This is a genomic window from Sporomusa rhizae, assembly GCF_041428845.1.
In the GTDB taxonomy this organism is placed as follows: domain Bacteria; phylum Bacillota; class Negativicutes; order Sporomusales; family Sporomusaceae; genus Sporomusa; species Sporomusa rhizae.
The window spans coordinates 2,263,187-2,378,529 of the sequence record NZ_CP156925.1 but is presented as its reverse complement, the minus strand read 5'-3'; the positions used below and the strand labels follow the sequence as shown (position 1 = coordinate 2,378,529).

Below are 115,343 nucleotides of genomic sequence, written 5' to 3'. Positions count from 1 at the left end.
GCAGCCTATTGCCAACAGCAATACCAGCGGCCAGCCCCCCCTGCCAAACTTCAACGTTGCCGATTTCATAACTTTTACCCAAGCAAGCATCAATGGCAATTATAACCGGATGATGATGCCGGTTATTAATAATATTTAACGTTTCAATAAAATTCCCGGCATGAACAGGATGTTCCAGCGTACCATAAACATAGCATTCGGTGTGTTCCTCAAGATGAGTTCCAATAAGCGGCCCCAAGGCATCACCGGTATAACGGTCAGAACCAATACATAGTGCTATTAACGGTCTTAGGTGTAAACCTTCCTGATGCTTTAAAAGCATCATTAGATGTTCATAGAGCTGTTTATGAATGTTGGTGTCATGCAGATTAACGGTAAGCTTGTTCAGTACATGTTTTGCCATTATCTCTCTCCTCTTAGCTTCCTCATTAATCTGTATGCACCTCCTGTCCAGTTTATGTTTAATATTAGCTAGCCAACTAACGGCAACTCCTGATACTGGGGCATTTTTACCGCTGCCGCCAAGGCTTGTGTAACAAATTCAATATGTTCTTTCAGATCAACCTGCAAAGCTTCTGCACTGGTTGATATCGTTTCACGGTTAACAGCACGGGCAAAGGCTTTGTCTTTGAATTTTTTCATTACAGATTTGACTTCCAGATTATCCAGACTCTTATCTGGACGAACCAAAGCGCAAGCAATGATAAAACCGGTAAGTTCGTCGACAGCTAGTAAGGTTCCCTGTAATCGCGTACGTTCCTGCTGCCAATCCCGGGCATGAGCTTCAACATCTGTGGCAAACTGACTATCATAACCGGCGGCAGTAAGAATTTCCCTCGCATGATTAGGATGATCATCCGGATATTTTTCAAAATCAACATCATGAAGTAATCCTACCGCACCCCAATACTCAACCTCTTCACCAAATTTCGCGGCATAAGCCCGCATTGCAATTTCAACCGCTAGGCAATGCTTTAACAATACTTCGCTTTTTACATGCTGAAGCAAAACTTTCCAAGCTTGATCTCTGTTATAATTCATGATAGACCTCCTTGTTATGTATATTGTCAAAATCTATTATACCATGTAAAAGTTACTATTTACTGTACATCTGCGTCGGTATCGTCCGTTTGTAGATAAATGTAAGTCGATGTACAATGTTCATCACTATATATAATAGAATTGCTGTAATAATTATAGATCCGCCAGGAGCAATATCCAAGTAAAAGGCCGTTGTCAGACCACTGACAACCGACAGAATGGCCAAGACTAACGCCCAGCCTAACGTTGCCTTAAAACCTTTTCCTAACTGCTCGGCAGCTGCTACTGGCACAATCATAAGCGCACTAACCATAAGAATCCCAACTACCATCATACCACTGACTACGGAAATAGCAGTAACTATACTTAAGGCCATGCTGACAGTGCTTGTAGCAATACCGGCGACTTTAGCCAGTTCTTCATCAAAGGAAACTAGCAAAAGTCTGTTAAAATTACTGCAAACAAAGGCTATAACAATAGCGCCACAGCCACTTATGACTAATACATCTTGCCAAGAAACGGTCAGTATGCTGCCAAACAGGAATCCCAGTAAACCAGCGCTAGGAATACGAGTAATTGTACTAAAAATAATAGCTAACGCTATCCCTGCATAGAAGAAAATTGCCAGTGCAGTATCGGCCATTTGCGTTCGTTGCCGGCGCACTACTTCAATACCCGCCGCCCCTGCGATGGTTATGGCGAAAGCGCCTACTGCCGGATAAATACCAAGCAAATACCCCCCGGTCACTCCGGCAAAAGCAATATGTCCTAATCCATCACCAATAAGCGACTGCCGCCGAACTACCACAAACATGCCTAACAGCGGACAGATAACTGCCGTTATTAGTCCGGCGATAAGGGCTCTTTGCATAAAATCATATTGAAACATTTCAAAAATCGGCATATGAATCTCCTTATTCCTTATCCGGTGTATGTTGAATAATACCATAAATGCTGCATAGTTGCATGATTGGTACGAAACTGTTCACTGCTGCCAAAAAAACATAAACTATGGTTGATGCACGCCACCTTAGACGCAAAGCGGGTGGCATTTTCAATATCGTGTGATACCATTACGATAGTAATGCCCAAGGTATTATTAAGCTGCGATAGCAATTCATAAATTTTGGCACTAGCAGCATAATCGACACCACTTGTCGGTTCGTCCAATAATAACAACTGCGGGTTTCCCGCCAAAGCCCTTGCAACCATAACCCGCTGCTGCTGACCGCCGGATAATTCCCCGATACGGCGGCCATGCAATTCTTGGGCTCCCACTAGCTCCAGCATATGGGTGACTATATGTTTAGCTCCTTTATTCTTTACTGCCCCCTGTACATTGACAAGCCCTAACGCAACTATCTCTTCCACCGTAGCCGGAAATGCTGCCGTATTCTGTGCATAATGCTGTGGTACATAACCGATAATTCCCTGTTTAGCTGCCTGTCGTACATCTTTGTGATCTATTAGCACCTGACCGGAAATCGGCTCAATAAGTCCGGCTATTATCTTAAGCATTGTGCTTTTACCCGCACCGTTAGGACCTACTGCTACTACAAACTCACCTTGATTCACTGAAAATGTTATATTGCTTAATACCAATTCAGTGTTATAACGAAAAGAAATATCTTGTAATTTAACTTCAGCCATAACATTACTCCTTAACAATTACAATGGCGGCACACGCCGAATAATTGCAGATTGTGTCGCACTAGCTCATATCCGTGCGTTTTCAATACAGAAATTAGATGGGGATCAACGGGGCAATAATCAATGCATTGCGTCTGTCCGCATTTTACACAGACAATATGATGGTGATGACTCGTATACACTAGTTCATACCTAACCCCTTCTTTCCCCATAGCATTTATGGGAATTAATGCTCCTAAATCAACTAGCACATGAAGGTTTCGATAAACAGTATCTAAACTTACATCCTTATACTGTATCCGAAGTCTCTCCCAAATTTCAAAGGCTGATAGAGGTTCTTCTGACTCAACCAGTTGCTCAACTAAAGCTTGCCTCTGACCTGTTATGCGATAACCTTTTTCTTTTAGACGGTTTACCACTATAATGGTACCCGCTGCATTGATTGCAGTCATTTTCGCTCCCCTATTCTCTAGTTACTACTTAGAGCTAATTTAAGATTGGCCAAATTTTCCCGCATTAACGTTAGATAGTCTTTACCTTGTTTAATTTCATCAGGAGTCAAAGAATCAATAGGATGTAATAAAAGTACTTTGGCACCGGCTTCTTTAGCTAATGTTTCAGCTACTTTAGGACTAACAATGGATTCGGCAAATAGGTATGTAACTTGCCGTTCTCGGCACATCCGCACAATATCGGCCATCTTCTCCGGTGTTGGTTCAGCATCTGGTGATATGCCCATAATTGCAACCTGCTCCAAATTATAGCGGGAGCCAAGGTAACCAAATGCTGCATGACTAGTAACAATAATCCTCTTTTGAACTGTTTTTAGGCCATCTTGATATTCGCTATGAAGCTTCTGTAACTGTTCATTATATTTAGTCGCATTATCTCGATAGTATACTGCGTTAGCAGGGTCTGCCGCCGCAAGCGCTTCGGCAATGGTATTTACTTCCTTCTGCGCAAGTACAGGATCAAGCCAAACATGCGGATCTACTTCCTGATGCTTTTCAGGTTCCTGTTTTTCATTAGCATTATGCTTGTGCTCTTCCGCCGGGTCATGATCGTGCGTATGAGCTGTACCCTCTCTTAGTTCAATATCTTTACTTACTTCTACTGCTGTTGTATTGCCAAGTACATCTTTAGCCGTTACTTTACTTAGCCAATGTTCTAAATTAGCCCCATGATAAAAAAACAATTTAGAATTTTTAACCTGAACTAAGTCTTTAGCCGATGGTTCCCATTCATGCGGTTCTGCCCCGGCTGGTACCAACATAGTTACTTCAACTTTATCGCCGCCTACCTGCCGGACAAATTCATATACCGGATAAACACTAGCCAAGACTTTAATTTTAGGTTGCTGTGGAGAATTATCGCCCGGTGCAACAGTTTTTTGACCGCAGCCTGCAATCAAGGTAAGCCCGGCAATAAGCAGTACAGTTAAAAATACTTTTACTCTCATCATACACCTCTCATTTTATTAATAGGAATATTCTTATTAAATGGTAGCAGTTGTTTGTTTTTTTGTCAATAAATCCCACGAAGTTAATAGGATTATTCTTAATAAAAGTAAAATAATTAGCGGCAAAAATATTGCCGCTAAAATTATTGCCACTATTTTACTCATTTATACCAAAATCAGCTTCACTATATTTGACGACCCGAGCATATAACCCACCTTTACTAAGTAATTCCTGGTGAGTACCTGTCTCAACAATTCTGCCACCAGCTAAATATATTACCTGATCGGAAGCCATGATTGTTGACATCCTATGGGTAATTATAAAAGTTGTTCGTCCCATACTGGCTTGCCGAATAGCTGCCATAACCTGCTTCTCCGTATGAGCGTCCAAAGCAGCTGTCGGTTCATCTAGCAGTAAAATAGATGGTTCCGCAATGATCGCGCGGGCGATCGCAATCCGTTGCCGCTGGCCACCTGACAAATTTCCGCCTAATTCACCGACAACAGTATTATAGCCTTGTGGTAGCTCCATAATGAACGCATGAGCATTGGCCTTGCGAGCCGCCTGTTCAATTTGGCTTGAAGTAGCAGCAAGGTTGCCAAAGCGGATGTTTTCCAAAATAGTTGTATTAAATAAGACAGGCTCTTGCTGAATAAAGCCTATATGTTGCCGCAAATCCTTAATTTTTATGTCTTTAATATTTACGCCATCTAAATAAATAGCTCCCTGAGTGGGATCATAAAATCGTAAAAGCAGATTTGCAAATGAAGATTTACCAGCACCACTTGGCCCTACAATTGCAATAATCTCCCCAGGTTTAGCCGAAATGCTGATTGCTTCCAATACAGGCTTACCTGTTCGGTAAGCAAACGACACATCTTTAAATTCGACAACCCCCTGTGCTTTAGACATATCCAGATAACCATCGGCAACAGATGGAGTTTGTTCATTAAGCAAATTGTTAATACGATTCCAAGCTACTATTCCAAACTTTAAAAATGTCATCGCCTGACTGATCTTACGAACAGGCATAGGGACATTGATAATATAAACTAAAAAAGCAAACATCCCGCCGATACTCAAATCGCCATTAATAACTTCCCGCCCGCCATACCAAACAATTATCGTCAAACCAATAGCAGCAAGGAATTCTACCAAGGGAACAAGTATCGCGCTCAAACGCTGGGCTTTCAGCAAATCCCCCGCAGCCTGTTGAATTTTGTCACTAAATTTTCGATACTCATAATCTTCACGAACATAACTTTGCACAATCATTACCGATACCAAAGATTGTTGAATAATTGACGTTACCTTAGCCAAAGTATGTTCAACAAGCGCCCCCATCCTGCCAATTTTACTATTAAAAAAGCTGATAGCGACAATAATAAAAGGCAAGGTTGCGAATGTTACCATGGCCAATTTCCAATCAAAATAAATCATAATTGCCATGATGGCCAGTAGGTTTAGCGACTCGACAATGATATCCGGTATACCCACAGTTACCGCCTGTTGAATCAACAACAAGTCATTAGTAAACAATGAAATCAAATCACCGGAGGGCATTTTCATAAAATAAGCATAGTCGAGTGACTGTAATTTGGTGAACATGTCTTCCCGTAGCTTAGCCAACATCTGGTTACCAGCCTTAGCCATACGGTAACCGTAGAAATAGGAAAATAAGCCGCGGATTAGATACAATATTACTATCCCGGCAATAATAATATGCAAAAATGTGATGTTGCCGCCAGACAGCGCATCATCAATTAGCAGCTTTACGACTAACGGCGCTGCTAAGCCAGCTATACTTGCAATGATAAAACACACTATCGCCGTCGTGGCCTGCAGCCAGTAGGGCATTATAAATTTGCGCCAGTAAAAAGTAAACATAATAAATTCTCCACCATAATAACACTTAACTTACATAGTATGTACCAATTACTTTATTTAAATACCAGCATTTTTTAAAAAATCCTGCCAAACATACCCCTAATCAAAAAAATAAAAATGGGAAGGCTGACAACGCCTTCCCTTTTGTTCCTTTACATCACACGACGGGCGCCAACGTAACGCGGACCCCAATAGCTACTGTTCATACTGTCAATAGCTACACCGCGGCTGGACGTAGCACTGATAAATCTACCATCACCAAGGTAGATACCGCTGTGAGATGCTCCTGAAGCATAAGTGCTAAAAAACACTAAATCTCCAGGCTGGAGACGATTGTAAGATACATATCGTCCGACTTCAAACTGCTCATCAGCCATACGCGGCAGGTAAATACCACTCTGAGCAAATACATAACGGGTAAAGCCGGAACAGTCAAAACCACCGGGACTCGTCCCACCGAATACATAAGGTACACCAGTGTAGCGCATGGAAGTCTGAACAACACGCCGTATCGAAGCCGTTGAAGAATCACGGCTGACCGGAATATCCCTTCCCATTAGAGCACGATAAGTTTGCGCCCCTACTACACCATCAGCGTCTAGACCACGAGCCGCCTGAAAAGCCTTAACAGCACTAGCTGTTAATTCGCCAAAATCACCATCAGCTGATCCTGCGTTAAAGCCTAGACTATTTAGCTGGGCTTGAATGGCGACTACATCGGCTCCCTGGTCACCGACCTCATATGTACCGGAAGCATGGGCAAAAGTAGCGGTCCCAAAAAAGAGACAAAAAGCGACAACAAACCCGAAAAACTTTCCCAATACATTTCTCCTCTCGCTGGCCTCCGAGGTTAGCTGACGGGTTAGGGTTGCAGGCACCCTACGTAAGAAGCATAACACTTCTTACGTTTCACCCCATAAAATGGTTCCCCCGTTCCTGAGCTGGATTCGGCTTTCTACAATGCTCTTTATTCTTATATTCGTCTAAAAACTAAAAATTCCTGCCCAAAATCGTGTTTTTTTTACATTTATTAGGGTAATTGTTTTTATTAGCAAAGAATTTTCATTGATTATGTTTTTCTGTCTGCTGACCAAGTTCAGCGCGCAGCCAATATAAAGGACGTTGTTTTACTTCTTCAAATATTCTTCCGACATATTCGCCAATAATGCCGATTCCTGCTAATTGCAGTCCGCCTAAAAGCGAAATACTGGCAGTTATTGTTGCCCAGCCAGGAACAGCTTCGTCGGTAAACAATCTAATATATATTACATGCAATGTCAGAACGATACTGCCGAGTCCTAACGCTATACCTATGTAAAACGCAAATCTAAGCGGCGTTTTTGAATAGGCCGTAATACCATCTAAAGCAAAGTGCAGCATCTTTCGTAAGGAAAATTTAGATTTTCCGGCAAATCGCTTGGGAGCAACAAATTCGATATACGTTTGGCGATACCCGATTGCACTAATCATGCCCCTAATAAACCTTGCACGTTCCCGGAACCGCCGGAAGCTTTTCACCACCTGTTTATCAAGCAGTCTAAAGTCAGAACCGCCCTCAGTAACCCGTATATTTGACACCGCATTCATTAGTTTATAGAACATACCTGAGGTAAAGCTCTTAAACCAAGATACCCCTTCTGTATTAACCCGTATTGTTTGGACTACCTGAAAGCCATTATTCCATTGGGCAAGTAATTGCGGTAACATTTCGGGCGGATGCTGCATATCGCCATCCATAGTAATTACTGCATCCCCATCGGCATGGTCTAAGCCACAGGACAAAGCCACTTGATGACCGAAGTTTCGAGCTAAAATCAAGGCCCTCACCCGGTTATCAGAATTTACTAACCGTTCAAGGATAAGAGGAGTAGCATCACTCGATCCGTCATCGATGAAGATAAGCTCAAAATAATAAGGCTGCTGCTCCATATGTTTAATAACTTCCTGATAAAAGTTGTCGATATTATCTTGTTCATTAAATACTGGTACAACAATAGAAATTAGTTTTTTAGGTAACGGCATACCGCTCCCCCTCCTTGTCACCAATATATTATTACATCACCTGCCCATAATTGCAATTAAATCTTTAGCCAAGATTTAATACATTTAGCACCCAAACCGTCCTTGGCCAGTTAGCAGGATATCTCCTATAAACCGCGAAATTATTTTAGGAAAGGAGTGTCTGCCTTGGATAAACTAGAAGCTAAAATCCGCGCCGGTATCCGGCTTACCCGTAACGACGGCTTAACTTTACTTGCTTCTAATGACATAGGTTGGCTTGGATATCTCGCCGATATAGCAAGACAGCGTATCAGTGGCAATTATGTCTATTTTAATGTTAACCGCCATATAAATTTGACTAATGTTTGCACTGCCAAATGTAAGTTTTGTGCATTTGGTTGTGATAGCGACAGTGCTCATGCTTATGCCATGACCAAAGAACAGGTGTTAACTGTAGCGGCAAAGGCAGCTGAAGACAAACGTCTTGCCGAACTTCACATAGTTAGCGGCTTGCACCCTGACTGGCCTTTTGAATACTATGTGGATATAATTAGCGCCCTGCATACTGCTTTACCGCATATTCATCTTAAGGCATTTACTTGTGTTGAGATATGCTATTTCGCTAAGATTTCCGGTCAAAGCATAACCGGTGTACTCCAGAGGCTTAAGGCGGCTGGCTTAGGTTCTATGCCTGGCGGCGGTGCCGAAATTCTTAGTGATAGAGTACGCCGGGAAGTATGTCCCAATAAAGCTAGTGCCGCTGAATGGCTTGATGCGGCTCGCGTTGCACATAAGCTAGACATCCGCACGAACGCTAGTATACTGTACGGCCATATTGAAACACCAGAGGAAAGAATTGATCATCTACTCGCTCTTCGCACTCTGCAAGACGAAACAAAAGGCTTCCAAACCTTTATCGGACTTCCCTTTCATCCTGCTAACACCAGATTGTCTGAATCAATTAGCCGGGTTCCGGCTTGGGAAGATCTAAAAATGGTAGCAATCGCTAGATTAATGCTGGATAATTTTAATAATATCAAAGCATATTGGGTTATGTTAAACCCTCAGATTGCTCAACTTGCCCTTGGTTTTGGTGCTAACGACATCGACGGCACTGTCAGCGAAGAAAAAATCAGCCACGCAGCCGGAGCTAAAACCAGCCAGCTCTTAAGTACCGAAACAATCTTGACCTTAATTCGTCAGGCCGGACGTATACCTGTTGAGCGCGATTCACTATATAATATTATTAACATTTATGAGTAGTATTTATTAATAACTAAAGCCTGCATTGTCAATGAACAATGCAGGCTTTAGTACGTTTAACTTGTTTTATTACCTAATATCCTGCCGCAAAATAACAGCATCATGCAAATAAACATGTTTAATCTCTTGCTGCCTAACATCAGTATTCCAGAGAATCAATACCCGAACACACAAGGGAAGTGCTTCTGGGCATTCTATTTCTTGTGTCCCGAATAAGGGTACCTGGACCCACCCTAACCTTCTTGCACCGGCAGCGGGAAAAGTGGCATTTAGGTCAGGTGTCGAACTAAATATCACCGCACCAATATCTTCGATATCTATTGTGTTCTCACTCGTCATTGCCGTAAGAAGCTCGGCCACGCGTTCAAATATTTCTTCACGGTTATTGGCTGTAACGGTTGTCGCGCCACGAACACCACGCAACATCTAATGACCACTCCTAGAAAGTATTAGCAAAAGCTTCTGGTAAACATTATACGCGAAAAACCGCGAATTTCCTATAATTATTTAGTTGGTTATTTCAATATGCTTTTATGGTTTGTTGCAACGGCAGGAATTACATATGTGGCATTTCCACCAACCACACTCAGGACATACACTATTCGACTGATTAAGTTCAACATATTGCCCTTGTTCATACTCTTTCCAACAGAAAATTGATCCCGCTACTTTCTTTAATTTAACAGCCCTAGTATCTACCCATAGCTTTTGGTCAAAGACAGTAATTAATAATTCCTGACATTTTTTTTCGGGGTTATAACGATGATCTTCGGCAGGAAATACCTCCGGTTCATCTTTTAGGGTCAGAATAACATACAGGACACTGTACTTCACAGCCCCACCTCCGCATTTACCCGTTGACTAAACTTCAGATTGGCTAACTCCGACTTCCCTCCAAAGTTAAGTCTACTTCGTAATACCTATGTCTGCGGCAAGCGGTTTATACCCCCATGAACGTAAAACTTCAAGAGTCTTGTTCACAACTTTAAAAGTACATGGTTTTACTGCTTCACTAAGCTCAAGTCCAACATCAATGACAGCAGGTTGGACACCTAAGACGACAACCTCCTGTATCGGCTGCCCCACTAGTTCAATTGCAGTTAAAACATCCTGTATACCTATTTCATGCATTGATACCTTATGTTTAAAATAAGTTTTAACTTCTTCATTAGCAAAATGATAAAAATCTCCCGCACTGCCGCCGCCGTTTACAGCATCAATGATAAGCAGCCGGGTTGCTCCTGTAATAAATCGAAGCAATTCCATTCCCAGCGTGCCGCCATCCAAAATTTCAACGTTGTCCGGGAACGTATAGCGTCGGGCGAGCTCTTCTACCACCCGGACGCCAAAACCTTCATCTTGCATTAAGATATTACCGACACCTAAGACAACAACTTTATCCACTATCGCAGCTCCTGTTTTGCCGTACTTTTAGGACTCACTATGTCCCCCAAATCTTCGGGTTCTTCCTCCATATATTTGACTCCAGAGAACATAGAAGAAATTTCGCCGCCTTTTTCTACAAAGTCAGCTCTGATTGCCATATAAACATGCACAATGACAAATAGCATAATAAACCAAGCAACAAAGTGATGGATGATATGTACAACATATTCATTTACCAACCAGTTGTTGAACGGCCCAAAGACCTTGGCCAAAAAACGATTTGGCTCAATCATGTAATACATAGCAAACCCGGTTATTATCATAATGATAAACATTAAATAAACAGACAAATACCCCGACCTAGCCAACGAGTTTCTCAAATATGGTCGATGCGCTCCGCGCATAAACATATAATGCATTTGCGTATCCATTATTCCTGTCCAGTACAGTTTTGTCCAGGGCCTGGGCAATAACCTGTCACCAGGATTGATGATAAAACCATATATTCGGGGAATAAAAGAAGCAACAAGCACATATCCGGCTATAAAATGAATATATCTTATCACTTCCATTGACATTACGTTATTGACAGCAAAAGTAGGATCAATACCTTGGGTTCCCAGAAAAAATGGATTGCCAATATATAGCCCGGTAAAAAACAGGATAAACGTGCATATTACCATAATCCAATGGAAAATACGCAACCATGGGCTAAAAAGATAATATGATTTCATGGCTCCCTGACGCATACCAGTCATCCTCCTTTTGCAGGTTACAAATACGGATCTGTACGAACAACAGACAACTCCTTACCCTGACCGTCATACAGGTGAGTTGCACAAGCCAAACACGGATCAAAAGAGTGTACCACCCGTAGGATTTCCAGAGGCTTTTCAGCAATTTTTACTTTAGTTTCAATCATGCTGGATTCATAGGCACCATAACCGGCATTGGTATCACGAGGACAAGCATTCCACGTAGACGGAACTATCGCTTGATAGTTGTCGATTTTGCCATTCTTTATTGTTACCCAGTGGCTAAGACCGCCCCGTGGAGCCTCATGCAGACCGACCCCTCTGGCTTCTTTTGGCCAGTTTGCTTGATCCCAGGTATTTGTATTGGCTACTGTCGTATCCCCAGCTTTAATGTTATTTATTAGCTTATCCAGAAAATATTTATTAATATAAGCATTCAACTGCGCATCTAAGCCGCGTACTGCTGTCCGTCCAACGGTTGTAGGCATCCATTTTTCCGGAGGCATATTGAGTAATTTAGATACAGCCTCAATCTGGTCAACCATAAATTTTTCCGCCCATGTTGGCTGTTGGAGAAAGCCTTTCTTAACTTTGGTGTAAACAATAATATATTTAGCTAATGGCCCAACTTCAACCATCTTGCCATTCCATTTAGGCGTCTTAATCCAAGAATATTTGCCAGCCTCATCAAGATATTTCCAAGCTGTCTTGGTTCCTTCCTTAGGGCCTGTATACTGAGGACTGGTAATACCGCTCCAAGGATGCAAGTCTTTACTGGCTTCAGGGTAATTATACCAAGCGTGTTCTACACCTTCAGCTAATACAGCAGGGTCACTTAAGTCTTTACCCTCTAACGGATAAAAAGCAGCCCTGTCAACCCCTTCTCCGAAGTTTTCTACAACACCATTTGACCGTACAAGTAAATTATTGAAATAATCTCCATTGGAAATACCACTGTAACGTTCCTCAGGGAAATCACCAAAAGATAGCACACGTTTTCCGGCTAAACCACCGCCATCCACATGACCTGCTTTGATAAATAAGTCGCCAATAACAAGTACGTCAGGAATATAAAAGCTATTTACTAAATCTATAGCCAAATCCACTGATGTACCAACAAGAGCCAAGCGCTCAGTATTAACAGAGGCATTCATGTCATTCATCGAGATAGAACAAGGCATCCCGCCGACAATGTAATGAGGGTGCGGATTTTTGCCGCCAAAAACAAGATGTGAGGTTACCAGATCCCGCTGGCGATCAAGCATATTTAAGTAATGAGCTACCGCCATAAGATGAGCTTCTGGCGGTAAAATGCTGTAATCGGGATGATCCCAGTACTGAGCAGCAAAAATACCTAACTGTCCGCTTTCAACGATATTTTTTATTTTGTTTTGAATTTCTCTAAAATAAGCAGTTGTAGCCTTCGGAAAATCTTTGGCATAGGCATTTGTATCAAAAGCAATTGGCCCCTCAAACTTGAGGCTATATTTTTCTAATACTGTATTTTGCAGTGCTGCTGTAGCTGCCGGATCAGCCTTAAGCGCTGCGACCGGACTAACCCAGTCTAGTGCATGCAAGTGGTAAAAATGCACGATATGGTCGTGAATCATCTGCGAAGCAGCAATTATATTACGCATATAATTAGCATTTTTAGGAATTTGGATACCGAGAGCATCTTCTACCGCCCGCAAACAGGCCAGAGCATGCACAGTTGTGCAAACGCCGCAAATTCTTTGGGCAAACAGCCAGGCATCCCGTGGGTCACGTCCTTTTAGCACTAGTTCAATACCCCGCCAGGCTGTGCCGCTTGATAATGCGTCTTCAACTTTGCCGGTAGCCTCGTTAACCTTTATTTCAACCCGTAGGTGGCCTTCTATCCGATTTATCGGGTCAACTACAATACGTTTCATTTAGGGCTGCCTCCTCATCTCTATTCGCCGTCCTGCCCGCGATCTGGCTCTACTTCCGCATTTCCTTCCCGCGATTTCAGTTTCTTAGATTCATGAATTTTATGCTGGACAATCGAAGCCACGCCATGAGCCACTACTCCGGCGGTAGTCACGCCAGCTAAAACAGCGCCGATTTTGTCCGCATTAGCAATAGTATTAGGCACAGGTATATTAGGCAAACGTTCATAGAAAGGATCATTATCCCAGAAATTATTTGCAGCACAAGCCACACAAGGTGCACCTGACTGAATCGGATAACTCATGCCATTCCACCAACGCATATTCCCGCAGGAATTATAGGCTTCCGGCCCCCGACAGCCAACTTTATACAGGCACCAGCCCGCCTTACTACCGATATCATCAAATTTTTCCACAAACATACCTGAATCAAAAAAAGGTCGCCGGTAGCAAGTATCATGTATCCTGTTGCCAAAAAACTGTTTGGGGCGCCCTTGGTTATCCACAGGCGGCAACTGCCCGAACAAAACATAATGCATAATAGTTCCTGTTAATACTTCTGGAATAGGCGGACAACCAGGAACTTTCACAATTGGCTTCCCGCTGATAACTTCGCTAACAGCAACAGATTTCGTCGGATTTGGTCTGGCAGCTTGAATGCCTCCCCAGGCAGCGCATGAACCGACTTCAATAATAAAGGCAGCATCTTTGGCAAACTCTTTTAGCGTCTGAATAATTGGTTTTCCGCCGACCATGCAGTAAATACCGTCTTCAGCAACGGGAACGGCTCCTTCAAACATCAAAATATACTGACCCTGATATTTTTTTCGGGTTTCTTCAGCATGGTGCTCTAACTGTTCACCAGCAGCAGCGCCCAGCACTTCCATATCTTCCAGAGAAATCATATTTAGAATCATATCGGATGCCAGTGGACTTTGGGACCTAATAAATGCTTCGTCACAACCGGTGCATTCATGGCCATGCAGCCAGATGACCGGGACAAGCGGTTTTTTCTCGGCTGCTTCAATGACCTGAGGAATAAGTTCTGTCGACAACCCCATCATGCTTGTTAAGGCAACACAGGCTTTAAGGAAATCCCGTCTACCAATTTTCTTTTTCTGAAATAAATCCCATAGGGTATCCCGTTTTTTCATAGTCACCCTCCTTAAACATAATTTTCGCACCTGTTTTTGCTTTATTAGATTTCCATTCTAGAAAGCATTCATGTATAAATAGCAAGAGCTATTATACCGGTAAAAAGAAGTGGCTGAATAGAAAAAGATCATTGCGTTTTTATTCACATAATTTATTGGGAGCCTAGACGCAGCACTCGTTTAAATCTACTATCTACAACCCCGGTCACACCAGGGTTCTTCAGCTAAGTAATCTCCATCAGAATAATAGTACGCTCTAGCCCGGCAACCACCACACACAGAATCAAATCCACACGAACCACAACCACCTTTGAGTGGTTCATGCCGCAGCTTTTTAAATACTGTACTCTCTTGCCATAAAGTATCAAAGGACGTCTCCCTGACATTTCCTACCTTTAGCGGTAAGTACGGGCAAGGTTGAACATCACCGTTAGGCAATATGACACAATAAGAAGTACCTGCGAGACATCCCCGAGTATAACGCATAGGTACACCACGCTCTTTGGCGATACGCATAAACTGGGGAGCACATGTCGGCTTTAGTTCAATAGAAGTTGTTGCCTGCTTATCCAGAATTCGTGTCAAGAGAGCCTCATACTGAGCCGTTTTAAGTGTTGTCTCTTCAATGTCCTTGCCTCTGCCGGCTGGCACCAGGAAAAAGATGTGATGGGCAACAGCGCCCAGTTCAACAGCTAGATCGGTAATCTCGGTGATTTCGCTTTCGTTCGACGTAGTTACCGTCGTGTGAATTTGGAAGGGTAAACCGGCTTCACGGCATGCTTTAATGCCTGCCATTGTCTGGTCCCAACCGCCGGGAACACCCCGGAAAGTATCATGAGACTCAGGGTTTCGACTGTCGACACTAATTCCTGCACACATTAAACCGGCAGACTTAAGCCTTGCAGGAACATCCCCTGTAAGCAATATACCATTTGTCCCTAAAACCGGCCTAAGACCAACAGTCGCAGCATGAGTAATAAGTTCATAGATATCAGTGCGTAGCATCGGCTCGCCGCCGCTTAAGATCATAATCTTAAAACCGGCTTTGGCTATTTCACCAAGCAGTTTTTTACCTTCACTGGTACTTAATTCATCCCTTCTCTTAGCACCGGCATCCCGGTAACAATGCACACAATTAATATTACACTGCTGAGTGGTGTTCCATGAAATTATCATCAGCTACTCCTTATAATCTGTAAGATAGCAGGCCGGATCTTCACTCCATATATCGCCAGTTACTGCTTCGGCCCTTATCCGGCAGCCACCGCAAAAGCTTTTATACCGGCATTCACCACAACGCCCGGTAACATGACTCTCTTTGTCACGCAGCTTACACAAAAATTCATCTTGGTTATTTTTCCAGATTTGGCTGAGGGGCTGTTTTCGGACATTGCCTAATGACTTATGGCCCCAAAACTGACAAGCATGAACATTACCTTGCGGATCGACATTAGCCATTTTCTGACCAGCCGAGCACCCTCCATGCATTGACAGAAGTTCTTTAATCTCAGGTACCCGTTCAGGCTGAGTCCGTTCCATATGTTGAAGTATATATATACCATCGGCATGATTGTCAGTTGTCAGTATTTCAACTTCAATACCCCGTTTGTTAAAATCAATTGTCCGCTCAATTAGAAGCTCGATCGTTTGACGCTTTTGTTCAGGAGTAGTATCAAGCTCAGCCATTTCCCGGCCACGGCCAGCGTATACCAGGTGATACATGCAGAAGCGAGGAATTTTCTCACGTTCCACGATATCCAAAATATCCGGTAAAGTATGATAGTTAAGTTTATTTACGGTAAAACGAATACCGGTCTTATTACCTGCAGCAATAGAATTGCGAATACCGGCAAGAGTCTCCCGGAATGCCCCTTTCTTACCCCGGAAGTAATCATGAACCTCTTCATTGCCGTCTACACTAACACCGACATATTGGAATCCGGTTTCTTTAATACGCTTGGCCATTTCCGGCGTAATCAGGGTACCATTTGTGGAAATAACCGGTCGAATTCCTTTCTCAATGGTATACGCGCCTAGTTCAAACAAATCCTTGCGAACTAGTGGTTCGCCACCGGAAAACAGCAGCACAGGCACCTTCATAATCGCTAAGTCATCAATAAAAGCTTTAGCCTCTGCAGTAGTAAATTCTCCTTCATATTCCCGGTCCTCAGCACAAATATAGCAGTGCTGACAGTTAAGATTACAACGATTAGTGGAATTCCAAACAACTATAGGTGTTGTATCAGAGGAAAACTGCAGCATTTGGGGCGGCAAGTTTTGAGAACTGCGGCCATACTTCACTATATCCGATACAGTAGCTGTTCCGCATAGCAATTTAGTGCAACCTATCATTCTGTTTTCTATCTCCTTCAAAAATTCTGTTTTGTGACAAATTCGACATATGCTGGGACGTTCCCTGCTGGTAGTTTAAACTTTCTGCCAGTCTTTGGAACAGAGTTACGCCGCAGGTTTTTCCATATTACCCGCCGGTTTAATTTCCATAAATCGCTTATCAGTTACAATATTAATTTTCCCGGCTGCTTTAATTGCATCTATCAGTAAGTTACGCAAGAGAATCTGCCTGTCATTTATGTGTTTGCCTTGGGTTAACATAGTAAAGCCGTCGCCACCTTGAGCTAAAAAGTCATTCGTCACCACCTTGTATGTTTTGTTAAAATCAAGCTTGCGTCCATCCTGTAAACTTACCTTGACAATTCTTGCCCCTGCCGGTTGTGATTTATCATATTGCACCGATAGGCCTGAAAACTGCAACATACCAATCTGGTTGTTATATATACCGTATTCTAAGATTTCCTTTATTTGTTTGCCCGTCAAATCTAAAGTTACTAACGTATTATCAAAGGGCACTACCTCATATAGATTTCCAATAGTAATATTACCGGCCGGAATGCTTGTCCGAAGACCGCCACCATTTTGAAAAGCTATGTCAGTGTTCATACTGCGCCTCATTACATCGGTTACCCATTGTCCCAGTACAGAAACAGACGCCTTATTATGACTTAACTCATGACTGGTATGGCCAATCATAATATTTTTTATCGGTGCTACCTCTGCTTGTGCTTTTAGGGTAATGTCTTGAACCGTAGCATCAGCAACCAAATCCTTCGCCGCTAAATCAACAACAGAAGCCTCGGCTGCTATTACTTTATTGGCACTCTCTGAAAAATTCAACACAATCTTGCCTACTGCCCGTCCATTATAAGCAGCCTGAACAATAGGCACCGAATTTACTATCCCGGCAACCCTTACATGCGTATGACCAGAAACAATAGCGTCGACACCATCGGTATTCCACGCCAGATCAGCCGCCTCACCTTTAACCTCATTAGCTGCATCCACTTCGCTGCCCATATGTGATAAGACTACTATAATATCAGTTCCCTGCTGTTTTAAAAGCGGTACAAGCTCTTTTACTGTTTTTGCCGGATCACAAAAAATGAAATTTTTACTATAGGCTGGGTTAGTTTTGTAAGCTGTCTCAGGAGTTGTTAAACCTATTATTGCGATTTTTAGCCCATTCTTTTCAAGAAATGTATACGGCTTAGCAAAACTGACGGGGTTGCCTGTTGTTCTATCCACAACATTAGCGGCAACAAACGGAAAATCGGCTTGGTTAATACGTTCTGTTAAAACTTGAATTCCCCAGTCAAACTCATGGTTACCTAGAGCCATCGCAGCAAAACCCGCCTCATTCATAACCGCTACGACTGGTTTGCCGTACAACATATTTGAGTCTGGGCTTCCCTGAAACATGTCTCCTGCACTAAGAAGGATTGTCCCTGAAGGATTCTTAGCAGTCTCTGCCTTTAAATATCCCACAAGTTTGGCTGCTCCAGGATTTTTCCCGGCTTCAATCATTGTACCATGAAAGTCATTTACCGTAAGAATGGTAATCGTTTTAGTATCTTTTGGTTCTTCGGCGGCAAGGGCTAAGGGTAAAAATAATAGCAAACAAATACAAAGCAAGGGGATGAATAAACCTACTTTTTTACTATTTGTCTTCATTCCTGCCTCCTTTCTCAGTTAGTTCTAATTATGACAAAAACTAGAAGCAAATACAAGCTAAAGAAAGCACCACTTGCGCAAGCCTATGACGCAAGCCAAAGTTAATTCTGATCTTGTCAGGTCGAGATTACGCTTTCTAGCTGGATAATAAAAACTCCCGGACCAGCTCCGGGAGTTTTTTTAAGCTAAAAAACTTTTTCTAATGTAGCACTTATATCCTTATGTGGTCGATAACCAGTAATTCTTCCGACCTCACTGCCGTTTTTAAAAACCACCAAGGTAGGAATGCTCATGACATTGTATTGAGTAGCCAATCCCTGCTGCTCATCAACATTAACTTTTGCGACAACAGCTCTCCCCTCAAAATTCTTGGCTACAGTCTCAACTTCGGGCGCTACCATTTTACAGGGGCCGCACCACGAGGCCCAAAAATCAACCAGAACAGGTTTGTCTGCTTTTAATACAGCGTCATTAAATTCATCCGTACTGGTAATGTTAAGCACGCTCATCTTCTCGCCTCCTAAAATTAATACTATTATTATCCCTATTTTACAACAATATTAACCAGCTTTTGCGGTACAGAGATCACTTTAACAACCTCTTTACCGGCGATAAGTTCCCGAACTTTTTCCTGCTCAAGCGCTGTCTTTTCCAGTTCTTTAGGAGTTAGGCCGGCCGAAACCACAACTTTATCCCGGACTTTACCATTGATTTGCAGTACAACTTCAACTTCTTCCACTTCCATAGCGGCAGCGTCAAATGTTGGCCAGAATTGTTTGTGCACACTGCCTTCAGCGATAGTTTCCTGCCAAAGCTCCTCGGTAATATGCGGAGCAAATGGTGCAAGCATTTTCAGCAAGCTTCCCACAACTTCACGCGCTAACCCGGAGTTTATAGTTACGCCTTGATCTTTTATTGCATACATGGCATTAACCAATTCCATAATTGCACTGATTGCTGTATTGAAATTGAAGCGTTGACCAATATCTTCCGTTACCCGCTTAATAGTTACATGTAGAATGCGACGTAGTTCTTTCTCGGGTTTACTTAGTTGCTTAGGGTCGTATTCAGATGCTTCGGTACCGATTAAAGTAGTATAGTGATCGACTATCCGCCATAAACGATTCAAGAACCGGTATGCGCCCTCTACGCCTTGATCGCTCCACTCTAAATCACGTTCAGGCGGCGCAGCAAACAGGATAAACATGCGCGCAGTATCTGCACCATATTTGCTGATAATTTCTCCCGGAGCAACAACATTGCCTTTAGATTTAGACATCTTTGCCCCGTCTTTGATAACCATACCTTGAGTTAGCAGGTTTTTAAACGGCTCATTTACATTTACCAAACCGGCATCCTTTAATACTTTGGTAAAAAAGCGGGAGTATAACAGGTGCAATATAGCGTGCTCAATACCACCGATGTATTGGTCAACAGGCATCCAATAGTTTGCTTTATCCGGCTCAAACGGTTGATCTGTGGTATGTGGACTTGTATAGCGGAAATAGTACCAGGAAGAGCAGATGAAGGTATCCATGGTATCTGTTTCGCGCCGTGCTTTACCACCACATTTTGGGCAAGTACAGTTTATGAAGTCTTCAGCTTTAGCCAATGGCGACACTGAGCCACTGGTAAAATCAACATTTTCAGGCAGCAAAACCGGCAATTGGTCTTTAGGTACAGGTACCGTACCACATTCCGGACAATAAATAATTGGAATAGGTGCCCCCCAGTATCGCTGGCGGGATATCAGCCAGTCCCTTAGACGATAATTAACACGCCGTTTGCCAATGCCTTGTTCTTCAAACCATTGAGCAATCCTCACCTTGCCTGCTTCATTATCTAAGCCGCTGAACTCACCGGAATTAGCCATAGTTCCTTGTCCGCCATAAGCTTCGGTCATATCACTAAGACTTAGTTCCTTACCAACAGGCTGAACTACAATCTTCTTGGGTAAACCATACTTATTAGCGAAGTCCCAGTCACGCTGATCATGAGCAGGTACACCCATAACCGCACCAGTACCATATTCGACTAGTACATAGTTGGCAATCCAAATAGGCACTGGTTCGCCAGTAAACGGATGAACAGCATAGGCACCCGTAAAAATTCCTTCCTTCTCTGTTTCGGTAGAAGTCCGGGCAATTTCACTTTGATTTCTAACGCGCTCGATAAATGTCCTGACAGCTTGTTCTTCCGGTTTGCCGGCAATAAGCTTGTCCACCAGTACGTGCTCAGGAGCCAGCACGATGTAGCTCACGCCAAACACAGTATCATGGCGGGTAGTATATACGGGAATCTTATCGTTTATTTCAGGAACTGCAAAGCTAAACTCGGCCCCTTCGCTGCGTCCAATCCAGTTCTCTTGCATGGTTTTTACACGGTCTGGCCAACCTTTAAGTTCACTCAAATCAGCTAAAAGACGATCCGCATAATCTGTTATTTTCAGGAACCACTGTTCGAGATCCTTTTTAACAACTACAGAGTCACAGCGCCAGCAGCGACCATCAACAACTTGTTCGTTGGCTAATACCGTATTACAGTCATTGCACCAGTTTACTGCGGCCTTCTTTTTATAAGCTAATCCACGTTCAAAAAAGAGTAAGAACAGCCACTGTGTCCAATGATAATAATGGGGATGGCAGGTTGCAACTTCACGGTCCCAATCATAGGATAATCCCAATTCTTGCTGCTGATTGCGCATATTAGCAATATTATCCCAAGTCCAAGATGATGGATGAATACCATTCTTAATGGCGGCATTCTCAGCAGGCATGCCAAAAGCGTCCCACCCCATCGGGTGCAGTACATTATAGCCTTGCATGACTTTAAATCTGGCAATAACATCACCGATAGAGTAATTGCGTACATGCCCCATGTGCAAATTGCCAGACGGATAAGGAAACATTTCTAAGACATAGTATTCCGGACGCTGCCGGTTAATAGTATTAGAGAAAGCATCATTCTCAGCCCAGAGTTTTTGCCACTTGGCTTCAATCTCATGCGGCATATATTTTTCATTCATCTAGTAGTTCAATCCCCCTCGGACAAAATTAAAAAAGTCCCGTGGCTGACGCCAGGGACGAGATTTCTCGCGGTACCACCCTGCTTGATGACAACTGTCACCCACTCTTACCAATAACGCAGGTTCGCGTCAGTTGCTACAATGAGTTCACAACCGCTCCTTGGCAGCGAGTTCAACTGTCACGCAGATTGGCTCGCAGCAACCGCCAACTTTCTGAACTACATCGTACAGCTTACTATTCTGCTTCTTCGGATTTATTTGTTCCATTATATAGCAACAAATTATAAAAGTCAACTTACACCTTGACTGGTAAAAACTGTTCTATATCGAGCAGACAGTCATAGAATAGTTCATAAGGAGGTGCGTCATGTATAAGCTTATTATCGGCAATGTCAGAGTTACCGTGAATGATGACAGTATTAAGCGGGAGCAGGCCGCCGCTTATGCCAAGCAGGCTATTTCTACAGCCGGTCAGCAGGGCAAGCTGCTTTCCCACGTCGAGCTTAGCGACGGTCCGGACGGGATAGAGGTCTCTACTACCGAGAAAGCTGGCTGCCGTATGATCCGGAAGACCATAAAACAAAGCATGTTGGATGGCCTTCTCGATGCTGCCAAAGAAAAACTCTATCCTACCGGTACTTTTTCTCAAAAAGAATTATGGTTTGACAGCGAAACGGGCCAGGAATGGCGAGGCGTAGAGGTGGACACCGCTCGCACGGAAGTATTAGACAAGTTAGAGGAATGGATTAAATCAGCCAACTCTAATAATTAAATGGAAACAGAGGCAGCCACAAAATCAAAACCACCCAGAAGCCGTAGATCCGGAGTCTAGGTGGTTTTAGCCTTATTTAGCAATACAGATATTCACTCTGCTCTTTGCCGCCGCAGCGGTCAGGTTCCAATACATATGCATATTTTCGCGCATAATAGTTTCGGTTTCTAGCAACATGGCATAATAATTTGTAAAAGATATCAATTTCCTGATAGGTATTGTATATCCCAAAACTCATCCTTACCAGACCAGGTATCGTTTTGTCGTCGTAGGTTTGATAATATTTTATTTCTTTCTTAGTTAGTTTAAGTAACTTTTCTACATAGGGGTGAGCACAAAACAAACCGTTGCGGACTGCGATGCCGGCTTCCTGTGATAAAATCTCAGCAATTTGGCTATGATGTAAACCTTCCATAGTAAAAGATATGAGACTTACGCGTGCCTCACTACCATCCCTGCTACTATACAAATTTATGCCTGGAATACTACGCAAACCATCAATTGCATAATCAATTAGCCCTCGCTCGTAGGTATGGATATCGTTAATATTTAGTTTAGACAATGTTTCAATGGCAGTAATCAGTGCCAATACTCCTATCATATTGGGAGTTCCGGCTTCACATTTTGCCGGTGGGTCATCCCATTCAATATATTCATGTGAAACTAAGCCAACGGCTCCACCGCCTTGATACACCGGAATATTGCTGGCAAATGTTGCTTGTGGCCCGATAAGTACTCCCGCACCAAACGGCGCATACATTTTGTGCGCGGAAAAGGTTAGATAATCTATATGTTCTGGTGAACTGCAAGGTTTCATATCAACAGACGTATGTGGTACCCATTGAGCCCCATCCACCAAAATTTTAGCACCGTATTTATGCGCCAGCCGGGCAACTTTAGCAATAGGATTGATATAACCCGTAACATTAGAAGCGCCAGTAACGGTTACAAGAATTACTTTTCCTCCATAAGCCTTAAGCTTTGCTTCCAGGTCCTTTACTGACAGCCTTCCAGACCTAGTCAGCGATACATAGTCTACAGTAAATTTGTCTCGCCATGGCAAATCATTAGCTAAGTGCTCCATATCTGTCGATAATACAACCTGCTCTTTGCCGCCTGGAGAGAGCGCGTATGCTAACATATTGATTGACTCGGTAGTGTTTTTAGTAAAAATGACAACGTCACTTTTGTCTGCCTTCACATACCCCTTAACAACCTCACGAGCTCGTTCATAAAGTTCAGAAGTGAGAATAGATTTATAACCTCGACCGCGGTGAACGGAAGCATACCACGGAGCAAAGTGGGATATTTCCTGTAACACAGCGTGCAGCGGCGGTGTGGTAGCTGCATTGTCAAAATTGATTGCTGTAACAAACTTACCATTTGCCAAAGGCACTTTAGTTTCTGCCCCAGCTACTAAGGGTCGGAAGTAATTGCCCGAATTCCGATAAATCATATTACAACCCCGCTTTTTATAAAGTAGACTTAGCTTCAGATGGGCACTCTATCTGAAGGTTAGTCGCCCTTATCCAGGGACTTAGCCGCTCTTAATTCACACTTAGAAAAGTGGGGAATCTTAGAGCGGGTTAGTCATCGGATAAAGTAGACTTAGCTTCAGATGGGCACTCTATCTGAAGGTTAGTCGCCCTTATCCAGGGACTTAGCCGCTCTTAATTCACACTTAGAAAAGTGGGGAATCTTAGAGCGGGTTAGTCATCGGATAAAGTAGACTTAGCTTCAGATGGGCACTCTATCTGAAGGTTAGTCGCCCTTATCCAGGGACTTAGCCGCTCTTAATTCACGCTTAGAAAAGTGGGAATCTTAGAGCGGGTTAGTCATCGGATAAAGTAGACTTAGCTTCAAATGGGTTCACCCTATCTGAAGGTTTAGTCGCCCTTATCCAGGGACTTAGCCCTTTTAACTCCAGCTTAGAGAAGAGGAGTCTTAGGACGGGTTAGTCACCGGATTAATCTTAAAAGACGCCGTTAATATATTTTATGCAATTAGGCAACCAAAAGGGATTAGATTTGCAGATTTTGCGTAGATTCTTGTTTATTCATTGCTATTCACCCTAATATTAGTTAAAATATATTCCAGGCATTACCACAATAATATTAATTAAGGATATTGGTTTTATGAAAATATTTGCAATAGCAGATACCCACTTATCCGGCCAACCACCAGCAAAACCAATGAGCATTTTTGGCAGTCACTGGGATGGCCATTGGGAAAAGATAAAAAAAAGTTGGCAGGAGCGAGTTTCTGAGCAGGATGTTGTGCTGATAGCCGGGGACATTTCTTGGGCGATGAAACTCTCTGATGCGTTAGTTGATCTAAATGCCATTACCGATTTGCCTGGTAGAAAAATTGTAATACGGGGTAATCATGACTATTGGTGGCAAACTTTAAACAAAATGAATAAAGCCATAGAAGGTAAAGTCGAATTTCTTAATAACAATTTCGCGGTAGTAGGTGATTGGGCCATTTGTGGCAGCCGGGGCTGGACATGCCCGGAGGATCCGTTGTTTAAAGCCTCGGATCGTCCTATCTTTGATCGTGAGCTGTTGCGGGTAGAAGCTTCTTTGCTCGCTGCCCAAACAGCAGGCTTTAGCAACAAAATTCTCATGCTGCATTTCCCGCCTTTTTACAATCCGTATACAGAAACCGGCTTTACCGGCCTTATTGCCAAATATAATGTTGTTATTTGCGTTTATGGGCATTTGCACGGTGAATCAATAAAAAATGCGGCAACCGGTATAATTAACGGTGCCGCTTATCATCTCGTATCCTGTGATGCTCTGGGTTTCGAACTCAAACAAATTATTTAAACTACCGCTCCTTGTTGGAGTAAGAAATGAGGTACAAAATGGTTGACAGTCATGTACAAGCCGAAGTCTTAAGCCGCCTGAAGAACGTCAAAGGCCATATTGCCGGTATTGAACGTATGGTTGAAGAAGGCCAGCAATGCGGCAATGTTCTTATCCAGCTTTCGGCAATTAGAGCTTCTATTGAAAAAATCGGCATTTACATTTTAGAAAATAACGCCATTGAATGCCTTGGCGATGTAGCCCACAATCCTGAGGATAAACAAAAAGTTGAGCAGATCGTCAAGCAAATGATTTCTTTTTTAAAGTAACTCGTTATAGTTAACCTAAAATATCCAAGAGTAATCCCAGCCCTTTGTGCATCCATTCAAAGTAAATGACAATTCCCGCAACAATAAGTATAATTCCTGCTGCTTTCTGAACAATTGGCAGCCACTTGTATATACCTTTAATTTTATTCATATAGCTATTAAGTAGCATAGCTAATAGTAAAAACGGTAAACAAAAGCCCATCGCGTAAATAAATAGAAGAAAAGCTCCCTGACCGACTGTAGACGTTGTGCCGGCATAGATAAGCACAGTGGCTAAAATGGGGCCGGTACATGGTGTCCAGCCGGCAGTACATGCTAAACCTAATAAGAAAGAACCCAGGGGGCCTGCGAAAGTACCATTCAGAAATGGCCGGTACTCGCGCTCAAGACCCGGAATTTTTAGCAGACCAAGAATCTGCAAACCCATGATAACCATAAAAATGGCTCCGATTTTCCTTATAATATCTTGGTAATTTAAGAATATTTCTCCAACGTAGGATGCAGTTGCTCCCATAGCTACGAAAAATAGTGTAAACCCACTAAGAAAGCTGAGAGCATTCATCATAAATACCCAGCGTCCAGCTTTTACATCTTGTCTGCCAGTCCCCGCCAAAAGTGCGGTGTAAGTCGGCAGCATCGGTAAAACGCATGGCGATAAAAAGGAAACAACACCTGCCCCAAAAACTGTTACAAAAGTAATATTATAATCCATTTAGCACCCCTTCCAGTTCGGCCAACGTTACCGGGCCTGATTTGCGGTACTTAATGATACCTTGCCTGTCAGCTATTATCGTTGTTGGAATAGCATTAATGCGAAAAGTTTTCGATACCTCACCGTCTTTGTCTAATAATACATTCAGGTTGTATTTATTCTGGCTTATAAATCCAGCTACTTTATCATTCGACTCCTGAACATTGACGGTGTAGAACATAACCTTACTGCCATATTTTTGAGCAAAATTATTGAGTTCCGGCATCTCCTGGCGACAGGGCGGGCACCACGTTGCCCAGAAATTCAGCACAATAATTTGCCCCGAATCGCCTATTTTCACTGTATTACCATCCAACGCTGTCAGTACAAATTGGGGCAAGGTTTTTCCCACCGTAATTCCGGTGTCTACCTTTGGTTTATTAGCCGAGTCATCTCCGGACATACTACTGAACTGTAAGGCAACAAATCCAATAACGACAATTATAGCTGTTATTGCTATTGCTAAAATTATGAATCGTTTCGTCATATTAGTCCTCTCTCCCTGTAATTTATCCTGAGACTAACCCGCTCTAAAACTCCCAGCTTCTAAAAAAGGGATTTATACCCCTACGGGCACAGGCGCGCGGATAAGTCCCTGGATAAGGGCGACTAATCTTCAAAACCCCACCTGAAGATTAGTCTACTTTATAGCAAATATATGTTTTACTGCTAACCAATATTAATAACGGAGGCCATTCCATGCATCAATATCTGTTCTTTATCGGAGATTTCCCTATTAGAGCTTATGGGCTTATTTTAAGTATGAGCATTATTTTAGCTACCGGCGTCGCCTATTTCTTTGCCAAACAAGATGGCCGATGGCATCAACATGTGCCTGACATAGGCATTTACTGCGGTCTAGCCGGTATAGTCGGTGCCCGGTTGTGGGATGTTTTCTTTTTCGATTGGGATTATTACCAGCACCACCTGTTAGAAATTCCTTTTGTCTGGCAGGGCGGAATGGCTATTCAAGGCGGCGTTCTGCTGGGAGCCATTGCCGGCATCATTTATACAAAAATACACAAAATTGATACCTGGGCATTTGCCGATATAGTAGCCGCCCCTGCCGTTATTATTGGTCAGGCTATAGGTAGAATGGCCAATTTAATGAATGGCGACGCTTTTGGGCATCCTACGGGTGAAAATTTCGGTATAGTTTACCCTTCTACAACGCTGGCCCATCAAGTATATGGTACTAAACCGCTATGGCCTGCCGAGATCTGGGAAGGTCAGCTTGATGTAATTATTTTCGTGCTGTTACTAATCTTTAGAACCACTAATCACGCCAAAGGGCAGGTATTTATACTTTATGCTATTTTGTATTCTGCAGCCCGCTTCTTCCTTGAATTCCTTCGCGGAGACTACGGAACACTGTTATTTGGCCTAAAATCAGCCCAACTCACAAGCCTAGCCGTTATCCTTATTGGCATTATACTGTTTATCCGCCAAAGCTATTACGCCGAACGCATTGGTCTTGGCAGTAAAAACAGCAAATAATGTTATCAAAAAGCCGAACCAAATTAGGTTCGGCTTTTACTTTTGCAACCAATCTTTCGAATCACTATTGATATATCTTGGTAAATTAACTCCGGCACTAGTAGCAAATTTAGTAGTCAGAACTACCTAAGCATTTCCAAAAATTTTTTTTGTTAGAGCCAGGCCGGTCGGAGTAACTGCTAAACCACCCTGTGCGGTCTCTTTGAGGGAGCAGTGCATAGATTGCCCAACAGAGTCCATGGCATCAATAACCTCGTCAACGGGAATTACGCTCTCGATTCCTGCCAATGCCATTTCTGCAGCAATAATAGCTTGAGCTGCAGCACCGGCATTACGTTTTACACAAGGTACTTCCACTAAGCCGGCTACCGGATCACACACCAATCCCAGCATGTTTTTTATGGTAATAGCAACTGCCTGCCCGACCTGTTCAGGAGTTCCTCCCTTGAGGGCTACGATCGCGCCAGCAGCCATCGCTCCAGCCGAACCACACTCGGCCTGACAGCCGCCTGCGGCACCGGAAAGAGAAGCTCTTGACGCAATAATCATCCCTATCGCGCCGGCAACAACAAGTCCTTTTGCTAATTCCCTTAGGGCAAATCCGTATTCTTCTTTAAGTGAAAAAAGTATAGCAGGTAATACACCGCTTGAGCCTGCCGTCGGCGCAGCAACAATTCTTCCCATAGCAGCATTGGCTTCACCAACTGCCAAGGAATAAGTTACCGCTTTACTGATAAAACTCCCCATTAGCGATTTAGAAGTATTCTGAGCATATTGCTTAAGCTTACGGGCATCACCACCTACTAAGCCCCCCTTGGAACGCGGGCCTTTAAGTCCGGCGGCAATAGATGCTTCCATTACCGTAAGTATATCCTCCATCCGTACAAGAACTTCTTCAACAGGAAGCTCCATCTGTTTGGCCTGAAAGTCTGTGCAAAAATCAGTAAACGCCAAAGACTTAGCCTGGGCCTCATTAATCCAATCTTCGAGCGATAGTTTATCTATAGGCATTTTTTACACTCCTATCAGCTTATAGCATTAATACAACGTACAGTTTTAATCATCGGAAGACTAAGTACGGCAGCAATATCAGCTTGTTCAACCGGCTGGTCTGTTTCCAGTACCATGCTGGCTAATCCGCCTTTGTTTCTTCTAAATAACCGCATTTGGGCAATATTAACACCGCGCCTTGACAGAATACCAGTCACTTCTGCTACTGCGCCGGGACGATCTTCGTGCAAAGTTAAAATGGTGGGGAAATCCCCGGTAAATTCTAGAGGAAATCCATCTACCTCGCTGATTACCACTCTCCCGCCACCAATAGACATTCCAGCCACTTGGCTTTCGGTTCCATCAATACCCGTTAGCCAAAACCTCACAAAGTTTGGATGCGCTGCATCGCCTGCATTAATATTTTTAAAGGAGTACTCAAACCCGGCTTTTTTCGCATAATCAAAAGCCTGCGGAATTCTTAAGTCATCGGTTGGCCAGCCCATAAGTCCGGCAACAAGTGCCAAGTCTGTACCATGCCCACGCCCGGTTTGAGCAAACGAGCCGTGCAGCCCAATTACGGCTTTGGCTACCTGCTGACCCAAAATTGACCTTGCAGCATTTCCTAACCTCACCGCCCCAGCCGTATGTGAACTAGACGGTCCTACCATGATTGGACCAATAATATCAAAAATATTCATTTTACTTGCTGTTACCTCCTAGTCTATCAAGTGCTAGCAAGAGACCGTAAATAAGTGCTGCCGGACGCGGCGGACACCCTGGCACATAGATATCGACAGGAATAATTTTACCAGCAGAACCACGAATTGCATAGCTTTCTCCATAAATTTTTCCACTTGCAGCACAAGAGCCTACTGCCATAACCAATTTTGGTGCTGGTACGGCGTCATAAGTCATCTTAAGCGCTTGCTCTAAATTACGGGTAACTACGCCTGTCACCATTAGCATATCAGCATGCCGGGGCGATGCCACGAAATCAATGCCATATTGTTGTAAATCATATATTGGGTTATTTAATGCCGTCATTTCCCAGTCACAAGCATTACATGAACCGGCATCAACATGACGAATATGTAACGATCGCTGCAAAGTAGCACGGATTTTGGCCGAAAGTTGGCTTGTCAAAGTTGCCAAGCGATATTCCGTCGTATGACTAAGAGCCTTATGTTCGCACACTTCAACGCAACGTCCACAAAATATACAAGCATTATTATCTACAACTAATTGATTATTATTAAATTCTAAAGCTCCGGTCGGGCAGGCATCACGACAAACTTGGCATTTAAGACAGAGACTTTCTTCGTGCACAAGCTGCCCGCGAAACCGGCTTGGCATAGTGCCGCTATCGTATTGTTCCGTTACCCGTCCTGTTTTTATTATTTGTTTAAGCAACCCAATCACAATTGTCCCCCCCTTAGCGGTCAAGGCAAGCATAGCATAGTTCGAAACTCTTATTAATTAGTGGAAAATCCGGAATGATATTTCCCGGAGCAGCTACTGTAAGCGCCGGCCAGTTAGGATAGGACGCCGAACGAATAAAATAGCGGTAAACATTACCTCTATTGTCAGCCATAAGCCAGTGGAGATCGGAGCCGCGCGGTGATTCCGTTAGACTAAAGGCGGTTGCATAAGGCTTAACAGGCTGCAGCTCAGTTATGCTCTTGCCGCTGGGCAAACCGTCTAGCACTTGGTTAACAATTTTAGCTGATTCAAAGGCCTCATCGGCACGTACCCATAATCTGGCGGCAACGTCGCCGCTTGTATACACCGGGACGTGGAAATTGATGTGTTTGTACGCAGCATAAGGAAAATCCCGGCGTACATCAGCATCAATACCTGAGGCTCTGGCGGCTACGCCAACAACGCCCAAATCTAAGGCAGCCTTTTCGGGTAAAATACCGGTAGTGTTAACCCTGTCAAGAAAAGCTTCATTATTCCGTAAAAGGTTCATAATCTCAGAATACTCGTTCATAACCATGGTAAGCGTTTGTTTTATATCCCGTATCATATCTTCGGTAATATCAAAGCGCACACCGCCCAAGGTAATCCAGCCGCGTAAGAAGCGGTTGCCGGTTAAACGCTCGTTTAGCCGCATTAAGTGTTCCTTTAACCGCGCTCCATGACTTGTACCTGGAGCAAAACCTAAACCGGCACACAAATTGCCGGAATCACCAACATGATTATACAGCCGTTCCAGCTCTGCGGCTAAAACCCTAAGATACTCTGCTCTAGCGGGAACAATAGTACCCGACATTTCTTCCACAGCCTGAACATAGGCTAACGTATTGGCGACCGAACAAGCCCCGCAAATACGTTCAGTTCTGTATATAACCTTATCAAATGGCAAACCTTCTACCGCTTTTTCAATACCGCGATGAGTAAAGAACAACTTAGCTTCCAGATTTATAATGTTTTCACCGGCTTGGCTAAAACGAAAATGTCCCGGTTCAATTATACCGGCATGGATAGGACCTACCGGCACTTCAAATACTCCTTCCCCTTGCACCGGCGGCACAGGGTATTGACTCCGCTCGTCAGGTATAGGAGTGTTTATCGTAAAGTCTTTTCGCATTGGGTATAGGCCGGTCGGCCAGTTTTCATGCAGTACGAGTGGTCTCAAGTCAGGATGTCCTTCAGGCACCAGCCCAAATAAATCATGAATTTCCCGTTCATACCACGCGGCTGCCGCCATGATTGGCGTAAGTGACGGAAACGCAAGCGGCTCATCTTGATTAATTGTTGCTTTCAGTGTTTTAAAAGTTCCATCTTCTTTATCAGTGAAAATTGCATAGATCGCGAAATATCCATTTATCGGGCGTTCGTCATTGGCAAACATCGCGGTTAGTCGATACTGACCGCCACGGCTGACAACTGTTGCAGCTGCCCGGAGGGTTGCTGCCGGTATTATCTTACATGAGCCTGTCATTGTCCCCCTCCTATCACAATAGCCACAGCTTGGGTAAGAAGCGTATCAAGCCAAGCAGGCAAGTAGATTCCGGTAGCAAGCATAATCATTAACGAGGCTGACACCGCTGTCAGCGATGTTCTACCTAACCGGTGTTCTCCGGCTAAACGATGCGGTACCGAACCGAATCCCATGCTCAAAGTGTAGTAAATCATGCCGGCAAAAATCGCGGCCATTAAAAGCAGTATACCAGCTCCCAACCAAGGATTTCCCATCTGAAAAGCTGCCCACACAATGGTAAATTTGCTATAGAAAATACTAAAAGGCGGTAAACCGGCAATTGCCAATACAACTGCGATAAACATGGCTCCCATCGCCGGTGCGGCACTCACCAGACCTTTTATCCTCATGATATGCTTGGTTCCATAGAATTGAATAATTGCTCCGGCCAGATAAAATAGTGCTGATTTAGTAATAGCATGGTTAATAATATGCAGCAATGCACCATACGTAGCTAGTGGAGTACCGATGCCAACTCCCAGTGTAATAAGGCCCATATGTTCAATGCTGGAATATGCCAATAGTCGTTTAAGGTCATGCTGTACCAGAATAAAAGGCACAGCAATAATAATGGAAAGTAGGCCAAAGCCTGTTAAGAAGTGCTCAGGAAAGTCAGCGCCGACAGCGCCTTTGACAATGATCACTGTACGAATAATGGCATACAAAGCACAGCTTAATAGCGCACCTGACAGCAGCCCGCTTACCGGTGAAGGCGCTTGGCTGTGAGCGTCAGGCAGCCAAGTATGCATAGGCGCCAATCCAACCTTAGTACCATAGCCAATCAGAATAAATACAAATGCCAATTTTATCATGCCTGGATCAAGCTTATCACTAACAGCTTTAAGAGCCAGCCAGCTTAATGCCTGACCATCGGTCACACCGACGTTTACTTGCGCATAATACATAAGTATAGTACCCAAAAGCGCTAAACAGATACCGACAGTACAGACCATTACGTATTTCCATGCTGCTTCCAATGCGGCTCGATCAAAATAAAAAGCAACAAGTAAAGCAGAACTAAGAGTAGTAGCTTCCACAGCCACCCATAACATTCCCATATTCTCCGCTACTGTAACGCACACCATAGTAAAAACAAATAGGTTAAACAAGCCGTAGTAGCGTTTTAACATCTTTAAGGAGGCATGTCCCTCTTCTAGTTCCTGTTCCATATAAGACAAAGAAAACAATGCTGCTGTAAAATTAAGAACCGCCACAACTAATAACATAACTGCACTCAGTTGATCTATATAAATTTTCCCATAAAGTTGCCCATAGTGAATAACCCCGGTTGTAGCTACCTGAAAAACGAGAACCCCCAAAACCAGACTCAACAAGCTGCTGCCGGCCAAATTGATCAGTCGAATACTCTTGAGACCTGATTGCGTCATTATAAAAGCGCCTGTTACAAGCGGTAGTACCAGCGCTAAAAGTATCAAATGCTCCATCGTATTGATCATCCCTTTAACTTTTTTAGCACACTGGTATCAGTGGACAAAAATGAACGTTTAAGCCGATATGTCAAAATAACCAGCACCACTACGGCTACCAGTACATCTAAGAATACACCAAGTTCAATAATTAAGGGCAAGCCTTGAGTTACGGAAAGGCCTACTAAATACAAACCATTTTCCATAGTGATCAAGCCGACAATCTGCAAGACAGCCTGCCGTTTCGTCATAATCATAGTAAGGCCAATTAGCATCATCGCTACAGCGGCAGCCAGCGCATCCCGGCTGACAATCCCGGGCAAAGCCTTGTCGATAAGGCCATAAGCAAGCACAATCATTACACCTGCGGCCATAACTGAATAATTTGGACTTAAGATTGGGTTAACTTCTCTTTCGTTTTTTAGCATCCGGACAATCCGGAATAGCGCATAGGGAATAAGCCCGGCTTTAATCACCAGTGTAAGGGCAGCTGCAACGTAAGTATGCATCTCTCCGGTTTCCACGGCGATAATTGTACACGATAACGCGACTAAAGCCGACTGGATAAGTAGAATGCTAACGGCGGTCTTAAGACTGGCTACCCGACTCAAAAGAAGCGCCAAAAATAAAAGAACTATTATTAGGAAATTCACAAAGATATGCCCCTTTCTACTGAGCCACTAAGGCCAACAATGCCAGCATGCCGGCAACACTCATAAAGCCCGGCACTTTAAATAGCCGCATTTTATTAGTACTGGTTTCCACCGCAGCTAAAATAAGTGCAGTAATGACTACTTTGGCAATTGTCAGTATAACAGCCGCAAGTGGCGATACCCCGCCTGGCTGCCATGGGAAAAATAATACGGTAAACAAGAGGATAAACACCAATTGCTTAATGGCAGATGCCCACAAGATTAAACCAAGCCAACGTCCCGAATACTCAAGCACCATACCTTCATGAATCATAGTCAATTCCAAGTGAGTATCAGGATTATCGACCGGAATACGTCCAGTTTCGGTTATTAATATAATAAAAAAAGCAATTGCAGCGAATATATAAGGTAACGAGAACGGAGCGGCTGCCGCCGCACCAGCCATGGTTGTCAGCCCTGTCGAACCAGCTCTCACGGCCACAGTTAATAACGATAACAACAGAACAGGTTCTACCAGCACACTAATATACATCTCCCGGGAGCCGCCCATCCCGCCAAAAGTGCTGCCGGCATCCAGCGAAGCCAGTACGAGGAAAAAGCGCCCGGCAACCAAGAGATACAACAAGGCAAATAAATCCCCTGAGTACAATAATGCAGCCGCACCAAACGCACTGGCAAAATAAATATATGGAGCAACTCTAAATATCCAGGAAGTTGTAGGCGATACGACACTATCCTTTTGCAGTAATTTAAACAAATCATAATATACCTGCAGCAGTTTAGGCCCTCGGCGATTCTGCATACAGGCCTTAGCTGACTTAATTACACCTGCAACCAGCGGCGCTGCCACCATAATAAACAAAGCACACAGTAAACTAATTAATACTTTAGTCGCTTGTTCCAAATCTATCACCACCCGCTAGTTATAATTAATGCTAATACTGTAACTGCTGTAATATATCCAATATAAATCTGAACACTGCCGGCTTGAATTGCTTTCATAAATTGAGCAGCGTTAATGATTCCGGTGTTAAGAGGACGGTAAATTGCGCTGAAAATATCCGTAATTCCTACATGATAACTCAGCCTCCGGCCAAAATAGCGATTAGGGCTCAGATCTGCAACCGTTTCCCGTTGTGGACGTAAAATAGAGCGGAACGCTAATCGGATAGGTTTAGAGAAGCCTGTAGCCGTATATTCCATTCTGGCATTTGGCACAATACCGCAAGTCCAGGTTACGTCTGTGTTAACTTGTGGAGTACCATATATTCTATATATGATCAATGCCATTGCCGCGCCTAAAAGTATGCTTATTATCACGATAGGCATGCTCAAACTGGAACTTCCGCTGGCAGCTTGAATTCCTGCGGAATACCACATAGTGCCGGCAAATGCTTGTGAAACGTCTACGCCAGCTGTATCAAGAAGCACTTGCTTAATAACAGTGATAATAAGTTCAGGCCATAGCCCCAGAATTAAACATAATCCAGAAAGCAGAGTCATTGCAGCAAGAGCAGGCTTGTCTGTTTCTGCTGCCCGTTCGGCATGAATGCTGCGCGGCTTGGCCAAAAAGGTAATACCAAAAGCTTTAACAAAGCAAGCACCTGCCAATGCTCCGGTGAGGCCAAGCAAGGCTAACAATATTGCGCCAAACATTTTACCAAAAGCACCTGTCCAAGCTTGCGGCAAACAAAACAATGCCTGGAACGTAAGCCATTCGCTGATAAAACCGTTGAACGGAGGCAATGCGGAAATGGCTACCGCACCAATCAAAAAACATCCTGCGGTGTAAGGCATCTTCTTTATCAGACCGCCTAGCTTTTCCATATCTTTAGTATGCGAGGATTTAAGAATGGCCCCCGCCCCCATAAATAACAATGACTTGAATATTGCATGGTTTAGTACATGATATAGTGCTGCAACCCACGCTAATGCTGCCAAGATCCCATGCCCTTTTGTGGCAAAGATCATCCCTGCACCAAGTCCTAACAAAATAATACCGATATTCTCGGCGCTAGAATAAGCCAACAAGCGTTTTAAATCCCGCTCCATCAGTGCATATAGTACTCCTAACACGGCAGAAGCAATAGCAAGGACTAAAACAAGCGCACCCCACCAGACAGGGCCAACCCCTAAAAACTCAAGATAAAAGCGGCATAACCCGTAAACAGCTGTCTTTATCATTACCCCTGACATCAGGGCCGAGACATGGCTGGGAGCTGCCGGATGTGCCCGTGGCAGCCAGATATGCAAAGGAATAATGCCAGCCTTTGTACCAAAACCAATGATTGCACATAAAAAGATTGCATTTTTCGTCCACATATCGAGACTCGCTCCCACCTGGGAGAACTTATCAAAACCAAAACTGCCGGCTTTAAGAGCCAATAGAAAAAAGGCGGTGACAACAAAGGCTGTCCCTACATGTGTCATAACAATATAAACAAAGGAAGCCCGCCCGGTTTCAGGTTTTTCATGTTCGTAATTGACCAGAAAAAATGAAGTAACTGCCATCAATTCCCACACAACAATAAATGCGATCACATGACTCACACATACTACCAAAATCATAGATAAAATAAAGGCGCTATACAGCGCCACCATAACTTGGTACCGTCGGCCGTCTCCATAATATTCACGAGTATACCCCATAGCGTAAACGCTGGCTGCGCTACCCGCTAACCCAATCGTCAGCAAAAAAAACGCCGCCAAATAGTCCAGTCGAACCTGTACTTGTTCACCTATTAAAAACCATGGTGTAACAAAGGTAACTTTGCCACTAGTAAAAATAAAAATTGCACACAGTACGGCTGCTATACATCCCAGCGCTGCCATTCCGTGTGCAAGACAATTTACTATTTTGGTATTCCTGGTGATAAATGGTGACAGTACACCTGTTATAAGAAAAGCCAGCGACAAATAAAACAAAAACTCCGCAATCATAAGTACCGCCTCCAGTCGGGTAAATTGGTTGAAAACATCAATGTTACTATTGTAGCACAATATTGTGGTTACGTGTAACAAAAAAACAAGAAATTTATATAACTTTGCTAGCTTATGTTGATAAAGAAAGCAAATTGCCAATATACAATCGTTCATTTCTTGGAAAAAAGTGAAACAGCAATTCTGTAACCATTTAATATACACTAATTACCAATAGACCTCCTCCCCACTAGGTGTGATATAATTATCAAGTCCCATTATTATGTTACCTAGAATGGAGGAGGCTTTGCTATGGATTCATTATCCCATGCTCTGTTGGGTATTGCCGTTGCGGGCTTATCCGGTGATCCATTAAGCTTTCATAACCCCATTTACTTAGCGGCAATTATCGGTGCTCAAGCACCTGATTTTGATATTATCGCAAAAGTCCGCGGCAACTTTGCTTTACTCAGACAGCACCGGGCCTTTTCCCATTCCATTCCCGGACTTGTTATGTGGTCAAGCTTAATTACCGCTGGATTTTTTTGTTTTTTCGCGGAAGCTCCGCTTGATAAGGTTTTTATTTGGTCCTTTTTAGGTGGCTTATCCCATATTATTATAGATTTCTTTAACGCCCACGGAGCGGCCATTTTATGGCCGATTAGTCGTGAACGCAAAAGTTTTAGTTTATTAAATGTTTTTGATCCGGTATTGTTAAGTATAATGCTTACCGTCTTCCTCCAAGGGTTGCCTGCCAAGGAAACCTCGCTTCTATTTTTTTCATCCACTGGCTTATATATAGTTATACGATATGCGCTGAAATTACGGGCCTCAAGTTGGCTAAAACAATATTTTGCGGACACTACTATTATCCGAATTCTTGTTTTACCTTCACTTAAAAGTATACTATCCTGGGATTTTGTTGTGGAAACGAACACACAATACTATGTTGGCCAATTAGGCATTCTTAATCTAAACATAATCATCCACTCCGAACTAGCTAAACAATCCCTATCTCCAGCTGCTCAAGGAGCACAAAAAACTATTTTGGGAGAGTTTTTCTCATCCTTTACTCCCTTTAGCTATGTTACAGAACATCACGATAATAAGCAGAAGGCAAAACTTGTGCATATTTATGATTTACGTTACTTTCTCAATAAGAGTTTTCTACACAGCGCTACCATTGTTTTTGGCAATGATGAACAGCCCTGCGATTCCTATATTAAAACCGAAGGAAGAACAATAAGAATCCCCTGCTAGCAAACGAGATTGTTTTACTATCACAATGATGTTGATTAAATTCATTGTGAGTATAAGACAATCTCTTTTATTTTTTTCTTGCAAACTCCGGTATTATTCTATATAATTATACCACCCCCCCCCCAAGGGAGTGGTTATGACGTTAAAGGAGGGCATTATCATGTATTGGTTCTTTTTTATTTATTTAATTGTTGGCTACTTTTTCCCGGCTGCTGGTATTGTTGCCCTGATTTGTATGCTGGCACCTGTATTGATAGCACCAGTTAAAGGACGTTATTGGTGCGGAAATTACTGTCCCCGTGGCAGTCTGTATGATACTTTTTTGTCTAAGTTTTCACCTAAGAAATCTATTCCATCCTTCTTTCGCACAAAAGTATTCCGAAGCTTTATGGTAATCTTTATCCTGTCCGTGTTTAGTATCCAGATGTATTATGCCTGGGGTAACCTAGACGAAATGGGCTTAGTATTTCTACGCATTATTTTTATAACGACTGTTGTTGGAATAGTATTAGGTCTTCTTTATAATCATCGAACCTGGTGCTCTTTCTGCCCAATGGGAACCATGGCTAGCTGGTTCAGCCATAAGAACACCAAGCCACTTCACGTTGATAACAGTTGTGTTAATTGTAAGCTTTGCAGTAAAGCCTGTCCGTTTGCCCTTTCCCCCCAGGAAGGCAAAGGAAAAGAATCAGGTTTTACACATAGTGATTGTCTGAAATGCGAAAAATGTGTTGCGGCCTGTCCTAAGAAAAGCTTAGTATTTGAAAAGTAACCATTAATACAAAAAACTACCACTTTACTGCAAAGAGGGGATTTCATACTGTCCAGCGAATTAACGAACAGTTAATAGTTTATGTAAACAAGGAGTGGCAAAATGCCTAATTCTCTGGGTATATTCGTAGTAACGTTAACGCTTATGCTCACGCAACCAATCGGAGCAGCAGCATCCACCTTCTCGATTAGTAATTGGCAGACTAGTGGCTCACAACAGTGGCATATTACCTTTCCCGGTAACAGCAGTGGTCCGTCCATTCAAAATGCCAATAGCGGTGCTTCTGAACTTTATTATCCCCATTCAGGCAATTATGCTACTGTTAATTATGAAGAGTCTCTCTCTCCTGTCCATAAGGTACAATTGGAAGTAGGCATATTAGGTTCTTTACAGCAAGGAACCGGCAACGATTCTGATTGGGATTACTCACACTCCCCAGATTTATGGTATTATGGTATGTTTCGGACAAGTGGCAGCAGCACCTTATTAAACCTTAATTTTAAACACGCCATTAACCCCGGTACCGAATTATTTTATGGCTACGGCTACTCCAACAGCTTGTACACTATGAAACAAGGCTATTATTCTGTTATGAATTATAATGCAGTATCTACATCCTTACCTAACTTAGATTCGACTTATTCAATTGTTTACCATGGCCCACATATCGGGGTTACAGAAACAAAACAGCTTACCCCTAAGCTAGCACTTGTCGGTAGCATCGCTTACGCTCCCTTAACGGTAGTCGAAGGGCATGGTTGGTGGAATTTGCGCGAACTGGACTTCAAACATACTGGGACGGGACAAATGCTTGATGGGAAGATCGGGCTAAAGTATTTGGTTGCAGGCCGGCAGGATAATTCGCTTACGGTAGGTTACCGATATCAAAGAAATAGCTTATACACTGGTACTGAAAATACAAGCTCTGATATAACTTGGACAAAAGCTACCCAGGAACAGTATGGCTGGTATATGGGCGGCGAATTTAAGTTTTAAAGTTGCTTTTATGAGATCTTCAACCAGCAGAAAACAAAAAGACAACCTTAGCATTAACGAGCTATCGGTTGTCTTTTTGCTCGTTATTCAGTCGTTTACGATTGTTGAGCGTAAAACCAACAATAACGACAATAATGGCAAATGACAAAGGGATCGCCCAGTGCGACCAGAAATATTGCTCTAAAACCGGCATAATTTTTTTATCGGCTATCGCCATCTCACCTGCCGTCCATCCGAGAAAGGCTGCACCAATTGTTACAACTATCGGCCATCTCTCCATAAGTAAACGAATAGCTTTACTGCCCCAAATAATGATTGGAATGCTGATGGATAGTCCTATAATCAACAAAAGAAAATTTCCTTTTGCAACCGCGGCAATAGCTATAACATTATCAATACTCATGACCATATCGGCAACAATAATGGTTTTTATAGCCTCACCTAAACTATTTTTTGCCTCGAGTTCCTCCTGGCTGTCATCACCTGCCAAAAGTTTAATAGCAATCAATAGTAAAGCCAAGCCACCAAGCAGTTGTAAATAGGGAATCTTAAGCAATACTATAGCCACAAGCGTCAATACTACTCTTAGCGCAATAGCTCCGGCTCCCCCCCAAAATACGGCTTTCTTTTGTTGGTCAGGCGGCAGCTTGCGGCTGGCTAAAGCAATGACCAGAGCATTGTCCCCACTTAAAAGCAAATTTACAGTAATAATACTTAGGAGAGCTACTGCCCACTCCACGATATTCACCTCCAGCATAAAAATGTACAAACAAATTTAACATTGTTAGTATTGCCGCCTTAAAAGCAAATAGTACCTGACAAAAATAGCCAACCGGACTATAATATCCGATTGGCAACTTCTGTCAATTGTTCTAAATTTCGACATTCAAATACTTGCCGGCAATAACCCTGGTATTCTCTCATCAAACAGTCACCCTCCAGCCAATTGCTCTCAGGCAGGGGATTGAGCCAGTATATAGCCTGGGCCCGTTCAGCAATTTTAGCTAGCTCATCGGCTCCGCCGGGATGCCAATTATTCCGTCCGTCTCCTAAAATAATTAACTTAGTATGACCGCCGATGGCTGAAAGTTCATACCGGGCCATCTGTTCAAAGACCAAATCATAACGCGACAAACCTACCCGGCGGTTAAAACGATCTCTAAGATGCCTGGCTTGCAAAAATGCATTAACATCTTGCGTCTTAAACCATTCTGTAACTTCGACTGCTTCATCTACAAAAACAAATGAGCGAATGTTAGCATAACGCCTATGTGCTGCCTGCACCAACTGCAGCATAAACCGGCTAAATCGTTCTACTGAATTAGAAACATCGCAGAGCAACCACAAGTCGATTTTACTTTTTATTTTGTCCCGATATTTTAACGACAGCGGACAACCGCCTGTTCTTACCGCCTCCTGAAATGTCCGGCGAATATCCACTTTACCGCTTTTTGCCCTACGCATCCGAATTCCTGGCCGTTCGGCCAGCTTTTTGGCTAGTTTGGCAATCTCCTGCTCAACAGTAACAAGTTCTGCCGCTGCTAAGCAATCAAATTCCCGCCGACGAAGATTAGCGTATTCAACTAGCTTGGCAATATGCTGGCGGCCAAACTGCCGCACTGCCTTTCGTTCCAGTTCACGCCGTAGCAAGACTTCTAACTGGAAAAAAGTCTTTTGCCATTTTTGAAATATACCCTCTTTAATCTGCCTGTTACCATATTGCCGATCAATTTTGTTCACTGCCTCAAACCATCTTAATTTTACCTGGACTTCTCGCACTTTTTTCGAAATTTCTTCAGGCTGGGCACTATCAAGGTTTGTATCAGTAATAAACTGTCTGGCCAATTCCTCCAATACAGCGGTTGGCTGATTAGAAATCAGATCTAACAGGCCATCGGCATCACCACCAGCCCCGGACGCGCTACGTCCGCCGCCGTCAGCGGTTGCACCTTTTATAGTTAATGTCTGGGCACCAGCATGAATATATTTAGTTGGAGTCTCTGACACTAAATCGAAGTATAAATCAAATAAAGTAGTGAAAATTGGCTGTTCCCAGGTACTTTTGACAAGGGTGGCTTCTAACACCCCTCTTAGCAGCGCCGGATTAAATCCAGTTAGTTCAGCCGACTTCAATGCATCACTCGCTTCCATTGTTGTTACTGTGAGACCGGCCTCTCTTAGCAGTCTTACAAAGTCAACGATTACCTGTTTCATGGCTTTAACAAATAAGGAAGCTTGTCAGTAATAAAATCACGGTCTTTAGTATATTTAAGTAAGGCGGTGAGAGTAGCACGAACGGTATCCACAGTCAATTCGGCGCCTAACATCTCCATAGACAGTACCCAATCAATACTTTCAGTTACACTTGGCGGCTTCTTGAGCGGCTGTTTACGAATGTTTTGCACAAACTCTACCAGCTGGCTTAAAAATTTACGTTCAACCCCCGGGGCATTAAGTTCCACTATCGCTAATTCCCGTTCAAAATCAGGGTAGTCAATATGAAAGTGCAAACAGCGCCGGCGCAGAGCATCACCTAATTCTCTGGTGCTATTAGAAGTCAGTGCAACATACGGCCGGGTAACGGCGCATATGGTGCCCAATTCAGGAATAGTAACCTGCCAGTCGGATAATGCCTCTAATAAAAAGCTTTCAAACTCCTGGTCGCTTTTATCAATCTCATCAATCAGCAGCACTATCGGCCGCTGGCTGGTGAGTGCCGTTAATAACGGGCGCTTAAGTAAAAATTCTTGGTCAAAAATCTGCTGCCGGCCGGTTTCCCAGCCGCTTTCAGCCAAAGCCTCAATCTGGATGTATAATAGCTGTTTTTGATAATTCCACTCATATAAAGCCTTGCTCTCGTCAAGCCCTTCATAACATTGCAGCCGAATAAGCTGACAATTGCGAAGCCGCGACCAGGCCTTTGCCAATTCGGTTTTGCCAACACCGGCAGGGCCCTCCAACAGCAATGGCTTTTCTAGTTTCTCCGCTAAATACACTGCAGCAGCTAAATTATCATCAGTCAAATAACCATGCTCAGCCAATCCATTTTTAAGGTCATTAATCGCTTCAAGCATGAAATACTTCCTTTCCCGCTTTATAAACTTTGACTATTTTTCTAATGTTCGTCAAGTCCATTAGAGGGTTACCGTCCAGCACTACTAAGTCAGCACGCTTACCTATTTCAATTGTTCCAATCTCATTTGCCATGCCTATTGCTTCTGCAGCTACACCGGTAGCAGCATGTAAGGCCGCAATCGTTGGCATACCACACTCGGTTAAGAGCTGTATCTCCCGCCACATATCGCCATGTTTAACACCTAATGCCCCGGCATCGGTACCTGCAACGATTTTGGTTCCGGCCTGATATGCCCGGGCAACCATAGCTTGATGCCGCACATATACTCGCTCTACGCCTTCCGCCGGTAAAGTCTTTGTCTGGTGATTGCGGCCATAATCCAACATTCGCTCAAAAGGCACCAGTGTTGGTATCCAATAAACACCACTAGCAGTAATATATTCTTGAGTAGCCTCATCAATGAGCGCACCATGTTCTAACGTGGTAATACCGGTATCCAAGGCTTGACGCACACCATCAACTCCGTTGGCATGAACCGCAACCGGCTTCTTCAGCCGCCGAGCCTCATTTATTGCGGCCTTGGCTTCCACTAATGACAATTCAACAATACCAGCGTCCTGACGAACAAAATTAACGCTGCCTGTCATCATCAGTTTTATACAATCGGCAGAACCCCTTGCCTGTTCACGCACCGCCTTGGTCATCTCTTCAGCCCCGTCGGCTTCCCGCCCCCCGGCATAGTGAAAGTGGCCACCAGTAATCGAAATAGCCTGCCGGGCAGTTAGCACACGTGGTCCCAGGGCATTGCCCTGATTAACAGCCTTTTTCAAAAATACATTTATTCCAAAGGGACCGCCCAAGTCGCGGACAGTAGTTACCCCCTGCCGGATCGTTCTAGTTAAGTTAGTAACCGCCCGCAGCAAAGTAGTATCTTTATCTTCCTTCCACCGCTGCGCACGTTGTTTCATATCGGATATTCCTTCTAGAAATAAATGTACATGCGGATCTATCAATCCGGGCATCACAGTATATTGCGAATAATCGACAGCTGCCGTTAGCTGCTCTGAGGCGAAGTCCTGAGCACAGCCTATTCCAGTAAATTTGTCGTTCTCAACTGCAAGATAACAAGCCTCACGAGGTTTGTCCTTTGTTCCATCAATAAGCAAACCAATTTTGAATAACGTCATTTTTGGGTTCCTTCTTTCCTTAGTTACATCACTCCAACTTGTTTGCGTGAATAAAATAACATTTCGTGTCAGAATAATTCGTCATTATGTGCTTAAGTACCTGCCAATTCAATTATTTTTCTGGTGAATTCTTGACATTATCCAAGTGCTTCATTATAATTCTATATAAATACAACAACATGGGGGTATAGCTCAGCTGGGAGAGCGCTTGAATGGCATTCAAGAGGCCAGCGGTTCGATCCCGCTTATCTCCACCAAAACCGAAAGAGATTAGTTCTTTCGGTTTTTTATTGTTTTTATCTAGTGGTACAACCAAGGAATTACTTTTCCCCCATGATTATGCTAACTTGACTGAAACGAATAAGTAAGTTAAACTATTACTATACTTGCAAAAGTTAGATAAATGCAACTGGGCACTGGTATTGATATAAATTATACCAAAAGTGTCTCGTTTTTTATTGTTTTTTGATAAAGAAAACACGGCTTGCGCCGAGCCTTTGGCGAAAGCGGAAGCCGATGTTGCCCTTATCCAGGCGAAAGTTATACTTTCTATCAGGATTAAAAAAAATAGGGGAGCGTGTCAATGGAAGCATTAGTAGTAATACTATTAGAATGGGGTCTTACCGGTCTCTTAATTGCTGCTTTCACGGAATCATTTATATCCCCTGTACTGCCTGACCTGCTTCTTATCCCATTAGCTCTAGCCAATCCACACAATGCTGTATATTACGGCTTAGCTGCTACATTTGCGTCTATCGTCGGTGGTTTAATTGGCTACTTGATCGGTCTAAAAATCGGTCTGCCAGCTGCCCGAAAATTTATACCTAACAAATATATAGATAAAATTCATGATACGGTACAAGACAATGCAGTTTTGGCAATATTTTTGGCGGCGTTATCTCCCATTCCGTACAAATTTATCAGCATTACAGCCGGAGCGCTTAAAATCAACATGCCGATGTTTTTAATTATCTCGTTTCTTGGACGCGGCAAACGTTTTTTCCTGGAAGGTATTCTCATTTACTACTTTGGTGCTCAAGCCGTGGAAATGTTTACACAACATAAAGATGATATGCTGATCATCTCGCTTATCGTAATTGCAGCGGTTGCCTTAGTTGCTTATGCTCTGAAAAAAAGCAAAAAGGAAAATACCGCGCTAGATAAACTGTAATAAATGAAACACCCGCTGCTATTGAGCTAGCGGGTAGTTTTTTATCAGTATCACTTTTTGCCAACTATCTCAATTTATGGTTTGCCAAGTTGACAAAGCAGCCAATCGATTGGATAAACCTGACGAAATTGTAACGCATTTGATATTACTTACACAGGGAATGCTATAATTGTATAATAGTAATTTATTTTTTGAAAAGGGAGAGTGCTATTGAAACTTTGGACACTGCTTCTATCAGTACCGAGGTAATAATTATCCTTATTCTAATTTTGGCTAACGGCCTTTTTGCTTTAACAGAAATGTCTATTGTATCCTCGCGTAAAACCCGCCTGGAAAATATGGCATCAACCGGCAACAAAGGTGCTTCCGCCGCCTTGAAATTGGTGGAAGAGCCTACACCGCTCTTATCTGCAGTACAAATAGGCATAACACTAATAGGAATTCTTACTGGTGCATTTGGCGGTGCAAAGATTTCGAACTACCTTGCGTCGATTCTAAATACAATTCCCTTGCTGCGCAGTTACAGCGCTCCGATCAGTTTCACCATTGTCGTTGGAATAATTACCTATTTGTCACTTATTGTGGGTGAATTAGTTCCTAAAAAGTTAGCATTGAATAACCCTGAACCCATCGCAGCATTTGTTGCCAGACCAATATCCGCTTTTGTCAGACTTAATCGCCCGCTGGTTCATCTGCTGAGTATTTCAACTACTATGGTGATGAAACTTCTCAGAGCCAAACCACCGGAGGAACCACCCGTAACAGAAGAAGAGGTTAGAGTTCTAATTGGTCAGGGAGCACAGCATGGTGTTTTTGAAAAATCTGAACACGATATGTTAGAAAAAATCTTTATACTTGGAGATATGCGCGTAGGCGCACTCATGACACCACGCACGCAAATCAAGTGGTTGGATTTGGAAGATAATGACCAATACAATTTGCGCATTATCCGGAATACCAACCATCTGTTTTTCCCTATCGCCCGGGGTAATTTAGACGATATTGTGGGCGTTGTTTATTCTAATGAAATTTTAGCAAATTATCATCCCGGTAGGCCATTACATCTCGAGTCGGCCGCCCGCCAGCCTCTCTATATTCCCAAAAATACCCCTGCATTAAAAGCTCTGGAAAAGTTTAAAGAAACCGGAATATACTTAGCACTGATAGTTGATGAATATGGCGGCATTTCCGGATTAATCAGCCTTTATGATATTGCTGAGCATATTGTGGGAGATATACCGCGTCTCGGCGAAATTGAAGAACCAGATGTTATTGCCCGGCAAGACGGATCGTGGCTGGTAGATGGTATGTTACCAGCTGAAGAACTTAAAGACTTGCTGAATGTTGATCATTTACCGGGTGAAGAAAGAGGCTACTTCCAAACACTTGGCGGGTTTGTTGTTTCCTACCTGGGACGTATCCCCAACACTGCAGATAATTTTAATTGGAATGGATATAATTTTGAAATTGTGGATATGGATAAGGCACGAGTTGATAAAGTACTTATTACCCTCAGTTTAAATAGCGATAAAATGGATCAATGCTAAATAAAGTTAACCCCTGCGAAATTCGTAGGGGTTAACTTATTCATTCACGGTAACTACTCGTTTCTAAATACTAAAAAGTACGCATTGATGGATAGCGTTTCTCATTAATAGTGTGAGCATAATCCTCTAACTGAGCCGCCAAAGTACTGCTGGCTGTTATTATTTCAGCATCAGCCGAATTAGAGTTTTGCATAAGATCGCTAAGTTGTTGTCTAAGTGCTTTTACTTGCAGTGATATCATATGTAACTGCTGATCCATGGCAAAGAACCTCCCTTATTGTATTAAAATTAGTCTTTCCGCCAAAGCAAAAAACATGTAAATGACAACGACGCTGTTAACAAAACTAGCAATCATTGTCGCTCATGCTTACCTATTTCTGCGGGAAAACTAATATCAGCACGGGAGGTGATAATTTTGGCAACGCAAAAAACGAGTTTTTGGAACGGCAAAAATATTGTCGGCCAATCACATGTAGGGGCTAAAGATCTGATTAGTGAAGAGCCTCGTACAAGCTCTACTCAATCTAAATACCAGGTAAGCAATGACACGGTCTCTGCAGCCGATCTTCAGCCTTCAGTCGAATATTCTGAGGAGTTTACTAAAGAAGGGGGCTGAACTCCCGGAAGATAGCGGTAGTTTACCGCGTTGCACTAAAAAAGGAGGGGATTTCATGGCCGCAAAAGATTTATTAGACTCCGGCAATGCCAAAAACAGCAAACCAGCAGCCGATATGAATAATACCAGAAGCAACGACACTAACTCTAATCAAAAGAAACACGGACCATGCAAAAATTCACTCCCCACATGATAAAGAAACATGGTTTGCGCCGAGCCTTTAGCGAAAGCGGAAGCCAAGTTTCCTTATCCATATCCAGGAGAAAATGATATAGAATGAGGATGGCTTACTTGCCATCCTCATTATCTTTTAAATATGTCCAGCCTTCCTTCTGCTCAATCCGGTTATCCTTTAGTAAACGGCCGAGTGCTCTTTTAAAAGCCGCTTTACTAATATTAAATTTCTCCTTGATTATTTCCGGCGGGGTATCATCGCTGTAGGGCATCTGCCCTCCTCTTGTTCGGAGCACTTGCAGTATTTTTTCCGCATCAGCATCCATAGCATTTTCCTTAACAGGACGCATTGATACATTAAGCCGCCCGTCTTCCCGGATATATGTAATTCTGGTATCAAGTTCAGCGCCAACCCTGGGCCGCTCTGTCATTTCGTCATTATGCAAAAAAGCAATAAACCTGTCTTTAGTGAAAATAAAGGCCCCTTGCTCATTATAGTTATATACCGAGCCGGTGACGATATCGCCAACCTTGACTCCTTCCGCCGGTTTAGCAGCCTTTCTCAGTTCGTCTTCAACTTCCATAGTAACCGCTAAACGATCTGATTTATCACGGTACAGCTTGACCCATACCTTTTCGCCTCGCCGTGGGAGCCCGCGTCTGCCGGCATGCGGCATAAACACACCACGCTCCGCGCCTATGTTTACAAAAGTACCGTCTTTTGTCGTGTTAATAACTTCAACCCTGGCAACCTGGCCTTCCCGCATTTGCGGTAATCGCATACTTGCAGTAAGCCGACCTTTAGGGTCTTTATAAAGATATACTTTTACACTTTGTCCTATTTCAACTTCTTCTGATTGTTGCGCCTTATGCAGCAAAATGTCGTCACTGGTGTTTCCAGTGCCCACGTCTAAAAACGCACCCAAGTCACTCTTACGGACAACAGTTAATTCTACTACATCACCGGGTTTGTAGTTATGTCTGGTGTTATTCATATTCACCTAACCTTGATAAGAGACTTGTTTGGCATCGCCCCATAGCCGTTCAAGATTATAAAAACGGCGATCCTCTTCGACGAAAATATGCGCCACACAGTTGCCATAGTCCAGAAGCACCCAGTGTGCTTCCCTGTATCCCTCTCTATGCAGCAACCTAACTCCATGTTCACCAAGCTGCTCTTCAATATTATCAGCTATTGCCTGCACTTGAGTACTCGAATTGGCACTGCAAATAACAAAGTTATCCGTCACCGGTGAAATTCCTGTCAAATCCATAATAATAATATCATGCGCCTTTTTGTCACTAGCTGCTTTGGCTACTAATTCGGCTAAATTGCTGTCAGTATGAATCATTGGTTACAAAATACCTCCTGAAAACTCTTGATTATAGCTTTTTCTTTCTAAATTTATTTTATTCGGACTGAGTAGGCAAGTTTCCTGCAAAAAAAAAGGAAAGCCGCCTAAAACACAGCTTTCCCTCCAAGTCTTAGTTCTTTCTTGTAGCAGCCGAGGCATCTTTGGCTGTACTGCTGGCCTTAGCTACAGACATAAACATAGTTTCAACAAGCTGTTTCATCTGTTCCTTATCTGGTATCCAATAACTGAGTCCATCAATTGTGGCAAAATCACCTGGCAACATCTCAGCCGTAAGATTGCCAGCATTAAAAGACTTAAGGCTATTACCTACTTTTACCATAGTCATTACCGACATATCGGTATCAACATATTGGTTAATAGTATTCACTAACGCAGGTACTTTTAAAATTGTACCAACCTGCAATGTCTGCTTAGCCAAAGCCTTTAAAAACCGTTGTTGACGCTGAACACGGCCAATATCCCCAAGCTCATCGCTGCGAAAACGCACATATTGGCCAGCCTTTTCTCCATCCAAGTGCTGATAACCTTTTTCGATATGAATATCGAGGTCGGCATAGGGGTCTTGGTAGTTCATATTATGTTCAACATAAAGATCTACCCCGCCCAAAACATCAATGACCTTAATAAAAGCCTGCCAGTCAATAACTATATAATAATTAATCGGAATTTGTAAAAATTGCTCAACTGTGCTGCGAGCCAGCTCTGCTCCACCGTAAGCATAGGCATGATTGAGCTTATCGTAGCCTTTACGTCCAGGGATTGTTACTTTTGTGTCTCGCGGTAAAGATAATAACTTAACAGTTCCATCTTCGGGAGCAATACTTGCAACCATCATAGTATCTGACCGTCTGGCTGTATCATAAGGATTCTCACGGTCTTTATCATCGACCCCCAGGAGAAGAATATTTACTCTATTCTTTAATGTTTCCGGGGGGCGTTCCGTTACCGACTTAGCAACCGAAACAGAGGACGGATTACCAACTATACTTAGATAAGCGTAAACAGTAGCACCTGCTAAAGCAACCACTGCCGCCAAAAATAATAGTAAAAGAATAAAAATTCTATCCCAGCGAATTTTTCGTTTTCGTTGCACTCTACGTTCTAAGTCACTCACGGTATCATCTCCTCTCCAAAAGACAACACCTTTACATATGAATTAAATGTTTTGTCTTTGTAATAAGTAATTGCGGCCTTCAACGGTAGCCGGATGTATGAGCAAACCCCGTTCAATAACAAATTGAAGTGACTGATCAAAAGCCGCAAGTACAGCAGCATCCAAATCTCTCATGGCTAACATTCGAAGCTTGTCCACACCAGGATAGTCCCGGCTTGGTTCAATACAATCAGCCAAATAAATAATTTTTTCGAGTTTCGACATATTAGCCGCACCAGTTGTATGGAGCGTAATGGCTTTTAGTATTTCAGGATCATCAATCCCATAATCTGCTTTAGCTAAATACGCACCAAGCGGCGCGTGTACTAATATCGGCTGAGAAAGTTCGACATCATCCACCACTATACCAAAGCCTTCAGCCATTTGCAATAGGTTATTACTGGATATGCCGCGGGCGCAGTCATGAAGCAGTCCGGCCATTTTCGACTTCTCTATATCTTCCCCAAACGTTTCCGCTAATTCAGCTGCTGCCTTACTTACTCCCAAAGAATGGGTAAAGCGTTTAGGTGCCAACGCTTTTGACAGCTTGTCTGCTGCCTGATTATATTTCAAAATATTACACCACCTGTTCTATATTACTAAAATTCGTCAGTTTATGCAGATATCCTTTTTCAATAATAAAAAACCTCCTATAACTAGGAGGTGAATACATGCTATCATTTTATTCACTAAAGCTCATTGCCTTTTTTAACCTTGTCTAGGCTTAGCTTCGTTAACAACTATTTGCCGACCTCCAACTTGAGAGCCATTCATAGCCTCAATCATTTTGTCAGCATCATCATCCTCTACTTCTACAAAACCAAATCCGCGGGAACGCCCAGTTTCTTTGTCAGTAATAATCCGGCTGGAAATTACAGAGCCATGCGGACTAAAGGCTTCGGCAAGAGCTGTGTCTGTAGTATTCCAAGGTAGATTGCCGACATAGAGTGTTTTTGCCAAAGGAAATCACCTCCGTTACATCAGATACTTGAAAAACCAAAATAAGTTTTACGTTAACATTATCTGCAATAATAAAAGATTTATGCCTATCTGATGTTGCCTATATTTGGCACGAAAGTCTTTTTTAACGATATAAACCTTCTTTATAAATATAGGCTTCAACACTTTCAGGAACTATATACTTTATCGAACGACCCTTTTTTACTCGTTCCCGAATATCAGTTGAAGATATTTCGAGTTCTGGCGTCGCTAAGCGCTGAATACTGCGCCGCCCTTTAGCACCAAACTGCTTTATAACTTGATCAATGTAACTGATACAGCCAGGACGAGTAGCAGCTACAAAGTAACATAAGTCTAATAGTTGATCAATTTCCCGCCATGTAGGCAAATCCTTAACAGCATCTGCACCGGTAATAAAATAAAACTGAGTACTGGCACCATAGCAATCAATTAAAGCTCTGACAGTATCTACCGTATACGAGGGTCCAGAACGTTCAAGTTCGATGCCGGAGACAAAGAAGTGCGGATTAGAGTATGTAGCCATCACGGTCATAATATACCGATGAATTGCAGGTGTAACTAGGGACTCTTGCTTATGTGGCGGATTACTGGCAGGAATAAATAGAACCTTGTCCAGATTATATTCAATGCGGACAGCTTCAGCCGTTACTAAATGACCTACATGAATCGGGTCAAATGTTCCGCCCATAATACCTACTTTAGCTTTTGCGTGCGACATATATATCTGCCTTTCGGAAATATCCAAAAAATTCAAATTTATTTACATTATAACAAATGCTTGTCATTATGAAAAGGGCACTGTCAATTACTCAACCATTTTATTGCTATCCCGGCAGCTGCAATAACTCCGGTAATTACAAGCACAGCCCGAGCATAGTCGACAAAATCATGGCGCCCCTTAGGCGTTTGCATATAGTTTCGTACAGCATAATAGTAACCTGTTAGCTGTTTTATCTTATTCATAAGCTTCTACCTATAGCGTTTTTTAACGGACAGATCCTAATTTATAACCCATTAACAAACCATATTATTATTCAGCAATCGAAAAGCATTTCCTCCGGTCGCATGGCGAATGTCAAAAAAAGAAAACAAGATCGTCAGAAGCTGTGTAACTAACACAGCCCCATAACAATCCCATCTGTTATCACCGCATGACTATCTTATCTGACCATTTCCATTTATGACATACTTGATACTGGTAAGTTCAGGCAGTCCCATCGGCCCCCTAGCATGAAGTTTCTGAGTGCTTATCCCAATTTCGGCGCCAAAACCAAATTCAAAGCCATCGGTAAAGCGGGTTGATGCATTAACATAAACAGCAGCAGCATCCACTTCCTGCTGAAATCTTCTGGCATTGTTATAGTCCTTAGTAATTATAGCTTCCGAATGCCGTGTACTATATGCGGCAATATGCTCCAACGCCATATCTAAGCTGTCAACCACCCGTACGGCTAAGATTAAATCAAGAAATTCCGCTGCCCAATCGGACTCAGTAGCTCGTTTAACGGCTTGGTGATACTTCATGGTTTCATAGCAGCCTCTAAGCTCAACACCGGCCTGATGGTAACGTTCAAGCATATCCGGTAAAAATTCTGCTGCCACATCAGCATGAACCAGCAAGGTTTCCATGGCGTTACATACACCGGGGCGAGAGACCTTGGCATTAAAGGCAATTTCCTGAGCCATATCTAGATCGGCGGATTCATCAACAAAAGTGTGACAAACACCTGTACCTGTTTCGATAACGGGCACGGTACTATTTTCAACAACTGTTCTTATAAGTCCGGCACCGCCGCGGGGAATAATAACATCAAGATACTTGTTAAGTTTGAGCATGGCAGTTACCGCCTGACGATCAGTTGTGGAAACAAGCGCGATAGCTCCTTGAGGTATGCCGGTATCATAAGCCGCTTGCGCAATAACTGCGGTAACGGCGGTATTAGAGTTTATGGCTTCAGACCCACCACGCAAAATAACAGCATTCCCGGCTTTTAAACACAGTCCGGCAGCATCTACGGTAACATTCGGACGAGCTTCGTAGATAATGCCGATAACGCCCAACGGTACACGCACTTTGCTAATAGCGAGGCCGTTCTGGTTCTGCCAGCCAGTTAAAGTCTCACCGATAGGGTCAGGTAAAGCGGCAATCTGGCGCAGCCCATCTGCCATAGCTTTTATTCTTGCTTCGTTAAGCAACAGCCGATCAATAAGCGGCTTAGGCATACCGCTATTTTCTGCATTTGCAATGTCTTTTGCATTCGCAATAACAATTTGGCTGTGATTTTCCTCCAACGCCTTAGCCATAGCTAAAAGTGCCTGATTTTTTACCACCGTTGACAAAGTTGCTAATTTGCGGGCTGCTTGTTTGGCAACTCTGCCCTGGTCTTCAAGCTCGGTTATATAGTCCACACCTATCCTCTCCCTCTACACCAAGAGTACCAAATTGTCCCGGTGAATAATTTCATCATATGGTTTTGAACCAAGTAACTGAGTTATATCATGAGTATGTGCACCCATAATCTTTTTTACGTCTTCCGCACAATAATTGGTTATTCCGCGTGCCAATTCCCGGCCACCTTCATTGACTATACTAATTGTGTTTCCTTGTTCAAAGTCACCGTTAACATCAGTAACTCCAGCGGCCAGTAGACTGGATCCGCCTTCTAAAAGCGCTCGTTCACAGCCTGTATCTACTGTTACGCGTCCGCTTACACTGACACCAAAAGCCAGCCACCGTTTCCTGATTTGCAGACGGTTCTCCTTGGAAATAAAGATTGTACCTATATTATTCCCTTCTAATACCTCACGAACTATACCCTCTCGGCCGCCTGTAGCAATTACCATCGCTACACCGGAATTAACCGCAATTTTGGCAGCTTGAATCTTGGTATGCATGCCGCCTGTCCCGCGCATAGTGCCTGGCCCCCCGGCCAGTTCTTCGATGCCTGGGGTAATATCGGTAATTTCACTTAAGAGCACCGCCTTTGGATCTGTCTGAGGATTAGCGGTATAAACACCTTCTACATCTGACAAAATGATGAGCAAATCCGCGTCGATAATGCTGGCAACCATAGCTGACAGTGTATCATTGTCACCGATCTTAAGCTCATCAATGGAAACAGCGTCATTTTCATTGATAATGGGAATGACGCCCTGGTTTAAGAGCGCCATTAAAGTATTGCGGGAATTAGTGTAACGCTTACGGTTAACGGAATCGGCACGAGTCAATAAAACCTGACCGACAATTTGGCCATATTCACCAAACATTTTTTCATAAATATGAAGCAAAATTCCTTGCCCGACAGCAGCGGCCGCTTGCTTTTCCGGTATGGTCTTAGGCTTTTCTTTTAGCCCCAATCGATCCATACCGGCACCAACAGCACCGGAAGTAACCAAGATAATTTGTTTTCCTTGGTTCGCAAGATCTGATAATTCCCGGGCAAGTTTTTCAATGCGTAAAAGATTTAGTTTGCCTGTCGCATGAGTTAAAGTACTGGTGCCAACCTTAACAACAATGCGCTTGGCATTGCATAAATTTTCCCTGGTAAGCATAATAGCGACACTCCCCATTAATTACGGCAATTCTATTTTTGGTTTTTCCTCGTTCCTTTTATATAATAGGCCATTCCGTCCTATTACTTGTACAAGTTCCGCCTCGGTTGCTCTTGCCAGGCTGGCAATCGCCTCCTTGGGTTCTTCCGGACTGTTTTGCAATACCCTTACTTTTATAAGCTCTCTGGCCACGAGAACCTGTTCAGCACTCTCGATAACGGTATCAATAACACCACTTTTACCGATTTGTACAACAGGATCAAGCGTACTGCCCATTGCGCGCAAAAAACGCTTTTGCTTGCCTGTCAGTGTTGTTTCATTTGCTTGCAAAAATATAGCCTCCTATGGTCTAAACTCAAATTCCATATCAAGAATGCGAACAGTGTCCCCTTCTTGAATGCCACGTTCCCGCAGTGCCTCATCAATCTTCAGTCTGCGCCAAATAGCCTGGAACCGTTGTACGCCTTCATCATCGTTAAACCGGGTCATGGCAACAAGTTTTTCGATACCCTCACCGTTTACCACAAAGGCTCCGTCATCATCCCGTGTAATCGAGAATTCGTCTTCAGGCTTAGCCTCATATACCTTGGCATCTTCAATTTCTTCAGGTTCTTCAACATATTCAGCCAACAGCTGAGCCGCCCGCTGCATCAGAGCCTGAAGGCCTTCCCCGGTAGCTGCTGAAATTGGATAAATCTCATGTCCTAATTCAGCCATATAATCGGCCACTCGCTGGTAATTTTCCTGCGCTTCCGGCAGATCCATTTTATTCGCGGCAACAAGCTGCGGACGTTTAAACAATCTCTCATTGTATAATTTGAGCTCATTATTGATTTTGTGGAAATCTTCAATCGGGTCACGACCCTCGATACCTGAAACATCCAGCACATGAATCAATACCTTGGTACGCTCAATATGCCGTAAGAAGTCATGGCCTAAGCCCACCCCTTCATGGGCTCCCTCAATTAATCCAGGAATATCGGCAAGGACAAAGTTTTGGCCTTCGGCAATACTAACAACACCCAAAACAGGGGATAGAGTAGTAAAGTGATAAGCGGCAATTTCTGGCTTAGCCGCCGATACCATGGATAAAATACTTGATTTTCCCACACTGGGATAGCCAAGCAAACCAACATCGGCCAACAGTTTAAGTTCAAGTAAAAGAGTTTGTTCCTCGCCCGGTTCCCCGAGCTCAGCAAAGGTTGGCGCTCTGTGTACGCTGTTAACAAAACGGGCGTTACCCCGCCCTCCCCGGCCGCCTTTAGCTATAACTACTTTTTGTCCCGGCTCGGTAATGTCACCTAGTATCCGGCCAGTGGCTTCTTCTTTAATAATAGTTCCTGGCGGTACTTTAATCAGTAAATCTTCAGCGCCACGGCCGTGCATGTTGCTGGACTGGCCATTAGCACCGTTATCGGCTTTAAATATACGTTTATAGCGAAAATCAACAAGTGTATTAAGGTTTTCGTCTCCAATTAACACTACATTGGCACCGCGGCCGCCGTCGCCGCCGCTGGGGCCACCCTTGGGAACATATTTTTCCCTGCGAAAACTAGACATACCATTACCGCCGCTACCGGCTTTAACAGTTATCTTGGCTCTGTCGATAAACATTAGAAATCCCCTTGCGTTTTTTATATGTAATATGCGCGTTCAAGCTGCATTTTATCAATAATAGTCAGTTTTTCACGTCACCAGAGTTATAATTAGTCAGATATTTCATTTTGATAGGATAACAGAACATTCGATATCATATCTGGGTCATGTGCTAACTTTTCAATATATTGCAACGCCCGTTCATCCCGCCCCAGTTGAATTAGAGCATGAATAACCTGGAGATGATTCAAAAAATCATGACGCTGAATCCGGAGCAATTTTATCACATCCGAACATGATGCTACTTCAGAACAAGCTGTATTTGACATACTATCATCCTTCCAAATTGCAGCAGAATGATATACCCTTCGCTCCCACCAACAAAAATACCTGTTGATGTTCGGCAGTTTTCGTAAAATTTTATAAAAAAACCTGCGGTTCCAAGACCGCAGGTTTTTCTTACCCATCAGGATAAGTGCAACATCGGCTTTCGCTTTATCAAAAGCTTATCACAAGCCGTGTTCTTTTTACATAGCTTCTTCAGCTGCAGGATATACACTAATTTGCCGGTCATAACGGCCTTTACGCTCGAAAGCGACCTTGCCGGGAACCATGGCAAATAAGGTATCATCTTTGCCGATGCCTACGTTGTTACCGGGATGGAAATGGGTACCACGCTGACGCACCAGAATGCTGCCTGCGGTTACAACTTCACCGGCGTGACGCTTAACACCAAGACGTTTAGCCTCACTGTCGCGACCGTTACGGGAGCTGCCCACACCTTTTTTATGAGCAAATAACTGTAAGTCAAAAGAATTCAGTTTAAATTTTTCCATCTTGCTTTCACCTCCTGTGTCCAATAATGCGAACACTTTTAGGATATCTTTTGGCAATCTCGGTTAAACCAAGCAGCATTGTTTCAAGAATTGCATTTGTAAGATTGTCAGACTCCCCGATTAAGCTCATTTTGAGACCTTTCGCATTCTGGGTAAGATTAATATCTCTCCCAAGATGACGCTCAATCCCCATAATGGACGCTTGAACAAGGGAAGACACTCCGGCACATACAATATCCTGGCCATGTGGCCCGGCTTGCGCATGCCCTTGGATATAAAATCCGGAAATTGCCTGATTGTTATCTAAAGTTAATTCAACCGTAATCATTGTCTATGCATGAATCTTTTCAATGCGAACTTTGGTAAACGGTTGACGATGACCTTGGCGGCGGCGATAGTTAGCTTTAGCTTTGTATTTGAAAACCAAAATCTTTTTGCCTTTGCCATGAGCCACTACTTCAGCAGTAACTTTGGCGTTAGCTACCAGCGGTTTGCCGATAACTACCTCACCCTCTTTTACTACAGTCAAAACACGATCAAATTCAAAAGTCTGACCTTCAGCTGCTTCGATTTTTTCAATAGTGAGCACATCGCCTTCAGTTACGCGGTATTGTTTACCGCCTGTTTCAATAATAGCGTACATTAATTTTTGCACCTCCCCTGCGTTAGGACTCGCCAAATTCGGTACTTATATGCCAAGCATACAAGATTTAGGGAACCTCTCTGTGCGGTGGTGTAGACAATGCCTACATCATCAAATTTTAGCATATTGGTAATACTTTGTCAATCAGGTTTCCAGAGCAAAGAGAACATCTCCGGATTCATATTTTCAGTTGTCTCGACTAGCAAAGATCTGGCCGTTTCCTGCTCAAGACGTTTGAGTTCTCCCTGCTTTGTCAGAAAGTCGGCAACCTGCGGATGAACTTGGATTAACAACCTTCCGCCTGAGCGGGAACGTTTGTTGAGCTTTCTAATTTCCCGTTTGATATCTATGACTACAGTTTCCGGTGATTTGATCCGGCCTTTACCCAAACAACACGGGCATGGGCTGTAAAGCATGCCATTAATATTCTGCCTTGCTTTTTTTCTGGTCATTTCAACTAAACCCAAATTAGTAATACCTAAAACATTCGACTTTGTGCGGTCTTTCTTTAGTGCAAGCTCAAGTGCATTAAGCACCGCAGCACGCTGTTCGGGTTTATCCATATCGATAAAATCAATGATAATAATGCCACCGATGTCTCTTAACCTAAGCTGCCTGGCGATTTGCACCGCTGCCTCTAAGTTAGTTTGAAACACAGTTTCCGATAAGCTGATATTGCCAACAAACTTGCCGGTATTGACATCAATAACAGTTAATGCTTCGGTGTGATCAATAACCAGATAGCCACCACAAGTCAGCTCTACCCGGCGGTCACGCAGGCTTTCCAGTTGAACATTAAGGTTAAAACGGCAAAATATATCGTCATTTTGCCCTGTTGGATCATAAAGCGTAACACAATCAACCAATTCTGGTGATATGTATTTTAGCAAGTCAACAACCCGGTTATAGGCCTCCTGGCTGTCAATAACAAACTCTGAAACATCACTTGTCAGATAGTCGCGAACAATCCTGACAACTAGGTCTGCATCACGGTAAATAAGCGCTGGTGCGTTAATTCGTTTTGCCCGGTTGCTTAAGCTTGACCACATATTTGTCAAGTACGCCATATCTTTCATTAACTCGTCCTGGCTTTTACCTTCAGCTATAGTTCTAACTATAACTCCCATACCGGCCGGACGAATGCTTTCTGCAATCTGGCGCAGCCGATCCCGCTCGCTTTCCTCTTCAATGCGCCGCGAGATTCCAATATAATCGACTGTTGGCATAAGTACAATATACCGCCCAGGTAATGTCAGGCTAATAGTAGCCCGTGGTCCTTTATCGCCCATAGCATCTTTTGCTATCTGCACTAGTACATCCTGGCCGATAGTCAAATGCTGGCATGCCGCCTGGCGCCCGGCGTCTCCCATATATAAAAAAGCGTTTTTATCTCTTCCGATATCAACGAAAGCTGCCTGCATCCCGGGAAGAACATTCTTAACTCTGCCTTTATAGATATTACCTACCAGATGCCCGCTTTCGCTGCGTTCTACCGATATCTCCATAAGTTCATTATCTTCAAGCAATGCTACCCTGGTTTCTTCCGGTACAACGTTAGCAATTATAGTTTTCTTCATACTCCGTACCTTCTATTGTTGTTTTAAATGCGTTCAAGTGCCCTACAATTCAACAGGCGTCCTTCTCACCTTGCCGTCTGTTACAAACAGTCCTGTCCGATTAATTAATGCAGCGTTTTTATCAACTGGCAAGCCAAAATTATCAGTAAGCGAAGCAATTACTTCCGCGGGTTTGACACTTCCTCCGGGAGTTATCCGAATCGAAAGGTTAATTACTAACGCCTGTCGGTTATCTGCCGCCAATTTTGCAACAGCGGGGGCGGCGAGATATTCCTTAATATCAATTTCACGCCTTCCTTTGGGCGATTGTTTAACATAGATTACTTCAACTTCATTATTGAATTGCTCTATACTTCTTAAGGCAGCATCCAGCACCCCATCCGGTAACAACGGCACACTAATTTCATATGTGGCCAGATTAACTATAGCCATGAGGGCTTGGCTGCGCAGTCCCATATATTGGGCAGATTTTAATTCAATACCGGCAGGCAACTGTGGTGTAAGACGAGCAGACACATCGGCAATTGCCATTTCTTCATTCAATTCTAAATCAAGATATTCTGCCTCACTCGTTACCCCTACAGCCAATGCTGACGCAAACGCAAGTTTCATATGTGGGTTAAACCCTTCAGAGTAAGCTACCGGTAGTTTAGCGCGACGAGCGGCACGTTCAATTGTTCCGGCAAAATCCAAATGAGAAACATAACGAATTTCGCCGCCTTTGGTTATTTTAAGCCGCAACTTAGCCATTATGCCTGCCCCCAATCTACTACTTTAACACTAAGATCCTGGCAGACGCCACAGGCACCGCACAGTTCACGACGGCAGTCCGGCGTAAAGGCTGCTTTTTGCGCAGCTTGCCACTCTCTTGTCAGAAAGGCCTTGTCCACTCCGGAAGAAAGATGTTCCCATGGTAAATATTCATCCAGCTCCCGTTCGCGACTGGCGTAATCAGCCGGGTCAATCTTTTCAGCCGTAAACGCGTCCATCCACGCATCAAATTTAAAATGCTCAGACCACCCGTCGAATTTAACCCCGTTTTGCCACGCTCTTAACAGTACCTTACCCAACCGGCGGTCGCCGCGGGAAAATACGCCTTCAAGAAAGCTAGTGGGTGCATCATGCCAATGTAACGAAATACTGCGGTCTTTAATAAGTGATCGTAATAGTCTTTGCTTACGTTCAATTTCTTCAATTGAATTTTGGCCAAACCACTGGAATGCGGTATGGGGTTTAGGCACAAACGAAGACACACTGACAGTTACTTTTGCGCCTTTACGCCCTTTTATTTGTTTATAGAGATCGGCAACTCGCTGAGCCAATGCAGCAATGCCTTCAATGTCTTCATCTGTTTCAGTTGGCAGGCCAATCATAAAATAAAGCTTAATTGTTGACCAACCTGATTTAAAGGCGGCGCTTACGGCTTCAGTAAGATTTTCTTCGGTAACACCTTTATTAATCACATCTCTTAACCGCTGAGTTCCGGCCTCAGGTGCAAAGGTCAAGCCGCTTTTCCTCACCTGTTGTACCTGTTTCGCCAGATCTATGGAAAAACTATCAATCCGAAGGGACGGTAGTGATACACTTACGCCCTGCTGTTTGAACCGCTCAATCAACTGAGTAATTAACGGGCTAAGACAGGAATAGTCCGCTGAACTTAATGACACCAGTGATATTTCGTTATAACCGGTATTATCTATAAGTTCCTGGACGTAGTTTATGAGTGTTTCCATCTTACGTTCCCGGACAGGACGATAAAGTACACCGGCCTGGCAAAACCGACAGCCACGTGTACATCCCCTGAATAATTCCAGCATTATGCGGTCATGAACAATTTCGATAAACGGAACGACGGGTTTTGTTGCAAAAGTTACGTTATCCAAATCTTGAATTACCCGTTTAACGATAACAGGATTTGTTTCCGGCACTACTGGCTGTAAGGCTTGCGTCTTTCCACAGCTGTCATATTCTTCACGATAAAAACTAGGAACATATATCCCCTGGAGTGTGGCAAGTTTTTTAAGAATTGCCGGCTTGCCTCCCAGCTTGTCCTGCTGTTTCCATCGGGCAATAGCGGCAGCTACTTCCCCAATAACTTCTTCTGCTTCACCTAGAATAAAAAAATCCACAAAGTCAGCCATAGGTTCGGCATTAAAGGCACAAGGACCGCCGCAAACTACCAGCGGCTGACTTTCATCGCGTTCAGCAGCTAAAAGCGGTATACCGGCTAGGTCAAGCATATTAAGCACATTACTGTAACTCAATTCATACTGTAAAGAAAAGCCGACGATATCGGCCATGTCTACCGGCCTTTTTGTTTCAAGCGTGTATAGCTTAACTCCCTCCGCTCTCATTTCAGCTTCCATGTCTGTCCAAGGAGCATATACACGCTCCGCAAAAGTATCCTGGCGGTTATTCAATACTTGATATAATATTTTAAGACCAAGGTTAGACATGCCCACTTCATACACATCCGGCATCGCTAACACAAAATTCACTATGTAAGTATCAACTTCTTTTATTACACTGTTCCACTCATGGCCAGTATAACGGGCTGGTTTCATCACCCGGCTCAAAACAGCAGGGCTTACAGGTTCTAAGGAATGCATATGTACCTCCAAAATATAGCTATAAAAATTATTATGTATTTTTCTAATGGAAATATCAAGACTTATTTTTTCCATCTTGATTATATTTGAAACCTCGTATAGAAAACAGCTGCTTATAGAAACTCTTTTATTCTTGCTTTTATCCCCCTTTTAAGTAACCCTTCCCACACTTGGGTCTCAGTTAATGCCCCGCATAGTTCAAAATTACGATTAATAATATGGACGATATTATATTGTTCTGGACCAAATAGGCGGATAACATCTTTGATTATTGTACTTTCCATAGCGGTAAGATGATTTGTAGGCATAACTCCGCTACTGGTAAGTTCTGCTTTTTTATTAGCCAAAATACGCAATGCTCTAAATCCGGCTAAATTGTTTTCCGTTCGGGCAGTAAGAAGTAAAAATCCCGCTGCAACAAGCAAAGTTAAATTCAAAGTACTATACAACCAATAGCTCACACCTGCCCAGAGGAGCAACATGCAGCTAATTACATAACTAAGTGTCACAACAATAGCTGTGGCGTCACGGTAATCGCGCCTGCCTGTTAAAATAGCCCGTAAAATTCTACCCCCATCAAGCGGCAACGCCGGCAGCAAGTTAAAACCTGCCAGCATGATATTAACTTCCCCATAAAAAGTAAGCAGTTCCCGCCCTGGGCCTGCTCCAGCCATACCAGTATAACATAAAACCGCCAGACCTATGCTTGCCAGCGGTCCGGCGGCTGCTATCATGATTTCACTGGCCGCTCCGGCATCCGCTAAACGGTCAATGCGCGCTACGGCTCCAAACGGTAGCAATTCCACTTGTCTCACCTTGTAGCCTAAGCCGCCCGCCATTAGTGCATGTGCCAGTTCATGCCATAAGACAGCACTAAATATCAGCAGTACTTTGCTGGCAAGACCGGCAATGCTAAACAATACAATCAAAACTAAGAACCAATTATTTACTACGATCTCAACACCTGCTATTTTACCGGTCCGCATATTTCACTTCCTTAATTTGCTTTTTCTCCCTTGAACCTTGATACCGGATCAAGAGCTTTACCATTTTCCCGTAACTCGAAATAGAGAACAGGCTGATCAGAGCCTGTTTTGGCAACCCTCGCCACTATTTGTCCTTGACTTACATCATCGCCTTCTTTTACTACAATATCCGCCAAATATCCATAAATGGTCTCAATACCCTGGCCATGCTCTATAATAAGCATTTTACCAAAATGGGTACTATCAGTAACAATTTTAACTTTTCCGGTAGCTGCCGCTCTTACACCAGAGCCCGCCGGCGCAGCAATATCAATACCTTCCCGCATTGTTTCCGGCTTAACCGACGGATTAGCTTGCTGCCAGCCAAATTGATTCACTATCTGCCCTTCAGCAGGCTTCGTCATATACAGCAAGGGATCTGCCGGCCTTGATATAGTTGTCTGCACTTGTTTTAGTACTGGTATTCCCGATATATTAGCGGCATTCGGCCAATAGGTATTAACATATTCTATAGTCCTAGCCGTATAATACATAAAATCAGTTTGAGTGGCTAACATTTGACGTACAGCCCCGGTTACTTCCTGTCCAATCCTGGTATTCGATACATGAGCGCTATAAACCACGGCGAATAGCGCTAGGGCTGCAACCGTTTTTTTAAGCCAAGTATAATCAGGTTCATCATCATAATACGACTGCCAATTTTTCTCATTATTACGGCCAGTAAACTGCCAGCTGTTTTTCATACGGTTCCATAATTTTGTCATTCCAAGCCCTCCATAAAACCGGCTCAAACTATTCTTATGGAATATATATGAAAAAAACTCAGAATTATAACTATGAAAACTAGCATGTTTAATTGACAAAAAAATAAAAATAAGAAACGGCCAGATCACTTTGTGAAAAGTAACCCGGCCTATGTTCAAAACAGTATCTTTTGCCTTCGCATATAGATATTTAATAGTATACCAATACTAAATAAGTTTGTGGTTAACGCGCTTACTCCATAACTCATGAGTGGTAATGGAATGCCTGTAACCGGCATAATACCTGCTGTCATCCCGACGTTAACCAACAAATGGAAGGCTAGCATGGAGGTAATACCTGTTGCCAGCAATGTACCGAAATTATCGCGTGCCGCTCCGGCTATTTTAACACCCCGGTAAAGTAAAATCAGGTATAATAGCAAAATCAGTGTAGCGCCAACAAATCCTAATTCTTCCCCTATAACAGCAAATATAAAATCAGTATGGTTCTCAGGCAAAAAATTCAATTGACTCTGTGTGCCGTTAAACAGGCCCTTCCCGAACAGCATACCGGATCCGATAGCGATCTTAGACTGAATGATATGATACCCTGACCCCAAAGGATCAACATTAGGATCAATAAATACCGTCAGCCTTTTTTTCTGATAATCTTTTAAAAAGTGCCAAAAAACTGGTAGAATCGCAAGACCCGCACCAAATATCATCATTAAATGACGCGTGCTAATACCAGCTACAAAAATCATACCAAACAATATGGCCAGAAATACAAGCGAAGTGCCAAGGTCAGGCTGTTTCAGTACCAGGAGAAAAGGAATGCCAACATAGATAAACACCGGTATTATTTCTTTAAATGAATTAAGTCTGCCTGAACGTTTGTCAAGTATTTGAGCCAAAGAGATAATCATTATAATCTTAGAAAACTCCGATGGCTGTAAACTTATCGGTCCAATCTGAATCCATCGCTGGGCCCCCAATGCCGATTGGCCGACAAACATAACAGCAAGCAGCATGATTAGGTTAAAAGCATATAAAAAGCCCGAAAACTTTTCAAGGGATTTGTAGTCAAAATTTAACATAATAAAAATAAGAATCATATTAGCCAGGGCAAACAGTCCTTGGCGCTGTACATACCAATATCGGTCCTCGCTGGGATTATTTATATGAGTAGCACTGCCAATGATAACGAGACTTATAAGTATAATCAGAACAGTAACACCAATAAGTATAAAATCCAAATTGCGCAAAAGGCGCTGGTTAAGCATACCCACTTACCTTCTCTCTAACAATGTCTTATATATTATAATAGTATTTCCCGCCTACGTCCAGTATAGTGAGTAAAGAAAAAAGCAGAGCAAAAAATCTTTACTCTGCTTTCGGTGATTTATTCTCCTGGTGAAACACTGCGTTTCATACGATTGACAGGAATATTAGCTACCAAAGCTACTTGCGTATTGGTCTTGGTTAAGCTAATTTCCATTTCAGTTTCGTTGATATCCATGTAATTTGAAATCACTTTAATCATATCATCTTTAATTACTTCCATAAATTGCGGCGAAACATTAACGCGATCATGTACCAATACAAACCTAAGCCGCTCTTTAGCAATATTCTTAGAACCTTGCGGTTCTTTACCAAACAATTTTTGAATCAGCTCGAACACCTTGCTCCCCCCCTAAGCTGCTAACTAAAATCCCAACACTTTCTTGAATCTGCCCCAAAAACTTTCATTTGTTTCCATCGTCATAAGCGGAACATTTTCACCCATTAGCCGGCGTACAATATTCCGGTAAGCGGTGCTTGCCAAGGCTGTTGCGTTGGTAACTGCCGGTTCACCCCGGTTAGTTGAAATTACGATGTATTCATCCTCGGGAATTATCCCCAGCAAATCAACTGCCAAAATTTCGATGATATCATCAATATCCATCATATCACCTTTTTTTACCATAAGCGGTCTAATGCGGTTTACAATGAGTTTAGGATTATGCTTGCCTTCCGATTCTAATAGTCCAATAATTCTATCAGCATCCCGCACGGCCGATACTTCCGGAGTAGTAACAATAATAGCCCTGTCGGCGCCTGCAATAGCGTTTTTAAAACCTTGTTCAATCCCAGCCGGACAATCAATAATTACATAATCAAATTCTTGTGCCAAATCCTTGCACAATTGCTGCATTTGATCAGGCGTAACCGCATTTTTATCTCTGGTTTGAGCCGCCGGTAAAAGATACAATGTTTCGTAACGCTTGTCCCGAATAAGTGCTTGCTTTAAACGGCAGTTGCCTTCGGTAACATCCACCAAATCATATACAATTCGATTTTCTAAACCCATAACAACATCAAGATTCCGCAATCCGATATCGGCATCTACAAGAACAACTTTTTTCCCTTGCAAAGCAAAACCAGTCCCCAGGTTAGCGGTTGTTGTTGTTTTACCAACACCACCCTTACCTGATGTAATAACGATTACTTCCCCCATCTATGTACCTCCTATTAATCGGTCAGCTTATCCGCCGGTTCAATAATTACAACATCGCCAGCAATACGTGCCGTCTCCCGGTAGGCAGGCTCGTCCTGGGTATCCGGAGCCCGGGCAATAATTCCGGCAATACGGAGTTGTCCTGCAATCAGTCTGTCAGCCGTAATTGTAGCAGTTTGATCACCGTTAACCCCGGCATGAGCCAAGCCCCGACAAGTTCCCTGGATAACAATATTGCCGCCGGCAATTACCTCGGCTCCAGGGTTGACATCACCCATCACAATAACAGAACCCTTGAACACTACCCGCTGCCCGCCGCGCAGCATTCTTGATATGATTAAAGTTTGTCCACCCTCAGCCTCTTGTCGGTACTCCACGGGAACATCCCCGACTTGAACTTCGGTAAGGTCTGTCTCTTCTGCGGGTGGCAGCAGCTCAGGTTCAAGCCGTTCCTGTAAATTTAACCCGTAGTCAGCTAGCAGATTAATCAGCTTCCGCCGCTCATCGCCTGTTAACACGTCGTTATCCGACGATATGCGTACACCGGTATTACCGGTAAAAAAATGTGCAGCCGATTCCAGCTTATCTTTTAGTTGCTCTAATATTGCAGAAAAATCGGCAGACTGATTTATCACCAATTCGAGGCCAGCTTTGCCTCCCTTAAATACTACATCCTCCCGCATTATCTTCTCCTAAATTTTACCATGAGTTATTATCTATATGTCAACTAAAATTCGCCTTTTTTGCAAAATTTCCTGCAGAAATAATGCAGCCTCACAGTAAAATTGGATAAAATGCAGGTATTGGGAATGTAGTGAGGAATATTATAGTTATGTTATGGAGGTCTCTATATGATAAATACTTTAGCAAAAATCTCAGACTGGCTGGGACAACATATGTTTCTGATCGTATTATCCGCTTTATTTATCGGTTTTGTAACTCCTATTTCTGACTCTCCGGCTCTGCGTGTAATAGTAATTGGTTCTTTTGCCTATATGACATTTGTAACTGCTTTAGGCACAAGTCTAAAAGAGTTTCTGCGAGTACTTACAAAACCAGTCGTTCCCCTTTGGATACTATTTCTGATCCATATCGTCTCACCGCTTATTGCCTGGGCCGCCGGACTGCTTATCTTTCCTGATGCTCATTATACTCAGTTGGGCTACTTGGTAGGCGCATCAACCCCTATTGGCGTAACTTCTGTTATTTGGACAGCGTTAACCCACGGTAATGTTTCGGTAGCTTTGGTGGCCGTTACACTTGATACTCTCATTGTTCCGATACTGTTGCCTTTTTTCTTTAAAGTTGCCATTGGTCAGGCATTACATATCGATTATGCGCAAATGATGATAGAATTGTTGGCTATGATAACAATACCAAGTGTAGTCGGAATGGTTCTGCATGATTATAGCACGCAATTGGTGACTCCCTCGATTAAAACGGTTGCTAATTTTGTTTCAAAAATTGCCTTCTTTGTCGTAATATTTATTAATGCGGCCATAGTAGGCCCCGATATAAATTGGGATTTATCAACGCTAAAAATAGTTTCCGTTACAATGCTTCTGGTTGCCGGAGGATATTTTACCGGCTATCTAGGCTCCTATATACTCAAAAAACCCACAAGAGAAACGGCGTTGGCCATGATTTATTGTGTTGGACTGCGTAATATCAGTTTTGGCATGGTGCTCGCGCTAGGATTCTTTCCTCCGCCAGTTGCCATTCCAATTACTATGTTTATGTTGTTTCAGCAACCATTTGCAGCAATCATACCTCACTTTTTCCGCAAAGCTAATAACAACACTTAACTATATTGCTTTTTAGTCTTTTGGGCGTCATTATGTTCTTCTAAAAACACCCGAATTACGCATGTTCAAACTTGATATTTGTTCTATTAGAATAACTTCCAAACGAGAATTTCTATAGATAGAATAACGAATGAGACCAAGCACGATGGTTTGGTCTCATTCGTTATTTTATAGAGCTGTTTGAGGACGGTATATTCTGGCCGCTTCGGCTGGAGCTTGATTAATGTTAAAAGCAGCTTCCATTATTTTTCTTGCAATAGGTACGGCAGAAGACGAACCGAAACCACCTTGCTCAACAATTACAGCAACTGCAATCCGTGGATCCTCGTAAGGGCCGTAACCCACAAACCAACCGTGGTCAGAACCATGCGAATTTTCAGCTGTACCCGTTTTACCGGCTATAGCAACAGGGAAATCGCCAAAGGCAGCAGCAGCAGTACCACCTTCCTGAGCTACCTCTCTTAAAGACTCACGAATAAGAGTTAGAGTAGGCTCAGAAATAGTAATTTGACCAACTTCCTCGGGAGTAAAAGTTTTAATTACTTCGCCGTTAGCGCCGGTAATCTTACTTACAACATTAGGTTTATAACGGTGGCCGCCATTGGCAACTTCACTAATAAGCATAGCCATTTGCAGCGGTGTTGCTAGTTGAAAGCCCTGACCAATCTCAGCGTCGAAAGTCTCTGACAGATACCAATCTTCGCCATAGGCCTTTTCCTTATAACGACGGTTTGCTACTAGCCCGTCTGATTCTCCAGGTAAATTTATCCCTGTAAACGCCCCTAAGCCAAACATCCGGGCATATTTTTCTAAGTTATCAATACCTAAGCGGTTGCCCATTTCATAAAAATATACGTTATCAGACTTCGATAACGCCTCCCGGAAGTTAATCCAGCCAAGAGCTTCACCCCCTGCATTTCCTTTCGGGATAATCCAGTGGGCTCCTGAATCAAGAATTTTTTCTTCAGGCGTAACCTTGCCAAGTTCCAACGCAGCGGCCCCTGTTACAATCTTAAAAGTTGAGCCTGGTGGATATTCGCCGGAAATCGCTTTATTATCCATAGGATGATGGGGATTATCATTCAACATTTTCCAATCTTTCGCTGAAATACCACCATTAAACAAATTAGGGTTAAAAGTCGGACGGCTTACCATTGCCAAAACTTCCCCCGTCTTAGGGTTTAGAACAACAGCTGCCGCAGCTTTTGCTTTGATAAATTCTGTCTTAGTTTGAAGATAAGTAAGTTGTTCATCAATGGCAGCTTCTGCCGCCTTTTGGATTCGATAGTCAATCGTTAATACTAAATTGTGTCCAAGTACCGGCTCTTTCTTACCAAGAACTTGTACGGGACGGCCACTGACGTCAACCTCCACTTGATTGCCGCCATCTACGCCTCGAATCTCTTTATCATAAACATTTTCTAAACCGAATTTACCAACGATATCTCCGGCTTTATAACCATCGGTTTTGCGTTTTTCCAATTCAACATCGTTTATCTCGCTAACATAACCAAAAATATGAGCACCCAGTTCATTGTTAATATAATTTCTGAGTGGTTGAACTTCAATAACAACACCGGGCAACTCTGATCTACGTTCCTCAATCTTGGTAACAATATCCGGGCCAACGTCTGTCTTGACCCGGATGGGTTCAAAGGAACCACTATGTTGTGACAACTTTGACTGAATTTCTTCAGTATTCATACCAAGAATTCCAGCCAATTTGTTAATTACTTCTGCCGGCACGGGTCCGCTTATTGGCAGTAAGGATACTGTAAAACCAGGACGGTTAGATACCAGCATCACACCGTTACGATCATAAAAAACACCCCGTGGGGCCATTATGGGAATTAATCTTATCCGGTTGCCGTCAGCCAGCCGCCCATAATACTGTCCTTGCGCCATTTGCAAATAGCCCAGGCGACTTACCAAAGCAACAAATATGAAAACTATGATAATACTTAAAATCTCCAGTCTGCCATTTAATCGCTTAGCAAGCATCCGACAACCTCCTTTTCTAAAAAATGCACAAAATCAAAACTGACTGCGATTTCCAAACGTAATTCGGTAAATCAAACGATGAACCGGGATACAGAACAAAACGTTGTATCCTAAAGAAGGTAAAACTTGATTTTTCAGCATGGCTAAAAACTCGACTTTATAGCCTAACAGAAAAAGCAGCGCTTGCAATACCGCGCTGTTGAAGAAAGTAGCTATAACAATTGCCAGAACCGGCAACAAAACACTTTCTTTGAATACTTTTCTCTCAGCCAACCCCGCAACATATCCTATAATCATTTTTGATAAGACATTTAATCCAAATATGTTGCCTGAAGCAAAATCCTGCAGTAAGCCTGCAAAAAAGCCAACCCCTACGGCCTGCTCCCGTCCAGCCAATAAACCGCAAACTACTACCATAATTAGAATTAAATCAGGTTTTACACCTTGGTTAAAAATAATTGGGAGCAATACAGCCTGAACGGCAATAGTAATAATTAGCAACCCAGCCCAGACGAATAGATTTTTCATCGCCCCGCCGCCCCTTTCGGCGGCGTTGGTTGAGTAGATTGAGTAGATTGAGTAGATTGAGTAGACTGCCCGGGTGTAGGTTGTGCAGGTTGTTGAGGTACAGGCACAGGTTCACGTGAATGTACAATAATTAGTACTTCTTCTAGTCTATCAAAATCTACGGATGGCTTCAAGACGGCATATTTTAATAATCCACCTTCATCATTAATGATATCGACAACTTCCCCGACCAACAAACCTTTTGGATAGATGCCGCCAAAGCCAGAAGTAATAATTTTATCACTTTTGATTATATCAGCATCCCGTGCGATGTTAATCATATGGGGTGATAAGGGGCTGGAACCACTGCCTTCTACAATGCCAGCTACCCGCGATTCAGGGCGCTGAACTAAGCAGCCGACTGCACTTCGCGGGTCTAATATAAGCTGCACTTTAGCAGTATTATTATAAACATTTACGACGGTACCGACAAGACCTTGCGGCGTTACTACAGCCATGTCCTTGGCTATTCCGTCGGCAGTACCACGATTAATAACAATTATGCTGGTCCATGTTCCCGGGTCACGGGCAATTACTTGTGCCGTAACAAAATCAAACTGCGGCGACGCTTTTTTGTAGTCGAGTATTGCCCGAAGCCGCGCATTTTCGGCCAAAATTTCGGTAACATTAACATTGTTTTGGCGAAGCTCGGCATTTTCGGCTTTTAGCACTTGGTTATCACGGTATACTGTCATAATTTGACCAGTAAATGAGCTTGTTTGGCGAAAACCATAACCAAGTCGGGCTAATACATATTCTATCGGTGCTAACACTGTAACTACAGCCCGTTCAACAAAATTAAATTTATATTTTCCCTGGGCTACTGCACTGGCCAGCAAAAAGACGGTAAGTACCGCCACTATGAGTATAACCGCCTTTTTGTGAATGAAATGCACTTTCTGGGCCCCTTCCTAACACGATTTGCTGGTTAGCTTAACTTCTTGGTAGTCATTAAAACTCTTTTCAATAAATCAATGCTTTCTAACGCTCCACCCGTACCGGCTGCAACACAGGACAAAGCATCTTCCGAAATATGAACCGGCATACCGGTTTCTTTGTTAAGTAACCGATCAAGGCCTCTTAAGAGCGAGCCACCGCCGGTCATAACTATTCCCCTATCCATTATGTCCGAAGCTAACTCCGGCGGAGTCTTTTCCAAAGTAACTTTAACCGCCTCAATAATGCCGGCAACTGGTTCACTGAGTGCTAATTGAACTTCACTGGCTTTAATAACAAGTGTTTTAGGCAAGCCAGTTACCAGGTCACGTCCCCGCACATCAATTTGCTCATCTGCTTTCAGCAAAATTGCCGAGCCAATTTTAATTTTTACTTCTTCAGCTGTACGTTCACCAATCATTAAGTTATAAGTGCGTTTTATATATTGGACAATGGCTTCATCCATTTCGTCACCGCCAATACGGATAGATCGGCTGGTAACTATGCCACCTAATGAAATAACAGCAACTTCTGTGGTTCCGCCCCCAATATCTACAACCATATTTCCTGTTGGTTCATGGACGGGTAACCCTGCACCTATAGCTGCAGCCATTGGCTCTTCTATTAGATAGGCTTCCCGTGCCCCGGCCTGAATTGTAGCGTCAATTACTGCCCTTTTTTCGACTTCAGTTACACCGGAAGGTACGCCAACTATAACGCGCGGCCTGATAAAAGATTTAGAATCCATAGCTTTTCTAATAAAATACTTAAGCATGGCTTGCGTTACATCAAAGTCGGCAATGACGCCATCCTTAAGCGGTCGAATAGCCACAATATTGCCCGGCGTACGTCCAATCATTTGTTTTGCTTCCTCACCAACAGCCAGTACTTCTCCAGTATCACGCTGAATAGCTACAACCGAGGGTTCTCTGAGGACGATCCCCCTGCCTTTGACGTGCACCAACGTATTGGCAGTACCAAGATCTATACCCATGTCACGTGATAGTGAACCAAATAAATTCAACATAGACTTTAGCCCCTTTCTTTTAAGAAAACCTATTATATTATTCCCTTTTCTTTAAAACTAACATACTTACCGTCGCCAATTATTACATGATCAAGTACTGAAATGTTTAGTATGTTTCCTGCCTCTACTAATTGTTTGGTAAGGCTTATATCCTCTTGACTGGGTGTTGGATCACCACTCGGATGATTATGAACTAATATTACAGCAGCTGCACTGTAGCATATAGCTTCGCGAAATAATTCCCGGGGATGGACAATAGAAGCATTTAAGCTACCGACAGAAACCATTGCCCGAGCAATAACGTGGTTCTTGGTAGATAGCAATAATGCTATAAAATGCTCTTTTGTCTGATACCTTAGTTCCGCCATCATTAGACAAGCCGCATCGCTTGGACTTTTAATTACAGGACGCTCCTCAGGTTCTTTTCGACTTAATCTAAAGCCCAGCTCAATGCCTGCCAGTACAGTAACAGCTTTGACTAATCCAATCCCAGATGTTTTACTCAACTCTTGCGGGGATATATTGCCAAGGGCGGCTAATTCATATTTAACTAGCAGTTGCTCCGCTAAGCGGTTAACAGGTAAATTTTTCGTTCCTGTACGGAGCAATATTGCCAATAATTCAGCATTACTTAGAGATTTTACGCCTTTTTCCAGCATTTTTTCTCTGGGACGCTCAGTCTCAGGCAATTCTTTCATCATCAACTGCTTGTCCCTGTTCATAGCAATTCTACCCCAGCCATGCTTAACAGTTCTGCTAGTGTAACAAGCGGCAATCCAACCACATTGTTATAGCAGCCATCAATCTTTTCTACTAACAGCGCTCCCCGCCCCTGAATGGCATAAGCTCCCGCCTTATCCATAGGCTCACCTGTAGCAATATAGTTTTCTATTTGCTTCGATGTTAACTGCCTAAACTTAACGCTGGTGGAACTGTATCCGGTAAAAACCTGCTGACCTTTGACCACCGCGACCCCTGAGATAACAATATGTTCTCTGCCGGCAAGTGCTGTTAACATCGCGGCAGCATCATTTTTGTCTGTTGGTTTGCCAAATACCTTTCCATCCAAGACTACAATAGTATCAGCACCAATAATTATATCATCGCCACAAACATGTTTACTGACGTCAAAAGCTTTTTCACACGCATGCGCAATTGCCAATTCCTGAGGTGGCATGTCTTTAGCATTATCTTCTTCAACCTGGCTGACAATAACTTTGAATCTTAAGCCAGTCAGTGACAACAATTGCTGACGCCTGGGTGATGATGAAGCTAAAATAATTTCCATGCCCTATTCCTCCTAAAAACGTCGAAAAAGCAGTATTGCCGCAATAATCCCTACCACGCTCATCAAGTTAGGATATAGTGCAAATCCTATTACCAACTTGATTACGTATAAATTAATGGAAACCGGTGGTACATCAAACACAGGAAACGGCTTAATTAAATATGGAGCAACTCCTGAAAGCAAGCTGGAACTAGCGGCAATTTCGCCTAAAATGCCACCAACAACTGCCCCGGTGACAAGAAACAATACCATCATCCCCATACTTCTCCCGGCTGAACCACCTTTCCTACTGGCGGTTTTCATCCTAATACCCCCCTAGGATGTTAAAAATAAAATAATCCTTGCATTTTTCACAAGGACATTATTTATTTACCCAATCAGTATTCCTAATTCTGAAACCATAATTTGCCTGAGCCAACTAAAAAGTAGTTAGCTGCTAAACCAGTACATAAACCTGTAGGTACAGCAAAGAGCAGTAGATAAGGTAAATACCACAAAAGCCCCGAACTATTTACAAGGGCAGCTGCCAAAACTACTTGCGCCAAATTGTGAGCGGCTGCACCAAACAGACTTACTCCTACTAACGAAAATACTTTCTGGTAACTATGACGAATATAAGCCATTATAAAAATGCTGACAAGCGCTCCGCCCAAACTCATGACAAATGCCGGTCCAAGTAGTGAACCGCCAAATAATGAACCTATAGTAACACGAGTTACAGCAATATAGACTGCATCCTGCCAACTGAGAATAACAATTGCCAAAAGCGAAACTATATTTGCCAACCCCAGCTTAACGCCAGGAACGGGAACAGGAAGCGGAAAACGGCTTTCCAGTACATGAACTGCGGAAGCCATCGCTACTAGTAAAGCCAAAAGAACCAGACGTTTTGTTCTACTCATGACTACCTCACAATATCATCGACGTCTATGGGACTTGCGGCCACTACTTTGACAACAACGCGGTATGGCAAACAGACAATCTGCTGAGGAGGAATGCTTATCCAACCTGAACGAACACAAATCTGATCCGGACAATCTGCATCTTTTATCCGCACGCGTCCATTTTCGTATTCAATAAGGTTAAACCCATGATCTCCGCCCAGTCTAAATTCTCCTACATAACCTTGTCGTAACGGAATTGTTTTTACCGTCTGCCCATTTACAGTAATAACTACGTTTCGTTCTTGATCGCTACTTCCTGTAAGATGGTACATATTTAATCCAATTCCTGTTAGCGCAAATAACAATAATACTGCAACTAAGTATTTATCAGCTTTTGTCAGCATTAATTTGCCACCTTGCTCATATTCTATTATATTTTACATTAAAACACCGCGTTATGCAAATAAACACAAAGTAAAAATTTGATGAATAACGAAGAAAATATTGAACGTTTTAATCTATTATCAGTATTTCTGTTTCAAAAAGAAAAAGAGGAGGGAATTCCCTCCTCTTTCGTGTACTTTTGTTTTAATTAAGCTACAGGATCTTCATTGCCAGGAATTACACCAAGTACAGCTTTTTTTATAGCTTTGGTCGGGCATTTAACCAGGCAAGTAGGATTATCGCATTTTTCCTTACATACTTTTGCATCTACAATTGCCAAACTGTTATCCATAGTAATGGCACCATGCGGACACTCTTTCAGACACAAGGTACAACCAATACAAGCTGCACTACATGCTTTCTTAGCAACAGCACCTTTATCATGGGAATTGCAGTTAACCCGGACATGAGCACCAAGCGGCATCATATTGATGACTTTTTTGGGGCATACTGTTTCGCATTTGCCACAACCGGTACATTTTTCAGGATTAATGAGCGGCAAGCCATCTTCTGTCATCGTCATTGCACCAAACGGGCAAGCCTTGACACAAGTGCCAAGTCCTAAACAGCCATATTTGCAGCTCTTAGGACCGCCAAACAATAAATTTGCAGCCACGCAATCCTGTACACCATGGTACTCACTAGCTTTAACTGCTCTAGCATGAGAACCTGCACATCTTACTTGCGCAATACGCGGTTCGATGGCAGCAGCAGCCTTACCAGTCAATTCTGCTACTAATTTAGCTACAGGCTCTTTACCAGGGGTACAGAGATTTGGCGGTACATCAGGATTTGTTACAACTGCTTCGGCATAGTTCATACAACCAGCATAGCCGCAAGCACCACACTGTCCTTTAGGAAGTACATCTTCTACAAGATGGATTAACGGATTAACTTCTATGGCCATTTTCTTATTGGCATATGCCAATACTAAGCCAAATATTATGCCCAGACTTGTCATAATAGCAAGTATTACAAGTGAATGTTGGACAACTCCATGTTCCATTTACTTCTCACGCTCCTTTCTATTCAGCTTATAGCGGAATCATTCCAGAAAAACCTAAGAAAGACAAGGCTAACATGCCTGCCAATATAAAGGCAATTCCAAGACCCTGCAGAGATTTAGGAACATCAGCATATTGCAGTTTTTCCCGCAGGCTGGCCATAAGGATAATTGCGAGGGCAAAACCTGCGCCAGAACCGAAAGCGTTAATAACGCTCTTGATAAAGTCATAATTAGCTGAAGCATTAATAAGAGGTACACCTAAAACTACACAGTTCGTAGCAATCAGCACCAGGTAAATTCCCCACATCTCATAAAGTGCAGGCGCATATCTTTTAATTGCAATTTCTAAGAACTGTACGAAACAGGCAATTAACACAACAAATACTACAATTTTCAAGAATACCAGATCGTAAGGTACCAACACCAAATTATATACAAGCCATGCTAGTGCGGATGATACTGTAAGGATGGATGCAACCGCCATGCCCATACCAACAGAAGCACTCAGACTCTTGGAAACACCGAAGAAAATACATAAACCTAAGAAACGTGTTAAAACGAAGTTGTTAACAATTACTGCGCCCATAAATAGAGTAAAGTATTCCATTATACAGCCTCACTCCTTTGCACTGCATTTTGGCTGGCTTTGGCTTCGGCTTGTCTGTCCTGATATTCACCGATAACGTTAAACATACCGATCATCAGACCAATTACTAAAAACGCCCCAGGCGCCAGAATCATAATCATCGGGCCATCATAGGAAGTAGGAAACACTTGCATAGCCATAGAAGTTCCGCCTAAAAGCATACCTGTTCCAAACAGTTCACGAACAGCTCCGATAAATAGCATGGCTAAAGTAAAACCAGCTCCCATGCCTAATCCATCTATTGCCGATGGTATTACGCCATTCTTCATAGCAAACACTTCAGCACGCGCCAAGATAATGGCGAATACAACGATTAGTTCTAGGTAAAGCCCTAATTCTCTGTATACTGCCGGGAAGTAGGCTTCCAGAGTTAAGATAATCAAGGTAACTATTGTAGCAATAATAGTGATAAACACCGGTACACGGACTTTGGGATTAACAAAGTTTTTTACAATGGAAACTGTAATGTTGTTGGCAGTAATAACTGCCATAACGCAAAGCCCCATGCCTAATGCATTAAATACAGTGGAAGTAACCGCCAGCGCCGGACAAAGACTTAACGCAAGGCGGAATATGGGGTTCATTTCAAAAATACCTTTTTTAAATATTTGCCAATAATTCATATTCCACACCTCACTTCTTCTGGCTGGCCGAATACGTGGCAACCGCTTCTACAGCTTCTCTTACGCCCTTAGTGACGGCTCGGGAAGTAATGGTTGCACCAGTCAGCGCCTGAATATTTTTATCCGTAGGAACTTTGACGACTTCCATATCAGATGCAGCTTTATTGGTAAACTGTTTACGGAATTTAGGCTCCACCATCTTATCGCCAAGACCAGGAGTCTCATTATGTTTTAAAACTTTGAAATCCATAGCCTTACCTTCAGGAGTCACAGCGGCAAGCATATCAATGCTGCCACCATAGCCTTTGCTGCTAGCAGGTACAACATAGGCAATAACTTTACCGCCTTTTATGCCAGCATACCAGCCTTCTTTGCCATCAATGGCTTTAAAGGCCTCGGCATCTTTAACAAGTTCTTTCATAGCGTCATTCTTAGCCTTAACACGTTGCTCGGCCGCAGTCGGTTCGGTAATAGCATACGTTCCCGCAATGATGACCCCTGATATAAAACAGGTTATGGTTAAGTTCATAGCAATTTTAAAAATGCTATTATTCTTATCGTCATGTGCGTGTGCATCATGTGCCATGGTCGTTACCTCCTTGCCCCAAATTTTGCAGGCTTAATCCAAAGGTCAATAAGTGGTGTCACACAGTTCATTAGCAAGATTGCATAACAAACGCCCTCAGGATACCCGCCTAATAAACGGATTAATACAGTAAGCGCACCCGCTCCTACGGCAAAGATAATTTGACCTTTTACGGTAATAGGAATAGTAACCATGTCGGTGGCCATGTAGAATGCACCCAAAATTAGTCCACCTGACATCATATGCATGACAGGGTCATGTCCGAAGGCGGCTGTTAACACACCAACAGTACCAATCATACATACTGGAATCTGCCAGTTGATATATCCACGATAGATTAGGAATATGCCACCAAGAATCAACAACAATGCAGAGGTTTCACCCATACTGCCACTGCGGGAACCGATAAAGAGCGCCTTATACATTTCTACTTTATCGCCAAAGATGGCTACAAGCTTTTCATAGCCTTGCAGTTTTAAAATACCAAGCGGAGTTGCAGAGGTAACGCCATCCAACTTGCTCGCCATTTCCGGCCAAGTGGTCATCGCTACCGGCCAAGAAGCCAGCATTATTGCACGGCCAACGAGTGCAGGGTTAAAGATATTGTAGCCAAGGCCGCCCATGGTGTGCTTAGCTATAGCAATAGCCGCCACAGTACCAAATACAGGCATATACCAAGGCAAAGTTGCCGGAATATTCATAGCAAGTAAAAGGCCTGTTAAAAAAGCACTACCATCATTAACGCTAATTGGCTTGTTCTGCCATTTTTGAATAAAATACTCAGTAGCCACAGCCACAACAATACATATCAGCATATTTGTTAAGGCAGGCATACCAAAACGATAGACGGAAAATAGCGCTGCCGGCGCTAATGCCAGGTTGACCGCCCACATAATCTTAGCAATAGATTCGTCGCACCTGATGTGCGGTGATGCTGAAACCGTTAAAGTACCAGTGTCAAGTTTTACTTCTGCGCTCATACCGCCCACCTCCTATTTCTTTTGTGCAGCCGCAGCTGCTGCGTTTTGAGCTTTGGATAACTTGATATAGTGAACAATATTGCGTTTTGCCGGGCACACATATACACATGAACCACACTCTACGCAGTCTAAGAGGTCATATTCTTCCTTAGCAGTGGAGAACGCACTTCGCTCGCCAAGAATACTCAGCATACTAGGCACAAGTCCCATCGGACAAGCATCGACGCAACGACCACAGCGAATACACGGACGCTCAGGCCCAACATTAACGTCAGCTGCACTCAGCGCTAAGATACCGGATGTTCCCTTTATAACCGGCGCGTCAAGTGTTCTTTGAGCCATACCCATCATAGGACCGCCCATGATAACTTTGACTGGTTGTTCTTTAAAACCGCCACACATAGCCACTGCCTGAGCAAAGGTTGCCCCTACTCTAAGCAGAATGTTCTTAGGCTCAGCGATAGCGCCGCCGGTAACAGTGGCAACACGCTCAATCAGTGGAATGCCTTTTTCAACAGCATCTGCTATAGCTACCAGAGTTCCAACGTTCTGTACTACAGCACCTACATCCATTGGTAATCCGCCTGACGGTACCTCTCTGTCCAGAATAACCTTAATTAAAGTTTTTTCTGCCCCCTGTGGGTATTTGGTTTTAAGAGGAACTACTTCAATGCTGGAACCAGCGCAAGCTTTACGCATAACTTCGATTGCGTCCGGCTTATTTTCTTCAATACCGACATAACCTCTATTAACGCCAAGAATTTTCATAGCGATTTTCATACCGGTAACAATACGTTCTGTTTGTTCCAGCATTACCCGGTGGTCGGCAGTCAGATATGGTTCACATTCTGCTCCGTTTAAAATGAAGGAGTCAATAGGTTTTTCCGGCGGCGGTGACATTTTAACATGAGTCGGGAATGTTGCCCCACCCATACCTACAATGCCGGCAAGCCGAACAATGTCTTTGAGTTCTTTAACGTCAAGTGACTGCCAGTCACGACTTAACGGTAAACCGGGTAGCCACTCATCCTGACCGTCACTTTCAATAACAACGGCTTGGCAAGTGCCAAAAACAGGATGAGGATATTCAGCAATTTCTACTACTTTACCAGAAGTTGAAGCATGAATAGGACTAGCTACAAAGGCTTGAGCCTCTGCAACAACCTGTCCTTTCTTGACCAGATCGCCCACCTTGACTATGGGTGCGCAGGGCGCTCCCAGATGCTGCCTGGTAGGAATGATGACTTTTTGCGGTATTGATGCCACTTCTATCGCTTTAGCAGCTGTATACCGTTTGCGGTCGTCGGGATGAACCCCCCCGCGAAAGCTTTTTGCCATGATTTCACTCCTTCTGTTTGGTACAATTAATTTAATCGCCTATGTTAACCTGCCTACGACAAAATACGGACAATTACCGGTTTCATTTTGTCATCGGTTCTGGCATTGCGATCAAAAAACTTAATGTAGATAATAGATAAACCAAAAGCCACAAACCCGCCGCCAAGTTGATACCACAATGGATCAACTGCATGTTGAAGATTTGCAATATAGTTGCCAGCAAATGCTCCCGCAACAGCGGCAATCAGCGGTAGCATGTAGACAATAAAAGCGGCTTTAAGCATGTTTACTTCTTTAATTTCAATGGCTACGCGCTGGCCACGTTGCGCTCCTACTGGATTTAGCGCTTCCACCACGATTGCACTACTTCCCGGGCAATTTCCGCAATTTTCGCAATCACTGTGACGACTGGCTTTTACTTTGGCCATATCACCAAGAACTTCTACAACTATTCCTTCCTGCTGCTTTTCCAGTGTAATTCCTCCTTTGGCAGGATTAGACTTGAATCCTTTCTGGTGAAAACGGGTTATTATATTCGCGTCAAAAAATTATATACCTTCATTTTATCACAAATTACTTTTTTCACATTTCCAGTTAATCACTTTCGGTATATTTGAAAAATTCTAACTGTACTTACAATACCAGATTTTCTGAAAAATTGCTATACTCTTTTGTGAAATTTTGTACAAAATCTTTTATTTTTTACATACTTAATTTTAAAAAAGCTTTCCGCGGCATTATTTGTAATGTCCGGAGAGCTTTTTAGATTGCAAATGTATGTTTTATTAAAATTCACAATTATATTTAATATTCATATATATTATTATTTTTCTAAAAGTATTAAAATTCACTCTTTCTCTTGACTTAGTACTTCTTTAATTACTTCTTCTTCCGGAACCATGACTTTATCTGGTAACTTTGTCTTTAACGCTGCTAATAATTCACTGTTTGGCTTAAAATAAAACCGCCGATTTTCCATTTTCCCTTTATACCCAGGTACGGTATATGCTAGCGTCCATACATTACGTGCATCAAGGGCCGAGTTAAAACGGTATGTCCGGCGAAATTTTATAACGCCGATGAGTTGCGGTTTATACTGATATATACCAAAAATATCGCGGTAAGGTACTTCATGACTGACACTGCCTAAAAGACCGCGCTTAGTAAGTTTCAAAACCTTCTTTTCCATTTCGTAGGTATACTTAGCTGACATCCGTTCGATAAGTACAAATAAAACCATAGCCTCGGCCATTAGTTCTAATGGATGAAATATTTTTAGAGCAAACCATTTGTATAGTGAAAAAATAACAAGAGCTGCAAAGATCGAAACTGCTATAGTCATAACAATAACATTTTTTCTACTGGCTTCCGATTGTACTACTAAATTTTTCAATATAATAAATCCTCCATAAAACTGTTTTACCAATATACTTCTCGTTAAATCCAATAAAATCCTGGGTAGTTATCCTAAAAGATTTTGGCAAATTCGTCTATATTCTTATGACATTTCTTAAAAATAATAGACCGGGTTATTAGCCCGGCCTATTTCACACTGCATTTCTTTTAGAAACCAAGCAGTCCAAAGAAAACATAGCACACGACAGCACCGACTACGGACATAGCCAAGCCCCAAATAAGAAGGTTACGGAACAGTTTGGCTTTATCTTCGTGCTCACCAGCACAGGCAATACACAATGCGCCAAGAGTAGACAATGGTGAAGTATCCACAAGGTGAGCGCCGATGTTAATAGAAGAAATCATGGCGATCGGGTTACCACCGCCGATTTCCTTAATAAGACCAGGCACCATTGGCAGGAACATGGGCATTACTACGCCTGAAGAGCTGGAGTATGCGGAAATAATACCAGGGATAAGTCCCAGGAAGAAGTTAATAGTCGTAGAATTGGAAATGGCTCCAATCATTTTTACCATTGCATTTAAGCCACCGGCTTTGTCCATAACATCGATAAGTACCGATACACCGCATACCATCATGATAACGCCCCAAGGCATTACTTTAACAGAGGCTTTGCTGTCGCCGGAACCGGCAAGCATTAATACTCCGGAGAGAATGAATGCTACGGTACCAACATTAGAAAGCATATTGGCCAGCCATACATTGGCTTTAAAGAATGGTTTGAAGGCTGGAAGACCGGGAAGCACTACCATTATAATCAGAACAAAAACCATAGCCAGAGTCAGCCATTGATGTTTGTTAAAAGGTTCCGGTTTCGGAGCTAACTCATCAATATTCAAACTGGCCCCACGCTGCTTCTGAATCCATGCCCAACCACCGAGAACGAAGAATCCGCCAATATTAACAAAACCTTGCGCGAGCTCTGAGTTGAAGTGAATTTTCCAGGCTAAGCTGTTCAGTTGCTCAGCCGGAATACCTAAGCCAGGAGCCATTTTAGCAATGATTCCATTGGAAATAATACCAGTTGGAGCGAAAGGAGAGAACGCCGCACCATTAGCCGCGCCTACAACTATTAGTGTCATTAAAAATGCAGGCATTCCTACCCTTGCGGCTATAGCCATCGCAACAGGTGCCATAAGAGCGCAACCAGCAATATTGCCAGGGCCGATTGTTGTTACAAAAGTAGTCAAAGCGTATACAATCAGGGGAATAAGGGCTGTGTTTCCTTTACAGAGTCGAACGGAATATGAGGTTAATTTCTCCATTGTTCCGTTGGTCTGAGCCATACCGAACATAAAGGTTACACCAACTAAGATCATGAATAAGCTAAGAGGGAACGATTCCATTACTTTAGCGCCAGTTAAGCCGCCCCAGATGCCACCTACAATAATGGCAAAACCAATACTAAGGAAACCTACGTTGAGATCTTCATTTACACAGCTGATAATTACAACAATCACTAATGCAACTATTGACATTATCGCTGCCATTGAAATTTCCATTTACATTTCCTCCCCACATTATAGCTTTGTTGTAATAAACCCTAGATGACTGCTAGCTTTTTATAATATTCCACGCTTTGTTCCGTCCAATACCCCCTTTACACTATTTTCTTATTTTTAGATAAAACATACTAATCTGAAAAATCTGGAGCAAAAAAAATCATATCTCAACTTTCTCTAGAAAGACTAAAGATATAATTTTTCTCGTTTCGACACATTTCGACGGTTTTTGCCGAAAAAGTGAGTACAATAAAAAGACGGAAGAGGGAGAAAAATCACTCCCCCGCCTTTTATTCTGTTTTATAAACCGAGGATACCAAAGGCTACATAGCACACTACTGCACCTACGACTGCCATTGACAAACCCCACAACATTAGATTTCTAAATAACTTAGCTTTATCTTCATGCTCAGCCGCGCAGGCAATACATAAAGCGCCAAGAGTAGATAACGGTGAAGTGTCAACAATATGTGAGCCAATGTTAATGGAGGAAATCATTGCTACCGGATTCCCGCCGCCAACCTGCTGGATAAGGCCAGGAACCATTGGCAGGAACATAGGCATAACCACACCTGACGAACTTGAATAGGCTGAGATAAGACCGGTAATGAAACCTAATACACCGTTTACCGTCGTTGGGTTAGATACTACGGCAATCATTTGAACAAGCGCGTTTAAGCCACCGGCCTGATCCATAATATCAATCAGAACCGACATACCGCAAACCATGAGGATTACTCCCCAAGGCATTGCCTTAACTGCTTTTGCATCATCAGCTATCCCAAACAACATAAATATAGAACCAATACCAAAGGCAACTGCACCAACATCCCATTTAAGGATGATTACTGAAAGCACTAATGCAGCAATACCAACTAAAGTAGCTACCTGCTTAGAGTCAAATGGTTCTGGTTTAGGTGCAATTTCATCAATATTAAGTGCTGCTGAACCACGTTGTTTGCGCATCCAAGCCCAGCCGCCAAGTAAGAAAAAGCCGCCGAAGTTTACGATGCCTTGTACAACTTCTGAATTGAAATGTACTTTCCATGCTAAGCTATTAAGTTGATCGGCTGGAATACCAAGTCCTGGAGCCATCTTGGCGATGATACCGTTTGAAATGATACCTGTTGGTGCAAACGGTGAGAAAGCAGCGCCGTTTGCAGCACCAACTACCAATAGAGTCATTGCAAAAGCAGGAACACCGATGCGGCCGGCAATAGCCATGGCTACCGGGGCCATAAGTGCTGTTGCAGCAATATTACCAGGGCCGATTGTTGTAACAACGGTAATGAGAACAAACAAAATTATAGGAATTAAGGCAGTGTTACCTTTAGCTAAGCGCACTGCATAGGCACTAAATTTTTCCATAGTACCGTTTACTTGAGCACAAGCAAACATGAAAGTTACACCGATTAAGATCATAAACAGACCAACCGGCCAGCCTTTGAAAATGGCGGCAACTTTCATTCCTGAGAACATTATGCCTACAAGTAACGCGGAAGCAATACCAAGAATACCAACATTCATTTCCTTAAAGCAGGAAATGAGAACGACAATAGCTAACGCTATAATTGACGCCAACGCAGCGGTACTGATCTCCATAAATTTTCCCTCTCCCTATTGCATGTACTATTCCAGCTAAACTACATTTTCTTCCGCAAGAGAATTATAAACGAATTCAAATGCATATAGGCATGCTTGCTGGTTATTTAATATAAATTTTTAGTCTTCGTCGTCTTCATATTCATCATCATCGTCTTCTACCGGCGCAGGAAACGCGGCATGCAGCGCTTTAGTAGCTGCAATAAAAACGGCGATAACGGCAAACATTGTCGGCAGTGCTACTGCCATTAACGTAACTGCTTTTGAAAATGCGCTTTCCATCTATTTACCTCCCCTATTTCGCCAGTGCCGGAATCAGGGCAAGTACTAAGCCGCCGGCCACAACAGAAGCTACCTGTCCGGCAACGTTTACCCCAATAGCATGCTGGATAATGAAGTTAGTGGGATCTTCTTTAAGAGCCATCTTAGCGATTACACGGCCAGACATTGGGAAGGCCGAAATTCCGCAAGCACCAATCATAGGATTAATCTTAGTTTTGCTAAATATATTTAAAAGCTTGGCAAAGAGTACGCCGCCAACAGTATCAAATACGAAGGCTACAGCGCCTAGAGCCATGATCAAGAGAACGTCAAAAGTCAGGAAGCGTTCAGCGGTCATAGTGCCACCAACAGTGATACCAAGAAGCAAAGTTACAAGGTTAGCAAGCTCGTTCTCAGCAGCGCTGGAAAGATTCTCAACAACACCGCTCTCCTTCAAGAGGTTTCCGAACATCAAGCTGCCAATAAGAGCAACTGAGATCGGAGCTACGATACCAGCAATAACCACAATCATAATTGGGAAAAGGAACTTCGTGGTCTGGGAAACAGGCTCTTCCCCTTCAAATCCCATTTTAATCTTACGTTCACTCTCAGTAGTGATTGCTTTAATAACAGGCGGTTGAATTACCGGAACCAGCGACATGTAGCAATAGGCAGCAACCGACAGAGGTCCTAACAGTTCTTGAGCAAAACGGCTAGCAACATAAATAGTTGTCGGACCGTCGGCAGCACCAATGATACCGATTGAAGCGGCATGTTCAAAGGAGAAACCTACCAAAGTTGCACCGATAGCAGTTGCAAATATACCGAATTGGGCGGCAGCCGCAAATAACATAACCGACGGACGGCGAATGAGCGGCGCAAAATCACACATCGCACCAATTGCAACAAAGATAAGTACAGGGAACAACTCATTTGCAATACCAGCATTATAGAGTACAATTAAAAATCCTTCTTCACCAGGAACGGTTGATACAGCAGAAGAGTGAGGAATATTGGCCAGAACTGCGCCAAAACCGATAGGTAAAAGAAGTGACGGTTCGTAGTCATGTTTTACGGCTAGATAAATCAGCAATGCGCCGATACCCCACATAACCACATGCTTCCAGGAAAGACCCAGGAAGCCCATGAGAAGTTCGTCAAGCCAGGGATACTGGTGAATCAATGCTTCCATGTGTATTGTTTACCTCCTAATATATGTTGATGAAAGACCTGAATATTAAGTAAATTATCTATTTTTTAGTCGATATAGGATTGTTAGGAAATAGTGCGGAGTAGAGATCCGCACTATTTCCTTTTATAGTGCATCTTAGCCCAGAACGGCCATAACCTCACCAGGTTTTACGTTTTGACCAGCGTTTACATTGATAGACTTAATAGTACCATCAGCAGGAGCGCCAATCTCGTTTTGCATTTTCATGGCTTCAAGAATGAGGATTACCTCACCTTTTTTCACGCTTTGACCGGCTTTAGCAACAACTTTGCTGACTTTACCAGGCATTGGTGCAGTTATTGGGGTATCGCCGGCACCAACTTGTGCAGGTGCAGCAGCGGAAGCTGCAGCTTTAGGAGCAGGAGCGGCAGCAGGTGCAGGGGCTGCCGCAGGTGCAGCAGCAACCGGACGAGGCTGAGCTGAAACAGCACCGCCTACTTCTTCTACCTCTACCTCATACGTATTGCCATTAACTGTTACATTAAATTTTTTCATTCTAAAGGACCTCCATTCATTGATGGTGTTCTATATGTTTAGGCGAACTGACGGCTATCCATAACCTTTTGTCGTCCAACATTAGCCCACTGGTTACCAGTACGGGTAATCCTAACGGCAAGATTGCCTGTTCCCATCATCGCGTAGATGCTGGCAGTAATAACAGCAACGACTTCAGGGCTAATACCCTCTGCCTCTACCGCCATCGAAGATTCAGCCTGAGTTGCCTCGACTGGTTTTTTCTTCTTTTTCTTAGGCTTAGGCGGCTCGGGTGTGCCGAATAAGGAGTCAAAAAAGCCCACGTTATCTATCCCCTTTCTTTCCGCTCTAGAAGCTTAAGCGAGAGAATTACAGCGGAATATTGCCGTGCTTCTTAGCTGGACGCTGTTCGCGTTTAGTTGCCAGCATGCTGAGCGCGGTAATAACTCGCGGCCGGGTTTCTTTCGGTTCAATTACTTGGTCAACAAAGCCACGTTCTGCTGCTTTGTACGGGGTTGCGAAGTCTTCGACATACTTAGCTGTTTTTTCTGCTGCTTCCGGGTCGCCACGGAAGATAATGTTAGCAGCACCAGCAGGACCCATAACCGCGATTTCTGCACTTGGCCAAGCTAATACTTGGTCAGCACCAAGGTCTTGAGAGCACATAGCTAAGTAGGAACCACCATATGCCTTACGGGTAATAACGGTAACTTTAGGTACAGTAGCTTCACAATATGCATAAAGCATTTTTGCGCCGTGACGAATAATACCGCCGTACTCTTGGTCAGTACCAGGCAGGAAGCCAGGAACGTCAACAAGGTTAACAAGTGGCAGATTAAAGGCGTCACAGAACCGGATAAAGCGTGCAGATTTGTCTGAAGCGTTGACATCCAGGCAACCGGCCATAACATTAGGCTGGTTAGCAATAATGCCTACTGCCTGACCATCAAAGCGAGCGAAGCATGTAATGATGTTTTGTGCAAAATGTGCACAAACTTCATAGAATTCGCCATTGTCAACAATAGACTTTATAACGTCTTTCATGTTGTAAGGCTGATTGGGGTTGTCCGGCAGCAGTGTGTTAAGACTCTCATCCATACGGTTAGCATCATCGCCAGTATCAACAATAGGAGACTCGTCCAAGTTGTTGCTTGGGAGGAAGCTTAACAGATAGCGAACTTGCTGCATGCAGTCGTCATCGTTTTCAGTTGCGAAATGAGCCACACCTGAAGTAGCATTGTGGGTCATAGCACCGCCCAGTTGCTCTGCAGTTACTTCTTCAGCGGTAACTGATTTAATAACCTGCGGACCAGTAATAAACATTTGGCTGGTGTTTTTAACCATGTAGATAAAGTCAGTCAGAGCAGGGGAGTATACAGCGCCACCGGCACATGGTCCCATGATTACCGAAATTTGCGGAATTACACCAGAAGCCAGGGTATTTTCTAAGAAAATTTTGCCATAGCCGGATAATGCGTCAACAGCTTCTTGAATGCGTGCGCCGCCGGAATCGTTAATACCGATTAATGGTGCGCCCATTTTAAGAGCCAGTTTTTGTACTTTTACGATCTTAGCTGCATGCATTTCACCCAAAGAGCCACCGATTACGGTAAAGTCTTGAGCGAATACATAAACTAAACGTCCGTCAACTGTACCATAACCAGTTACTACGCCTTCGCCTGGAGCTTCTTCTTTCTCCATACCGAAGTTAGTGCAGCGATGACGAACAAATTGATCAAGTTCAACAAAAGTACCAGGGTCTAACAGCTTTTCAATACGCTCACGCGCGGTAAGTTTGCCGTTGGCATGCTGTTTATCAATACGTTTTTGACCGCCGCCTAGTTTAACTTTTTCCTGGCGTTTTTTCAGGTCCTCAATTTTTTCTTGGATTGTAGCCATTCTAGAAAAACACCTCCATTACTTGGGGATTACTTGCGCTCGGACAGTTCTAATAAGATACCACCGGTAGCTTTCGGATGTACGAACGCAATACTGGCGCCGCCGGCACCATAGCGTGGTGTCTCATCGATCAAGCGAATGCCTTGCTCTTTCAGATCAGCAAGTGCAGCTTCAATGTTGTCAACACGAAGCGCAACATGTTGGATGCCTTCGCCGTTCTTTTCGATGAATTTTGCTACAGGGCCATCGGGAGAAGTAGACTCTAAAAGTTCAACTTCGCTGTCGCCGCAAGGAATAAAGCATACTTTTACTTTTTGCTGTTCAACGACTTCTTCACCCATAGCTGTCATACCAAGTACATCTGTGTAAAACTTTTTAGCTTGTTCCATATCTTTTACTGCAATACCGATATGGTCAACTCTAAGAACTTTAAAATTACGAGCATTTACAGACATGCCACTACCTCCTATTTATATTAGATTGATTAATCCAATCCATATATATAATACCATATTTTAATATCTGGTACTATATTTTCCTACCAAATACTTTCATTTTCTCTTACCGCAAAACTTGTCGCAAAAGATCAGAAACCACTGTATAAGGATCTTGCTCTCGCTTTTCGACAGATGCGACTAAAGAGTCGAAGTTTCCGCCTGTAGCAATGTGCTTAAGTATATACCTGCCAATTTGCTCATCCAGCAATGTAAGCAACTCATTTCTCGTACGTTCCGTACGTCTGACAGCTAACTGTCCGGACTGTTGCAAATGGGTAATATGGTCTTCGATGGTACCGATGAGCTCAGCAATGCCTTCGCCTTTGCTGGCTACTGTCCGTTTTACCGGCGGCCGCCAGTCGACCATTGTTTGGTTTAGATCAAGCATCATTTCTATTTCGGTATTTAAACGATCGACTCCATCCCTATCTGCTTTGTTAATCGCAAATACATCCGCAATTTCTAAAATACCGGCTTTAATTGCCTGAATATCATCACCAAGTCCAGGCACCAAGACTACCAAGGTGGTATCCGCAGCCTTAATAACATCTACTTCTGATTGACCAACGCCAACTGTTTCAATAAAGATGATGTCCTTACCAGAAGCATCCATAATTTTAACAGCATCGGCTGTTTTTCGCGATAAGCCGCCTAAACTACCCCTTGTTCCCATGCTTCTGATAAAAACGCCCTCATCCATCGTTAGTTCGTTCATCCGAATGCGGTCACCTAAAATAGCACCGCCGGAAAAAGGACTAGTTGGGTCAACAGCAATAATTCCCACCGTTTTACCCTGCCTGCGGTATTCTTTAGCCAATTTATCAGTAAGTGTGCTTTTGCCTGCCCCCGGGGGGCCGGTAATGCCTATTACCTGCGCTCTGCCGGTATGAGGATAGAGTTGCTGCATAATTGCGGCTGCTTCATCATATTCGTTTTCCACAGCGGTGATGGCGCGGGCCAGGGCCCGTTTGGACCCTGCCAGCACCTCTTCAACTATATTCATCTATAAATCACCTGCTTCGTTACATAAGTGGCAAGCCATTTATTTTACGTTAGCTTTAATAAACTCAACAATGCTGCTGGTCGGAGTACCAGGAGTAAATACTTCTGCTACACCAGCGGCTTTAAGACCAGGGATATCGGCATCAGGAATAACACCGCCGCCGACAATGAGCACATCGCTCATGCCTTTTTGTTTGCACAATTCAACAATGCGCGGGAAAAGGTGGTTATGGGCGCCTGATAAAAGGCTTAAAGCTACAACGTTTACGTCTTCTTGCAGTGACGCCTCAACAATTTGTTCCGGAGTCTGCCTGAGGCCAGTGTAGATTACTTCAAAGCCGGCATCGCGGAGAGCGCGGGCTACGACTTTGGCGCCGCGGTCATGACCATCCAGACCAGGCTTTGCTACCAATACTCTAATACGTTTTTCCATCGTTGTCCCTCCTACTCAGCTTATAGGCTTACATGCGCTTCGTATTCGCCGAATACTTTACGCATTACGCCACAGATTTCACCAAGAGTTGCATAGGTTTTAACCGCATCAACAATAAGCGGCATAAGATTGGTGTTCTCATCTTTGCAGCCTGCTTCCAGTTTGGTAAGCGCTGCTTGAACAGCGGCATTGTCACGACGGGCGCGAAGGTCAGCCAACTTTTTCTTCTGCAGTTCGCCAACGGAAGCATCTACGCGCAGCAGACCTTCAACTGGTTTTTCTTCAACTTGGAATTGGTTAACACCAACGATAACACGTTGTTTGTTTTCAACTTCCATTTGCCATTTGTAAGCGCTCTCTTGAATTTCACGCTGAATGTAGCCTTGTTCAATAGCCACAACAGCGCCGCCGATGTCATCAATCTTACTAATGTATTCCCAAGCTTCTTTTTCAATTTGATTAGTGAGAGCTTCAATGTAGTAAGAACCGGCAAGTGGGTCAACAACATCAGCTAAACCGCTTTCATAAGCAACGATTTGCTGGGTACGAAGTGCAATACGTACAGAATCTTCTGTAGGCAGAGCCAATGCCTCATCTTTGGAGTTCGTATGGAGAGATTGAGTACCACCAAGTACTGCGGCAGCTGTCTGAAGAGCAACACGGACGATGTTGTTGTCAGGCTGCTGCGCTGTAAGCATGGAGCCGGCAGTTTGGGTGTGTACACGAAGCATCCAAGATTTCGGATTAGTAGCGCCAAAACGCTCTTTCATTACTTTGGCCCATACGCGGCGGGAAGCGCGGAATTTAGCTACTTCTTCAAGCACGTTGTTATGAGCGTTCCAGAAGAAGGACAGACGTCCGGCAAAATCATCTACGTTCAAGCCGGCCTTAATAGCGGCGTCAACATAGGCGATCCCGTCAGCGATTGTGAACGCGATTTCTTGTGAAGCGGTGGAACCGGCTTCACGGATATGGTAACCCGAAATAGAGATGGTATTCCAGTTAGGAACGTTTTTAGAGCAATATTCAAAAATGTTAGTGATAAGACGCATGGAAGGTTTAGGCGGGAAGATATAAGTACCACGGGCAGCGTATTCTTTCAAAATGTCATTCTGAATAGTTCCGTTCAATTTATCAGGGCTTACACCTTGTTTTTCAGCAACGGCAATATACATAGCAAGCAGTACAGATGCCGGAGCATTGATAGTCATTGAAGTAGATACTTTACCAAGATCTATGCTATCGAACAGAATTTCCATGTCAGCCAGCGAGTCAATGGCAACGCCTACTTTACCAACTTCACCTTCAGAAATAGGATCATCAGAGTCATAACCGATCTGGGTCGGCAAGTCAAAGGCGCAAGATAAGCCGGTACCACCGGACTCTAAGAGATAACGATAGCGTTTATTGGATTCCTCAGCGGTAGAGAAACCTGCGTACATACGCATGGTCCAGAAACGTCCCCGATACATAGTGGGTTGTACACCGCGAGTAAAGGGATATTGACCAGGAAAACCGAGATCTTTTTCATAATCAAGACCTTCGATGTCAAGCGGAGTGTAAAGCCTGTTATGAGACAGGTTTTTACGTTCCGGGAATTTGGCTAGTGCTTTGTCCACCTTACCGGTGTACTCAGCCATTTTTTGCTTTAAATTGTCCATGTTAGCTGTGCACATATTCTAAGTCCTCCTTTAAATATATATTCTAGTCTTCCTATCTTACCCATTGATAATCCGCTCGAAAACTCCCAAATTTAATTGGGAGTTATGAGCGGTTAATTTCGGATAAGAGCGACTAACTTTAGTCCAGGGTACCCCCTACCCAAAAGCTAGCCTACTTTATTTTCATACTGCCTGTTTCCAGGAAGCGAGTATGCCACGATAGTGCTTCGTTAATTATATGTGGAGTATGCGCATTACCAGTAGCCTTTTCAGCCCGTTCCAGATAATCCATAAGCATTGGCTGATAGTCAGGATGCGCACAATTTTTAATAATAACACGGGCTCTTTCTTTAGGGCTTAAGCCGCGGATATCGGCAACGCCACGCTCGGTAATAAATACATCAACGTCATGTTCGGTGTGGTCAAAATGCGAACACATAGGAACAATGGAAGAAATATCACCTTTTTTAGCAATCGAGTTGGAGAAGAAGAAGGTCAAATACGCATTACGGGCAAAGTCCCCGGAACCGCCGATACCATTCATCATCTTTGTTCCCATAATATGAGTAGAGTTAACATGACCATATATATCAAATTCAATGGCAGTATTCATTGCAATTACACCAATACGACGGGCAATCTCAGGGCTATTAGCAATTTCTTGCGGCCGCAGCATAATCTTCTTACGATACTCGCCAATATTAGCATAAAGGCGCTTCAATCCATCCGGAGATGGAGTAATGGATGTACCTGAAGCTATAGTCAATTTGCCAGCATCAATCAAATCCAACATTCCATCTTGGATAACTTCTGTGTAAACAGAGAGATTTTCGAAATCAGAATTGGCTAAACCCGCAACAACAGCATTAGCCACCGAACCTACACCCGACTGCAAAGGCAGCAGGTTTTTCGGCATACGACCTGCTTTTATTTCGTGTTTAAGGAAATCAATAAGATGTCCAGTCATAGCCCGGGCATCATCATCGATAGCTGCTAACGGACGAACAGCATCCGGAATATCGCAAGGAACTATGTAAGCAATTTTATCAGGTCCGCAAGGAATATACGGAGTACCGATACGGTCATCAGGGTTTACCAACGGAATTGGTTGACGATGCGGGGGATCGAGAGGAATATAAACATCATGCATTCCTTCCAGTTCTAACGGCTGGCTGGTGTTTAATTCAACAATAACGAAATCTGCACTTTGCACAAAAGAAGCCGAGTTACCAAGTGAAGTAGTTGGTACAATATGACCTTCTTCGGTAATGGCACAAGCCTCAATAATAGCTACATCAACTTTCCCGCCTAAAAAGCCATAGCGAGACATCTGTGCGACATGACTTAAGTGTAAATCAGTGTACTGAATTTCTCCGCTATTAATTGATTTTCTAATTGCGTCGTTAGTTTGATATGGAAGACGTTTGGCAATCCCCTTAACTTCTGCCAAAGCACCATCAAGTTCTTTACCAACGGAAGCACCTGTCCAAAGGTTTACTTTGAAATTTTCCTTCTTAATTCTCTCAGCTAATGCAAGCGGAACTGCTTTTGGATAACCAGCAGGAGTAAAACCACTGGCACCAATATTCATTCCCGGTTTAATACTAGCTGCTGCCTCTTCTGCGCTGACAATTTTAGCATGTAAAGCTTTGTTTCTAACACGATCTTTAATGTCAATCATTGCGCACTCTCCCTTTCAAATATTTTTTATACTAAATTTAGGTATAATCATTGTTATTGTTAGGAAATCAGCCAAAAATATTCGAACGCTGTCAGCCGAATAATAAAAAAGCACCTACAAGTTTATTTTGCACATTAACAAAACAAACCTAGGTGCGCACTTACTAGTTATCCAACACCGGTTAGGCGCCAGACCATAAGAGCGAAGTTTGCGTTCTATACTTCCAGGTAGCCATAATTACCACCCATCCGTATATATTATAAATATTTGTTATACTAATATTGTTCTATACTATACGTATTCTACGCAATAAGACAAAATCCTTCTTAAATTGAGATATTATTGAAAAAAATAGCGTCAATTTTGACGCGAAAGATAATATGACATACTGCTAAGACCCACGGAAAGATCTTCACTAATTACCTGAATATTGGCGGGCACATCTAACTTAATAGGCGCAAAGTTCCATATTCCTTTGATTCCGGCCTCCACAAAGCGCATGGCGGTGCTTTGTGCATGCTCAGCCGGAACGGTTATAATACCGATCTGTATGTCACGCGCAGCTACTATTTCTTTCATTCTATCGATGTGGAAAATTTCTACTTCGTTAATATAACGGCCAATTTTATCCGAATCAACGTCAAAAATAGCCTGAAGTTGAAAACCCTGCGGTGAAAAATTAGCATAATTGGCTAACGCCCAGCCCAAATGACCGACACCGGCAATGGCAATGTTCCATTTACGGTTGAGGCCAAGTATCTCACCGATATTACGCATAAGTTCCCGCACATAGTAGCCTACACCTTTTTTCCCGAACTCGCCAAAGGCTGACAAATCCTTGCGAATTTGTTCAGGAGTAACTCCTATTTTTCTACCTAATTCGTCTGATGATATTATTTCTATGCCTTCTTCTTGACTTAGCTTAAGGGTACGGTAATACAGTGGCAACCGGTCAATTGTTGCTTTAGAAATTACAGCATTTCCTTTACTTTCTTTCATGACCCAACCAACTCTCCCTACAATAGTCAGCGCTCTTAATAAGCAGCTTCTGGTTTTGCATACATGTTACTATTCTCACTCATTTGGTAAATTCCTTCTTAGCACACTAAAAAAAGCCTATTTATATTTGTATATCATACCAAAAATAACCAGCAAATATGCAAAAAATACGTGAAAAATGACTAATCTTGTGTCAAGTCCTTACAAACGATCGTCCTAAAGCGACCTCACTCAATCATAATCAGCGGAAGGTATCATTCTGACTTAGTAAATAAAACTTAACTTACGCAAAACTTTGTAACAGCAAAAACTTTAAGCGGCACATAATCAGATAAAAGTTACTTGTTCCATCAAAAAAGGGATGTCCATTGGACATCCCTCAGAGTGTAGACAAATCCCGCTTCAGGCCGGAAGGCCAACAAGCGGGATTTTGTTAATAGTTACGAGTTTCATAAATTTTGATAACATAGACGGAAAAGTTCTTGAAAAAGGCGGTAACATACCGCGCTTTTTTTTCCACATTGCTAACTTCTTTAAATTCATACACGCAAAAAGAAGCGTGAGGTAGTGTTGTACTTTCCTCAAGCCACGATAGCGAGTATAGCGCATTCCATGTCTTTCTTTCGCATCTGCGAAGACACGTTCAATGGTTTGGCTTCGGCGGCGATATAGGTCTTGGCCTTGGTGAGTATGACGGACATCCTCTGCATATTCAACGCAAGATTCCCAGATATGCCGGTTTACGACTTTTGTAAAGTTTTGGCTTTGGGTACATTGCATACGCAGTGAGCATTGGACACATATCTTGGGATTGCTTTTGTATTCCCGATAGCCTTCTCTATTTGTAGTGGAATATTTTAGCACTTGGTTATTGGGGCAGATATAGCAGTCATAGTATTCGTCATAAACATACTCGTATTTCTTAAAGTATCCTTCTTTAGTCATAGGGCGTTTGTAGGGCATAACCGGTATTTTATTTGCTTGCATAATTTCACGACATACTCCCGGCGTTTTGTAACCAGAATCGGCAACTACTGCTTTTATGTCATTAAATTTTTCAATGACATCTTGAAATACATCGGTAAACACCTGACTATCATGAACATTACCTGGGGCTGTTTTAACACCAAGAATAAAATTGTTGCGCTCACAGGCCACTGTGGCGGTGTAAGCAAAGCAACGCTCTTTTTCACCTTTATGGAACATACCACTTTCTGGGTCAGTTGTACTTTCTTTGACTTCCTTTTCTTCAATCATTGTTCCGTCAGAATCATTGTCGTTGTCATCGGTAAAAGGTTTCTTGCCATGTGATTCACGGTCAGCGTTAATTTCAATCATCAATTCACGCTTATATTTATGTACTCGATGCTGGGCCATCTTTTTAACATACTTGTTTTTATTGGCGTTGGCCTTAACATGACTAGCATCAAAAAATACAGCATCTGCTTTGATAAAACCACATTCTATGGCCTCAAATAACACTCTTTCAAAGATTTTTTCAAAGAGGTCACTTTCTTTAAACCGTCTTTCATAATTCTTCCCGAAGGTAGAAAAATGCGGTATCTTCTCCTGAAAGCCGTAGCCTAAGAACCAGCGGTAAGCAAGATTGACTTGAGCATCGCTAATTGTTTGACGCATAGATGTAATACCGTACAAAATCTGCAGTACTAGCAATTTTATCAGAACGACCGGATCGATACTGGGTCTGCCAGTAGTATCACTGTATAAATCTTTAACTTCATCATATATAAAATCGAATTTTATGCTTGCATCAACTAAGCGCAGTAAATGATCTTGTGGAACTAGCTCGCTTAGACAAACAAATTCGACTTGGTCGATTATCACTCTGTTTTTCTTCTTAAGCACGATTATCTCTCCCAATCTCTTATTATCTCTATTTTACTATATTTCACACCGGATTAGAAGAGGTTCTCAAATATAAAAAGGCTGCCGACTTTGTCGACAGCCTGAGGGATGTCCATTGGACATCCCTTTTGTTCTAGCATTTCTTTTGATGATGATAATGGGTGTGTAAGAGGTGATGTGATTTCTCACCCAGCGGTTTTCCTAACCAAGTATCATAAAGTTCTTTTATTGCCGGATTTTCATGTGATTTCCGGAGTTCTGAGCATTTATCACACTCATAAATAGCATCAATACGCTTTTGACGGTGCTCAGCAGAAGTAATTATTGGCTGTCCACCACCACCAGAGCAACCACCCGGGCAAGCCATAATTTCGATGAAATGATAGTCGGCTTCACCGGCCCGGATTTTATCTAAAATTACACTCGCATTTGCCAAAGTATGAGCTACTGCAATTTTAACTGTTAAGCCTTCTTTGACAGTTACTTCAGCTTCTTTGATACCAGTCATGCCGCGAACATTATGGAATTCGATATTATCAAGTTCTTTACCAGTTACCATCTTAACAACACTACGAAGGGCAGCTTCCATTACGCCGCCGGTGGCACCAAAGATTACACCGGCACCAGATCCGATACCCAGAGGAGCATCAAACTGAGCCTCTTCTAACTTGGCAAAACTAATACCCGCCTCACGAATCATCCGGCTGAGTTCACGGGTGGTCAGAACATAGTCAACATCCTGATAGCCGCTGGATTTCATTTCCGGACGAACTGCTTCTGCCTTTTTAGCGGTACATGGCATAATAGATACCGAAACAATGTCTTTCGGATCAATGCCCGCTTTCTCCGCATAATAGGTTTTGGCCAGCGCACCGAACATTTGCTGCGGCGATTTGGCTGTTGAGAGGTGATCTAAAAGATCCGGATATTTCAGTTCAATGAAATTAACCCAGCCTGGGCTGCAAGAAGTAATCATCGGCAGCGTGCCACCTGTAGTTAACCGTTCAATAAACTCTGATCCTTCTTCCCAAATGGTCAGATCGGCTGAAAAGTCTGTATCAAATACTTTGTCAAAGCCTAAACGCTTTAACGCAGCTACCATTTTACCAGTAACAATGGAACCATGCGGTAAACCGAGAGCTTCACCCAAAGCAACGCGTACTGCCGGTGCTGTTTGCACAATTACATGTTTAGTAGGATCGCTGATAGCATTCCAAACTGCTTGGGTATCATCTTTTTCAACAATAGCGCCTGTTGGACATACAGCCGCACATTGCCCGCAGAATGTACAAGCCACTTCATCTAATCCTAAGTTAAAGGCCGGAACGACAGTTGTGTCAAAGCCCCTGTTGGCAAAGCTATAAACATGAACACCCTGGCGTTCGCTACAAGCACGAATGCAACGGCCACATAAAATACATTTATTTTGGTCACGGACTATCGATGGATTACCATTATCTAATGGATAATTTTTCTTTTCACCGTCAAAACGAATTTCTCTCACCCCAAGGTCAGCAGCAATACTTTGCAGTTCGCAATTTAAATTACGCTGACAGGATAAGCAGTCACTAGGGTGGTTAGCCAGCAAGAGTTCAACAACTGTCTTACGCGCTTCGCGTACAGCAGCAGTATTGGTCCGAACAACCATGCCTTCATTTACGGGATAAACGCAAGATGCAACTAAGCTGCGAGCGCCTTCAACCTCAACCATGCAGACCCGGCAGGCTCCTTCTACGCGCAGCTCAGGATGATAGCATAAAGTCGGAACTTTTATTCCAAGCGAAGTCGCTGCTTCAAGAACAGTCGATGTCTTGGGTACACTTACCTTTTGCCCATCGATTGTTATATTAACCATTTCCATCGTCATGTCACCCTCTCTTCTCCCAGTCATTTTGCGTCCTGGAGATTCATCAATTCTTAGGCTTTAAGGATTGATTTTAGCTTACATTTTTCGAAGCAAGCGCCGCATTTAATACATTTATCTTGGTCAATCTCATGTTTGACTTTGAGCTCGCCACTGATGGCTCCAACCGGACAAGCCTTTTTGCAAAGACCGCAGCCCTTACATGCTTCGGTAATGCTGTACTTCAGCAGATTGTTGCAAGCACCAGCCGGGCAGCGTTTTTCTTTGATATGGGCTTCGTATTCATCACGGAAATAATGCAGCGTTGACAATACAGGATTGGGAGCAGTTTGACCTAAGCCGCAAAGAGCGGTGGTCTTAATGTTTTTGGCCATAGATTCCAGCAATTCGATATCGCCTTCCCGACCTTGTCCTTCAGTAATCCGGGTGAGAATTTCCAGCATACGCTTAGTCCCCTCGCGGCATGGAGTACACTTACCACAAGACTCTGATTGCGTGAAATTCAGGAAGAACTTAGCAACGTCGACCATACAAGTGGTCTCGTCCATTACAACCAAGCCGCCTGAACCCATCATAGCGCCGGCTTGAATTAAGGAGTCATAATCGATAGACAAGTCAAGTAAGTTTTCAGGCAGACAGCCGCCAGATGGACCACCGATTTGAACTGCCTTGAATTTTTTGCCGCCTTGGATACCGCCGCCGATATCATATATGATTTCGCGCATGGTAATACCCATTGGAACTTCCGCCAGGCCAGTATTATTAATACGACCGGTAAGAGCAAATACTTTAGTGCCTTTACTGCGTTCGGTGCCTATGGAAGCATACCACTCGGAACCTTTGGAAATAATTTGCGGAACATTGGCAAAAGTCTCAACATTATTAATATTGGTAGGTTTGCCCCACAGACCGGAAATAGCCGGGAATGGCGGACGCGGCCGCGGCATACCGCGTTTGCCTTCAATAGAAGCTAAGAGAGCTGTCTCTTCGCCGCATACGAAAGCGCCGGCACCTTCTTTTATCTTAAGTTTAAAGTTAAAACCGGAATTTAAAATATTTTCTCCTAAGAGGCCCAGTTCTTCGGCTTGCTGAATAGCAATTCTTAAACGCTTTATAGCTAGCGGATATTCTGCGCGGACATACACATAACCTTCGTCGGCGCCAATCGCATAACCGCAAATTGCCATACCTTCAATAATGCGATGGGGATCTCCTTCAAGTACGCTGCGGTCCATAAATGCACCAGGGTCACCTTCGTCAGCATTACAAACAACATACTTTTTGTCGCCGGGAGCATTGCGGGTAAAGCCCCACTTCATACCAGTTGGGAAGCCGCCGCCTCCACGACCCCTCAGGCCGGCTTTCTTAACTTCTTCTACTACTTCCTCAGGCTTCATTTCTGATAAAGCTTTACCTAAAGCTTCATAGCCACCCTCGGCGATATATTCCTTAATATCTTCAGGATTAATATGTCCACAATTATGCAGTACAAGTCGCATTTGCTTTTTGTAGAAATCAATCTCATTATAGCTAGGAATTTTTTCGTGGGTAAGAGGTTCTGTATATAACAAACGCTCGACGATACGCCCTTTGTATAAATGGGTTTCAACTAACTCAGGAACGTCGGTTTCCTGAACACGAACATAGAAAGTGCCTTCTGGATAAATAATTACCAGCGGCCCCATTTCACAAAAGCCGTGACAGCCGGTTTCAATAATTTTTACTTCTTTATCTAGACCTTTTTTGGCCAGTTCTTCCCGGAATGCGGCTTCAACTTTTTTCGAGCCTGAAGACACACAGCCGGTACCGGCGCAAATAAGCACATGCGCTCTGATATGTTCCATAATATCCCCTCCTGTTACTCTACCAAAATTATTCAGTTATTTTACCGACAGCAAGCTCTGCTACAATCCGCCCGTTAACTACATGTTCGGCAATAATTTTGGGGACATCTGCCGGTGTAACTCTGCCGTAAGTTATCCGTGGCTCACCAGGTCTTACAACATCAAGCAGAACTTCTTTCTCACACATTCCAATACAGCCTGTCTGGCTAACTTTAACATCTTCAAGCTTCCGCTTGGCAATTTCTTCTAAAACGGCAGTCATAACTTGGCGAGCGCCAGCAGCAATTCCGCAAGTTCCCATACCAATAATGACTTGAACGCCGCCTTCGTGGCGTAAGTTATTTTGGGTTTTAAGCTGTTCACGCAGACGTTTCAAATCCTCAATTGTTTTCATCTTTAGCACCTCCGTACAAATTGGTTATATGATCTGACAAATATCCGTGCAACCAAACTAATACATCTGGTTGAGTTAATGGGATACCCTCCAAAGTATTAGCTAACTCCTGGGAAGAAACCGAAATACTCCTGCCATTAACGGTATGATAATATAAAAAATGCAATGTGGGATTAGCAACAAGTATAGTCTTAATTGTTTCTATTAAATTTCCCATAGGTGGCCTATCCAAATGGCTGTGCTGATATTTAGCCTCAACTACCGTACCTTTTCCAGGCGTTGAAGTAAGATTAAGATATCCTCCACAGCGTTTCGTAGACATGTCCATTAGCGGTAACCCCAGCCCTATCCTTCGGGTAGTCCTAGTGGTAATGAAGGGATCTATAACTAATTGACGCATTTTTTCGTCCATACCCCGGCCATTGTCAGAGACCCTGATAACCATGATATCTTTAGTCATATCTTCAATAATATCTAACTTTACTGATGTCGCCCCGGCCTCAATCGAATTCTGAACTAGGTCAAGTATATGAAGAGATATTTCACGCATTAGTCAGTCTAGGCGTATTTAGCCAATAACTCAGGAATTACTTCGGGAGTCAGGCGGCCGTGGGTATCGTCATTGACCATCAGTACCGGAGCCAAACCACAGGCACCAATACAGGCCACTGTTTCCAATGTAAATTTAAGATCAGGAGTTGTGCCTCCGGCTTTAACTTGCAGGCTATCTTCCAGGGCTTTAAGAATGCCTTTCGCGCCACGTACGTGGCAAGCGGTCCCTTGGCACACACGGACAATGTTTTTCCCACGGGGATTAAGATGAAACTGAGCATAAAACGTTACTACTCCGTAAATTTGGCTAACTGGTATGGACATTTTTTCTGCGATATGCTTGATAACTTCTCTAGGCAAATAACCATAAGCATTCTGTGCTTCCTGTAGTACTGGGATAAGAGCACCTTTTACACCCTGGTATTTTTCTAGAATTGCGTCTAGTTGATCCAGAGCTAGCTTGCCTGCTTCGCCGCCACCGCAGCAGCATTTAGTTTCCTTGTCGCTGTTCATGATAACTCCTCCTTATGAAAAAATCGCAGTTACGTATGATGACGCTATAATAGTGGCTAAACCACCACCTTTCGTGAGTTTTGAGCTAATAATGCCTGACGGATTTCCTCTATCGTCGGCTGTTCCAGATAGAAAGTTGTTTTTGGTCCGTTCACAAAATCGTCCATTACATGTGCATCCGAGGCTGTTATTACAGGCAGACGACCAATCGCAGGAATACGCTCAGCCGCATGCGCTATACTCATATTTCTTGATACCTCAACAGCTGCCAAATCAACATCAGGCGGAATAAAACCTAATTGCGAAATTATACTATAGGTTGGCCTATCTACATGACTGGCAATACATATACCACCGAGATTTTTTACTTGGCTAGTAATTTCACTGATGCCTACAGTTAACGAAGTCAGCAATAGCTCAGTCTTCTCGGCAATAAAATTATCTTCAGCATCAACTATAAACTGAGCACCAAACCGTTCAGCATCGTTAAGCCTACCTGACAAATGACTCTTAATAAATTGCTCCCAGGCTTTAAGCTGTCGCATTTTTTCAAATAAGACAATGAGATGAACTTCTTCTTTGCTTTCCACTTCCATTCCAAGCAGTACCGTAACTTCAGTGCCTTTTGCAGCTTCCAAAGCAGCAACCACATTATCGCAAGCATTATGATCTGTAATGGCAATTATATCAACTTCATGTTGTACCGCATGCCAAACAATGTTACGCGGTGTCATCTCTACAGCAGCACAAGGCGAAAGCAGTGAGTGAACATGGAGGTCTGCCACAAACTTGCGCATTTATTGTCCCATAATACCCAGTTTGTATAAGCGACCAACTACTTCGAATGTGGAAAGTGACGTTGTCAGGATGACAATTTCCTCGGCCTGAGCCTTGCGAATAGCGTCTTGATCAGGCTCTACTCCCCCGGCAATTATAACAGCAGTTAGGTTAGCAAGGGATGCCACCGCTACAATATTCTGGTGTCCCTGCATAGTTACCCACACATTGCCGGCACGTGCTTGCCCCATGACATTACTCAGTAAATCGGAAGCATATCCACCACTTATTTCCTTACCGAGGTTAGAATGACCAGATACTACTTGTAACGGTAAAGTTGTAGTCAATTCTTGAACAGTCACAAATACTCCTCCCAACACCAATTTAATAAACTGACTATTTATCTTGTTCTTGTTCTTGTTCTTTATCAAGCGGCGGGGGCAACTTATCAGCCAAATTAACCATTTCATAGGCTAAATCCCGCACCTTTTTCCTTAAGAGAAACAGGCAATCAGTCATACTTGCCCGCCCTTGAACTATATCTTCAGCTAACGCTTTACAGTTAGGCGACCCGCATGAACCACAATCAAGACCAGGTAAATTCTTCAATGTTGCATCCATCATTTCGATTTTGGACATTGCTTTGGTAATATCAGCATCCAGCCGCATTGCCGGCTTAGGTTCAATCGCCTTGCGTCCAGCTATGCCAAGTTCAAATTCCGAATAGTCAGCTCGTGGGGTTCTCCCAAATTGTGGATCCAATATTTTCTTTTTTTCAATCCTCTGTTTCATTCGATGTTCCGCAACATATCGGTTCTCAACAGTTAAAGCCCCGCCAATGCAGCCGCCGGCACAAGCCAATACCTCAATATAATCCACATCTTTAAGCTTACCTAATGCAACTTGTTCTAACACATTAATAACATGGTGAATATCATGCACAATTAAGACATTTTCTACACCTACAGCCGATGTTTCTCCCCCTGGTACCGCCCATCCGACGCCAACCCAGGAAGCTTGACGGCGGGCATCCTGACTATCGGCATGTACCACTTTAACTAAGTCCGAATATATTTTATTAATAGCAATTGCCCCAGTAATACTTGATTTTTCCGTTCCTAGCGGCTGGTTTACCGCTGTCATTTTTGCAGGACAAGGAGTAATAAACCAAATCCCGATATCTTCCGGTGCAAGATCAGGCAAGTTCTCCGCCTCGGCTCTGGCTAACCGGGCAGCTACCTCCACAGGAGCATCGAAAGGAACCAAATGGTCAATAAGTTCAGGGAATTTGACTTGAATAAGCCGGACAACTGCAGAACAGGCTGAGGAAATAGCCGGACGATTAATATCAGAACGTTTGAGGTAGTCCCGAATTGCGAGCGAGACAATTTCTGCTCCATGAGCAACTTCAAACACTTCGTCAAACCCCAGTTTCAAGAGTCCGGACAAAATAGCTCTAACTGGGATATCTGCGTTAAATTGGCCATAAAGAGATGGTGCCGGCAAAGCAATATTGTGCTTATATTTCTTTAAATCGGCCAATTCATCAGTAACGGCGGTCTTGGCGTGACCTGGACAATGACGGATACACTCACCACAGTCAATACATCGGGAAGATGTGATATGAGCTTTCCCGCCACGGATTCGGATAGCTTCAGTCGGACAACGTTTCGTACAGTTTACACAACCCTGGCATTTTTCAGACGTTATTCGCACTGAATGATAACGTTCTTCCATCACTTTCACCACTCAATCTTATTCTATCTCTTTATTAGTGATAGATGATCATACTAAGTTTTGTTCCCGTTCCTGTCACTGTTTTTATATCAAATTTGTCGGTGCACCGCACTATATTAGGCAACCCCATTCCAGCACCAAACCCCATTTCACGTATGTGATCCGGAGCAGTAGAATACCCTTCTTTCATTGCAAGGTTAATATCGGGAATTCCCGGCCCTTCGTCCTCGACCTTTAATTCGGTTCGGTCAGGAAAAATTTGAGCTAAGATATTCCCGTGATACGCGTGAATAATAACATTCATTTCTGCTTCGTATGCACTGATTGCAATCCGGCGAATAATATCGGGGCGCACCCCTAGTTGCTGAAGAGTTCGTTTAATTTTGCTTGATGCTTCGCCGGCGCTATTAAAGTCTGCGCCTTGTAATTCAAATTTTAGTACTATTCCTTGTTCTGGCAGCAATGTGCTTCCTCCTTTGGCGAGCACCCGGCCAGGCCGTCTTTATATAGCACACCGCAGGCTTCATACATTTGGCGCTGGGTTAAAAGTAAAGGTATTCCCATCTTTTCAGCCATTTCAATTACTTCTGGCGGCGGCCTTTTTCCGCGTACAAACAAGATACCAGCCAAATCACTCATTTCAGCGGTACGAATCACTTGAATGTTGGTTAATCCTGTTAATAAGAGTGCGTTCTCTTTTGTAAAAGCCAAGACATCGCTCATAAGGTCTGAGCCGCAAGCGCTCCTTACTTCCCGTTCCAGCGATTCCATTCCGCAGAGTACCTCAGCATCCAACGCCTTTCTTATTTGGATTAGCTTCACCACGGCACCTCCATGAGCCAAGATTATCAATACTTGTGTGAAATTTCACAAAACTACAAATAAAAAATTAGAGGGGTACGGATCCCCTATATGTCCACATAATAACCCTATCAATTCTGTTTTATTCGCGTTACTTGTTATAAATCCTGCTGGCATTTATAAAATAAATTGCATAGAAATACAGGTTTGTGCACACACCTCAAAACGTATTCTATACTGCTTAAACTATCGGCATTTACTTTGCCCTACAGAAATAATAACAGCATTTAAGAGCCAAAACAACATTGACATTTGAATATTAAACATAATGTAATCAGTAAACCCATTTACTGCTAAACCAACCACTGCCGCAATTACGCCAAGCATAAGTCCGGCTACCTGCTGATTTCTTGTTTGGCCCAATATATCTATAGCTTTTTTAGTATGACAATAAATAATTCCCAAAAAAACCAGAAGTCCCGGAATTCCAATCTCGGCAGCAATATGTAAATACATGTTATGGGCATGCACTATCCGTGCCGCCGGATTATTCAAAAAAAAGTCATAGTCTGGGTAAACCATCCAGTAAGAGCCCCAGCCAATACCAAATAGCGGATTATCTAAAATCATAGCAATAGTACTTTCCCATAGCGCTAAGCGTAAAGTGGAAGAAGTATCGGTTGGATTAAAAATAGAGACTAAGCGTTCTATAACTGCATCATGGCAAACCAGAGCAACTACTGGAATTAATAAAAACACCCATAATACTTTTCGATTATATAAACGCCCGCAAACAGCAGTGACTGCAACTAAACTTAGCCATGCGCCCCGAGAGTATGTAAGCACTAAACAAATTCCTAACAGAAAAACAAGAGCAAACAAGAGCAGTTTTCCTTGCATAGATTCCATGTGAAGTCCTAAACCAACTGCAAGAGACATAACTACCACTAAAAAACCTGCCAAAAGATTGGGGTTCTGCAAGGTGGAAAAAACTCTTACTTTGAGATCTGGAAACTGTTCACCATCCACCCATTGAAAAGCGGATATGTCCACACCATGTATGTACTGATAAAATCCGTAAAAGGCAACTAGCAGAGCCGAGACTAATACTGCCCCCACTAAACGCTGCACTTGCTGTAGTGAAGTCAGATTATTAATAACCAAATAGTAAACTATTATGTAGCGACCCATTAAGTGATAGTAGTTGTAAAAGCTAAACCCTTTATCTGGCGAAACAATTACCGAAGCTGCAGATAAAAGGACTAAAAGCGCAACAACTACATCAAACGGTGTTCGCTTTAAAAGCACTTTTTTTATAAGTACCATTTTGCCGATCCATAAAGCAGTACCTGCACCTAAAAACAAAGTGGCAACATCCAAGGACATTGGCAAGAAAAAGGCTACCGCCAAAATACATTGTTCAATAAAATAATCCAAACGATATTGGGTCCGGCTGCTGTACGAGTATGCAATATACACAGTTTCCACCTACGGTTTCAAATTTTACTAATAATTCATATAATAGTTTATTTAATAATCGCAATTTAATGTTATGTATGCTAAGGTAAACCAAAAAACTGGCGCTTGAAAAATTACATCCAAGCGCCAGTTTTTATTATATACAATTACGTTACATTTGTCTACTTCTTAAGATAATTTGGCGGGCTTCACCAATTAAATACAGCGAACCAGCTACACATACCACGCCTTCAGCACCCGCTAACTCTTCAGCTCTGTCAATACCTCCGTCAATTGAGGCAGCTGCCTCCACATGACTTGCCTCTATTTCCCGGGCTATCTCTTCAGGCGTTGCCGCCCGGTAGGAAAGCGGCTGAACAGTAACTACAGCATCTTCAGGCCGGATCAGTTCACGAATAATGCCCGATACATCCTTGTCGCGCAAAATTCCTAGAGCAAAAGTAATCTTCCTGCCTGGGAATACCTGATCCAGGTTCTGTCTAAGTACCCGGGCACCGTCCGGATTATGTGCTCCGTCAATAATAATAACCGGAGCCCCGGGGAAAATTTCAAAACGTCCCGGCCAGCGTACAATCGCAAGCGCAGACTTTATCGCTTTTATAGTGATACGATGTTCACCCGCAGCTAAAACCAGCGCCGCAGTAGCAGCCACAGCACTGTTCTCTACTTGGTGACAGCCAATAAGATTAAGCTCAGTTTCAACTCGGCCAAATGCACCAGCGTCAATTGCTACCCGTTGCTTACCATTCTCAAATCCCACAAACCGACTATAAAAATGCTCTTCTTTGGCGTATAACCGGGAACCTTTTTCCGCCGCTGTCCGCTTGATAATGTCAAGCGCCTCACCCTTGGCCGCAGTAACTACCGGTACACCGTCTTTTATAATACCGGCTTTATGACGGGCGACATCGGCAATAGTAGAGCCGCAACGATCCGTGTGCTCGAGTGTAACATTGGTAATGACTGACACCTCAGGAATAATGACATTCGTCGAATCCAGAAGACCTCCCAGTCCAACTTCAATTACGGCATATTCAACACCGATGGCCGCAAAATAGTAAAATGCAGCTGCCGTAATCACTTCAAACTCGGTCGGTTGTTCAAAGCCATCTGACAACATTTGTTCAACAAATTGACTGGTATACGTAATCGCCTGGGCAAATTCTTCTTTGCTCATCTCCTTGCCATTAACTACCATCCGTTCCGGATAATCAGTTAAGTGAGGGGAAGTATACATGCCGTTTTTTATTCCGCTGGCTGTCAAAATAGATGCCAGCATAGCTGTTGTAGAGCCCTTACCATTAGTTCCGGTAACATGGATGGTTTTGAAACGACGTTCCGGATGCTGCATAAGTTCAAGAAGCCGCTTGATGCGGGCCATTCCCAGGTTAATACCGAACTTACTAAGGTTTTCGAGGTATTTCATCGTTTGTTCATAATTCATATGCTACACCTCCAATTTTATTGGGCAACTGACCACTATAAATGGAGACTTGGTTCAGATGAGGTTTTTAACCCCATCTGAACCTTAGTCGGATTTATCCAGGGACTTAGTCCGCCTACAGAGGCAGGAATCTTAGAGCGCGAGTTAGTCATCGGACAAACTAGCCAGATAAACCAAGCGCTCTTTAATAGCAGCTTGCTTCTCCAAATATTCGGCTTGTTTTGCCTTTTCCTTTTCGATAACGTCGGCAGGAGCTTTGGCAGTAAACCCGGGATTGTTCAGTTTTCCTGCTATCCGTGCCAATTCCTTATCTAAGTTATCGAGCTCTTTGTTTAAGCGGGCATTTTCCTTCTCGACATCAATTAGCCCCTTGAGCGGCAGGTAGATTTCTACCCCGCTTACTATAGCCGTCATGGCGTTTTCCGGTGTAGCTGCGTTAGCTGCAAGAACTTCGACCGGGTCAGCCGCAGCCAAAATCTTGATATATCCAAGATTTGCTTCTATTTTAGTTTTAAGTTCATCGGAAGCAAACTTCAGCAAAACTTGGCTCTTTTTACCAGGTGGTACATTAACCTCAGCCCGCATATTCCGGACAGCTTTAATTACTTCCATGATAACGGCCATAAGCTGCTCATCTTGAGGTTTAGCAAGGGTTGCATCTTCCTCAGGCCAGTTCGTCGTCATAATGCTAAGGCCCTGATGGGGAAGATTTTGCCAAATTGCCTCAGTAATAAAAGGCATGAACGGATGAAGCAGTACTAAGGTACTCTTTAAAACATAATTAAGCACATATTGAGCTACTTTGCGGCTTTCTGCATCTTCTTTATTATAAAGACGGCCTTTGGCCAGCTCAATATACCAATCACAAAACTCATCCCAAATAAATTCATAGACCATCCGGGCAGCTTCTCCCAGCTCAAACCGTTCGAGGTTACGAGTGACATCAGCTACTGTTTGGTTATAGCGGCTCAAAATCCACCGGTCTGCTAATGTAAACATGTTTGCACCGGGCGTAAAGGTGGAATCAAAACCTTCCAGATTCATAAGAACAAAGCGGGAAGCATTCCAGATTTTATTGGCGAAGTTCCTGCTGGATTCAACCCTTTCCCAGTAAAAGCGCATGTCATTGCCGGGTGTATTTCCTGTTACCAGCATGAACCGGAGGGTATCGGCTCCGTACTTATCACAGACTTCCAGCGGGTCAATACCATTGCCAAGGGACTTACTCATCTTACGCCCCTGGCTGTCACGAACTAAACCATGAATAAACACATGGCGGAACGGAATTTCTTTTTTAAACTTAAGTCCCATCATAATCATTCTGGCTACCCAGAAGAAAATAATGTCATAACCTGTTACCAGGACGCTGGTAGGATAAAATTGCTTTAATTCGGCCGTATCCTGCGGCCAGCCCATGGTGGAAAATGGCCATAATGCAGAACTAAACCAAGTATCAAGCACATCAGGATCTTGCTCGACCTTTCCACCGCATTTGGGACAAACCGTAATATCTTCTCTGGATACCGTAACTTCTCCACATTCGCAATACCAGGCGGGAATGCGATGGCCCCACCAAAGTTGGCGGGAGATACACCAATCACGGATATTGTCCATCCAGTTGGTATAGATCTTGGTAAAACGTTCAGGCACAAATTGAATTTTACCTGAAGTCACTGCTTCGATGGCTGGCTTTGCCAGCGGCCCTATCTTAACGAACCATTGTTTTGATACAAGCGGTTCTACAACAGTTGCACAACGCTGACAATGGCCAACAGCATGGCTATGTTCGTCAATTTTTACAAGATAGCCTTGGTCTTTAAGATCATTGACCAACGCCTTACGGCATTCATAGCGGTCCATCCCGGCATATTTACCAGTATCGGCAGCCATAGTTCCGTCAGGGTTCATAACAACAATCTGAGCAAGTTGATGCCGTAAGCCCATTTCAAAGTCATTCGGATCATGAGCCGGCGTAACCTTTACGGCACCAGTACCAAAAGACGGATCAACGTATTCGTCTGCCACAATAGGAAGACGCCGGCCTACCAGCGGCAGAATGAGGCCTTTGCCAATCAGATGCTTGTAACGGGCATCATCCGGATGAACGGCCACACCGCTATCTCCCAAAATAGTTTCCGGACGTGTAGTTGCAACCGTTACATACTCATTGTCAGTACCTTCTACCAAATAACGAACATGATAGAGATTACCCGGTTTTTCTTCATGTTCAACTTCAATATCACTTAACGCAGTATTACAACGCGGACACCAGTTAGTAATTCTGTGCCCTTGATAGATAAGACCTTCTTCATACAGACTGACAAAAACTTCACGAACCGCTTCAGAACAGCCTTCATCCATGGTAAAACGTTCCCGATCCCAATCACAGGAAGCGCCAAGCCGTTTAAGCTGATTGATTATGCGGCTGCCATATTGGGCTTTCCAATCCCACACCCTGTCGATGAAAGCCTCTCGCCCCAGGTCATAACGGGTTTTTCCATCCTGAGCCAGGACTTCTTCAACCTTTATTTGCGTTGCAATACCGGCATGGTCCGTGCCAGGCATCCACAGCGTGTTATTGCCTTGCATCCGTTTAAAGCGAATCAAAATATCTTGCAAGGTATTGTCTAGCGCATGACCCATATGGAGTTGGCCGGTAACATTCGGAGGTGGAATAACAATACTGAATGGCTGTTTGTCTTTATCGACTTCAGCATGAAACAGCTTGCTATCCTCCCAGAATTTATACCATTTGGCTTCAACCGCCTGCGGATCATATACAGTAGAAATGTTGTTTGTCTGCTCTTGCTCCATATTGTCCTCCTTTGTATTAGTTCTAAAAATAGAAAAAGCCCTTTCATCCATAAGGACGAAAAGACTCAGCTTCCGCGGTACCACCTTTAATTCCCGGCTTAAATAGACCGGACACTCCTGCATGCCATAACGGGGCAAAATCCGGCTGCACCTACTAATAGTTCAATGCAGCGGCTCCTGGATGACGTTCAGCTTGCGCACAGAGAAACCTTCCAGCCTAGGGTTCCCTCTCTGAGCAGGCGCACCAGCATACTTTTTCCATTCCTCGCCATTATTGTGTTTAGTTAGTTTGATTATACCTATCCGAGTAAACAATGTCAAGATTTGGGGGTTTAGTACCCTTAAGGCAATTCTCAGCCTTGGACAAATCTGCAACAGTATTTACATTGATAAAGTAACCCTCCGGTAAATTCAGCCTGTTCATTTCAGATTGCTCAACATAAGCAATATTTACATCCCCGAAAAAATCTTGCACCCGGCGGTGATCCTCATTAAGATGTCTCTCTACGGCAGGCAAGCACCTTTTAGAATATATGGCGTGCAATGGTTCCACACGCTCTCCATTTTTGGGAATAAGAATATCTTCGTCGCGCAGACGGCTAATCATATAGTCAACGAAATCTTTTTCAATGAATGGCATATCGCAGGCAAAAACAAATATGTAAGGCGTTGACGCACTGGTTAATCCAGCATGTATACCACCCAACGGCCCTTTGTCTTTTACAATATCACTGACCATATTACAATCCAGATACGCATAATCTGCAAAACGGTTGGTAATAATGAGCGGTTTATTGGCAAAAATTTCAGTGACCTTTTTTACAATAATCTCGATTAGAGGCTTACCACCTAATTTTACAAACGATTTATTTGTCCCCATTCGCCGGCTTTTGCCTCCAGCCAATATGAACGGAGTGATATTATTCCTCCACCCGGGACCTTCCTTGAATTTACTTAACAAAACCAGCGCTCCATCCATACATAGACATTTGGCATAATTATACTAAATTGTAGAAATAGCGTCAAGATTATGCCAGTTCTACCGGCTATCTTTCCTCTACCATCTGGGAAATCAATTTACTAAACACCTCATTAGTGAATTGTTCCACCATATTTAAAATCCTGCCTAAGCCTCTCTAAAATGTTAAATCTGTACCATCAAAACCAAAAAAATGCGGCAAATCAGTAAGAGCCTAAAGAAGAAAGCTGTAGCACAAATGCCACAGCTTTCTGTAATTTTTAATGATTACGTAAGCAACAATCTAAACGTTACGAACAGTATTGGCGCGCTTCTCTTTAACACTTTCTTTGATGGTCTCGGGAAGCACTACTGACAATGCTTTTGTCGGACATTTTTTTACACATTGCGGTCCTTCCGGCACATCAATGCAAAGATCGCACTTATATGCCGATTTTTTGCAAGGATCTTCTTCTACTCGCGTTAAATATACAGCGCCGATAGGACAAGCCATCATACAATTTTTACAGCCAACACATTTATCAGCTAAGACATAGATGGTATGATCACGTTGCACTATTGCTTTTTCCGGGCAAGCTTCGGCACAGGGTGCATCTTCGCATTGACGACACTGTACAGGAACGCTAATGTCTTCTGTTTTCACAACAGACAGCCGGGGCGAAAATGGCACATTCTTAATTTCTTCGGTACCTAATTTCTTATCGGTGTGAGCTAAGACGCAGGCAAGCTCACAAGTACGGCAGCCAATACATAAGTCAGGGTTTCCAATAACAAAGGCTGTATTAATCATTAGCCTACCCCCTCTTTACGTAATGAGTATGCAGTAATTCGTGAGATTTGTGTCCCAGCGGCTTACCCAAAAATTCTTTATATAATTTGGTAACTTCAGGATTGTCGTGAGACTTTCTCAGCGGCAATTCCTTATCATGCTTATACATAGAGTCCATTCGTTTGGCATAAACGCCTTTCCGTTCGGTTTCTATTAAAACCTTCGGCTGGCCACCGCCACTGATACAGCCTTGCGGACAAGCCATAACCTCTACAAAGTGGAAATCCGCAGTGCCATTTTTGATTTCTTCAATAATAGGTGCTACGTTAGCTAATCCAGCTACCACGACAACTTTAACCGCTAAATCACCAACCTGGATGGTAGCCCGCTTAATACCTTGACTGTAACGCACATCCAGAATATTTATATCTTCAAGGGCTTTGCCAGTGATCAATTCGTAACCGGTACGCAAAGCAGCTTCCATAACGCCGCCGGTAACTCCAAATATATGACCTGCACCAGTATAGGCTCCCAGCACAGAATCAGGCTTACTCGGCTCAAGATTTTTGAAATCAACACCAGCGTGCTTAATTAAGTTAGCTAATTCTCTAGTTGTCAAAACAAGATCGACGTCCTGACTGCCGCTTGAATCCAACTCCGGCCGGGAAGCTTCAAATTTTTTGGCAGTACAAGGCATAACAGATATACTCATTATTTTCTTAGAATCTATTTTGTCTACTTGTGCGCCATATGTCTTGAACAGAGCACCTGCCATCTGTTGCGGTGATTTACAGGTAGACAGATTTTCATGAAGTTCAAACTGCTCTTGCTCTACATATTTAACCCAAGCTGGACAACAGGAAGTAAACATAGGCAACACACCGTTTTCTTGTATCCGCTTGATTAGTTCACTGCCTTCCTCCATAATTGTCAAATCGGCAGTAAAGTTAGTATCATATACCCGGTCAAAGCCAAGTTTTCTTAGTGCGGCAATCATCTTGCCGTCAACCAGTTCGCCTGATTCCATGCCAAAATCTTCGGCTAGACCAACCCGCACGGCCGGAGCACATTGAACCATGGTAATTACATCAGGATTATTGATTGCTTCCCACACTTTTTGCGCATGCCCCATATTATGAGCGGCAAATAAAGGTTCCTTCACGCTATCCAATAAGCCGCGATCCTTCATCTTGGTTTCGCGCGGTGCACTTGTCTCCGATTTGTATTCTTGGTAAGCGCTGCAAACCTGTACACACTGACCGCAGAAACAGCACTTATTGTAATCGATAGTAACCGGCATGCCTTCCGGACCATCAATTGCACCAACAGGGCACACATTGGTGCACCTCTTACATCCGGTACACAATTCCTGATCAATTTCAATTGTATATTGCATATGACTCACCTCCTATTTTTTAAACATGCCAACAATTGTGGCAACAGCTTTTTTATTTTTCTCTTTTTTTTCTTTATGAGGCTCCACCAAGCGCAATGCTTTTTCCGGACATACTTCAACACAAATCGGTCCATTTTCCCGGGCATTACATAAATCGCATTTATTGCCATACAGTAGAGGCTTTCCTAAATTTTCCTGGATAACCTCTTTGCCATTAACAAAATGCGGTACAAGTTCTACGGCACCGAATGGACAAGCGACCAAACAATCTTTACAGCCTTTACACTTTTCAGTGTTAATCAGTACTTTATCATCTTCGAAGTAGATAGCCTTCTCCAAGCATGCCTTGGCACACGGAGCATCTTCGCAATGATGGCACTGCACCGGCATAGTCACTCTTTCCACACGAGTAACAAATAACTTAGGGAACACCGGGGTATCAATGTTGCCTGCGGTAATCCCCTGTACATTATGGGATACATGGCAAGCGACTTCACAGGCTTTACAGCCTATACATTTCTCCCCGTCTCCAACAACAAACGGGCTCAACTTTTCCATATTTACCTCCCTTTCAGAAGTTAAACTTCTCGGTTTACTTTATCTAAGACACTATAGCACCCATTTTGCGTTTCAGATTGTTGTAGATAGTGATAAGCTGTTGCTCAGCTTGTGCCTGATCCTGAATTGACTCCAGTTTTACGGAGCAATATTTGTACTCCGGTGTTTTTGAAATCGGATCAAGGTTATCAATTGTGAGTTCATTGCAAGCGCCAATCCACCATTGATAAGTCATATATACGGCTCCCGTTTTTACTCTATCACTAATCTTTGCACGCGCCATTACAGAGCCACGCCGCGAAGTAACACGCATAAGCTGTTCATCTTCAATACCCAGCCGCGCTGCATCTTCCTCGCTAATCTGAACATAGCCAGGTTCGTCAGCCAGTTTGGCTAGACCCCAGCAGTTACCCGTCATTGTCCTTGATGAGTAATGACCGACTTCGCGCACTGTACAGAGTACTGTCGGATAATCTTCATCAGGCATTTCTGCCGGTGACCGCCATTCAGTAGCAAAAAAGATTCCTTTCTTGCTGGGCGTTTGAAATATATTCCCTTTGAATAAATAGTCCGTACCAGGGTCTTCAGGTGTGCGGCAAGGCCACAGCACACTACCCTGGCGCTCGATTTTTTCATAGGTTGCACCTGCATAGCTCGGACACAAACTAATTAATTCATTCCAGATTTCTTCTGTATCTTTATAAGTCAAATCATAGTCGAACCGTTTGGCCA

At 43.2% G+C, this 115,343-nt stretch carries 121 protein-coding genes, 1 tRNA gene, 1 pseudogene, 1 riboswitch and 2 other annotated features (2 of these 126 running past the window's edge); of the genes and pseudogenes, 14 read left to right on the top strand and 109 right to left on the bottom strand.

Annotated elements, in window-relative coordinates; genetic code table 11:
- The 9 genes from yyaC to SRRS_RS10840 all read right to left on the bottom strand — a co-directional run.
- On the bottom strand, positions 1-403 hold the 5' portion of the coding sequence (yyaC, locus tag SRRS_RS10880) for a spore protease YyaC (RefSeq protein ID WP_371368719.1). 191 nt of this gene lie to the left of the window's left edge; only the first 403 of its 594 coding nucleotides appear in the window; the start codon lies at positions 401-403; its stop codon lies beyond the left edge, outside the window.
- A gap of 68 nt (positions 404-471) precedes the next feature.
- Complete coding sequence (locus SRRS_RS10875) at positions 472-1,041, bottom strand: HD domain-containing protein (protein WP_371368717.1); 570 nt, start codon at positions 1,039-1,041, stop codon at positions 472-474.
- 55 nt (positions 1,042-1,096) lie between these two features.
- Complete coding sequence (locus SRRS_RS10870) at positions 1,097-1,945, bottom strand: metal ABC transporter permease (protein WP_371368715.1); 849 nt, start codon at positions 1,943-1,945, stop codon at positions 1,097-1,099.
- 17 nt (positions 1,946-1,962) lie between these two features.
- Positions 1,963-2,691 (bottom strand): metal ABC transporter ATP-binding protein, encoded by a 729-nt coding sequence (locus SRRS_RS10865; RefSeq protein ID WP_371368713.1) that lies wholly within the window; start codon positions 2,689-2,691, stop codon positions 1,963-1,965.
- Between the two features lie 11 nt (positions 2,692-2,702).
- Positions 2,703-3,143, bottom strand: a complete 441-nt coding sequence (locus SRRS_RS10860) for a Fur family transcriptional regulator (protein ID WP_371368711.1) — start codon at positions 3,141-3,143, stop codon at positions 2,703-2,705.
- 17 nt (positions 3,144-3,160) lie between these two features.
- Complete coding sequence (locus tag SRRS_RS10855; RefSeq protein ID WP_371368709.1) at positions 3,161-4,153, bottom strand: metal ABC transporter solute-binding protein, Zn/Mn family; 993 nt, start codon at positions 4,151-4,153, stop codon at positions 3,161-3,163.
- Positions 4,154-4,307: 154 nt separating this feature from the next.
- Positions 4,308-6,038, bottom strand: a complete 1,731-nt coding sequence (locus SRRS_RS10850) for an ABC transporter ATP-binding protein (RefSeq protein ID WP_371368707.1) — start codon at positions 6,036-6,038, stop codon at positions 4,308-4,310.
- Positions 6,039-6,190: 152 nt separating this feature from the next.
- Positions 6,191-6,859, bottom strand: coding sequence for a C40 family peptidase (locus SRRS_RS10845; RefSeq protein ID WP_371368706.1), 669 nt, complete (start codon positions 6,857-6,859; stop codon positions 6,191-6,193).
- Positions 6,860-6,862: 3 nt separating this feature from the next.
- Positions 6,863-7,001: riboswitch (cyclic di-AMP (ydaO/yuaA leader) on the bottom strand.
- 99 nt (positions 7,002-7,100) lie between these two features.
- Positions 7,101-8,060: a glycosyltransferase family 2 protein gene (locus SRRS_RS10840; protein ID WP_371368704.1), complete on the bottom strand. Its 960-nt coding sequence runs from the start codon at positions 8,058-8,060 to the stop codon at positions 7,101-7,103.
- Between the two features lie 165 nt (positions 8,061-8,225).
- Here SRRS_RS10840 and mqnE point away from each other — a divergent pair, with 165 nt between their 5' ends.
- Positions 8,226-9,302, top strand: coding sequence for an aminofutalosine synthase MqnE (gene mqnE, locus SRRS_RS10835; protein WP_371368702.1), 1,077 nt, complete (start codon positions 8,226-8,228; stop codon positions 9,300-9,302).
- Positions 9,303-9,371: 69 nt separating this feature from the next.
- On the opposite strand, the gene aroH is transcribed toward mqnE, so the two are convergent.
- The 11 genes from aroH to leuS all read right to left on the bottom strand — a co-directional run bounded on the left by aroH (position 9,372) and on the right by leuS (position 21,555).
- On the bottom strand, positions 9,372-9,728 hold the full coding sequence (gene aroH / locus SRRS_RS10830; protein ID WP_371368700.1) for a chorismate mutase: 357 nt from the start codon (positions 9,726-9,728) through the stop codon (positions 9,372-9,374).
- Positions 9,729-9,833: 105 nt separating this feature from the next.
- A complete protein-coding gene (locus SRRS_RS10825) occupies positions 9,834-10,136 on the bottom strand; it encodes a hypothetical protein (RefSeq protein WP_371368698.1) in 303 nt (100 codons plus the stop codon).
- Positions 10,137-10,208: 72 nt separating this feature from the next.
- Entirely contained in the window at positions 10,209-10,706 is a 498-nt protein-coding gene (locus SRRS_RS10820; RefSeq protein WP_371368697.1) for a HyaD/HybD family hydrogenase maturation endopeptidase, read from the bottom strand.
- Entirely contained in the window at positions 10,706-11,437 is a 732-nt protein-coding gene (gene cybH, locus SRRS_RS10815) for a Ni/Fe-hydrogenase, b-type cytochrome subunit (protein ID WP_371368695.1), read from the bottom strand. The genes SRRS_RS10820 and cybH overlap by 1 nt, the downstream gene beginning before the upstream one ends.
- Before the next feature lie 23 nt (positions 11,438-11,460).
- On the bottom strand, positions 11,461-13,353 hold the full coding sequence (locus tag SRRS_RS10810) for a nickel-dependent hydrogenase large subunit (protein WP_371368693.1): 1,893 nt from the start codon (positions 13,351-13,353) through the stop codon (positions 11,461-11,463).
- Between the two features lie 20 nt (positions 13,354-13,373).
- Positions 13,374-14,504, bottom strand: coding sequence for a hydrogenase small subunit (locus tag SRRS_RS10805; protein ID WP_371368691.1), 1,131 nt, complete (start codon positions 14,502-14,504; stop codon positions 13,374-13,376).
- Positions 14,505-14,693: 189 nt separating this feature from the next.
- Positions 14,694-15,680 (bottom strand): putative heme d1 biosynthesis radical SAM protein NirJ2, encoded by a 987-nt coding sequence (nirJ2, locus tag SRRS_RS10800; protein WP_371368689.1) that lies wholly within the window; start codon positions 15,678-15,680, stop codon positions 14,694-14,696.
- Between the two features lie 3 nt (positions 15,681-15,683).
- Positions 15,684-16,856 (bottom strand): radical SAM protein, encoded by a 1,173-nt coding sequence (locus tag SRRS_RS10795; RefSeq protein ID WP_371368687.1) that lies wholly within the window; start codon positions 16,854-16,856, stop codon positions 15,684-15,686.
- Positions 16,857-16,961: 105 nt separating this feature from the next.
- A complete protein-coding gene (locus SRRS_RS10790) occupies positions 16,962-18,530 on the bottom strand; it encodes a bifunctional UDP-sugar hydrolase/5'-nucleotidase (RefSeq protein WP_371368685.1) in 1,569 nt (522 codons plus the stop codon).
- A 185-nt stretch (positions 18,531-18,715) separates the two neighbouring features.
- Entirely contained in the window at positions 18,716-19,039 is a 324-nt protein-coding gene (gene trxA / locus SRRS_RS10785) for a thioredoxin (protein ID WP_371368683.1), read from the bottom strand.
- Positions 19,040-19,074: 35 nt separating this feature from the next.
- Positions 19,075-21,555: a leucine--tRNA ligase gene (gene leuS / locus SRRS_RS10780; RefSeq protein WP_371368681.1), complete on the bottom strand. Its 2,481-nt coding sequence runs from the start codon at positions 21,553-21,555 to the stop codon at positions 19,075-19,077.
- A gap of 50 nt (positions 21,556-21,605) precedes the next feature.
- Positions 21,606-21,813: a binding site (T-box leader), on the bottom strand.
- A gap of 109 nt (positions 21,814-21,922) precedes the next feature.
- On the opposite strand from leuS, the gene SRRS_RS10775 reads away from it, so the two are divergent.
- Positions 21,923-22,327 carry a hypothetical protein gene (locus tag SRRS_RS10775; RefSeq protein ID WP_371368679.1) on the top strand — a complete coding sequence of 135 codons (405 nt, stop codon included), beginning with the start codon at positions 21,923-21,925 and terminating at the stop codon, positions 22,325-22,327.
- 76 nt (positions 22,328-22,403) lie between these two features.
- Here SRRS_RS10775 and SRRS_RS10770 read toward each other — a convergent pair whose 3' ends face one another.
- Positions 22,404-23,783, bottom strand: a complete 1,380-nt coding sequence (locus tag SRRS_RS10770; RefSeq protein WP_371368677.1) for an aminotransferase class V-fold PLP-dependent enzyme — start codon at positions 23,781-23,783, stop codon at positions 22,404-22,406.
- Between the two features lie 679 nt (positions 23,784-24,462).
- Here SRRS_RS10770 and SRRS_RS10765 point away from each other — a divergent pair.
- Both SRRS_RS10765 and SRRS_RS10760 read left to right on the top strand, forming a co-directional pair.
- Positions 24,463-25,155, top strand: coding sequence for a metallophosphoesterase (locus SRRS_RS10765; RefSeq protein WP_371368675.1), 693 nt, complete (start codon positions 24,463-24,465; stop codon positions 25,153-25,155).
- Positions 25,156-25,181: 26 nt separating this feature from the next.
- Positions 25,182-25,463 (top strand): metal-sensitive transcriptional regulator, encoded by a 282-nt coding sequence (locus tag SRRS_RS10760; protein ID WP_371368673.1) that lies wholly within the window; start codon positions 25,182-25,184, stop codon positions 25,461-25,463.
- A gap of 10 nt (positions 25,464-25,473) precedes the next feature.
- Here SRRS_RS10760 and SRRS_RS10755 read toward each other — a convergent pair whose 3' ends face one another.
- Both SRRS_RS10755 and SRRS_RS10750 read right to left on the bottom strand, forming a co-directional pair.
- Complete coding sequence (locus SRRS_RS10755) at positions 25,474-26,175, bottom strand: cytochrome c biogenesis CcdA family protein (protein ID WP_371368672.1); 702 nt, start codon at positions 26,173-26,175, stop codon at positions 25,474-25,476.
- Positions 26,165-26,701 (bottom strand): TlpA family protein disulfide reductase, encoded by a 537-nt coding sequence (locus tag SRRS_RS10750; RefSeq protein ID WP_371368670.1) that lies wholly within the window; start codon positions 26,699-26,701, stop codon positions 26,165-26,167. The genes SRRS_RS10755 and SRRS_RS10750 overlap by 11 nt, the downstream gene beginning before the upstream one ends.
- Before the next feature lie 212 nt (positions 26,702-26,913).
- Between SRRS_RS10750 and lgt the strand changes: the two genes are divergently transcribed.
- Positions 26,914-27,711, top strand: a complete 798-nt coding sequence (gene lgt / locus SRRS_RS10745) for a prolipoprotein diacylglyceryl transferase (RefSeq protein ID WP_371368668.1) — start codon at positions 26,914-26,916, stop codon at positions 27,709-27,711.
- Between the two features lie 126 nt (positions 27,712-27,837).
- On the opposite strand, the gene sdaAA is transcribed toward lgt, so the two are convergent.
- The 8 genes from sdaAA to hyfB are packed head-to-tail and all read right to left on the bottom strand — an operon-like array spanning position 27,838 to position 36,707.
- A complete protein-coding gene (gene sdaAA / locus SRRS_RS10740; RefSeq protein WP_371368667.1) occupies positions 27,838-28,722 on the bottom strand; it encodes an L-serine ammonia-lyase, iron-sulfur-dependent, subunit alpha in 885 nt (294 codons plus the stop codon).
- Between the two features lie 14 nt (positions 28,723-28,736).
- A complete protein-coding gene (gene sdaAB, locus SRRS_RS10735; RefSeq protein WP_371368665.1) occupies positions 28,737-29,402 on the bottom strand; it encodes an L-serine ammonia-lyase, iron-sulfur-dependent subunit beta in 666 nt (221 codons plus the stop codon).
- Position 29,403: 1 nt separating this feature from the next.
- On the bottom strand, positions 29,404-30,123 hold the full coding sequence (gene nuoB, locus SRRS_RS10730) for an NADH-quinone oxidoreductase subunit NuoB (RefSeq protein WP_371368663.1): 720 nt from the start codon (positions 30,121-30,123) through the stop codon (positions 29,404-29,406).
- A 13-nt stretch (positions 30,124-30,136) separates the two neighbouring features.
- Positions 30,137-31,648 (bottom strand): NADH-quinone oxidoreductase subunit C, encoded by a 1,512-nt coding sequence (locus SRRS_RS10725; RefSeq protein ID WP_371368662.1) that lies wholly within the window; start codon positions 31,646-31,648, stop codon positions 30,137-30,139.
- Positions 31,645-33,132: a hydrogenase 4 subunit F gene (locus SRRS_RS10720; RefSeq protein ID WP_371368660.1), complete on the bottom strand. Its 1,488-nt coding sequence runs from the start codon at positions 33,130-33,132 to the stop codon at positions 31,645-31,647. Before SRRS_RS10720 ends, SRRS_RS10725 begins: the two co-directional genes overlap by 4 nt.
- An 8-nt stretch (positions 33,133-33,140) precedes the next feature.
- Positions 33,141-33,767 carry a hydrogenase gene (locus SRRS_RS10715; RefSeq protein ID WP_371368658.1) on the bottom strand — a complete coding sequence of 209 codons (627 nt, stop codon included), beginning with the start codon at positions 33,765-33,767 and terminating at the stop codon, positions 33,141-33,143.
- A 16-nt stretch (positions 33,768-33,783) separates the two neighbouring features.
- Positions 33,784-34,671: a respiratory chain complex I subunit 1 family protein gene (locus SRRS_RS10710; protein ID WP_371368656.1), complete on the bottom strand. Its 888-nt coding sequence runs from the start codon at positions 34,669-34,671 to the stop codon at positions 33,784-33,786.
- Between the two features lie 5 nt (positions 34,672-34,676).
- Positions 34,677-36,707, bottom strand: coding sequence for a hydrogenase 4 subunit B (gene hyfB / locus SRRS_RS10705; RefSeq protein WP_371368654.1), 2,031 nt, complete (start codon positions 36,705-36,707; stop codon positions 34,677-34,679).
- Between the two features lie 291 nt (positions 36,708-36,998).
- On the opposite strand from hyfB, the gene SRRS_RS10700 reads away from it, so the two are divergent.
- The 3 genes from SRRS_RS10700 to SRRS_RS10690 all read left to right on the top strand — a co-directional run bounded on the left by SRRS_RS10700 (position 36,999) and on the right by SRRS_RS10690 (position 39,714).
- Positions 36,999-37,946: a metal-dependent hydrolase gene (locus tag SRRS_RS10700; RefSeq protein ID WP_371368652.1), complete on the top strand. Its 948-nt coding sequence runs from the start codon at positions 36,999-37,001 to the stop codon at positions 37,944-37,946.
- 160 nt (positions 37,947-38,106) lie between these two features.
- Complete coding sequence (locus SRRS_RS10695; RefSeq protein ID WP_371368650.1) at positions 38,107-38,718, top strand: 4Fe-4S binding protein; 612 nt, start codon at positions 38,107-38,109, stop codon at positions 38,716-38,718.
- Positions 38,719-38,820: 102 nt separating this feature from the next.
- Positions 38,821-39,714 carry a hypothetical protein gene (locus SRRS_RS10690; protein ID WP_371368649.1) on the top strand — a complete coding sequence of 298 codons (894 nt, stop codon included), beginning with the start codon at positions 38,821-38,823 and terminating at the stop codon, positions 39,712-39,714.
- A 61-nt stretch (positions 39,715-39,775) separates the two neighbouring features.
- On the opposite strand, the gene SRRS_RS10685 is transcribed toward SRRS_RS10690, so the two are convergent.
- The 4 genes from SRRS_RS10685 to SRRS_RS10670 form a co-directional block, all read right to left on the bottom strand.
- Complete coding sequence (locus SRRS_RS10685) at positions 39,776-40,453, bottom strand: TerC family protein (RefSeq protein ID WP_371368647.1); 678 nt, start codon at positions 40,451-40,453, stop codon at positions 39,776-39,778.
- Between the two features lie 98 nt (positions 40,454-40,551).
- Entirely contained in the window at positions 40,552-41,928 is a 1,377-nt protein-coding gene (locus SRRS_RS10680; protein WP_371368645.1) for a VWA domain-containing protein, read from the bottom strand.
- Positions 41,925-42,788: an AAA family ATPase gene (locus SRRS_RS10675; RefSeq protein ID WP_371368643.1), complete on the bottom strand. Its 864-nt coding sequence runs from the start codon at positions 42,786-42,788 to the stop codon at positions 41,925-41,927. Before SRRS_RS10675 ends, SRRS_RS10680 begins: the two co-directional genes overlap by 4 nt.
- The gene (locus SRRS_RS10670) at positions 42,781-43,977 is read right to left on the bottom strand and encodes an amidohydrolase family protein (protein WP_371368641.1); all 1,197 of its coding nucleotides are present in this window, start codon (positions 43,975-43,977) and stop codon (positions 42,781-42,783) included. Before SRRS_RS10670 ends, SRRS_RS10675 begins: the two co-directional genes overlap by 8 nt.
- A gap of 181 nt (positions 43,978-44,158) precedes the next feature.
- On the opposite strand from SRRS_RS10670, the gene SRRS_RS10665 reads away from it, so the two are divergent.
- The 3 genes from SRRS_RS10665 (at position 44,159) to SRRS_RS10655 (ending at position 46,695) form a co-directional block, all read left to right on the top strand.
- Positions 44,159-44,234 (top strand) — tRNA-Ala (locus tag SRRS_RS10665).
- 326 nt (positions 44,235-44,560) lie between these two features.
- The gene (locus tag SRRS_RS10660; protein ID WP_371368640.1) at positions 44,561-45,148 is read left to right on the top strand and encodes a YqaA family protein; all 588 of its coding nucleotides are present in this window, start codon (positions 44,561-44,563) and stop codon (positions 45,146-45,148) included.
- 218 nt (positions 45,149-45,366) lie between these two features.
- Entirely contained in the window at positions 45,367-46,695 is a 1,329-nt protein-coding gene (locus tag SRRS_RS10655) for a hemolysin family protein (RefSeq protein WP_371368638.1), read from the top strand.
- Positions 46,696-46,765: 70 nt separating this feature from the next.
- Here SRRS_RS10655 and SRRS_RS10650 read toward each other — a convergent pair whose 3' ends face one another.
- Entirely contained in the window at positions 46,766-46,954 is a 189-nt protein-coding gene (locus SRRS_RS10650) for a hypothetical protein (protein ID WP_371368636.1), read from the bottom strand.
- Positions 46,955-47,110: 156 nt separating this feature from the next.
- On the opposite strand from SRRS_RS10650, the gene SRRS_RS10645 reads away from it, so the two are divergent.
- Together SRRS_RS10645 and SRRS_RS10640 are read left to right on the top strand one after the other, a co-directional pair.
- Complete coding sequence (locus SRRS_RS10645; RefSeq protein WP_371368634.1) at positions 47,111-47,311, top strand: hypothetical protein; 201 nt, start codon at positions 47,111-47,113, stop codon at positions 47,309-47,311.
- A gap of 55 nt (positions 47,312-47,366) precedes the next feature.
- Entirely contained in the window at positions 47,367-47,504 is a 138-nt protein-coding gene (locus tag SRRS_RS10640) for a hypothetical protein (RefSeq protein ID WP_371368632.1), read from the top strand.
- A 94-nt stretch (positions 47,505-47,598) separates the two neighbouring features.
- Here SRRS_RS10640 and SRRS_RS10635 read toward each other — a convergent pair whose 3' ends face one another.
- From SRRS_RS10635 to minC, 24 genes are all read right to left on the bottom strand, one after another.
- Positions 47,599-48,480: a S1 RNA-binding domain-containing protein gene (locus SRRS_RS10635; protein WP_371368630.1), complete on the bottom strand. Its 882-nt coding sequence runs from the start codon at positions 48,478-48,480 to the stop codon at positions 47,599-47,601.
- Between the two features lie 6 nt (positions 48,481-48,486).
- A complete protein-coding gene (gene rsfS / locus SRRS_RS10630) occupies positions 48,487-48,837 on the bottom strand; it encodes a ribosome silencing factor (protein ID WP_371368628.1) in 351 nt (116 codons plus the stop codon).
- A gap of 133 nt (positions 48,838-48,970) precedes the next feature.
- A complete protein-coding gene (locus SRRS_RS10625) occupies positions 48,971-49,975 on the bottom strand; it encodes an LCP family protein (RefSeq protein WP_371368626.1) in 1,005 nt (334 codons plus the stop codon).
- Positions 49,976-50,017: 42 nt separating this feature from the next.
- Positions 50,018-50,587: a bis(5'-nucleosyl)-tetraphosphatase (symmetrical) YqeK gene (yqeK, locus tag SRRS_RS10620; RefSeq protein WP_371368624.1), complete on the bottom strand. Its 570-nt coding sequence runs from the start codon at positions 50,585-50,587 to the stop codon at positions 50,018-50,020.
- Positions 50,588-50,722: 135 nt separating this feature from the next.
- A complete protein-coding gene (locus tag SRRS_RS10615; RefSeq protein ID WP_371368622.1) occupies positions 50,723-50,974 on the bottom strand; it encodes an RNA recognition motif domain-containing protein in 252 nt (83 codons plus the stop codon).
- A 124-nt stretch (positions 50,975-51,098) separates the two neighbouring features.
- Positions 51,099-51,713 carry a nicotinate-nucleotide adenylyltransferase gene (nadD, locus tag SRRS_RS10610; RefSeq protein ID WP_371368620.1) on the bottom strand — a complete coding sequence of 205 codons (615 nt, stop codon included), beginning with the start codon at positions 51,711-51,713 and terminating at the stop codon, positions 51,099-51,101.
- A gap of 83 nt (positions 51,714-51,796) precedes the next feature.
- Positions 51,797-51,958 carry a hypothetical protein gene (locus SRRS_RS10605; protein ID WP_371368618.1) on the bottom strand — a complete coding sequence of 54 codons (162 nt, stop codon included), beginning with the start codon at positions 51,956-51,958 and terminating at the stop codon, positions 51,797-51,799.
- Between the two features lie 192 nt (positions 51,959-52,150).
- Positions 52,151-53,404, bottom strand: coding sequence for a glutamate-5-semialdehyde dehydrogenase (locus SRRS_RS10600; protein ID WP_371368616.1), 1,254 nt, complete (start codon positions 53,402-53,404; stop codon positions 52,151-52,153).
- A 15-nt stretch (positions 53,405-53,419) separates the two neighbouring features.
- Positions 53,420-54,547 (bottom strand): glutamate 5-kinase, encoded by a 1,128-nt coding sequence (gene proB, locus SRRS_RS10595; protein WP_371368614.1) that lies wholly within the window; start codon positions 54,545-54,547, stop codon positions 53,420-53,422.
- A gap of 21 nt (positions 54,548-54,568) precedes the next feature.
- Positions 54,569-54,877 (bottom strand): ribosome assembly RNA-binding protein YhbY, encoded by a 309-nt coding sequence (gene yhbY, locus SRRS_RS10590; RefSeq protein WP_371368612.1) that lies wholly within the window; start codon positions 54,875-54,877, stop codon positions 54,569-54,571.
- A 12-nt stretch (positions 54,878-54,889) separates the two neighbouring features.
- Entirely contained in the window at positions 54,890-56,161 is a 1,272-nt protein-coding gene (gene obgE / locus SRRS_RS10585) for a GTPase ObgE (protein WP_371368611.1), read from the bottom strand.
- A 92-nt stretch (positions 56,162-56,253) separates the two neighbouring features.
- Positions 56,254-56,472: a Spo0B domain-containing protein gene (locus SRRS_RS10580; RefSeq protein WP_371368609.1), complete on the bottom strand. Its 219-nt coding sequence runs from the start codon at positions 56,470-56,472 to the stop codon at positions 56,254-56,256.
- 198 nt (positions 56,473-56,670) lie between these two features.
- On the bottom strand, positions 56,671-56,979 hold the full coding sequence (gene rpmA / locus SRRS_RS10575) for a 50S ribosomal protein L27 (protein WP_371368607.1): 309 nt from the start codon (positions 56,977-56,979) through the stop codon (positions 56,671-56,673).
- Between the two features lie 7 nt (positions 56,980-56,986).
- Positions 56,987-57,307: a ribosomal-processing cysteine protease Prp gene (locus tag SRRS_RS10570; protein ID WP_371368606.1), complete on the bottom strand. Its 321-nt coding sequence runs from the start codon at positions 57,305-57,307 to the stop codon at positions 56,987-56,989.
- Positions 57,308-57,310: 3 nt separating this feature from the next.
- Entirely contained in the window at positions 57,311-57,622 is a 312-nt protein-coding gene (rplU, locus tag SRRS_RS10565) for a 50S ribosomal protein L21 (protein WP_371368604.1), read from the bottom strand.
- Between the two features lie 140 nt (positions 57,623-57,762).
- Positions 57,763-59,199 carry a ribonuclease E/G gene (locus SRRS_RS10560; protein ID WP_371368602.1) on the bottom strand — a complete coding sequence of 479 codons (1,437 nt, stop codon included), beginning with the start codon at positions 59,197-59,199 and terminating at the stop codon, positions 57,763-57,765.
- Between the two features lie 42 nt (positions 59,200-59,241).
- The gene (locus SRRS_RS10555) at positions 59,242-59,949 is read right to left on the bottom strand and encodes a TIGR03936 family radical SAM-associated protein (protein ID WP_371368600.1); all 708 of its coding nucleotides are present in this window, start codon (positions 59,947-59,949) and stop codon (positions 59,242-59,244) included.
- On the bottom strand, positions 59,949-61,808 hold the full coding sequence (locus SRRS_RS10550; protein ID WP_371368598.1) for a TIGR03960 family B12-binding radical SAM protein: 1,860 nt from the start codon (positions 61,806-61,808) through the stop codon (positions 59,949-59,951). The genes SRRS_RS10555 and SRRS_RS10550 overlap by 1 nt, the downstream gene beginning before the upstream one ends.
- 113 nt (positions 61,809-61,921) lie before the next feature.
- Positions 61,922-62,794 (bottom strand): M50 family metallopeptidase, encoded by an 873-nt coding sequence (locus SRRS_RS10545; protein ID WP_371368596.1) that lies wholly within the window; start codon positions 62,792-62,794, stop codon positions 61,922-61,924.
- Between the two features lie 11 nt (positions 62,795-62,805).
- Positions 62,806-63,558, bottom strand: a complete 753-nt coding sequence (locus tag SRRS_RS10540) for a peptidoglycan DD-metalloendopeptidase family protein (RefSeq protein WP_371368594.1) — start codon at positions 63,556-63,558, stop codon at positions 62,806-62,808.
- Between the two features lie 155 nt (positions 63,559-63,713).
- Positions 63,714-64,820: a rod shape-determining protein RodA gene (gene rodA, locus SRRS_RS10535; RefSeq protein ID WP_371368592.1), complete on the bottom strand. Its 1,107-nt coding sequence runs from the start codon at positions 64,818-64,820 to the stop codon at positions 63,714-63,716.
- A 119-nt stretch (positions 64,821-64,939) separates the two neighbouring features.
- Positions 64,940-65,218 (bottom strand): cell division topological specificity factor MinE, encoded by a 279-nt coding sequence (minE, locus tag SRRS_RS10530; RefSeq protein WP_371368590.1) that lies wholly within the window; start codon positions 65,216-65,218, stop codon positions 64,940-64,942.
- Between the two features lie 24 nt (positions 65,219-65,242).
- On the bottom strand, positions 65,243-66,034 hold the full coding sequence (gene minD, locus SRRS_RS10525) for a septum site-determining protein MinD (protein WP_371368588.1): 792 nt from the start codon (positions 66,032-66,034) through the stop codon (positions 65,243-65,245).
- A gap of 14 nt (positions 66,035-66,048) precedes the next feature.
- Entirely contained in the window at positions 66,049-66,717 is a 669-nt protein-coding gene (gene minC, locus SRRS_RS10520) for a septum site-determining protein MinC (RefSeq protein WP_371368586.1), read from the bottom strand.
- Positions 66,718-66,885: 168 nt separating this feature from the next.
- Here minC and SRRS_RS10515 point away from each other — a divergent pair, with 168 nt between their 5' ends.
- Complete coding sequence (locus SRRS_RS10515) at positions 66,886-67,839, top strand: bile acid:sodium symporter family protein (protein WP_371368584.1); 954 nt, start codon at positions 66,886-66,888, stop codon at positions 67,837-67,839.
- A gap of 168 nt (positions 67,840-68,007) precedes the next feature.
- Here the strand turns inward: SRRS_RS10515 and mrdA are convergent, their stop codons facing one another.
- From mrdA to fdhF, 49 genes and pseudogenes are all read right to left on the bottom strand, one after another.
- Positions 68,008-69,840 (bottom strand): penicillin-binding protein 2, encoded by a 1,833-nt coding sequence (mrdA, locus tag SRRS_RS10510; protein WP_371368582.1) that lies wholly within the window; start codon positions 69,838-69,840, stop codon positions 68,008-68,010.
- 33 nt (positions 69,841-69,873) lie between these two features.
- The gene (gene mreD / locus SRRS_RS10505) at positions 69,874-70,368 is read right to left on the bottom strand and encodes a rod shape-determining protein MreD (protein ID WP_371368580.1); all 495 of its coding nucleotides are present in this window, start codon (positions 70,366-70,368) and stop codon (positions 69,874-69,876) included.
- A complete protein-coding gene (gene mreC / locus SRRS_RS10500; protein WP_371368578.1) occupies positions 70,365-71,303 on the bottom strand; it encodes a rod shape-determining protein MreC in 939 nt (312 codons plus the stop codon). Before mreC ends, mreD begins: the two co-directional genes overlap by 4 nt.
- Before the next feature lie 32 nt (positions 71,304-71,335).
- A complete protein-coding gene (locus SRRS_RS10495) occupies positions 71,336-72,370 on the bottom strand; it encodes a rod shape-determining protein (protein ID WP_371368576.1) in 1,035 nt (344 codons plus the stop codon).
- 32 nt (positions 72,371-72,402) lie between these two features.
- Positions 72,403-73,092: a DNA repair protein RadC gene (gene radC, locus SRRS_RS10490; RefSeq protein WP_371368575.1), complete on the bottom strand. Its 690-nt coding sequence runs from the start codon at positions 73,090-73,092 to the stop codon at positions 72,403-72,405.
- Positions 73,089-73,658, bottom strand: a complete 570-nt coding sequence (locus SRRS_RS10485) for a nucleoside triphosphate pyrophosphatase (RefSeq protein WP_371368573.1) — start codon at positions 73,656-73,658, stop codon at positions 73,089-73,091. Before SRRS_RS10485 ends, radC begins: the two co-directional genes overlap by 4 nt.
- Positions 73,659-73,670: 12 nt before the next feature.
- Positions 73,671-73,961, bottom strand: coding sequence for a DUF4321 domain-containing protein (locus SRRS_RS10480; protein WP_371368571.1), 291 nt, complete (start codon positions 73,959-73,961; stop codon positions 73,671-73,673).
- 83 nt (positions 73,962-74,044) lie between these two features.
- Complete coding sequence (locus tag SRRS_RS10475; RefSeq protein WP_371368569.1) at positions 74,045-74,560, bottom strand: Gx transporter family protein; 516 nt, start codon at positions 74,558-74,560, stop codon at positions 74,045-74,047.
- Positions 74,561-74,562: 2 nt separating this feature from the next.
- Positions 74,563-74,946 carry a NusG domain II-containing protein gene (locus SRRS_RS10470; protein ID WP_371368568.1) on the bottom strand — a complete coding sequence of 128 codons (384 nt, stop codon included), beginning with the start codon at positions 74,944-74,946 and terminating at the stop codon, positions 74,563-74,565.
- Between the two features lie 188 nt (positions 74,947-75,134).
- The gene (gene rnfB / locus SRRS_RS10465) at positions 75,135-75,992 is read right to left on the bottom strand and encodes an RnfABCDGE type electron transport complex subunit B (protein ID WP_371368566.1); all 858 of its coding nucleotides are present in this window, start codon (positions 75,990-75,992) and stop codon (positions 75,135-75,137) included.
- Between the two features lie 28 nt (positions 75,993-76,020).
- Positions 76,021-76,599 (bottom strand): electron transport complex protein RnfA, encoded by a 579-nt coding sequence (locus SRRS_RS10460; RefSeq protein WP_371368564.1) that lies wholly within the window; start codon positions 76,597-76,599, stop codon positions 76,021-76,023.
- On the bottom strand, positions 76,599-77,261 hold the full coding sequence (gene rsxE / locus SRRS_RS10455; protein ID WP_371368562.1) for an electron transport complex subunit RsxE: 663 nt from the start codon (positions 77,259-77,261) through the stop codon (positions 76,599-76,601). The genes SRRS_RS10460 and rsxE overlap by 1 nt, the downstream gene beginning before the upstream one ends.
- Before the next feature lie 10 nt (positions 77,262-77,271).
- Entirely contained in the window at positions 77,272-77,847 is a 576-nt protein-coding gene (locus SRRS_RS10450; protein WP_371368560.1) for an RnfABCDGE type electron transport complex subunit G, read from the bottom strand.
- A gap of 5 nt (positions 77,848-77,852) precedes the next feature.
- The gene (locus tag SRRS_RS10445; RefSeq protein WP_371368558.1) at positions 77,853-78,827 is read right to left on the bottom strand and encodes an RnfABCDGE type electron transport complex subunit D; all 975 of its coding nucleotides are present in this window, start codon (positions 78,825-78,827) and stop codon (positions 77,853-77,855) included.
- 12 nt (positions 78,828-78,839) lie between these two features.
- Positions 78,840-80,165 (bottom strand): electron transport complex subunit RsxC, encoded by a 1,326-nt coding sequence (rsxC, locus tag SRRS_RS10440; protein WP_371368557.1) that lies wholly within the window; start codon positions 80,163-80,165, stop codon positions 78,840-78,842.
- Between the two features lie 53 nt (positions 80,166-80,218).
- A complete protein-coding gene (locus tag SRRS_RS10435; protein WP_371369790.1) occupies positions 80,219-80,617 on the bottom strand; it encodes a SoxR reducing system RseC family protein in 399 nt (132 codons plus the stop codon).
- A 395-nt stretch (positions 80,618-81,012) separates the two neighbouring features.
- On the bottom strand, positions 81,013-81,558 hold the full coding sequence (locus SRRS_RS10430) for a hypothetical protein (protein WP_371368555.1): 546 nt from the start codon (positions 81,556-81,558) through the stop codon (positions 81,013-81,015).
- A gap of 170 nt (positions 81,559-81,728) precedes the next feature.
- On the bottom strand, positions 81,729-83,084 hold the full coding sequence (locus tag SRRS_RS10425; RefSeq protein WP_371368554.1) for an SLC13 family permease: 1,356 nt from the start codon (positions 83,082-83,084) through the stop codon (positions 81,729-81,731).
- 300 nt (positions 83,085-83,384) lie between these two features.
- Positions 83,385-84,686: an SLC13 family permease gene (locus tag SRRS_RS10420; protein ID WP_371368552.1), complete on the bottom strand. Its 1,302-nt coding sequence runs from the start codon at positions 84,684-84,686 to the stop codon at positions 83,385-83,387.
- 120 nt (positions 84,687-84,806) lie between these two features.
- Positions 84,807-84,968, bottom strand: coding sequence for a hypothetical protein (locus SRRS_RS10415; protein ID WP_371368551.1), 162 nt, complete (start codon positions 84,966-84,968; stop codon positions 84,807-84,809).
- Positions 84,969-84,981: 13 nt separating this feature from the next.
- The gene (locus SRRS_RS10410) at positions 84,982-86,139 is read right to left on the bottom strand and encodes a sodium ion-translocating decarboxylase subunit beta (RefSeq protein ID WP_371368549.1); all 1,158 of its coding nucleotides are present in this window, start codon (positions 86,137-86,139) and stop codon (positions 84,982-84,984) included.
- A gap of 135 nt (positions 86,140-86,274) precedes the next feature.
- Positions 86,275-86,673, bottom strand: coding sequence for a biotin/lipoyl-containing protein (locus tag SRRS_RS10405; RefSeq protein ID WP_371368548.1), 399 nt, complete (start codon positions 86,671-86,673; stop codon positions 86,275-86,277).
- Positions 86,674-86,711: 38 nt separating this feature from the next.
- Positions 86,712-86,975: an OadG family transporter subunit gene (locus SRRS_RS10400; protein WP_371368546.1), complete on the bottom strand. Its 264-nt coding sequence runs from the start codon at positions 86,973-86,975 to the stop codon at positions 86,712-86,714.
- Positions 86,976-87,021: 46 nt separating this feature from the next.
- Entirely contained in the window at positions 87,022-88,551 is a 1,530-nt protein-coding gene (locus tag SRRS_RS10395) for a carboxyl transferase domain-containing protein (RefSeq protein WP_371368545.1), read from the bottom strand.
- A gap of 29 nt (positions 88,552-88,580) precedes the next feature.
- Positions 88,581-89,006 (bottom strand): methylmalonyl-CoA epimerase, encoded by a 426-nt coding sequence (gene mce, locus SRRS_RS10390; protein WP_371368543.1) that lies wholly within the window; start codon positions 89,004-89,006, stop codon positions 88,581-88,583.
- Positions 89,007-89,112: 106 nt separating this feature from the next.
- The gene (gene meaB / locus SRRS_RS10385) at positions 89,113-90,051 is read right to left on the bottom strand and encodes a methylmalonyl Co-A mutase-associated GTPase MeaB (protein ID WP_371368541.1); all 939 of its coding nucleotides are present in this window, start codon (positions 90,049-90,051) and stop codon (positions 89,113-89,115) included.
- 39 nt (positions 90,052-90,090) lie between these two features.
- Positions 90,091-90,483 carry a cobalamin B12-binding domain-containing protein gene (locus tag SRRS_RS10380; protein WP_371368539.1) on the bottom strand — a complete coding sequence of 131 codons (393 nt, stop codon included), beginning with the start codon at positions 90,481-90,483 and terminating at the stop codon, positions 90,091-90,093.
- Between the two features lie 20 nt (positions 90,484-90,503).
- Positions 90,504-92,144 carry a methylmalonyl-CoA mutase gene (locus tag SRRS_RS10375; RefSeq protein WP_371369788.1) on the bottom strand — a complete coding sequence of 547 codons (1,641 nt, stop codon included), beginning with the start codon at positions 92,142-92,144 and terminating at the stop codon, positions 90,504-90,506.
- Positions 92,145-92,316: 172 nt separating this feature from the next.
- Complete coding sequence (locus SRRS_RS10370) at positions 92,317-93,825, bottom strand: acetyl-CoA hydrolase/transferase family protein (protein ID WP_371368537.1); 1,509 nt, start codon at positions 93,823-93,825, stop codon at positions 92,317-92,319.
- A gap of 357 nt (positions 93,826-94,182) precedes the next feature.
- Positions 94,183-94,824, bottom strand: coding sequence for a redox-sensing transcriptional repressor Rex (locus SRRS_RS10365; RefSeq protein ID WP_371368535.1), 642 nt, complete (start codon positions 94,822-94,824; stop codon positions 94,183-94,185).
- A gap of 507 nt (positions 94,825-95,331) precedes the next feature.
- A pseudogene (locus SRRS_RS10360) lies at positions 95,332-96,690 on the bottom strand (IS1182 family transposase); the annotation flags it as partial.
- 133 nt (positions 96,691-96,823) lie between these two features.
- Positions 96,824-98,551 carry an NADH-dependent [FeFe] hydrogenase, group A6 gene (locus SRRS_RS10355; protein ID WP_371369786.1) on the bottom strand — a complete coding sequence of 576 codons (1,728 nt, stop codon included), beginning with the start codon at positions 98,549-98,551 and terminating at the stop codon, positions 96,824-96,826.
- A 56-nt stretch (positions 98,552-98,607) separates the two neighbouring features.
- A complete protein-coding gene (nuoF, locus tag SRRS_RS10350) occupies positions 98,608-100,398 on the bottom strand; it encodes an NADH-quinone oxidoreductase subunit NuoF (RefSeq protein ID WP_371368533.1) in 1,791 nt (596 codons plus the stop codon).
- A gap of 28 nt (positions 100,399-100,426) precedes the next feature.
- Entirely contained in the window at positions 100,427-100,792 is a 366-nt protein-coding gene (locus SRRS_RS10345) for a ferredoxin (RefSeq protein WP_371368531.1), read from the bottom strand.
- Complete coding sequence (locus tag SRRS_RS10340; RefSeq protein ID WP_371368529.1) at positions 100,779-101,342, bottom strand: ATP-binding protein; 564 nt, start codon at positions 101,340-101,342, stop codon at positions 100,779-100,781. Before SRRS_RS10340 ends, SRRS_RS10345 begins: the two co-directional genes overlap by 14 nt.
- An 8-nt stretch (positions 101,343-101,350) precedes the next feature.
- The gene (nuoE, locus tag SRRS_RS10335) at positions 101,351-101,857 is read right to left on the bottom strand and encodes an NADH-quinone oxidoreductase subunit NuoE (RefSeq protein ID WP_371368527.1); all 507 of its coding nucleotides are present in this window, start codon (positions 101,855-101,857) and stop codon (positions 101,351-101,353) included.
- 56 nt (positions 101,858-101,913) lie between these two features.
- Positions 101,914-102,654: a PHP domain-containing protein gene (locus tag SRRS_RS10330; protein WP_371368525.1), complete on the bottom strand. Its 741-nt coding sequence runs from the start codon at positions 102,652-102,654 to the stop codon at positions 101,914-101,916.
- The gene (locus SRRS_RS10325) at positions 102,655-102,996 is read right to left on the bottom strand and encodes a DRTGG domain-containing protein (protein ID WP_371368523.1); all 342 of its coding nucleotides are present in this window, start codon (positions 102,994-102,996) and stop codon (positions 102,655-102,657) included. It abuts the gene before it with no gap.
- Positions 102,997-103,030: 34 nt separating this feature from the next.
- The gene (locus tag SRRS_RS10320) at positions 103,031-104,371 is read right to left on the bottom strand and encodes a [Fe-Fe] hydrogenase large subunit C-terminal domain-containing protein (RefSeq protein WP_371368521.1); all 1,341 of its coding nucleotides are present in this window, start codon (positions 104,369-104,371) and stop codon (positions 103,031-103,033) included.
- Between the two features lie 34 nt (positions 104,372-104,405).
- Positions 104,406-104,834 (bottom strand): ATP-binding protein, encoded by a 429-nt coding sequence (locus tag SRRS_RS10315; RefSeq protein ID WP_371368520.1) that lies wholly within the window; start codon positions 104,832-104,834, stop codon positions 104,406-104,408.
- Positions 104,813-105,193, bottom strand: a complete 381-nt coding sequence (locus SRRS_RS10310; RefSeq protein ID WP_371368518.1) for a DRTGG domain-containing protein — start codon at positions 105,191-105,193, stop codon at positions 104,813-104,815. Before SRRS_RS10310 ends, SRRS_RS10315 begins: the two co-directional genes overlap by 22 nt.
- A 225-nt stretch (positions 105,194-105,418) precedes the next feature.
- Positions 105,419-106,651 carry an O-antigen ligase family protein gene (locus SRRS_RS10305; protein WP_371368516.1) on the bottom strand — a complete coding sequence of 411 codons (1,233 nt, stop codon included), beginning with the start codon at positions 106,649-106,651 and terminating at the stop codon, positions 105,419-105,421.
- Positions 106,652-106,802: 151 nt separating this feature from the next.
- Complete coding sequence (locus tag SRRS_RS10300) at positions 106,803-108,095, bottom strand: folylpolyglutamate synthase/dihydrofolate synthase family protein (protein WP_371368514.1); 1,293 nt, start codon at positions 108,093-108,095, stop codon at positions 106,803-106,805.
- Positions 108,096-108,239: 144 nt separating this feature from the next.
- Positions 108,240-110,909 carry a valine--tRNA ligase gene (locus SRRS_RS10295; protein ID WP_371368513.1) on the bottom strand — a complete coding sequence of 890 codons (2,670 nt, stop codon included), beginning with the start codon at positions 110,907-110,909 and terminating at the stop codon, positions 108,240-108,242.
- A 48-nt stretch (positions 110,910-110,957) separates the two neighbouring features.
- Positions 110,958-111,184: a binding site (T-box leader), on the bottom strand.
- A gap of 5 nt (positions 111,185-111,189) precedes the next feature.
- On the bottom strand, positions 111,190-111,888 hold the full coding sequence (locus SRRS_RS10290) for a molybdenum cofactor guanylyltransferase (protein WP_371368511.1): 699 nt from the start codon (positions 111,886-111,888) through the stop codon (positions 111,190-111,192).
- 283 nt (positions 111,889-112,171) lie between these two features.
- Entirely contained in the window at positions 112,172-112,678 is a 507-nt protein-coding gene (locus tag SRRS_RS10285) for a 4Fe-4S dicluster domain-containing protein (protein ID WP_371368509.1), read from the bottom strand.
- Between the two features lie 4 nt (positions 112,679-112,682).
- On the bottom strand, positions 112,683-114,053 hold the full coding sequence (locus tag SRRS_RS10280; RefSeq protein ID WP_371368507.1) for a [FeFe] hydrogenase, group A: 1,371 nt from the start codon (positions 114,051-114,053) through the stop codon (positions 112,683-112,685).
- A 12-nt stretch (positions 114,054-114,065) separates the two neighbouring features.
- Positions 114,066-114,611: a 4Fe-4S dicluster domain-containing protein gene (locus tag SRRS_RS10275; RefSeq protein WP_371368505.1), complete on the bottom strand. Its 546-nt coding sequence runs from the start codon at positions 114,609-114,611 to the stop codon at positions 114,066-114,068.
- Between the two features lie 43 nt (positions 114,612-114,654).
- Positions 114,655-115,343 carry the end of a formate dehydrogenase subunit alpha gene (gene fdhF, locus SRRS_RS10270; RefSeq protein ID WP_371368503.1) on the bottom strand. Its footprint extends 1,453 nt past the window's final position, so the window shows 689 of its 2,142 coding nt (coding positions 1,454-2,142); its start codon lies off the right edge, out of view; the stop codon is at positions 114,655-114,657.

What these genes read in the sequence shown, in the direction of transcription:
- SRRS_RS10875 (WP_371368717.1), bottom strand. Translation starts at nt 1,041, where the DNA reads ATGAATTATAACAGAGATCAAGCTTGGAAAGTTTTGCTTCAGCATGTA.
- SRRS_RS10870 (WP_371368715.1), bottom strand. Translation starts at nt 1,945, where the DNA reads ATGCCGATTTTTGAAATGTTTCAATATGATTTTATGCAAAGAGCCCTT.
- SRRS_RS10865 (WP_371368713.1), bottom strand. Translation starts at nt 2,691, where the DNA reads ATGGCTGAAGTTAAATTACAAGATATTTCTTTTCGTTATAACACTGAA.
- SRRS_RS10860 (WP_371368711.1), bottom strand. Translation starts at nt 3,143, where the DNA reads ATGACTGCAATCAATGCAGCGGGTACCATTATAGTGGTAAACCGTCTA.
- SRRS_RS10855 (WP_371368709.1), bottom strand. Translation starts at nt 4,153, where the DNA reads ATGATGAGAGTAAAAGTATTTTTAACTGTACTGCTTATTGCCGGGCTT.
- SRRS_RS10850 (WP_371368707.1), bottom strand. Translation starts at nt 6,038, where the DNA reads ATGTTTACTTTTTACTGGCGCAAATTTATAATGCCCTACTGGCTGCAG.
- SRRS_RS10840 (WP_371368704.1), bottom strand. Translation starts at nt 8,060, where the DNA reads ATGCCGTTACCTAAAAAACTAATTTCTATTGTTGTACCAGTATTTAAT.
- aroH (WP_371368700.1), bottom strand. Translation starts at nt 9,728, where the DNA reads ATGTTGCGTGGTGTTCGTGGCGCGACAACCGTTACAGCCAATAACCGT.
- cybH (WP_371368695.1), bottom strand. Translation starts at nt 11,437, where the DNA reads ATGCGTCAGGGAGCCATGAAATCATATTATCTTTTTAGCCCATGGTTG.
- SRRS_RS10810 (WP_371368693.1), bottom strand. Translation starts at nt 13,353, where the DNA reads ATGAAACGTATTGTAGTTGACCCGATAAATCGGATAGAAGGCCACCTA.
- SRRS_RS10805 (WP_371368691.1), bottom strand. Translation starts at nt 14,504, where the DNA reads ATGAAAAAACGGGATACCCTATGGGATTTATTTCAGAAAAAGAAAATT.
- nirJ2 (WP_371368689.1), bottom strand. Translation starts at nt 15,680, where the DNA reads ATGATAATTTCATGGAACACCACTCAGCAGTGTAATATTAATTGTGTG.
- SRRS_RS10795 (WP_371368687.1), bottom strand. Translation starts at nt 16,856, where the DNA reads ATGATAGGTTGCACTAAATTGCTATGCGGAACAGCTACTGTATCGGAT.
- SRRS_RS10790 (WP_371368685.1), bottom strand. Translation starts at nt 18,530, where the DNA reads ATGAAGACAAATAGTAAAAAAGTAGGTTTATTCATCCCCTTGCTTTGT.
- trxA (WP_371368683.1), bottom strand. Translation starts at nt 19,039, where the DNA reads ATGAGCGTGCTTAACATTACCAGTACGGATGAATTTAATGACGCTGTA.
- leuS (WP_371368681.1), bottom strand. Translation starts at nt 21,555, where the DNA reads ATGAATGAAAAATATATGCCGCATGAGATTGAAGCCAAGTGGCAAAAA.
- SRRS_RS10775 (WP_371368679.1), top strand. Translation starts at nt 21,923, where the DNA reads ATGTATAAGCTTATTATCGGCAATGTCAGAGTTACCGTGAATGATGAC.
- SRRS_RS10770 (WP_371368677.1), bottom strand. Translation starts at nt 23,783, where the DNA reads ATGATTTATCGGAATTCGGGCAATTACTTCCGACCCTTAGTAGCTGGG.
- SRRS_RS10765 (WP_371368675.1), top strand. Translation starts at nt 24,463, where the DNA reads ATGAAAATATTTGCAATAGCAGATACCCACTTATCCGGCCAACCACCA.
- SRRS_RS10760 (WP_371368673.1), top strand. Translation starts at nt 25,182, where the DNA reads ATGAGGTACAAAATGGTTGACAGTCATGTACAAGCCGAAGTCTTAAGC.
- SRRS_RS10755 (WP_371368672.1), bottom strand. Translation starts at nt 26,175, where the DNA reads ATGGATTATAATATTACTTTTGTAACAGTTTTTGGGGCAGGTGTTGTT.
- SRRS_RS10750 (WP_371368670.1), bottom strand. Translation starts at nt 26,701, where the DNA reads ATGACGAAACGATTCATAATTTTAGCAATAGCAATAACAGCTATAATT.
- lgt (WP_371368668.1), top strand. Translation starts at nt 26,914, where the DNA reads ATGCATCAATATCTGTTCTTTATCGGAGATTTCCCTATTAGAGCTTAT.
- sdaAA (WP_371368667.1), bottom strand. Translation starts at nt 28,722, where the DNA reads ATGCCTATAGATAAACTATCGCTCGAAGATTGGATTAATGAGGCCCAG.
- sdaAB (WP_371368665.1), bottom strand. Translation starts at nt 29,402, where the DNA reads ATGAATATTTTTGATATTATTGGTCCAATCATGGTAGGACCGTCTAGT.
- SRRS_RS10725 (WP_371368662.1), bottom strand. Translation starts at nt 31,648, where the DNA reads ATGACAGGCTCATGTAAGATAATACCGGCAGCAACCCTCCGGGCAGCT.
- SRRS_RS10720 (WP_371368660.1), bottom strand. Translation starts at nt 33,132, where the DNA reads ATGGAGCATTTGATACTTTTAGCGCTGGTACTACCGCTTGTAACAGGC.
- hyfB (WP_371368654.1), bottom strand. Translation starts at nt 36,707, where the DNA reads ATGATTGCGGAGTTTTTGTTTTATTTGTCGCTGGCTTTTCTTATAACA.
- SRRS_RS10700 (WP_371368652.1), top strand. Translation starts at nt 36,999, where the DNA reads ATGGATTCATTATCCCATGCTCTGTTGGGTATTGCCGTTGCGGGCTTA.
- SRRS_RS10695 (WP_371368650.1), top strand. Translation starts at nt 38,107, where the DNA reads ATGTATTGGTTCTTTTTTATTTATTTAATTGTTGGCTACTTTTTCCCG.
- SRRS_RS10690 (WP_371368649.1), top strand. Translation starts at nt 38,821, where the DNA reads ATGCCTAATTCTCTGGGTATATTCGTAGTAACGTTAACGCTTATGCTC.
- SRRS_RS10680 (WP_371368645.1), bottom strand. Translation starts at nt 41,928, where the DNA reads ATGAAACAGGTAATCGTTGACTTTGTAAGACTGCTAAGAGAGGCCGGT.
- SRRS_RS10675 (WP_371368643.1), bottom strand. Translation starts at nt 42,788, where the DNA reads ATGCTTGAAGCGATTAATGACCTTAAAAATGGATTGGCTGAGCATGGT.
- SRRS_RS10670 (WP_371368641.1), bottom strand. Translation starts at nt 43,977, where the DNA reads ATGACGTTATTCAAAATTGGTTTGCTTATTGATGGAACAAAGGACAAA.
- SRRS_RS10660 (WP_371368640.1), top strand. Translation starts at nt 44,561, where the DNA reads ATGGAAGCATTAGTAGTAATACTATTAGAATGGGGTCTTACCGGTCTC.
- SRRS_RS10650 (WP_371368636.1), bottom strand. Translation starts at nt 46,954, where the DNA reads ATGGATCAGCAGTTACATATGATATCACTGCAAGTAAAAGCACTTAGA.
- SRRS_RS10640 (WP_371368632.1), top strand. Translation starts at nt 47,367, where the DNA reads ATGGCCGCAAAAGATTTATTAGACTCCGGCAATGCCAAAAACAGCAAA.
- SRRS_RS10635 (WP_371368630.1), bottom strand. Translation starts at nt 48,480, where the DNA reads ATGAATAACACCAGACATAACTACAAACCCGGTGATGTAGTAGAATTA.
- rsfS (WP_371368628.1), bottom strand. Translation starts at nt 48,837, where the DNA reads ATGATTCATACTGACAGCAATTTAGCCGAATTAGTAGCCAAAGCAGCT.
- nadD (WP_371368620.1), bottom strand. Translation starts at nt 51,713, where the DNA reads ATGTCGCACGCAAAAGCTAAAGTAGGTATTATGGGCGGAACATTTGAC.
- SRRS_RS10605 (WP_371368618.1), bottom strand. Translation starts at nt 51,958, where the DNA reads ATGAATAAGATAAAACAGCTAACAGGTTACTATTATGCTGTACGAAAC.
- proB (WP_371368614.1), bottom strand. Translation starts at nt 54,547, where the DNA reads ATGCTTACCAGGGAAAATTTATGCAATGCCAAGCGCATTGTTGTTAAG.
- obgE (WP_371368611.1), bottom strand. Translation starts at nt 56,161, where the DNA reads ATGTTTATCGACAGAGCCAAGATAACTGTTAAAGCCGGTAGCGGCGGT.
- SRRS_RS10580 (WP_371368609.1), bottom strand. Translation starts at nt 56,472, where the DNA reads ATGTCAAATACAGCTTGTTCTGAAGTAGCATCATGTTCGGATGTGATA.
- rpmA (WP_371368607.1), bottom strand. Translation starts at nt 56,979, where the DNA reads ATGGAAAAATTTAAACTGAATTCTTTTGACTTACAGTTATTTGCTCAT.
- SRRS_RS10570 (WP_371368606.1), bottom strand. Translation starts at nt 57,307, where the DNA reads ATGATTACGGTTGAATTAACTTTAGATAACAATCAGGCAATTTCCGGA.
- rplU (WP_371368604.1), bottom strand. Translation starts at nt 57,622, where the DNA reads ATGTACGCTATTATTGAAACAGGCGGTAAACAATACCGCGTAACTGAA.
- SRRS_RS10560 (WP_371368602.1), bottom strand. Translation starts at nt 59,199, where the DNA reads ATGAAGAAAACTATAATTGCTAACGTTGTACCGGAAGAAACCAGGGTA.
- SRRS_RS10555 (WP_371368600.1), bottom strand. Translation starts at nt 59,949, where the DNA reads ATGGCTAAGTTGCGGCTTAAAATAACCAAAGGCGGCGAAATTCGTTAT.
- SRRS_RS10550 (WP_371368598.1), bottom strand. Translation starts at nt 61,808, where the DNA reads ATGCATTCCTTAGAACCTGTAAGCCCTGCTGTTTTGAGCCGGGTGATG.
- SRRS_RS10545 (WP_371368596.1), bottom strand. Translation starts at nt 62,794, where the DNA reads ATGCGGACCGGTAAAATAGCAGGTGTTGAGATCGTAGTAAATAATTGG.
- SRRS_RS10540 (WP_371368594.1), bottom strand. Translation starts at nt 63,558, where the DNA reads ATGACAAAATTATGGAACCGTATGAAAAACAGCTGGCAGTTTACTGGC.
- rodA (WP_371368592.1), bottom strand. Translation starts at nt 64,820, where the DNA reads ATGCTTAACCAGCGCCTTTTGCGCAATTTGGATTTTATACTTATTGGT.
- minD (WP_371368588.1), bottom strand. Translation starts at nt 66,034, where the DNA reads ATGGGGGAAGTAATCGTTATTACATCAGGTAAGGGTGGTGTTGGTAAA.
- minC (WP_371368586.1), bottom strand. Translation starts at nt 66,717, where the DNA reads ATGCGGGAGGATGTAGTATTTAAGGGAGGCAAAGCTGGCCTCGAATTG.
- SRRS_RS10515 (WP_371368584.1), top strand. Translation starts at nt 66,886, where the DNA reads ATGATAAATACTTTAGCAAAAATCTCAGACTGGCTGGGACAACATATG.
- mrdA (WP_371368582.1), bottom strand. Translation starts at nt 69,840, where the DNA reads ATGCTTGCTAAGCGATTAAATGGCAGACTGGAGATTTTAAGTATTATC.
- mreD (WP_371368580.1), bottom strand. Translation starts at nt 70,368, where the DNA reads ATGAAAAATCTATTCGTCTGGGCTGGGTTGCTAATTATTACTATTGCC.
- SRRS_RS10495 (WP_371368576.1), bottom strand. Translation starts at nt 72,370, where the DNA reads ATGTTGAATTTATTTGGTTCACTATCACGTGACATGGGTATAGATCTT.
- radC (WP_371368575.1), bottom strand. Translation starts at nt 73,092, where the DNA reads ATGAACAGGGACAAGCAGTTGATGATGAAAGAATTGCCTGAGACTGAG.
- SRRS_RS10485 (WP_371368573.1), bottom strand. Translation starts at nt 73,658, where the DNA reads ATGGAAATTATTTTAGCTTCATCATCACCCAGGCGTCAGCAATTGTTG.
- SRRS_RS10480 (WP_371368571.1), bottom strand. Translation starts at nt 73,961, where the DNA reads ATGAAAACCGCCAGTAGGAAAGGTGGTTCAGCCGGGAGAAGTATGGGG.
- SRRS_RS10475 (WP_371368569.1), bottom strand. Translation starts at nt 74,560, where the DNA reads ATGAGTAGAACAAAACGTCTGGTTCTTTTGGCTTTACTAGTAGCGATG.
- SRRS_RS10470 (WP_371368568.1), bottom strand. Translation starts at nt 74,946, where the DNA reads ATGCTGACAAAAGCTGATAAATACTTAGTTGCAGTATTATTGTTATTT.
- rnfB (WP_371368566.1), bottom strand. Translation starts at nt 75,992, where the DNA reads ATGGAACATGGAGTTGTCCAACATTCACTTGTAATACTTGCTATTATG.
- SRRS_RS10460 (WP_371368564.1), bottom strand. Translation starts at nt 76,599, where the DNA reads ATGGAATACTTTACTCTATTTATGGGCGCAGTAATTGTTAACAACTTC.
- rsxE (WP_371368562.1), bottom strand. Translation starts at nt 77,261, where the DNA reads ATGAATTATTGGCAAATATTTAAAAAAGGTATTTTTGAAATGAACCCC.
- SRRS_RS10450 (WP_371368560.1), bottom strand. Translation starts at nt 77,847, where the DNA reads ATGGCACATGATGCACACGCACATGACGATAAGAATAATAGCATTTTT.
- SRRS_RS10445 (WP_371368558.1), bottom strand. Translation starts at nt 78,827, where the DNA reads ATGAGCGCAGAAGTAAAACTTGACACTGGTACTTTAACGGTTTCAGCA.
- rsxC (WP_371368557.1), bottom strand. Translation starts at nt 80,165, where the DNA reads ATGGCAAAAAGCTTTCGCGGGGGGGTTCATCCCGACGACCGCAAACGG.
- SRRS_RS10425 (WP_371368554.1), bottom strand. Translation starts at nt 83,084, where the DNA reads ATGGAAATTTCAATGGCAGCGATAATGTCAATAGTTGCATTAGTGATT.
- SRRS_RS10420 (WP_371368552.1), bottom strand. Translation starts at nt 84,686, where the DNA reads ATGGAGATCAGTACCGCTGCGTTGGCGTCAATTATAGCGTTAGCTATT.
- SRRS_RS10415 (WP_371368551.1), bottom strand. Translation starts at nt 84,968, where the DNA reads ATGGAAAGCGCATTTTCAAAAGCAGTTACGTTAATGGCAGTAGCACTG.
- SRRS_RS10410 (WP_371368549.1), bottom strand. Translation starts at nt 86,139, where the DNA reads ATGGAAGCATTGATTCACCAGTATCCCTGGCTTGACGAACTTCTCATG.
- SRRS_RS10405 (WP_371368548.1), bottom strand. Translation starts at nt 86,673, where the DNA reads ATGAAAAAATTTAATGTAACAGTTAATGGCAATACGTATGAGGTAGAG.
- SRRS_RS10395 (WP_371368545.1), bottom strand. Translation starts at nt 88,551, where the DNA reads ATGGCTACAATCCAAGAAAAAATTGAGGACCTGAAAAAACGCCAGGAA.
- mce (WP_371368543.1), bottom strand. Translation starts at nt 89,006, where the DNA reads ATGTCTGTAAATGCTCGTAATTTTAAAGTTCTTAGAGTTGACCATATC.
- meaB (WP_371368541.1), bottom strand. Translation starts at nt 90,051, where the DNA reads ATGAATATAGTTGAAGAGGTGCTGGCAGGGTCCAAACGGGCCCTGGCC.
- SRRS_RS10380 (WP_371368539.1), bottom strand. Translation starts at nt 90,483, where the DNA reads ATGGAAAAACGTATTAGAGTATTGGTAGCAAAGCCTGGTCTGGATGGT.
- SRRS_RS10375 (WP_371369788.1), bottom strand. Translation starts at nt 92,144, where the DNA reads ATGGACAATTTAAAGCAAAAAATGGCTGAGTACACCGGTAAGGTGGAC.
- SRRS_RS10370 (WP_371368537.1), bottom strand. Translation starts at nt 93,825, where the DNA reads ATGATTGACATTAAAGATCGTGTTAGAAACAAAGCTTTACATGCTAAA.
- SRRS_RS10365 (WP_371368535.1), bottom strand. Translation starts at nt 94,824, where the DNA reads ATGAAAGAAAGTAAAGGAAATGCTGTAATTTCTAAAGCAACAATTGAC.
- SRRS_RS10355 (WP_371369786.1), bottom strand. Translation starts at nt 98,551, where the DNA reads ATGGAAATGGTTAATATAACAATCGATGGGCAAAAGGTAAGTGTACCC.
- nuoF (WP_371368533.1), bottom strand. Translation starts at nt 100,398, where the DNA reads ATGGAACATATCAGAGCGCATGTGCTTATTTGCGCCGGTACCGGCTGT.
- SRRS_RS10345 (WP_371368531.1), bottom strand. Translation starts at nt 100,792, where the DNA reads ATGAAAACAATTGAGGATTTGAAACGTCTGCGTGAACAGCTTAAAACC.
- SRRS_RS10340 (WP_371368529.1), bottom strand. Translation starts at nt 101,342, where the DNA reads ATGCGTGAAATATCTCTTCATATACTTGACCTAGTTCAGAATTCGATT.
- nuoE (WP_371368527.1), bottom strand. Translation starts at nt 101,857, where the DNA reads ATGAACAGCGACAAGGAAACTAAATGCTGCTGCGGTGGCGGCGAAGCA.
- SRRS_RS10330 (WP_371368525.1), bottom strand. Translation starts at nt 102,654, where the DNA reads ATGCGCAAGTTTGTGGCAGACCTCCATGTTCACTCACTGCTTTCGCCT.
- SRRS_RS10320 (WP_371368521.1), bottom strand. Translation starts at nt 104,371, where the DNA reads ATGGAAGAACGTTATCATTCAGTGCGAATAACGTCTGAAAAATGCCAG.
- SRRS_RS10300 (WP_371368514.1), bottom strand. Translation starts at nt 108,095, where the DNA reads ATGAATTATGAACAAACGATGAAATACCTCGAAAACCTTAGTAAGTTC.
- SRRS_RS10295 (WP_371368513.1), bottom strand. Translation starts at nt 110,909, where the DNA reads ATGGAGCAAGAGCAGACAAACAACATTTCTACTGTATATGATCCGCAG.
- SRRS_RS10290 (WP_371368511.1), bottom strand. Translation starts at nt 111,888, where the DNA reads ATGGATGGAGCGCTGGTTTTGTTAAGTAAATTCAAGGAAGGTCCCGGG.
- SRRS_RS10285 (WP_371368509.1), bottom strand. Translation starts at nt 112,678, where the DNA reads ATGATTAATACAGCCTTTGTTATTGGAAACCCTGACTTATGTATTGGC.
- SRRS_RS10280 (WP_371368507.1), bottom strand. Translation starts at nt 114,053, where the DNA reads ATGCAATATACAATTGAAATTGATCAGGAATTGTGTACCGGATGTAAG.
- SRRS_RS10275 (WP_371368505.1), bottom strand. Translation starts at nt 114,611, where the DNA reads ATGGAAAAGTTGAGCCCGTTTGTTGTTGGAGACGGGGAGAAATGTATA.